The following is a 115,343-nucleotide window of genomic DNA, read 5'->3' as shown; positions in this document are numbered from 1 at the left end:
CCACCATCACATTGCCGGTGATGAGCAGGCCGGCGCCACCCTCTGCCCAAGTACGATAAAGCTGGCTCAGCGCCTCTGAGGGGGCATGGTCACGGTCGGCCATGTTCTCTTCCATGGCCGCCTTGGCGAGGCGGTTGATAAGCTGGCTGCCATTGGGCAGGGTCAGGGGAGTAAATGGGTTCATGGCGATCTCCTCGGTAATGAGGACCCCACCATAAGTTTGAAGCTGACTTGAAGGTCAAGCCCCTTTATCGGGATGCCGTAGCGATGGGAGAAATGCTATCCACCCGCACAGTCCCTGCTCAGTGCCGTTGACATTCAAGCTGGCTTTAATCTTAGAATCCCCCTGATCCCGCCCTTCGTCCATGACAGTGGGCAGACCCGCCAACCCGCAGCCCAGGAGGCAAGATGAAGATCGGTGAACTGGCCAAACAGACCGGCATGGCGGCCTCGGCCATCCGCTTCTACGAAGCCAGAGGCCTGCTCAGCAAGGTACGGCGGGGTGCCAATGGCTATCGCGACTACCCGCCCGAGACGGTACCCTTGCTGACCATCATCGGCCAGGCGCAACAGGCGGGCTTCTCCCTCGACGAGATCAAGCAGTTGGTGCCCGCAGATATCAGTTCTTGGCAACACGCCCCGCTACTGGCGGCGCTCGAGGCCAAGGTGAGCGACATAGAAGCGCTGGAGGCAAAACTTGCCCACAGCAAGCAGCAATTGCAGGCCCTGATCCGGCTGGTGGAGTCCAAACCCGACGAGATGCCGTGTGAAGAGAGCGCCGCCCGGGTATTGGCCAGCATGGGTATTCCCTCCCCCGAGGGCATCGCAGCCAAGCCCGCTACGCGCCCCAAAAAGTGATCCCGCTTGCAACCAGCACACGCCCCCAGCATGGGGGATTGAGAGCCAACTGAAGAAGACTATGATGGGCGCGCCATCCATAACAGGTCATCATCATGACAACAGAGCGCACCGCCCAACCCCAAAGCGAGCCACCAAGCGAAGTCCATCGCTGTGACAAATGCCGGGAGCGCACCCGCCATATCGTGGTGCTGGTCGCCCGCGATCACACTCAGGACATCATGCCCAAGGATCCGCGCAAAGCCTTCTGGCAAGCCTTTACTTCCAGCAGCATCACCAACTGGGCGTTTGGCGAAACGCTGGCTTACCAGGCCACCCATGTAAAGCACCTGATCTGCGAGCGCTGCGGCGAGAAGTTTCTGGAGTATTGAGGCCCAGAGGACGGCGCGCCCCGGACCGTCAGAGCGAGATAAAAGCGAGATAAAGATGACGTTTGTCGAGATGGACCCCAACCAACTGCCGCTGGCACTGCTGCTGGAGGCAGATCCCGCAGAGCAGCGCATTGCCGCCTATCTGCCCGACGCCTGGGGCTTTGCCGCCCTGGCGGGCAACGAGGTAGTGGGCGCCTGCGTGGCGGGTCTGGTGGGGGAGCAAACGGCCGAGATCTTCAATATCGCCGTAGCCCCCAAACGCCAGCAGCAAGGCATCGGATCCAGCCTGCTGCGCCTCGTACTGACCAGCCTGGCCGGGAAAGGGGTATGCCGCGTCGAGCTCGGTACCGGCAGCTTCGGCCACCAGCTCACTTATTACCAGCGCCACGGCTTTCGCGTCGATGCCGTCATTAAGGATCACTTCCTTATCCACTATCCGGAGCCCCTGATGGAGCACGGCATCCAGCACAAGGATATGCTGCGGCTCTACCTTGAACTGGGCTAGGCTATCCCCACCCTCAGCAGCCTGTAGCGCCCTGGGGATAAATGGTGGGGGGATCAATTCAGCGTCGCCACACCTCATCGAAAGCAACGAAAGCCATATCGATCGCCATGACACCGATAAAGGGATTAACGCAGGATGCAGACAAGAAAAGCCAGCCCAGATGAACTGAATGCCATCTTCTGGATGGGCTTTGATGCTTGGGGCGAAGGACTGCCACCGACTGAATATCTGGCGAGCTGCCACGCCAGTCAAAAATACCGCTCCGGTGTGTGGTATGTCCTGATTGTGGGCAATCAGCCTGTCTCTTCCCTTATCGTCTATCGGGGCCGATTTGGCCTTGGCCAGGGTTGTTTTGGCATAGGTTCACTGGCAACGACACCTGCGATGAGGGGGCAAGGATTTGGCGCCCATCTGCTGCGTGGGGTGACAGGCATGCTGCTGGATAGTCCCGATGCCGTCGCCACCTTCCTCCATGCAGATATCGACCATCACTTCTACGAGAGGCTGGGGTATAGGCGCATTCCGGGGGGTGATTGCATGTATTTCTCTCATAGGCGGCCACGCTATGTCGGCAAACCACCAACCTACTTTTAATCCACTCTCAGCCACCATCCACATGGCTCACGACGTTTCTCCACCTTGTCACCCCTCCCCTTCCCCTGATGACCACCATTTATGTGCGTTGGCTCACATCCAGAAGCCTCTCATCACCTCACAAATTTCTAGCAATGTAGCTCCCCTAGCCCAGATGAGGGTAGGCTCCATGGCAGCTGCACATCGGCACGAATAATTTTAAATTATTGATTTTTAATTACAAAAAATCAGATCATGATTCAATTAAGACCCATTTTGTCAGCTGGTCTGCTGTGCGATCGGGGTCACACTCGAGGTGATGTCGCACAAAAATCCAGTATTTCGCAGTTTTGTCCGATAGGTGCGCTGCCCTGCGGGCGGGATAATAGTGGGGTCACTTTTGTCTGCATGTCCTGGGCGCTAGCCCAGGAAAAGATGCCAACAGGCTCCGGCCAGGAGCAGGGAGAACGCCATGATCACCACCCTTATCAACGAGCAGCTGATCGCGCTCGATTTAAAGGCCACGCGCAAGGAGGAGGTCTTCACCGAGATGACCCGTCTGCTCGCGGCGCAAGGCAAGGTCAGCGACGAGCAGCAGTTCATCAAGGACCTGTGGGCCCGGGAAGAGCTGGACAACACCGGCTTTGAAGAGGGCGTTGCCCTGCCCCACGCCAAGAGTGCGGCAGTGAGCACCCCGGCAGTGGCCATCGGTATCAGCCGCGCCGGTATCGACTACGGCGCCGAGGATGGCAAGCCCTCCCGGCTGTTTTTCATGATTGCCTCCCCGGCTGGCGGCGCCAACCACCATATCGAGGTGCTGGCCGAGCTATCCGCCAAGCTGATTGAAGAGGGCTTCATCGATGCCCTGCTGGCAGCCAAGACGCCTACCGATGCGCTGGCACTGCTGCTCGAGAAGAAAGAAGAAACAGTTCCGGCACCCGCCGCCGACAAGGGGCTGATCATCGGTGTCACCGGCTGCCCGGCCGGCATCGCCCACACCTATCTGGCGGCGGAGTCCCTGGAGCGCGCCGCCAAGGAGCTGGGCTTTGAGGTGAAGGTGGAGACCAACGGCTCCATCGGAGTCAAGAACAGCCCGACTGCGGCCGAGATCGCCCGTGCCAGCGCCATCGTGGTGGCCTGCGACAAGCAGGTGGACATGGCCCGCTTCAACGGCAAGCCGCTCATCAAAACCGGCGTGAAGGCTCCCATCAAGGATGGCAAGGGCCTCATCGAGCAGGCGCTGAAGGCCCCCGCCTATGTGGCAGACAAGGATGATAGAAAAGGTGAAGAGAAGAGCGCAGGCGGCAGCTCGGATCTCTACCGTTATCTGATGAACGGCGTATCCCACATGATCCCGTTTGTGGTCACCGGGGGTCTGCTGATCGCCCTGGCTCTGGCCATCGGCGGCGATCCGACCCCGAGCGGCATGCAGATCCCGGCAGGGAGCATGTGGAACCAGATCCTCAACGTGGGCGTCGCCGCCTTCACCCTGATGATCCCCATTCTGGCGGGCTACATTGCCTACGCCATCGGTGACAGACCCGCGCTGGCACCGGGCTTTATCGGCGGCTGGATCGCCAACAACGGCAGCTTCTACGGCGCCGATGCCGGTACCGGCTTTATCGGTGCCATCATCGCAGGCCTCCTGGTCGGTTATCTGGTGCGCTGGATTGCGACCCGCCACTACCACAAGATGGTGCAGCCGCTGGTGCCGATCCTGATCGCCCCCATCGTCGGGTCGCTCTTTATCGCTGCGGTCTTCATCTTCATCATCGGTGCCCCCATCGCCGACATGATGACGGGTCTGAACGCCATGCTGCTCTCCATGAGCGGTGGCAGCCTGGTGCTGCTGGGGATCGTGCTGGGGGGCATGGCCGGCTTTGACATGGGTGGCCCGGTCAACAAGGTGGCCTTCCTGTTCTCGGTGGGCATGATCGCCTCCGGCCAGACCCAGTTCATGGGTGCCATGGCCTGCGCCATTCCGGCCGCCCCCCTTGGCATGTCGCTGGCCACCGTGCTCGGTCGCAAGCTCGGCATCTTCGATGCCACCGAAATTGAGGCGGGCAAGGCTGCTGGCGCCATGGGCCTGGTGGGGATCTCCGAAGGTGCGATTCCGTTTGCCGCCCGTGATCCGCTCGCCGTCATTCCGGCCAACGTGCTGGGCAGCATGACCGCCGCTGTGATGGCCTTCCTGTTTGGTATCACCAACAGCGTTGCCCACGGTGGCCCCATCGTGGCCCTGCTTGGCGCAGTCAACAAGCCGCTACTGGCCCTGCTCTGCATGATCTGCGGTGCCATCGTCACCGGCGTGGTGGCAGTTGCCCTGAAAAAGCTGCGGGTCAAGAAGAGTGACGAGGTGACCCTGGCCAAGGCCGCCTGATCCCCGTCCAACCAAGCAGCCCCCTTGCGGGACGGATGACAAACCGGACGAGGCCACCTGCGGGTGGCCTCCTCTTTTGTCGGGTTCGAGAGAGCCCGCTCACCTCTGCTTTACGACGTAGGCTTGTGATCCTCTTCACGCTTCGCGGCCGGATCTCGCCAAACTAGGAAATTTTCCTACCCCCCCTAGGGATGGCTCTCACGCCATTTGCAGCGCGCCTCATTAAAGTCACGCTACCTGATGTGGTTACCCGACCCGCGCCATGGCGCAAGGGACGGGCATGGGTTCAATCGACAGGGACTCGCCGCGCACCGCGCCCGCTTCCTGTTGTTCTTTCCGTGGCGTGACCTCCAACTCCAATCAAAAAGGGTGGAACGCGGCGGAAACAGCGTCTATCTCGCAGAGGATGAACGAAGATGTTTAAACTGCTCGAACAGGTCCGGGTCCCCACCCTGAACCTGCCGGTCGAAGCCCGGCGCAAGCTCTGGTTCAAACCGTTTATGCAATCCTATCTGGTTGTGTTCATCGGTTACCTGACCATGTATCTGATCCGCAAGAACTTCAACATTGCGCAGAACGACATGATCCAGGAGTACGGTCTCTCCATGACCGAGCTCGGCATGATCGGCCTTGGCTTCTCCATCACCTACGGGGTGGGCAAGACCATCGTCTCCTACTATGCCGACGGCAAGAACACCAAGCAGTTCCTACCGCTGATGCTGATCCTCTCCTCCCTCTGCATGCTGGGCTTCAGTGCCAGCATGGGCGGTACCGGTTTCAGCCTCTACCTGATGATCTTCTTCTACGCGGCCAGCGGTTTCTTCCAGAGCTGCGGCGGCTCCTGCAGCTACTCCACCATCACCAAGTGGACACCCCGCAACAAGCGCGGCACCTACCTCGGCATGTGGAACCTCTCCCACAACGTGGGCGGCGCCGGTGCGGCCGGTGTGGCGCTGTTCGGTGCCAACTACCTGTTCGATGGCAACGTGCTCGGCATGTTCATCTTCCCCTCCATCATCGCGCTGATCGTGGGCTTCATCGGCCTGCGCTTTGGTAGCGATTCGCCGGAGGCCTATGGCCTGGGCAAGGTGGAAGAGCTGTTTGACGAAGTGGCGAGCGAAGAAGACGTTGCCACCGAAGAGCAGAAGTTGACCAAGTGGCAGATCTTCGTGAAGTACGTGCTGCTCAACAAGGTGATCTGGCTGCTCTGCTTTGCCAACATCTTCCTCTACGTGGTGCGCATCGGTATCGACCAGTGGTCTACCGTCTACGCCCACCAGGAGCTCGGCTTCTCCAAAGACGTAGCCATTCAGGGCTTTACCTTCTTCGAAGTGGGCGCCCTGGTCGGCACCCTGATGTGGGGCTACCTCTCGGATCTGGCCAACGGTCGCCGTGGTCTGGTGGCCTGCGTGGCGCTGGCGCTGATCATCGCCACCCTGGGGCTCTACCAGCACGCTACCACCCAGTTCATGTTCCTGGGCTCCCTGTTCCTGCTGGGCTTCCTGGTGTTCGGTCCGCAGCTGCTGATCGGCGTGGCCGCCGTGGGCTTCGTACCCAAGCAGGGGATCAGCGTGGCCGATGGCGTCAAGGGCACCTTCGCCTACCTCATCGGTGACAGCTTCGCCAAGCTGGGTCTGGGCATGATTGCCGACGGCACCCCCATCTTCGGCCTGACCGGCTGGAGCGGCACCTTCGCCGCGCTGGACATGGCCGCCGCCGCCTGTCTGGTGCTGATGGCCTGCGTCGCGGTCGCCGAAGAGCGCAAGATCCGCCGCATCAAACGTGAGCTGAAAGCTGCCACTTTGGCGACCCAGTCCGTCTGAACCAGCGCGAGCTGAAAGCTGCCACTCTGGCGACCCAGTCCGCCTGAGCCCCGGATTACTGGGCACTGATTGCCCGGTCTTAAGGTTTCACTCCGTAGTGTGTATTCGGCCCGCCCTCTGGCGGGCCGTTTTTTTATCCCCTCTTTTCCCCACTTGTCCCTTTTGGGGCCGCAAAACGCTCACCCCTTGCCTATCCCTTCAACAGAGCGCAGTCGGGATCCCATTTTTGCCTCCACCCCTTTGGCAAGGCCGCCCCTTGGCGCTATCTTGTTGCCCCACCCGAATTTGCCGTGAGAGCCCATGAAGATCCTCGCCGTCACCGCCTGCCCCACCGGCATCGCTCACACCTATATGGCCGCCGAGGCGCTGCAAAAAGCCGCCGACAAGCTGGGGCTCAAGATCAAGGTCGAAACCCAGGGAGCCATGGGGCTGGAGAACATCCTCACCGCCCGCGACATCGCCGGCGCCGATCTGGTGCTGATCGCCTCCGATATCGAGATTGAGCAAAAAGATCGCTTCCTCGGCTGCCCTATCCACCAGGTGGCGCTGGAGGCGGTGCTGCTCGATGCGGTGGCCGTGCTCAAGACCGCCGCCCCCGGCGTCTAATGCTGATCCGCGAGATCTCCTTTCACTGCCGGCTGGGGCTCACCATCACCCAGGCCAAGCAGTTGAGCCGGCTGGCCGGGCTGTTCAAGTCCCATATCCAGTTCATCAACGTCACCCGCCGCCAGGCGGTGGAGGCGACCAACCAGCTCTCCCTGCTCACCCTGGCCACCCAGCCCGGTGATCTCTGTCTGCTGCTGATCGAGGGGCTGGATGCCGAGCTCGCCCACATGGCCTTTACCTGCTGGTGCGTGGAACTGGGCCAGCCGCTGGGGCGCCCGGGCAGCGCCGCCCTGGCCGAGCAGCGCCTCGGCCAGGCACTGCCCGACTATTGCTTCACCCTGGCCCAGCTCGGCCATGCCACGGCCCCCCTCGACAAGGCCCAGGCACTGGCGGTGCTGGTGGATCTGCTGCCCGCTGCGCTGATAAGCGACAGACCCATGCTGGAGCAGGCCATCGCCGCGCGCGAGCAGTTGGCCGCTACCATCATTCGGCCCGGCCTCGCCATGCCCCACGTCATCTGCCCCGCCATGGGCCGACCTGCGCTCTCGCTGCTCAGCAGCAGCGAACCCATCGAGTGGGGCTCCGCGCTCGGGCCGGTGCAGACCCTGATTTTGCTGGCGGTGCCCGCCGGTCTGGCCCCCGAGCTGTTGCGCCCCCTCACCCGGCTGGCCCGCGCACTGATAGACGAGCAGGTGGGGACCGCGCTGCTGCACGCCGGCTCCGCCTCCGCCCGTCAGGCCATCGTCATCGACGGCCTGCTCGGCTGAGCCGCTGGCCTCCCGTCCCCGTCGTTCATGCCCGTGACAGCCCCCTGTGGTACACTCGCCCTTCCTCTGTTTTTGGTATGCATGCGATGAAATCAGCCCGTCCCCGTCTCTCCCTCTCCGCCCGCCCTGACACCGAGCACAAGGCCAAAGGGCCCGCCACGACGCGCCCATCCCAGCGCCGGGAGGCGCAGCACGCCATGAGAGACAAGGAGGGCGAGCGCAAACCGGCACCGGCGCCTGCCGATCGCAAGCTGCTGCTGTTGAACAAGCCCTACATGGTGCTCTGTCAGTTCACCGACGAGGCGGGCCGCGAGACCCTCAAGGATTACATCACCGAACCTGGCATCTATGCCGCGGGCCGGCTAGACCGTGACAGCGAGGGGCTCTTGCTGCTCACCAACGATGGCAAGCTGCAGGCGCGCCTCACCCAGCCGGGGGAGAAGACCCCCAAGACCTACTGGGTACAGGTGGAAGGCGTGCCGAGCGAGGAGAAACTGGCCGCCCTGCGCGCCGGGGTAGAGCTCAACGACGGCATGACCCTGCCCGCCGGGGCGCGCATCATGGATGAACCGGCTGTGTGGCCACGCAATCCCCCCATTCGCGAGCGCAGGGAGATCCCCACCTGCTGGCTGGAGATCAAGATTGTCGAGGGGCGCAACCGCCAGGTGCGGCGGATGACCGCCCATATCGGTCACCCCACCTTGCGCCTTGTCCGCTACGCCATCGGGGAGTGGACCCTCGATGGTCTGGCGCCGGGGGAGAGCCGCACCCTGCCCGCTCCCGAGCTGGCAGCGGCACCGCGGCAATCGGCTGTGCACGGCAAGCCGCGCACATCCGCCAGGCCACAGGGGGCCGGCAGCAACGGCAAGGCCCGGCCGGCCCGTCACGCTCAACACCAGGAACAACGCCAGAATCGGAACAGCCGCGAAGCGAGCCCCCGCCCGGCCAATCGCAGCGGCGGCCGAGGCACCGCGCGCCGTCCGGCCCGCAGCAAGCCATCGGAATAACACGAGTAAGCCATTTGGCCAGCGTGCCGCAACATAGATGGCGCAACCTGATCGAGTGCCACAGCAAGGCACGGTACACAAGACAAGGAGTCCCAATGAGCGATCATCCCCCCCTGCCCGCCCGCCTTACCGTGGCCGCCCTGGTGCACTGGCAGGGCCGCTTCCTGCTGGTGGAAGAGGAGATAAAAGGCCAGCGCCGCTTCAACCAGCCCGCCGGCCACGTGGAGCCTGGGGAAGATCTCGTCCAGGCCGCCTGCCGCGAGCTGAAAGAGGAGACGGGGCTCACCGCCGCCCCCACCGCCTGGCTCGGGGTCTATCTCTACAAGCCGGCGGACAGCGAGGCCACCTTTGTGCGCATCGCCGTCATCTTCGACCTTGAAAAGGCGCCGGGCCAGCACCATCCAGAGGATCCCGACGGCGACGTGCTGGCCTGCCACTGGCTCACCCTGGAGGAGATTGCCGAGTGCAAACCGGCCCTGAGAAGCCCCTTGGTGTGGCAGTGCATTCAGGACTATCTGGCCGGCACCCGCTTGCCGCTGTCGGCCCTCAAGGCCTTCATTTAAGAGCCGTTGGAAGCTCTTTTTGACGCGATTGGGCCGAGACAAGAAAAACGATTTCCTGCTGCCGGGTTCCTGATGGGAACGGCGGCATGGATATGTGACCGGGGGCGCGAAATTCTGGTAGAATACGCCCCGTTTAAACGAACTGGTAACTTCGACTAATGACAGACAACAGCCAAATCAAGGTGATCGTCGGCATGTCCGGCGGCGTGGATTCTTCCGTCTCGGCCTACCTGCTCCAGCAGCAGGGCTATCAGGTCGAAGGCTTGTTCATGAAGAACTGGGAAGAAGACGACACGGACGAGTACTGCTCTGCCGCCCAGGATTTGGCTGATGCCAAGGCCGTCTGCGACAAGCTGGGGATGAAACTCCACACCATCAACTTCGCCGCCGAGTACTGGGACAATGTGTTCGAGCACTTCCTCGAAGAGTACAAGGCCGGCCGTACGCCGAACCCGGATATCCTGTGCAACAAGGAGATCAAGTTCAAGGCGTTCCTGGAGTTTGCCGCCGAGGAGCTGGGTGCCACCTACATCGCCACCGGCCACTATGTGCGCCGTGACGACAACACAGGCCGCCCGCGCCTGCTGCGCGGCCTCGATACCAACAAGGATCAGAGCTACTTCCTCTACACCCTGAGCGAAGCTCAGGTGGGTCAGAGCCTGTTCCCGGTCGGGGATCTCGAGAAGCCGGAGGTGCGCCGCATCGCCGAGCAGCTCGATCTCATCACCGCCAAGAAGAAAGACTCCACCGGCATCTGCTTCATCGGTGAGCGCAAATTCAAGGACTTCCTAGCCAAGTTCCTGCCCGCCCAGCCCGGCCCCATCGAAACCGTGGACGGCAAGGTGATCGGCGAGCACCAGGGGCTGATGTATCACACCCTGGGCCAGCGCAAGGGGCTTGGCATCGGCGGGCGCAAAGATGCCACCGAAGAGGCCTGGTACGTGGTCGACAAAGAGGTCGAGCGCAACACCCTGATAGTGGCGCAGGGCGAGCATCCCCGCCTCTACTCCGATGGCCTGATCGCGAGCCAGCTGCACTGGGTGGATCGCACCCCCATTCGCGAACCGCGCCGTTGCACCGTCAAGACCCGCTATCGGCAGGAAGATATCCCCTGCCTGATCCAGCCCATCGACGATGAGACCATCCGGGTCATCTTCGACGAGAAACAGGCTGCGGTGACCCCGGGTCAATCTGCCGTCTTCTACGACGGGGAAGTGTGTCTGGGCGGCGGCATTATAGAGCAGCGTTTCAGCCATCCGGTGTAAGGGCTGGACGCTCACAAGCGTCCGCGCTCTACTCCCTTCTCCCCTCGCGGGGAGAAGGGACAAAGAAAAAACAGCACAAGGCAGTGATACATGATTGGCAACTTCCTGGCCGGATCATGGCATCGGCCGGTGAATGAACAGAACAGGGCTGTGAAGATATGAGCGACAAATTCCAAGACAGAACCATGGCCTTTGCCGGCATCTGCCAGGCCGCCTACCTGGTGCAGAAGGTGGCCCGCGACGGCACCTGTGACGAGGCCTCCCTGCGCGAGAGCCTCTCCAGCATCCTGGTCACCGACCCCAAGCAGCCGCTGGACGTGTTCGGCAACCACCTGGCCATTCGCGACGGCTACCGCGCCCTGGTCGAGCAGCTGGGCGCCGACGGCAGCCAGAAGAATGCCGAGCTGACCCGCTACGTGGTGAGCCTGATTGCGCTGGAGCGCAAGCTGGCCAAGCGCAAGGACATCCTCAACATGCTGGGTGAGCGGATCGGCCAGATCGGCCGCCAGCAACAGCACTTCGATCTGCTGGACGAGCAGATCCTGGCCAACATGGCGAGCATCTACAGCGATCTCATCAGCCCGATCGGCCCCCGAATTCAGGTGGCGGGCACCCCGCTATTCCTGCAGCAGCCGCTGGTGCAGCACAAGGTGCGCGCCCTGCTGCTGGCCGGCATCCGGGCCTGCGTGCTGTGGCGCCAGCTCGGCGGAAGCCGTACCCAGATCATCTTCGCCCGCAAGAAGATGGTGGAACTGGCCAAGCGTTACTAATCATTGGCTCGCGCAAAGGCAGAGGGAGAACAAGGTGAACAGCCGCACATCAGCCTTGATAGCCCCCGGCCCGCGCGCGAGTGGATACGAATCCCCCACACCAATCATCAGGAGTTCACCCCATGGAGCTGTCCGCGCTGACTGCTGTTTCCCCGATTGACGGTCGTTATGGCGACAAGGCCGATGCCCTGCGCCCTATCTTCTCCGAATTCGGTCTGCTGCGTTTTCGCGTCGAAGTCGAGGTGCGCTGGTTGCAAAAACTGGCCAGCCACGCCGGGATCCCGGAAGTCCCTGCCCTGAGCGCGGCCGCCAGTGCCCTGCTCGACGGTATCGTCAGCAACTTCAACGAGAGCGACGCCGCCCGCATCAAACAGATCGAGCGCACCACCAACCATGATGTGAAAGCGGTGGAGTACTTCCTCAAAGAAAAAGTCGAAGTGAACCCTGAGCTGGCCGCCGTCAGCGAGTTCATTCACTTCGCCTGCACCTCCGAAGACATCAACAACAACTCCCACGGCCTGATGCTGAAGACCGCCCGCGAGGAGGTCATCAAGCCCTACTGCGAGAAGCTGATTGCCGAGATCAAGCGTCTGGCCGCCGAGTACCGCGACATGCCGCTGCTGTCGCGCACCCACGGTCAGCCGGCGACCCCGAGCACCATGGGCAAGGAGATGGCCAACGTCGCCTACCGTCTGGAGCGCCAGCTCAAGCAGATCATGGCGGTGGAGATCTTGGGCAAGATCAACGGCGCCGTGGGCAACTACAACGCCCACATCAGCGCCTATCCGGAAGTGGACTGGCACCAGTTCTCCGAGGAGTTCGTCACTTCTCTGGGCCTGACCTGGAACCCCTACACCACCCAGATCGAGCCGCACGACTACATCGCCGAGCTGTTCGACGCCATGGCGCGCTTCAACACCATCCTGATCGACTTCGATCGCGACGTGTGGGGCTACATCTCCCTGGGCCACTTCAAGCAGCGCACCATCGCCGGTGAAATCGGCTCCTCCACCATGCCGCACAAGGTCAACCCCATCGACTTCGAAAACTCCGAAGGCAATCTGGGCCTGGCCAACGCCGTGTTCCAGCACCTGGCGAGCAAACTGCCCATCTCCCGCTGGCAGCGTGACCTGACCGACTCGACCGTGCTGCGCAACCTGGGTGTGGCAGTGGGCTATTCGCTTATCGCCTATCAGGCGACCCTGAAGGGCATCTCCAAGCTGGAAGCCAACGCCGATGCCATGGCCGCCGATCTGGATGCCAACTGGGAAGTACTGGCCGAGCCGATCCAGACCGTGATGCGCCGCTACGGCATCGAGAAGCCCTACGAGAAGCTCAAAGAGCTGACCCGTGGCCGCCGCGTGGACGCCGAAGGGATGCGTACCTTTATCGACACCCTGGAGTTGCCGGAAGCGGTCAAGGTTGAGCTGAAGAAGCTAACCCCGGCCAACTACATCGGCGACGCCCAGCGTCTGGTTGATCTGCTGAAGTAAATACCAAAAGAAGAAAGGCTAAAAGCCTTTCTTCTTTTATTTTATGAGAAAGTATTATGATTCTTCACCATTATACTAGCGGTACTGGTTTACTTGGCATTATTAATTCTTCTTCCATATGGTCTACCAACATTCACTTTATGAATGATAGTCAAGAATTTATACATGGTCTTGATATGGCAAGGTCGGAAATTATTTCTCTGCGTCAATCATCTACTAGCCTCAGAGAAATTAGCACATATGACAATATAATCAGTACGATTGACAACGCCTCTCAGCTATCAGTTTATGTTGCTTGTTTTTCAGAAAAAGGGGACTCTTTAAGTCAATGGCGTGGATATTGCCCCAGTGGTTTTGGATATAACATTGGTTTTAATAAAAGCCTTCTATGTGAATGTGCATCACTGCAGGGGTTTTATTTGAAAAAATGCATTTACAATCCACAGGAAAAGAAAAAGACTATACAGAATTGGGGGGGGCGTGTTGCATCCTCAATAAAAGAAAACATCGATAATATTGATGAGTTAATAAAGCAATTATTTTTGATAGCTCCATTTTTTAAACATGAGTCTTTCATAGAAGAGAGTGAGTGGCGTTTAATCTCATTTATTAACCTTGATGATATTAGGATTAACCTTCGACCAGGAAAATCAACTCTCATACCTTACGTCCCCTTGGACTTAAAGCTTAATGAAAAAAACGAACTAATTTGGAACATTTGTATAGGTCCAACACCTAATATAGACCTAGCATTTAGAGCGTTACCAACCTTATTTAATAAGTTAAATATTGTAAACGGTATTATACATACTCAAATACCATATCGAGACTGGTGAACATGTACGAATTAAATCTGGATATCGCTCACTTCCTCGAGCACTACTGGCAGAAGCGCCCGCTCCTCATCAAGGGCGGTTTCACCGACTTTCAGGATCCCATCAGCCCGGACGAGCTGGCGGGTCTGGCCATGGAAGAGGTGATTGAATCGCGCCTGGTGACCCGCTTCAACAACAAGTGGGAAGCTGCCCACGGCCCCTTCGAATCCTACGATCACCTGGGCGAAGAGAACTGGACCGTGCTGGTGCAGGCCTGCAACCACTGGGCCCCCGAGGTCAACGAGCTGGCGCTGCCGTTCCAGTTCATCCCGGGCTGGCGTTTTGACGATGTGATGGTGAGCTTCTCCACCCCTCACGGTGGCGTCGGCCCCCACATCGACAACTACGACGTCTTCATCACCCAGGGTCAGGGCAAGCGCCACTGGCGGGTCGGCGATGCCACACCGCTCAATGAGTTTGCCGCCCACGCCGCCCTGCTGCACTGTGAGCCGTTCGAGGCGATCATCGACGTCATCATGGAGCCGGGCGACATCCTCTACATTCCGCCTGGATTCCCCCACGAGGGCTACGCCATCGAGCCCTCCCTGAACTTCTCGGTGGGTTTTCGCGCGCCGGATGCCAAGGCGCTTATCTCCTCCTTTGCCGATCACCTGATCGACAACGAGGTGCGCACCGAGCGTTACGGCGATGCCGATCTCAAGCCCCGTGCCCGCCACGGCGAGATCCAGCCCCATGAGCTGCACCGCCTGCGCGAGCTGATGCAGCAGGCACTCGATGACGAGACCCTGTTCAAGGAGTGGTTCGGCACCATGATCTCCGAGGCCAAGCACGATCTGGACGTGAGTCCCATGGAGCCGGACTACAGCGCCGAGGAAGTGGCCGACCTGCTGACCCAGGGCGAGCCCGCCATCAAGGTGCCGGGCCTGCGCTCTGTCTGGTTCAGTGGCGAAAGCCAGACCTGCTACATCGACGGCGAAGCCTGGACCCTGCCAAGCGAAGATGCGGCAGCCATTTCGCTCTTGTGCGACAAGGACATGGTCACCCAGGCCGACATGGTGGAACTGGCCGATCAGGCCGGCTTCCTGCAACTGCTGACCCGGCTGGTCAACCGCGGCTACTGGTTCTTCAACTGATCCCCCTGCGGTGACAGAAGGCGCCCTCGGGCGCCTTTTCTATCTCTGCTGCCCGACCCCACCGTCTCTGCTGCCGACCAGGCTACCCCGGCGGCGAGTTTCACTTCTTGCCTTGTCCACAACATGCTTTCGAAGCTGAACCCACTCTTGACGGCACACCTGATGATGCTTTTTTGCGCAAGTGAAAGCTCGTATCATGCGGCCATTGCTCAAGCAGCCAGGTTTAGCAGAGAGGTATCCCATGCAGATCAGCACTCGTCCCATGCCGTTGCCCGGTTATGGCAACACCTATCCCAAGCTGACCCCGGAGCAGCTCAACCAGGGCCGCGACAAGGCGCTGGACAAGAGAGATGAATACGTGGCGACGCAGGAGGAGAAAGAGACCACCCGCCGCACTCTGGCCGTCTCCTACACAGAGCAGCAGCAGGACAAGGCCGCCGTGGATCGCTATCTGCAAGCCAGTGGGCAGGAGAGCGATGATAAAAGCGTCCCGACGGCTGTCGATCTCTACCGGATGGAAGAACGCCACCAGCAGCAACAGCAGCTCGGCGACTACCTGCAATACCGGCAGAGCCCCCTTGGCAAACAACTGGCGGGCATGACGGGGGCCGAGGATCGCAAGGGCAACCTGCTCGATACCCGCGCCTGAGCAAGCCCTGTGCACGCAAGGGGATGACATAAAAAAAGCCCTCGCTGAGGGCTTTTTTTATGGGTCAGGATGCCGTCTCTTCCGGCAACTCGTCAAACAGCGGGTGGTAGAGCACCTCCCCCTGCACGCCAGCCAGACCGCCCTCCTGCAGCTCCATCGCCATGAAGCAGTCGGCGGGCACTTCATAGATGCAGTGCAGGCCGAACTCGCTGGCGGGACGAAAACCGAAGCGGCTGTAATAGGTCGGGTCACCAAGTACCACCACCGCCTTCCAGTCCATCTCCAGCGCCGTATCCAGCCCCTCGCGCACCAGATCCGAGCCGATCCCCTGCCCCTGCCAATCCGGGTGGACCGCCACGGGCGCGAGACCAAGCCAGGGCCCCTCCACCCCGTTAATGGTGATCGGGCTCAGCATCAGGTGCCCCATGAACTCGTACTCCTCCTCCTCGACCATGGTCACCACGGCGGCGCCGCATTCGCGCAGGCGGTTGACCAGTTCGGCCTCGTCGGTACGGCCAAAGGCGGCACTCACCAGGTCATAGACCGGCAGCATGTCGCCAGGGCGCTCGGTTCTCAGCATACAGCGTTACTCCTCGTACAGCAGAGCGGGCATTATTCCACAAACTGCCCGCCGCCCTGAGCATCTTTGTCCAGAAATGGGAGGGTGGACTCAGGAAAACGATCCGCCACCTGCGCCAGCAACTCATGCAGATCGGCCGGTTGCAGGCGGGTGATGGCGGTTCGATAGGCGTTGAACAGCAGCGGTTCGGCCCGTGCCAGCCAGGCCAGGGTGTCGTCGGCATCCCGATGCCAGCGACCGGCCAGCTCATCGAGCAGAGCGGGCAAGGCCACCAGCAAGTCGAGCAGATGATAGCGATGGGTGAGCGGCGCAGCGGCCAGCAGGGCGAGTCTGGACTCCTCCCTTGCGAGCCAGCGCAGACGCTGGCGCCGCTCCGCCCGGGTCAGCAACACAGGTCCCTGGCGCTGCAGGCTGGCCAGCTGCAGCAGGTAGTCCAGCCCCTGCTCCTCGGCGTCTTTCAGCAGCAGGCCGCGCAGCAGATGGAGCTGCTCCGGCTCGGCCTGCGCCAGCGCATCCTGGTCGTAGTATTCCACCGCCAGCGGCCCGTCAGTATCCAGGGAGCGTAGCGGCGCGGCGGCGAGCTCGGCCCCTTCTTCCCCATCCCGATTCGTCATGAACAGCGCCAGCCTCTGCGGCGCCCCCTCCCCGACCTGTGTCAGCAGGATGGCCGCCACCACCCGCGCGTCGGCCAGCAGGGGGGCCAGCTGCCGTTCGACCGGCGCCGCCAGCGTCAGGCTTCGTGCCAGCTGCCAGTAGCTCACCTCGCTCTGGTTCTGGCTCAAGCGCTGGCCACTCAATGCCCGTCGGCCGCAATAGCGCATGCCCAGCTTGGCCATCACCCGGCCGGAGGCATGGTTGTCCGGCATGTGGCGGGCGGTGAGCACCGGCAGCTGCAGCCGGTCGAACGCAAAGGCCTTCACCAGCCGGGCGGCCCGGGTCGCCAGCCCGCGGTTTTGCCAGGGCACGCCCACCCACCAGGCCAGCTCGCCGTTCCAGTGCAGCGAGATCACCCCCACCAGCGGCGCATGGCCCTCGCCTGCCGGCAGGGTCAGCGCCCAGCTCCAGCCCAATCCGAGCGCCGCCTTGCGCCAGCAGCCGGCCAGCCAGTCGCTAGCCGCCTCCGGCGGATAGGGGTGGGGAATGTTGAGGGTGTAGCGGGCGAGCGCCGCATCGCTGCAATAGCGCACCACCTCGGCTTCATCGCACGCCAGCAGGGGGCGCAGCTGCAGGGCGGGTTCCGACCGGGAGGGAGGCTCGGCCAGCACGGGCACCGTCAGGCGGCGGGCCAGCAGGCGGTTGAGCACGGCGCCCAGATCGTCCTGCGCCGTCAGCGTCAGATCGGCGCCCTGTGGCCCCAGGGTAAGCAGCCCCTCCTCTCGCGCCAGCGTCAGCAGGGAAGCCGAGCCGCTGATGAGGATCTGCCGGCTCGGATCAACGGCCTGCTGGCCGGGCAGATCGCCGTCCAGCCAGGCCGCCAGCAGTGCACTGGCCGAACGCACGCCATCGGGCGGACAACAGGACCAGAGTCCGCCGGTATCGCTCGGCAAACGCTCATCGACCTTGCTCTGCAGCAACTGCCAGCCATGGCCCTGCCGCTGCCAGGCCTGCAACACCGGTGTCCAGTGGGGCTGCCACAGGGCGCGCTCGATCAGCAGTTCCATCAGCCGGCCTGACAGGCTGCAGGCAGGCTCAGGTGGCGAGGATGTGCCTCGATTCGGGCAATCCAGGCCCGGATGGCGGGCCAGCCCTGCAGCGAGAAGATACCCTCCTCCGCCACATGGGTGTAGGCGTACAGCGCGATGTCGGCGATGGTCGGCGCCTCGCCACACAGGTAGGAGCTCTGCTTGAGCCGCTGCTCCAGCACCGACAACGCCTTCTCGCCGCCGGCCTTGAGCCCGTCGAGGCGCGCCTCCTGGGACTCCGGTCGCCCCAGATAGTGAACGATGAAACGGGCTACCGCGATATAGGGCTCATGACTGTACTGCTCGAAGAACAGCCACTTGAGCACCTCGGCCTGCTGACGCGGCTCGGCCGGCCACAGGGACGACCCCTGCGCCAGGTAGAAGAGAATGGCATTGGACTCCGCCAGGGTGTCGCCCTGGGCCAGCTCCAGCACCGGGATCTTGCCGTTGGGGTTCAGGGCCAGAAAATCGGGGGTGCGGGTCTCCCCCACCAACACATCCACCGGCACCCAGTCGAGGGGCAGCTCAAGCCAGCGGGCCAGCAGCCAGGGCTTGTAGCAGTTGCCGGACTTCAGATCGCCATACAGACGCATACAGACTCCTTGTCAGCAGCAAAAGGCTAGCGGGGCACTCAGGGCGCCAGCCGCTCGATGTGCCACCCTTCCCCTTCGCGGGTGTAGTAGAAGCGGTCGTGCAGGCGATGCTCGCCCCCCTGCCAGAACTCGACCGTGTCGATGCGCACCCGGAAACCGCCCCAGAAGCTCGGCAGCGGCACCTCGCCATTGGCAAACTTCTGCTTGAGCTCGAGGAACTTGGCCTCCAGCACGCCGCGCGCCGAGATGCGGGTCGACTGTTTGGAGACCCAGGCGGCGATCTGGCTGTCTTTGGGGCGGCTGTGGAAATACTTCATCACCTCGAAGGTGCTCATCTTCTCCACCCGGCCGGTCACGTGCACCTGTCTGTCCAGGGTGTGCCAAGGAAACAGCAGGCTGATGCGGGGGTTGCCCTCCAGCTGGTGTGCCTTGCGGCTGCCCATGTTGGTGTAGAACACCATGCCTTCGGCGTCGTAGTGCTTGAGCAGCACGGTGCGCTGCCAGGGCTGGCCGTCGGCATCCACTGTGCCCACCACCATGGCGGTGGGGTCGGTCAGCCTGGCTTCGCACGCCTGGGCTAGCCACTTCTCGAACAGGGCGAGGGGCTCGGCCGGCAGATCGGCCCTGTGCAGTCCACCCCGGGTGTATTCACGGCGCAGATCGGCTACATCCATCATCTTGATTTTCCTTCTCTCTTTGCCGCCAATGCGGCCATGCGTGCAGGCATTGTGCGACGAGCACGCCATGGGTACAAGCCTTGTGACCGGCAAATGACAGCCGTAAAAAAGAGGGAGGCTCGCGCCTCCCCCTGTTGACCTTGACGGCCCTCTGTCACTGCCAATCCGTCGCCGGTCGTGGCGGGCAGTGCGCCAGCATGCGCCGGTTGTAGTCGGCCGCGTAGGCCGCCAGTTTGGCCTGGGCCTCCTGCTGGCCTGGCTTGATCACATCCCCCAGCCCCTCCAGATAGCGCACGCCGCAGCGGGCCTTGGCCGAAGCCTGCTCTGCCGGCGCTATGCCGGGCGCCACCTCGCCTCGCCCGGCCCGCACGATCAGCCGGTAATCCTGCTTGGCCAGGCTGGCGCTGACCGCCTGCTCCAGGGTATCGGCGTCAGCCTGACAGCCGCCGAGCAGGGACGCCAACACCAGCCAGGCCGCCCTCATCCGCGCCTCCGCTGCCAGCCCAGCAGGGCCAGCGCCAGGGTCCAGAGACCGAGGGCGCCACCACCGCCACCGCCCGAGCTGCCGCCGCTTTGGACGACCGGCAGCTTGGCCGGGCTGATGGCGAAGAAGATGTTGTCGCTGCAGGCCACCTTCAGACGGGCGTCGCTGGCCAGATCCGCCGGCAGGGTCACGGTAGCCGAGCCGCTGTTGGGCTGGCTGACCGCCAGGCTGCTCCAGCTGGTTCCCTCGTTCTGGGTCAGGAGCAGGTCCACCTTGCTGCAGCTGATCGGTGCCAGGTTGGTGCCGGCCACATCCCAGCTGACCGCCTGACTTGCCCCCGGCGTCAACGACACCCCAAGCGGCGCAGTCAGCCGGAAGGCGCTGCCGGTATTGACCACCTGTACCTTCATGTCGTCGCTGGCGACACCGCCCTTGCCGTCACGCACCGTCAGCCGGAAGTTGAGATCCCGGTTGGTGGTGGGCCAGGCCTCGCCCTTGGCGAGCGTGCCCGAGAGCAGGGAGGGCAGGCTCGGCAGGATCCGCTCCGGTGAGCTGGTGGGGGAGACAAAGCGAAACAGCGGCCGGCTGCCGTCGTCCACCATGGTGGCCAGGCTGCTCGACTCCGTGCCCAGATCGATCTGCTCCCAGGTGTAGGTCAGGGGATCACCGTCCAGATCGGCGCCGGCCCCCTTGAGCACGAACGGCGTGTTGGCCGGAATGATGCGGCTGGCCCCGGCCGCCGCCTGGGGCGCGTTGTTGACAAGATCGATGGAGGTGCCACAGGCCGGCACGGTCGCCATGTGCGCCCGCATCTGCTCGATGGACTTGCTGTGGAAATAGGGGTCGCCGTGGGGCTGGATGTTCTCCTCCCCGCAGATGCCGGCATAGGCCATGATGGAGGTACCGCTGCCCGGCTCCCAGGCCTGCTCTGGCGTCCGGTTGTCGCCGCCACAGCTGTTGGTGGTGCCGTTGAAGGTGTGATCGGCGCCGAACTGGTGGCCGATCTCGTGGGCCACATAGTCGATAAAGAAGGCATCCCCCACCGGGGTGGCGGAACCTGTCATGCCGGCCGACTTGTCAGCCATACAGAGCACGCCGAGGCCAGCCAGACCGCCACCTCCGGTATTGACCACATGGCCAATGTCGAACGGTCCCAGCGGCGTGCTGGGCAGGGTCTGGGCATTGGCCTGCACCACGCTGTTGATATCGACGTCGGCGTCACTATTGGTGAAGGGATCGCTGCCCGGATCGGTAAAGATGATGTTGTCGTTGCCACTGGCCAACTGGAACTCGGCCCCCACGTCGCGCTGGTACACCTCGTTGACCCGGTTGAGCAGGGTGGCGATGGCCGCGGTGGCCAGCACCTTGGAGCCGCCATGGAACTGGGTGTACTCCCCCGCCGCCGAGATGGCGATGACGTAGCGCTTGCGCACGTTGCCATCCACCTGCACCTTGTGCGCCAGCGCCTTGCTGGCATCGCTGCCGATAACCTTGTCCGCTTCCTCCGCCAACCTGCTGTAGGCGTCTTGCTGGTAATAGACGGCATACCCTTCGGCATTGCTGAGGGGATCGACGAACACCGTCTTGCCCTGATGGGTGAACATGGCGTGGAAACCCAGCGGCCCCAGATCAAAGCGCCCCGTCTCTACCGGCGCCGCCGTATTGTGACCCTTGAAGGTCTTGATTTCGGGGAATTTGGCCGCCTGATCGGCCGGTAGCAGATCATAGGCCTGCAGGGTGAAGGTCACTTCTCCCCCGTCGGGCAGCGGCAGGGTCAGCGAACGCGCCCCGGCTTGCAGTCCGGCAAAATAATCGATGGGCACCTTGGCCACCCGAAACTGATTGGCCCGCACTTCATAACCGTCGGCGGCGGTGGCGCGCGCCGCGACCGTATCCCACTCTTTGGCCGCAAGGCCACCCGAACTCATCAAGCTGGCAACCACCAGCGTCAAAGGAGAAAATTTCATCAACTGCATCTTTTTAGTCCTTTTAAAATGCACTCACCTGAACTGCAACCGGCATCATTCGCCTGCTGGTCCGATTAGTCCAGCAGCATCCACCCTATCTTCCCCGAATGGGGAGTGTTGCACCAACCCTGTCTAGCCCCTATCATTGCGCGGATTTATCAGTTTTTGAGCCGCGTCACCATGGCGACGGTTCGTCTTTTTCTGACCAAGGTTAATCTCATGCTCAAATCCCCACTGTTGCCCCGTCTCGGGGACCTGGTCGTTGCCATTGTTGACGATGTGCTGGGCCAGGGTCTCACCCTGGATCGCGCCTATGCCCGTCACTTCTCCGGCATCGAACTCAAACCGCAAGAACAGGCAAGGATTGCCCTGGTCACCGGCGATCTGCTGCGTCGCCTCAGCCTCTACTGCGCCCTGACCGGTATTCAGGTCCGCCAGGCCGAGAAGCACGTCTGGCCGCTGCTGCACAGCTGGCACGCTTTCCACAAGATAGCTCAACCCAACCACCCGACCCTGGATCGCTTCAATGAAGAGGCGTTTCGTCGCCGTCTGACCGAAGCCAAGAAAAACCCGGTGCTGATGGATGGCTGCCCGACCTGGCTGGAAAAGCTCGGCAGCGAGCAGCTGGGCGATGCCTGGCCGGCCGAGCGTGCCGCCCTGACCGCCATGCCCAAGCGTTACCTGCGGGTCAACACCCTCAAGTGCACCCGTGACGAGCTGCAGGCCGCGCTGGCCAAAGAGCAGGTCACCACGGTGCCGGTAGAAGGGGTCGAGAGCGCCCTGGAAGTGACCTCGGATGCCGCCCTGTTTCGCACCAACGCCTTTGCCGACGGCTGGTTCGAGCAGCAGGATGCCGGCTCCCAGCACATCGCGGCGGCGCTCGACGTAGCCCCCGGCATGCGGGTGATCGACGCCTGTGCCGGTGCCGGCGGCAAGACCCTGCATCTGGCCGCCATGATGAAGGGCAAGGGCCGCCTGCTGGCGATGGACGTGGAAGAGTGGAAGCTGGAGAACCTCAAGCAACGCGCCCGCCGCGCCGGTGCCCACAACGTGGAGACCCGGGTCATCACCAGCAGCAAGACCGTCAAGCGCCTCAAAGAGAGCGCGGATCGCCTGCTGCTGGACGTGCCCTGCTCCGGCCTTGGCGTACTCAAGCGCAATCCGGATGCCAAGTGGCGCGATACCGCCGAGCGGCTGCCGGTGCTGGTAGCCCTGCAGGAAGAGATCCTGCAGCGCTACAGCCAGATGGTGAAAGTGGGTGGCATGCTGGTCTACGCCACCTGCTCCATCCTGCCCGAGGAGAACCGCCAGCAGGTGGACAAGTTCCTCGCCGCCAACGACAACTTCCGCCTGCTCGGTGATCACACCGTGAGCCCGGCGGCCACCGGTTTCGACGGTTTCTATCTGGCGCGCATCGAGCGCATCGCCTGATACCGTCTTGCAGCATAAGAAAAGGGGAGCCGATGGCTCCCCTTTTTGCATGATGCGATAGCGGCCTTATTCGGCGGCAACGTCATCCTGCTTGTGTTTGGCGGCAGTTTCCTTGATCAGGGTCTGCAGTTCGCCAGCCTGGAACATCTCGATCATGATGTCGCAGCCGCCGACCAGCTCGCCCTCGACCCACAGCTGCGGGAAGGTGGGCCAGTTGGCAAACTTCGGCAACTCGGCGCGGATGTCCGGGTTTTGCAGGATGTCGACGTAAGCAAACGGCTCGCCACAGGACATCAGGGCCTGGGAGGCCTGGGCAGAGAAACCGCAGCTGGGTAGCTTGGGGGAGCCCTTCATGTACAGGATGATGGGGTTTTCAGCCAGCTGCTGTTTGATCTTTTCAATAGTTTCCATAGGTGCCTCACTAGAGCGATTTCGGCGGCCATTCTACTGCAATCCCGGCAGACCACAAACTGGCAAACCGCGGCAACAGCAAGAAGTGACGAATCAATACGCCGCAGCTTGATCCGGATCATGGCGAGAATCAAGAGTTGTTAGGCCATCTTTGATGCTGGTACAATCGATGGGCTTTGGGCCAACTGGCCCCATCACTTCAAGAACAATTCTTTTCAAAATAGAAAAGAGTACGCAATGTCTTGCAACCGTCGCCTTCGCACGGCCAGCCAATGGAGAGTAGAAAATGGCATTCGAACTTCCCGCTCTGCCCTATGCAATCAATGCTCTGGAACCGCACATCTCCCAGGAAACTCTGGAATACCACCACGGCAAGCACCACAACACCTACGTGGTCAACCTGAACAACCTGGTGCCGGGTACCGAGTTTGAAGGCAAGTCTCTGGAAGAGATCATCAAGACCTCCACTGGTGGCATCTTCAACAACGCCGCCCAGATCTGGAACCACACCTTCTACTGGCACTGCCTCTCCCCGAACGGCGGTGGCGAGCCCACTGGCGCCCTGGCCGATGCCATCACCAAGGCGTTCGGCTCCTTCGCCGAGTTCAAGGATGCGTTCACCAAGTCTGCCATCGGCAACTTCGGCTCCAGCTGGACCTGGCTGGTGAAAAAGGCTGACGGCTCCCTGGCCATCGTCAACACCTCCAACGCCGGTTGCCCGCTGACCGAAGCCGGTACCACCCCGCTGCTGACCGTCGACCTGTGGGAGCACGCCTACTACATCGACTTCCGCAACCTGCGTCCGAAGTACATGGAAACCTTCTGGGCCCTGGTCAACTGGGAATTCGTGGCCAAGAACCTGGCTGCCTGATAGCGCCACACTCTTGCCAAAACGCCCCGCTCTTGCGGGGCGTTTTTTATGGCGCAAGGGGCGGCCAGCGCAGCAAAAAGGCGCCCGCAGGCGCCTTTGTCATTCGAGCCGGGATGCACAGGCATCACTGGTCGATCTCGTCCAGATAGTCATCCAGATTGCTGTCGTCTTGCTTCTCCTGCTGCTCTTGCTTGAGCTCGGTCTGACGACCGGTCACCTTGTTCTGGTTGTACTGCAGATAGAAGTCCTTGGTCAGGGCGTAAGGATCGAGCGCGTTGTCGATGATCCGCTCCTGATCGATCAGCTTGGAACGGGTACCCAGACCATCTAGCGCCCAGTGCACCACTTTCAACGGGAAAGTCAGCAAGGCATAAGGGAAATACAACGTATCCACGGTATCCCCCACCAGCTTGCGTGTGGTTGTCGGGCCGTAGACAGGGACCATCAAGTAGGCGCCATCCCCGATATCGGCCCGACCCAGCACGGTATCAAGCTCCAGCTTGTTGCGCTCGAGGCCCGCATGCTTGGCCACGTCGAAGATCCCCAGCAGACCCACAGTGGTGTTGAGGGTGAAGCGGCCCAGGTTGGTACCCGCCCCCTTCAAGTCGCCGGTCAGCAGGTGGTTGACCATGCTGCTCGGTTCGTTGAAGTTCTCCACCAGATTCTCGATGCCATCCTTCATTCCCTGCGGAACGTAGCGGGCGTAGCCGTGCACCACAGGGCGAGCCACGTAGGGCTCCAGCACATCGTAGTTGACGGCCCACATGGCCCGGTTGGCACCCTGAAACGGGTCACGGCTGTCACTGGCCGTGCTGGTCGCTTCGGGCCGGCTCGGCGTCTCCTTGAGGTCAAGGCTCTCGGGGCCCGGCTTGGGCGGGCCGCCAGCACAGCCACCCAGCAACAAGGCCACCGTCAATGCCCCTACACGCACATGCATATGGAAGTCCTAGCTTTTTATTGTGATTAATCTGAATTATAGGCAGCCCGGCCCCATCGAGGGCCGGGCCAGAGGCGTATTAGAGGGCGTGATCGATGCGGATGTCAATCGGCGCTGAAGGAATTGAGCCGGTGGCGACCGGGACCGAGGCCCCTTCGAACGCCCCTTCCTTGTTCATGACGTTGCCGCCACGGGAGAGGCGCGCCTTGAACTGCAGCTCGGGATAGGCGGCCAGCTTGTTGCCCTCCATCATGGCATCGCCGTCACCCAGCGACAGCGTCAGCGGGAAGTGCGGGCCCGGGATGCGTTTGACCGCGATGGGCATGGGAGGCCCGTTGGGGATCACCGCAAACACGAACAGATGGGCATCTTCCGGCAGTGCAATGCCATCGGCCAGCGTCACCTTGAGCGGGAACTCGCCGGCCTTCACCTCCAGCACCTGGGCGGAAGCGGTGCTCTGTCCGCTCGCCTCTGCCGGCACGACCGCACTGGCCATGCCGCGTTTCTTCAACTGCTGCTCGGCATAGTCGATGGAGCGCTCCACCATGGTGTAGCGGGTCGAGCCCTTCTCCATCAGCGGCAGCATCTCGCGCCAGCGTTGCAGGGCGGTCTTGAAGTCCTCTTTTTGCAGGGCCATGAAGGCGTAGACGGAGCGCGCCTCTATATTGGCCGGATCCTGGGCGATGGCTCCCCGCAGCAGCTGATCGGCCTGCGCGTCATCCCCTGTCATCATCAGCGCTTGGGCATAGGGCACCGCCACCATCCCCTTCTGTGGTGCCAACCCGTAGGCCCGCTCCAGTGCCTCGCGGGCCATATCGGGATCATTGCCATCCAGCGACAGTCGGCCCAGCAGCAGCCAGCCGCGGTAATCGTTCGGTTCCTCTTTCAGGCGGGTACGCAGGGCCAGGGTGAAGTCCAGCAGATCCTGCTCGGTGACCTCGGCATTGCGCTCCACCAGGATGCGGTTGCTGAGCTCGCCCAACCGGCTGCTGGCGTCCTGCCAGCGGCTGACCTCCTGCCAGGCGCCCAGCTTGTAGTAGAGCCCCAGGCTCACCACCAGCAGCACCAGCACACCCGGGATCCAGATCAGACTCTTGCCGCCGCGAGCGGTCTGCTCCACGTCGGGGATGTCATCCAGCAGGCTGCGCTGCAACTCGATCAGGGTGTCCTGCTCTTCCGCCAGCACCCCCTGTTCGCGCTCTTCACCGATCTCCAGCAGACGCTGACGATAGAGTTGTTTGTTGAGGGCCGAGCGGCTGATGCTCTGCCGGCCCTCTCCCCGCCACAGGGGCAACACCAGTGCCAGGCTCACCAGCACCAGCAGGGCCGCGATCACTATCCAAAATGCGGTCATTGTTTCTCTTCCTCTTTGAGCAGGGCAGCCAGACGACGCTGCTCCTCCGCGCTCAGGGCGCTATCCGCCGGCGTAGCTGCCGCGGGACGACGGCGACTGCGCACCACCACCAGGACTATGCCCACCACGATCACCAGCAGCGGCCCCAGCCAGAGGATCAGGGTGGAGGCCATCAGCGGCGGGTTGTACAGGATGAAGTTGCCGTAGCGGGCCACCATGTAGTCCACCACCTCCTGCTTCTCCTTGCCCTCGCGCACCATCTGGTAGGTCTTGTCACGCAGGTCCTTGGCCAGGCCCGCATTGGAGTCGGCGATGTCCTGGTTCTGGCACTTGGGGCAGCGCAGCTCCTTGGTCAGTTCACGAAAGGTCTGCTCCTGAGCGTCGTTGTCGAAGGTGTAGACATCGATGGCGGCCAGCGCCTGGCCCGCCCCGCCCAGTCCCGCCAGCAGCAGCAGGGATGCAATTAAGATTCTCATCGGGTTCTCCCTCACTTCATGGCGTCATAGATGGGTTTGAGGGTCGATGCCCACACCTCGGGGTTGACGTCACCCACGTGGCGATAGCGGATGATGCCCTGACTGTCGATGAAGAAGGTCTCCGGCGCGCCGTAAACCCCCAGATCCAGCCCCAGCATGCCGTCGGGATCATACAGATTGATCTGATAGGGATTGCCGAGCTCCGCCAGCCAGTTGATGGCCTTGGCCCGCTCATCCTTGTAGTTCATGCCGACGATGTAGATCCCCTGCCCCGCCAGTTGCTTGAGGTAGGTGTGCTCCCCGTAGCAGGTCGGGCACCAGGTGGCCCAGACGTTGAGCAGCATGGGGCGTCCCTTGAGGATGCTCCTGTCATGCTGCTTATTGAGGTCATAGATATCCTGCAGGGTGAACACGGGCACCTCCTTGCCCACCATCACGGATTCGAGCTTGGTGGGATCGGAGTAGAGCCCCTTGAACAGAAACACGGCCCCCAGCAGAAAGACGATGAAGGGGATCAGAAACAACCAGGTCTTCTTGCTCATGCCTTGGCCTCCTCTTCACGACGACCGAAACGGTAGCGCTTGTCCAGCATCGCCAGCACGCCGCCAATGGCCATGAAGACGCCGCCGAACCAGATCCAGCGCACGAAGGGTTTGTAGTAGATCCGCACCGCCCAGGCGCCGTTGTCGAGCTGCTCGCCAAGGGCCGCATAGAGGTCACGGGTAAAGCCGGCATCGATGGCCGCCTCGGTCATCGGCATCCGGGTCACCTTGTACATGCGCTTCTCCGGCTTGAGCAGGGCCACCTGCTTGCCATCCTTGTGCACTTCCAGCACGCCCTTGAAACCGTCGTAGTTGGGGCCGTTCTTCTCCTTGATACCGGTGAAGACGAACTCATAATCGGCAAAATGAACCCGATCGCCGGCCTGCATGCGCAAGTCCTTCTCGATGCTGTAGTTCTGGGTGCAGGCGATGCCGATGATGCTCACAGCAAGACCCACGTGGCCCAGGATCATGGCCCAATGGCTGTTGCCAAGGCGCCGTACACCGACGGCAAAACTGTGTTTGTGGGTGGCACGCGCCCAGGTTTCCTGCACGCTGGTGACGATGATCCAGGCGCCAAGCCCGATACCGAGCGCAGCCCAGGGCTTGAACTCCTCGGCCAGCAGCAGCGGCAGCAGGATGGCGGCGGCCAGGCTCAGCAGGAGCGCCAGGACTACCTTGCCCTTGAGCTCGCCTAGATCCTGACGACGCCAGCGAAACAGCGGGCCTACCCCCAGCAACAGAGCAAACGGGATGATCAGCCAGCTGTAGATGTGGTTGAAGAAGGGAGTACCGATGGAGATGCTGCCAAGCCCCAGCTCCTTGTGCACCAGCGGCAGCAAGGTGCCGAGCAGCACGGTCAGCAGGCCCGCCACCAGCATGATGTTGTTGCCAAGCAGCAGGGTTTCGCGGCTCCACAGCTCGTGCTTGCCATGACTTCTCACCTGGGAGCCCTTGAAGGCGAACAGCAGCAAGGATGAACCAATTACCGCCAGCAAGAAGCCCAGAATGAACAGGCCGCGGGTCGGGTCGGAGGCAAACGCATGCACCGAGACCAGCACGCCGGAGCGCACCAGGAAGGTACCCAGCAGGCTCAGGGAGAAGGCCGAAAGCGCCAGCAGCACGGTCCAGGCCTTGAAGGTGGCGCGTTTTTCACTGACTGCCAGCGAGTGCAGCAGGGCGGTGCCGGCCAGCCAGGGCATGAAGGAGGCGTTTTCCACCGGATCCCAGAACCACCAGCCGCCCCAGCCGAGCTCGTAATAGGCCCACCAGGAGCCAAGCACTATACCCAGCGTCAGGAAGACCCAGGCGGCCATGGTCCAGGGACGGGACCAGCGCGCCCAGGTGGCATCGAGCCGGCCGGTCATCAGGGACGCGATGGCGAAAGCAAACGCCACCGAGAAGCCCACATAGCCCATGTAGAGCATGGGTGGGTGGAAGATGAGACCCGGGTCCTGCAGCAGCGGGTTGAGATCGCGCCCATCCACCGGGAAATAGGGCAAGGTGCGGGTGAAGGGGTCGGAGGTAAACAGCACGAAGGCGGTGAAACCGACCGAGATGAGGCCGAGCACCCCGAGCACCCGCGCCACCGCGTCGAGCGGCAGGCGGCGGCTGAACATGGCGACCGCCGCGGTCCAGCCCCCCAGCGTCAGCACCCACAGCAGCAGGGAGCCCTCATGAGCCCCCCATACCGCGGAGATGCGATAGGCCAGCGGCAGCAGGCTGTTGGAGTTGGTGGCCACGTACTGCACGGTGAAGTCGTTGTCGATGAAGGCCCAGGTCAGGCAGAGGAACGACAGCAGCAACAGCAAAAACTGGGCATAGGCCAGCGGACGAGCCGCCGACATCATGCCAAGGCGCCCCCATTTGGCCCCGAGCAGCGGATAGCTGCCCAGCAGCAGCGCGGTGGCAAATGCCAGGATCAGCGAGAACTGTCCTAATTCCGGGATCATTGCTTGCTCCCCTTCAACTGCGCGTCGGTATATTCCGGCTTGAAGTGCATGCCGTTGGTGGCATCGGCCACTTCCGGCGGCATGTAGTTCTCATCGTGCTTGGCCAGCACCTCGAAGGCGGCGACCGTGGTGGCATCCTTGAGGGTGCCCTGGGCGACGATGCCCTGCCCCTCGCGGAACAGATCCGGCAGGATGCCGTCAAACTCGACGGTCACCAGATGCCCGCCATTGTCCACCAGCTTGAAGGCCACCTTGAGACTCTGGGGATCCCGCTGCACCGAGCCCGGCACCACCAGCCCCCCGATGCGCAGGCGCTGCCCCTCTTCCGGCTTGATCTTGTCCGGCCCCTTGCCCTCCACCAGCTCGCTCGGGGTATAGAAGAGATCGATGTTCTGGCTGAGGGCATAGAGCACCAGGCCGATCACGGCGGCGAGGCCGGCACTGATCGCCAGGATGATGGTGAGGCGTTTTTTGCGTCTCGGGTTCATAGGGTGTTCTCCATCTGCTGGGCCGCCTTGCGACGAGCCTCGCGCGCCTGCTTGCTGCGCAATTCGCCGAGCAGGCTGCGGGTTTTCATACGGGTGGAAATGACGATGCCGACCAGGCAGAGTAGGGTCAGACCGAAGGAGAGCCAGACGTAGAAGGCGTAACCGCCCATCGCCAGAAAGTCACTGAATGAGGCAAAGTGCATGCTTACTTCTCCTGCTCGGCTATCTCTTTGACCCAGGGGCGGTGCCACTCCCGCATCAAGAGCTCGTTTCGAAAACGCATCAGGGAGAGGGCCCCGAGGAAGGCGGCAAAGGCCAGGATCATGATGAGCAGCGGCCACAGCATCTCGGGGGAGATGGAGGGCTTGTCAAACTTGGTGATGGTGGCGCCCTGATGCAGGGTGTTCCACCACTCCACCGAGTAGTGAATGATGGGCAGGTTGATCACCCCCACCAGTGCCAGGATGCCGGCGGCCCGGCCAGCCAGCACCTTGTCGCTGAAGGCGTTGTAGAGGGCGATGACCCCCAGGTAGAGGAACAGCAGGATCAGCTCCGAGGTGAGCCGCGCATCCCACACCCACCAGGTGCCCCACATGGGTTTGCCCCAGGCGGCGCCAGTAAACAGCGCGATGAAGGTAAACACGGCACCGACCGGCGCGATGGCGGCCACCGTCATGTCGGCCATCCGCAGCTGCCACACCAGACCGATGAAGGCCGCGACCGCCATGGTGGAGTAGGCCCCCATGGAGAGAATGGCGGCGGGAACATGGATGTAGATGATCCGGAAGGAGTCACCCTGCTGGTAATCGGCAGGGGCGAACGCCAACCCCCAAAGGGTGCCGATGATGAATGCCAGCAGGCTGGTCACGGCAAACCAGGGCAGCAAGGTCCCTGCCAGCTGGTAAGCGCGCTCGGGTTTAGCGTAAGGGTGCAACCATTTCCACATAGCTCACAAAACCTTTCTGTTATTAATATCGTGGCGAGGCCTACCTTACTCACTGCCGGAAAACATCACATCCCCCGAAAGCAATAAGCAGCCATCCTCTTGATCTATCTCAATTATATTTTTTATAACGGCCCTTCCATGGCCACTTTTTCAGACGCTTTCATCAATTCACGCTGACCCGCAGCGCCGCCGAGACCGCCAACGGGGTCAGGGTGAGCGCACCGGCCAGCATAGCCCCCAGAATCGCCAGCTGCCCCGAATAGGGCAGTCCCATCCCCGCCGCATCGATGGCGGAGGTGGCAAAAATCAGTACCGGAATATAGAGCGGCAGGATCAGCAGACTGAGCAACACTCCCCCTTTGCGCAGACCCACGGTGAGGGCCACCCCGATCGCCCCGAGCAGGCTCAACACAGGTGTGCCCAGCGCCAGGGTGGCGACCACAGCCAGATAGGTGTTCATGTCCAGCGACAGCAGGATGGCGAGCAGCGGGGAGATAAGCAACAGCGGCAGGCCGGTCAGCAACCAGTGAGCGATCACTTTGGCCAGCGCTAGCAAGCCCAGCGGATGGGGCATCAACATCATCTGCTCCAGCGCGCCATCGCCGAAGTCGTCGCGAAACAGCCGCTCCAGGGAGAGCATGGCCGCCAGCAGGGCCGCCACCCAGATGATGCCGGGGGCAATGCGGGCCAGCAGCTTGGGCTCGGGGCCAATCCCCAGCGGAAACAGGGTGATGACGATGAGGAAAAACCAGAGCGGGTTGAGGATGTCGGAGCGCTGGCGCAGGGCCATCAGCAGCTCACGGTGGATCAGGTGCATTACGGCGCGCAACATCAGAACTACTCCTGCAGCAAGGGCGTGAGAGAGAGGGTCTTCAGCCGTCCCTGCATCAGGGTCATGTCCTGATGGGTGGTGAGGATCACCATGCCCCCCCGCTCGGCATGGGTCAGGAACAGCCGCTCCAGCACCTTCACCCCCTGCTTGTCGATGGCGGTGAACGGCTCGTCCAGGATCCAGAGTGCCGGCTGGTCACTCAGCCACAGACGGGCCAACGCGACGCGGCGCTGCTGACCGGCGGAGAGCTGACCGGTGGGGTTGTCTTCAAAGCCGGCCAGACCGACCTGGGCCAGCACCCGCCACAGGTCCACGCTGGTATCGGCCGCATGGTGCAGTTTCTGGTAGAAGGCGAGGTTTTCGAGCGGTGTCAGGGCAGCCTTGACACCTGGCTGATGACCGAGATAGAGCAGATTGGCGTGATATTCGTCGCGGCAATGGCGAATATTCTCGCCATTCCAGCACACTTCACCGGCAAAAGGCTGAGACAGGCCAGTCAGCAAGCGCAGCAGGCTGGTCTTGCCCACGCCGTTGGGACCTTCAATTTGCACCAGATCACCGGGAGCCACCGCAAAGGAGAGATGTTCAAACAGAGTGCGATCTTCACGCACGCAGCTCAGGTTGTGAATTTGAAGCAGCATGAGGATGTAATCAGTGAAAAGAAGCGGCCTGCATATTAACACAGTATCGGGAAGCGTCTTTTCAAAGATGCCAATTATCAGCAGGATTTGTGGGGGAGATCCCGCCTTGGAGAGCCGCAAAGCGGGGCGGGAAAATCAGGAAGGCAGATGCCTTCCCGATCGATCATGAGCGGCCTTTTCGCAATGAAATCAACAATTCAGCCTCGGCCTTTGGCAATTCACACTCGTTCATGACCTCGTCGAGGTCGGCACCGAGCTCCACCATCTTGGCGGCCCGGCTGTACAGGCGGCGTTCCGGATCCTGCAGGGTAAGCTCCTGCTGGCGGTCATTGACCTGCTGCATGGCCCCTTCGACGGATTGCAGACGCTGGCCCATGCCGATGGCTCCGGTATGCAGCTCCATCATCTGCTTGCGCAGACTCTCGAGCTGACCCTGCAGCAGCTCCACCCTGGCCTCGGACTCTCGCTGGCCACGTCGGCTGCCTAACACCCCGTACAGGGCCAGCGCCAACGCCAGCAAGGACACCCCCAAGGCGGCAATTTCAATCATCAACACATCATCTTCCTATCAGAGGGAACCGATATCTTCCCACTCTTCATCGGAGAGCAGCTTGTTCAGATCGACCAGGATCAGCAGCTGGCCATCGCGATTGCTGACCCCCTGAATGAACTTGGCGCTCTCTTCGGTACCCACGGCCGGGGCCGCATCGATCTCGGATGAACGCAGATAGACCACCTCGGCCACGCTGTCGACCATGATGCCGATCACCTGCTTCTCCGCCTCGATGATGACGATGCGCGAGTTTTCACTCACATCGCCAGAAGGCAGGCCGAAGCGGGAACGGGTGTCGATGACGGTCACCACGTTGCCGCGCAGGTTGATGATGCCCAGCACGTATTCGGGGGCACCCGGCACAGGGGCGATCTCGGTGTAGCGCAGCACCTCCTGCACCTGCATCACGTTGATGCCGTAGGTTTCATTTTCCAGCTGGAAGGTGACCCATTGCAGCACTTCGTCTTCGGCCAGATTCTGTGCAATATTGCGCTTTTCTGTCATGTTTTTATTCCTTTTATGAAAACGTCTACTGGTAAAACTAGCAATAAAACAGCCCGAGTGCAGAAGTTATCAGCGACCTTCTATGTTGACCCCGCGCTCCAGTAACAGGAGCAATTCCTTCACGTGCAGCAGGGCACACATCTTCTCCTTGACCATGCCGGCCAGCCAGGGACGTTTGCCCTCCTGATGGCGCCATTTGACCTGATCACGGTGCAATAACTCGGTTCCCTTCAGATGATGGCAGGCCAGTCCCCAGGGGGATTCACCCAACATGATCAGATACTTGTAGTCATCTATTTCCAGATGCTGGCCCGGCATGACCCACTGCGCCGTGTCCACCACGTTCATCTTCTGCTCGCGGGACGTCATGATCCCCTTGTACCAGCCGGGCTGGCCAAAGAGGGATGACACCTCCCCCAGCTGATGAATACCGCCAAGCTCGGTCAACGGCACGGCAAAGGTGACGCCGGCCACTTCAAAGAACAGGGCCTGAAACTCCTTGCCGGTATCGATGTTTTCCCAGGTGGAGGGGGCTACCTCCTCCTGTGGCGCCAGCGCCACCTCGGTCTCCGTCACCACCAGAGTCGCGGGATCCGCCGCCACCGGCTCGGGCATCTCCTCGGGCCAAACCGGCTCAACCGGCAGCAAGGCATCTTCGGCCTCGATCTGCAGCGGTTCAGTGACCACCTCTTCATGGCTCAGGGCGTCGATTTCATATTGTACCTGACCGACCTGGGCCAGCAGTTCACTCAACTGTTCCAGCCGCTGATCCGCCTCCAGATAGGGCTGGGCCACTTTCTCGGCAACCGGCTGGGGCTTGCGCTGCAACTGGATGACGGGCACGGAATCAGGCTCGTCGGCATCCAGCAGCAGGGCATCTTCCAGCAGCAGGGAGTGGAAGTAGTCATCCATGGCCCGAACTTGGGTGGTATCTCTCATGATGTCACCTCATGAGCACGCTGGCGCTCTTGCGCATCAAGATAGTTGAGCAGCGTCTCATAGGCGTAGGTGCCGCGGCTGCTCGGCGAATAGATGGAGGGGGGAATGTGAAGCAAACTGGCATCCCGAAACTTGGTATCTATGGGTATGACGGCATTCCAGACCGCGCTCCCGTGCTGCTCCTTGATGGACTGCAGGGTCATCAGCGAGGCGCGGGTTCGCTTGTCAAACATGGTGGGAATGACGGTATAGCGGAACTTCTCCCGCTTGGAGCGCTGCATGATTTCAAACGTCTTCATCATCCGCTCCAACCCCTTGAGCGCCAGGAACTCGGTCTGCACCGGCACCAGGATCCGGTCACAGGCCGCCAGCGCATTCACCATCATGACCCCCAGCACGGGCGGGCAGTCGATCAGCACATAGTCGTATTGATCCTGGATGCGCAGCAGTGCCCGCTTGAGCACCAGCCCCATCCCTTCCCGATTGCCCATCACCCGATCCAGCGTGGCCAAGGTAATGGAAGCGGGCAGCAGGTGGATGTTCTCAAACTTGGTACGCAGCGTCAGTTTATTGACGAGCTCCGCCGTGGGCTTGACCGCCTGGAACAGCTCATAGAGGGTGCCATCCAGCCGATCGGAGTCAAAGTCGAGATATGAGGTCAGGGAAGCATGAGGGTCGGTGTCGATCAACAGCACCCGCTGACCACGCTGAGCCAGAATACCGGCCAACGAGACCACCGTGGTGGTTTTACCGACCCCACCTTTTTGGTTGGCAACCGTCCAAACAATCACTGTATCAATCCTGCCTCGTTGTTATGCGTATGCCACCACCTGGCAGCGAGATCACCTTGACCTCTCCTGCCTCGACTGCCTGCTGCACTGCCGGGACCGGCGCCTCCGTCACTGGCTGAACGGGAGGAGTCGGCGTCGGAGGTGGTACCCAGGCGAACTTGGAGATAGCGACCACCACCTTGCGATTCTGTAAACGCCCCTGCTCGGTACTGTTGTCCGAGAAGGGAGAGAACTCCCCGAACGCCTCGTAGGCAAGTCGCTGCGGGGCTATCCCCTTGGCGATCAGGGCAGTGAGTACGGCCTCCGCCCTTGCTGCCGACAACGTCCAGTTGGAGCGAAAAATTTCATTATTTATCTGCTGGTTATCCGTGTAACCCCGCACTCTCACATAGTTATCGACCGGTTTCAGGATACTTGAAAGAGTATTGAGTACCGGATCTGCATTGGAGCTCATAAACGCACTGCCACTGCCAAACAGCAGGCCGGAACTCAGCTCCACCGTCAGCCAGTTGTCATCCTGCGTCAACTTGACAACCCCGGCATCCACCAGAGACCCCATGTTCTCCTGCAGTTGCGAATCTATCTTCGCAAGAGTCATACCATCTTGCAGAATGGGAACACCAGAAATAGGAGCCTGCGAGGGTGAACGGGCCTTGGCACTCTCCAGCACAGAGGTTGCGGCGGACACTTCATTGTTCAGCAACGACTTTCCCTGCCCCTCCAGCAAGCCATCGCTGCGGGGCTGCATCACATGGAATGCCTGGGTCATGCCGTCGATGACGGCGCGATACTTGTCCTTGTTGACCAGTGCCACCGAGTAGAGCACCACGAACAGGGCGAAGATCAGCGTCATGTAGTCGGCGTAGGAAACCAGCCAGCGGTCGAGGTGTTCCCGACCTTGCAGATGCAAACGATAGCGCTTGCGCATGGCTACTCTCCCTTCAGATAAGCCTTCAACCGCCGTTCAACCTGGGGGCCATTCTCGCCATGGGCGATGGCCATCAGGCCTTCCAGCGTCATCTCCTGAAACAGGGCGTAATGATAGTGAAAAGCGCGCAGGCGATTGGCGATCGGCAGGTAGAGCAGGTTGGCAAAGCCGACACCGTAAATGGTGGCAACGAAGGCGACGGCAATGCCGGCACCGAGAGCGGCGGGCTCCTCCAGATGAAACATCGCCTGGATCAGCCCGATGACGGCACCTATGATGCCGATGGTCGGACTGTATCCCCCCATGGCCTCGAAGACCCTGGCAGAGTGCTCGTTGCGCTCCTGCTCGATATCGATATCCGCTTCCAGCAACATGCGAATGTCGTCTACCGAAACCCCGTCCACTATCATGGTGAGGCCATGACGGGTAAATTCGTCACTCTCCTGCTCGGCCTGATTCTCCAGCGCCAGCAACCCTTGCTGGCGTGCAAAGATAGCCCAGGATTGCAATCTCTCGGCCTGAGCGACCAGATCCCAGTCCGGCGGCAGCACCATCCAGCGGGTCTGCCTGAGCGCTTCCAGCAGGAACTTGCGCGGCGTCTGCAAAATGACCGCCCCCCAGGTTCCCCCCACCACGATGACAAACGCGGGTCCATCGAGCAGGGTCAACAGGTTGCCGCCATGCCACAATTGGGCAATGGCAATGGCTCCCAGTGCCAGGATCAGGCCAAACATGCCCATCGTTAGCGGCCCAGCTCAACCAGGATACGTTGTGCGACCCGATCCAGCGGCAGCGATTCAGTGGCAATACCGGCTTTGGCAACCGCCTGCGGCATGCCATAAACCACGCAGGACGCTTCATCCTGCGCCCAGATGGTGGAGCCCTGCTCCTTGAGCAGGCGCGCGCCATCCCGACCGTCCGCTCCCATCCCGGTCAACACGATAGCAAGCACCTTATCGGCATAGGTCTTGGCGGCAGAGGCGAAGGTAATGTCGACACACGGCTTGTAGTTGACCTTGTCATTACCATCGACAATGCGGATGCGGGCACCGGCACCACGGCCTTCCAGCAGCATCTGTTTGCCACCGGGGGCCAGGTAGGCGTGACCGGGCTTGAGCACATCCCCATCTTCCGCTTCCTTGACACCTATCTGGCACAAGCCATTGAGACGTGCGGCAAAGGCCGCGGTGAAGGTCGCCGGCATGTGCTGGATAAGCAGGATCGGATGCGGGAAATCGCCGGGCAGCTTGGTCAACACATTCTGTAGGGCGACCGGGCCGCCGGTAGAAGTACCAATGGCCACCAGCTGATAACTCTTGCCGCTGCGCTTGAATGCGGCCACCGGAGCAGCACGCTGCGGCTCTGCCTGACGTTCTGCCGGACGTGGCGCATTCAGAGGTGTCCTGGCCACAGGCTCGGGCGCCTTCGGGCGTGCCGGCGCAGACATCAGGAAGCGCTTGCGTGAAATCTCCTTGACCCGCTGCTGCAGCAAACGGACGGCTTCATCCTTGTCACGGGCAATGTCTTCGAATTTCTTGGGCAGAAAGTCGAGCGCCCCTGCATCGAGCGCATCGAGCGTGGCTTTGGCCCCTTCATGGGTCAAAGAAGAGAACATCAGGATCGGCGTGGGGCACTTGGCCATGATCTCACGCACGGCACTGATGCCATCCATCACCGGCATCTCTATGTCCATGGTGATCACGTCAGGACGCAACTGCTGTGCCTTTTCTACCGCTTCCCGCCCATTTTGGGCCGTGTCGATGACCGTCAGCATGGGATCCTGAGTGATGATCTCGCTGACCCGACGACGGAAGAAGCTTGAATCGTCGACAACTAATACCTTGATTGCCATTGTTATTCTTCTAACTCCTTGAGCCTGGGGTATCAATGTCTACGGGCGTACGCCTTGAGCAGACTCGGCACATCCAGAATGAGCGCAATACCGCCATCGCTGGTGATGGTTGCCCCGGCCATGCCGGGAGTCCCCTGCAGCAGGCTGTCCAGCGGCTTGATCACCACCTCTTCCTGGCCGATCAGATTGTCCACGACAAAACCGATCTGCTGGGTACCAATCTGGACAATCACCACGTGGCCCGTATCCTGACGCGATTTTCGGTTTTTGCCTCTGACCAGCCAGTTGTGCAGATAGAACAATGGGATGGCCTTCTCGCGCACTATGATGGTGAGCTGTCCATCCACCATGTTGGCCTTTTTCAGATCCAGATGGAAAATCTCGTTCACACAGCCCAGCGGTAGCGCGAACGTCTGTTCGCCCACTTCCACCATCAGGGTCGGCAGGATCGCCAGGGTCAGCGGCACCTTGATCTCGAGACGGGTGCCCTTGCCCCAGGTCGAATCGATATGCACCGAGCCATTCAGGCTGACGATGCTGGTCTTCACCACATCCATCCCGACGCCACGGCCGGAGATATCGGAGATCTCTGACTTGGTCGAGAAGCCGGGAGCAAAGATCAGGTTGTAGGCATCGTTGTCGCTCATGCGTGCCGCAGTATCGGCATCCAGCACACCGCGGCTGATGGCGATGGACTTGAGCTTCTCGGGATCCATCCCAGCACCATCATCCTCGATGCAGAGCAGGATATGATCGCCCTGCTGGGACGCGCTCAGGGTAATGGTACCTTGCCGTGGCTTGCCCGCCTTCTCGCGGACATCCGGCATCTCGACGCCGTGGTCGCAAGAGTTGCGCACCAGGTGAACCAGCGGGTCGGCAAGCGCCTCCACCAGGTTCTTGTCGAGATCGGTCTCTTCACCCACCATCACCAGCTCAATCTCTTTCTTGAGAGTTCGGGCAAGATCCCGCACCACCCGTGGGAAGCGACCAAATACTTTCTTGATAGGCTGCATGCGGGTCTTCATCACCGCGCCTTGCAGATCCGCCGTCACCACATCCAGGTTGGCAACGGCTTTTGACATGTCTTCATCGTTGCTGGCGATGCCGAGGCTCACCAGACGGTTTCGTACCAGCACCAGCTCACCCACCATGTTCATGATGACATCCAGCGTCTTGGTATCCACCCGTACCGTAGTGTCGCTTTGCACCGCACTGTCGGCGGGCGCTGGCGCAGCCTGCTTCGATGGCGCCGGGGCAGGAGCCGGTTTTGCCGCTGCCGGCGCGGCGGCTGGCTTGGCCGCAGCAGGTGCAGGAGCAGGTTTGGCTGCCGGCACCGGAGTAACCGGTGCTGCCGGTGCTGGAGTCTGGGGCGCCGCCGGGGCAGACATGCTGCTCTGCGGACTCTGACCGCGACCGTGCAGTTCATCCAGCAGGCGTTCGAACTCATCGTCATCGATCAGCTCGTCCACCTCTTTCTGTACCGACTTCAGCGGGTTGACTTCGGGAGCACCACCGTGCTGACCCTGACCATGGAGCTGGTCAAGCAAGGCTTCAAATTCGTCATCCGTGATGTCGCCGGAACTCGGCGCGGCAGGGCTGGCCGCTGCGGTAGGTGCTCCACCGACGCCATGCAACTCGTCAAGCAGGCGTTCAAACTCATCGGCCGAGATCTCATCGATGGAACCACCGCCGCTGACCACGGAGGCCTCCGGCACGGCCGCAGGCTCCGGCTCGGCAATCACAGCCACCTCTTCAACCACGGGAGCGGCAGCCTCCACCGGCGCACTGTTGCCTGCAGAAGCAGTCAACAGCTGCTCTTCCCCTTCGGGTTTGCAGAGCTCGTGCAGATCATGAAGGATTTCGGCGGACGCAGGGCTAGGCGGTTCGCGATTCTGCACCTGGGCGAACATCACATTGATGGCATCCAGGGCCTGCAGGATCACGTCCATCAACTCGGCGGTCACGGTCCGCTTGCCGTTGCGCAAGATGTCGAACACGTTCTCGGCACCGTGGCAGACGTCCACCAGTTCGGTCAGCGAGAGAAAACCGGCGCCGCCCTTGACGGTATGGAAGCCGCGAAATATGGCATTCAACAGATTCTTGTCATCGGGTCGCTTTTCCAAGTCGACCAGTTGTTCAGACAACTGTTCCAATATTTCGGATGCTTCGACCAAAAAGTCTTGCAGTATGTCTTCATCAACTTCGAAGGCCATGCGTCACTCCATTAAAATCCCAGGCTAGACAGCAGATCGTCCACATCATCCTGACCATTGACCACATCGGAACGAGTCTCAGGGTTCATGATGGGGCCTTCGGCTTCAATCCCGCTTACAGGAAGGCTGCGAGAAGAATGCTCGGCAGATGCCTCACCAAACATAGTCAGCATTTCTATTAATTTAGTTTCAACTTCCTGGACCAACTTGATGACCTTGCGGATCATTTGGCCGGTCAAATCCTGAAAATCTTGCGCCATCAGGATTTCTGTCAGCAGTTGCCGTAATTTATCGGCATCAGATTCAGAAGCCTTAATAAAATCATCCAGTTGGTGACACAAAGACTTGAATTGCCCAACACTCATGTCTCTGCTCATCAGGGCATTCCAGTTGGGCAGAACGAGTTGAATGTTGTCATTTAACCGATCGGCAATGGGCAGACTGGCTTCCACCGCATCCATGGTGCGATTGGCAGCCTTGTCCGTCATGTCGATGACATAGCTGAGGCGCTCCCGCGCATCGGGAATTTCATGGGTGGCCAGATCGGGGATCCTGGGATCTAGCCGAAAATCTTGTAGGGAATCATGCAGTTGTCGGGTCAACTGACCCACTTTGTCAAACAGGGCCGCCGCATTGGGTGCACACGCATCGGCGATGAGAGTGTCGGCCTGTTCGAATTCACCTTGCTCAAGATGGGCAACAAGCATCCTTGCCTGATCGAGCGAAATCATTGCACTCGTTTTGGCCTTCATCCCTGCTGCTCCTTAGCCGATTCGTTCAAAGATTTTGTCGAGTTTCTCTTTGAGCGTTGCAGCAGTGAAAGGCTTGACGATATAACCATTGACGCCTGCCTGGGCGGCTTCAATGATCTGCTCGCGCTTGGCTTCGGCAGTCACCATCAGTACCGGCAGGTGTTTGAGCTTGTCATCGACGCGAATAGCCTTGAGCAGGTCGATGCCTTGCATGCCTGGCATGTTCCAGTCGGTCACGACAAATTGAAAATCGCCATTTTTCAACATTGGCAAGGCCGTGTTGCCATCGTCTGCTTCGTGGGTGTTGTTGAATCCCAGGTCACGCAGCAAGTTCTTGATAATCCGGCGCATCGTTGAAAAATCGTCAACAATGAGGATTTTCATGTTCTTGTCCAAAATTCCCTCCTAAATAGCCGCCAGAGCGGCTCACTTACATGATGCAGATCGCAGGTTTTGTTTTGCGGATTATGCCTTAGAGTTTTGTTTCAGTGTAGCCAGTACAAACACTTATACATGCCAATCTCTTAAACGCGCGCGTAATCTGTGCATCGCCTGACTGTGTATCTGGCTCACGCGAGACTCGCTGACGTTCAATACCTCGCCTATTTCACGCAAGTTCAGTTCTTCATCGTAGTAAAGGGAAAGCACCAGCGCTTCCCGTTCCGGCAGACGGGCAATGTGTTCGGCCAGCGCCCCCTGGAAACGTTCGGCCGCCAGTTCATCAAAGCCGTTGCTGCCCGGCTCGTCATCGGGGTGACCGATGACATCCTCGCTGACACCAAGATCCTCGATGCCGATGATCTTGCCGCAGGACACATCCTGCAGCATGGTGTGATACTCGGCGAGGCTGACCCCCATCTGGGCGGCCACTTCGGTGTCGCGAGCATCACGACCGTGGGTTTGTTCAACATTTTCGATGGCTTCGGCTATGGTGCGGCTGTTGCGGTGAACCGAGCGCGGCACCCAGTCACCGCGCCGGATCTCGTCCAGCATGGATCCGCGGATGCGGATCCCGGCGTAGGTTTCAAAACTGGCCCCCTTGCTGCCATCAAAATTGCGGGAGGCTTCGAGCAACCCAATCATACCTGCCTGGATCAGGTCATCCAGCAAGACACTGCTTGGCAGGCGAGCCAACAAATGCTGGGCGATCCGCTTCACCAGCGGAGCATGGCGCTCGACCAGCACGTAGGAATCCTGATGACGCAAGTACGCTTGGGCTTTATTCACGGGAACCTTCCTGTGCTATGACCGGCTTTTGCAGCAAATTTTCCAGGAAAAATTCGAGATGACCGCCGGGTTGGTTAGGAATGGGCCAGCTTGCCGCCTTGTTGGCCAGCGCTCTGAATGCCAGTGCGGCCGGAGACTTGGGGAAGGCTTCGACAATCAGCTTCTGCTTGCGCACGGCAGCCCGCAGATTGGTGTCATAAGGCACGCAGGCAACCAGCTCCAGTGAGGTATCCAGGAAGCGGTCGGTCACCCGGGTCAGCTTGGCGTAGAGCTCCTGCCCTTCGCGCAAGGAGCGCACCATGTTGGCCACCACCTTGAAGCGAAACACCCCGTGCTCCTTGGAGAGGATCTTGATGAGGGCGTAGGCATCCGTGATGGAGGTCGGTTCATCGCAGACCACCACCATGATGTCCTGGGCAGCACGGGTGAAACTCAGCACCATGTCAGAGATGCCTGCCGCGGTATCCACCAGCAGGATGTCGACCTGGGTCTTCATCTCGCTGAAGGCGCGGATAAGCTCGGCGTGTTGCACCGGCGAGAGCTCGACCATGGACTGGGTGCCCGAGGTCGCCGGCACTATCATCATGCCGTAAGGGCCTTCGACTATGATGTCGTCGATGGTGCATTCGCCCGCCAATACATGGGAGAGGTTGCGATGCACCCGCAGCCCCAGCATGACGTCCACGTTGGCGAGGCCAAGGTCGGCGTCCAGCACCATCACCCGTTTGCCTTGTGCGGCCATGGCTCCCGCCACGTTCAGGGTTACGTTGGTCTTGCCGACGCCCCCCTTGCCACCAGACACGGCGATCACTTTTACTCGATTGTTTTGACGCATTTTGCGCAGACCACTCGCCTGATCCATATACATGTTACTCATAAAACTCCGAATCTTCGGCCTCGCCAAAGCCTGTGCCCCAGAAATAGGGTTCTTCTGTTTCCCGCTCCAGCGAGCCCATGGCAGCTCCGACGAGCTGCGCCGCATTGGCGACCTGAATATCTTCCGGAACCCTTTGTCCATCAGTGATATAGCTGATGGGCAACGCATTCTGGATACACACGTTAATCACTTCGCCCAGATTCAGACTCTCATCTAATTTGGTAAGTATGCAGCCGCTCAATGGAATACGCCGGAAATGGTCCACCGCTTCCTGCATCACCCGACGCTGGGAAGTGGCAGACATCACCAGGTAGCTGCGGATGCGCACCTTGGCATTCTTGACCAGGGTATCGAGCTGCTCGGTCAGCCGGATATCCCGCTGCCCGACCCCCGCCGTGTCGATCAGCACCAGCCGGCGGTGGCGGAACTGATAGAGGGCATTGGCCAGCTCTTCGGCATCACGCACCTGGCGCACCGGGCAGCCCATGATGCGACCATAGGTCTGCAGCTGTTCATGGGCCCCGATCCGGTAGTTGTCGGTGGTGATGAGGGCCACCTGCTCGGCACCGTACTTCATGGCAAACCGCGCCGCCAGTTTGGCGATGGTGGTGGTCTTGCCCACCCCGGTCGGCCCGAGCAGAGCAACCGCTCCGCCCTGGCGCAGAATCTCGTCTTCGCTGATCTTGAGCTGGGCCGTCAGCACCTCGGCCAGCTGGGCCATGGCCTGATGGATCGGCATATCCTCGGGGATCATGCCGGCCAGCTGATCGGCGAAGGCATCGTCGAAGCCCATCTTCTTGAGCTCCTTGATAAGCAGGGCACGCATCGGCTCGCGGCGCTCCACCTCCTGCCACATCAGGCCGGAGATCTGGTGCTCCAGCAGCTTGCGGATGCTGGCCATCTCCTTGCGCATCCCTTCCATCTCCTGATCCCGCTGAGGGGATTGGGGAGCACGACCGGGCGCGGCAGCCCTCGCCTTCGGCTTGGCCGGTTCGGGAGCATTTCCCCACTGTCCCTGTTCGGCCAGAGTGCGGGGAGCACCGCTGGCGGCGGCAGGCGCAACGCCGTTGAGCCCCTGGCCGGCCGGGTTCAGTTTTTGCTGGCGGGCCAGCAGGGCGGCCAGGGTATCGGCATAGTGTTCATTCTGCTCTTTGGCCGGGCTCGGCGCGGAGCGCGTCATCTGCCGGCCGGCAGACGAGATATTGACGCTCTCATCGTTCAACTGACGGCGAACCGGCGCGTCCTTGGGTCCCGGCACCTGGGACTGATAATCGACAGCGGCGACTATCTCCACCCCACCGGTGACCTTCTTGTTGGACATGATGACGGCATCGGGCCCGAGAGTCTCCTTGACCTCGGCCAGAGCCGTTCGCATGTCCTTGGCAAAAAACCGCTTAATCTTCACCCGTCATCTCCGCTAACTAGTTCTGTCCTACCGCACTGACGATGCGGATTTGCTTGTCATCAGGCACTTCCTGATAAGACAGAACGCGCAATCCAGGAATGGCATTCTTGACAAATTTCGCTAGGGTATTGCGCAGTATCCCTGATGTCAGAAGCACGGCCGGCTGGCCTTCCAGTTCTTGTCGTTGTGTGGCTTCCACCAGCGAGCGCTGCATCCGCTCCGCCAGTCCCGGCTCGATGCCAGCGCCATCACCACCCCCTGCCTGCAGGGATTGATGCAATATGCGTTCCAATTCCGGTGCCAAGGTGATCACCGGCAGTTCGGGATCCGGTCCGGCAATCTCCTGCACGATCAGGCGCCGCAGGGCGATACGGCAGGCGGCCGTCAGCACTTCCGGATCCTGGCTGCGCGGGGCATATTCCACCAGGGTCTGCAGGATAGTGCGCATATCGCGGATTGGCACGCCTTCATTGAGCAAATTCTGCAATACCTTTACCAGGTTACCCATGGAGATGACCTCAGGAACCAGCCCTTCCACCAGCTTGTTCTGATGCTTCCCTATCATGTCGAGCAGTTGCTGCACTTCATCGTGACCCAGCAGCAGGGCGGCATGGTTGGAGAGGATCTGGCTGAGGTGAGTGGCCACCACGGTCGCGGTATCCACCACGGTATAACCCAGGGTCTGCGCCTGGGAGACCTGCTCCTTGGCAACCCAGACCGCCTCCAGCCCGAAGGCCGGGTCCCGGGTGGCAATCCCCTGGATCTGGCCGAACACCTGACCCGGATTGATGGCCATTTCCTTATCATGATAAACATTGGCCTCGCCGGTACTGACCCCCATCAAGGTGATGCGATACTGGTTCGGGGCGAGATCCAGGTTGTCACGGATATGCACCGCAGGCACCAGAAAACCCAGCTCCTGGGAGAGCTTCTTGCGCACCCCCTTGATCCGGTTGAGCAGCTCGCCGCCCTGATTGCGATCCACCAGCGGGATGAGCTGATAACCCACCTCCAGTCCGATGATGTCCACCGGCATCACGTCGTCCCAGCTCAAGTCTTTCTGCTCGTGAGGCTGCTCTGCGTTCGCCGGCATCAGCTCGCCCTTGGCGGCCTTGGCGGCCAGTTGTTTCTCGCGGCGCAGCAGCCACCAGGCACCGGCGGCGGCGACGCCACCCAGGCTCAGAAACGCCAGATGGGGCATGCCGGGCACGCTGCCCATCATCAGCAGGATACCGGCCGAGATGATGAGGGCTCTGGGGTTGTCGAACAGTTGACCCAACACCGCGGTACCCATGTCCTGATCGGTATTCTGACGGGTGACGATGATGGCGGCGGCGATGGAGAGCAGCAGCGACGGGATCTGGGCGACCAGACCGTCACCTATCGCCAGCAGGGTGTAGATCTGGGCCGCTTCGCCGAAGCTCAGCTGATGTTGCACCATGCCGATGATGAAGCCGCCCAGGATGTTGATGAAGAGGATCATGATCCCCGCCACCGCATCCCCTTTCACGAATTTCGAGGCACCGTCCATGGAGCCGTAGAAGTCGGCTTCCTGAGTCACGTCCTGACGACGCTTCTTGGCCTCTTCCTGATTGATGAGGCCGGCGTTCAGATCCGCGTCGATGGCCATCTGTTTGCCGGGCATGGCATCCAGGGTGAAGCGTGCACTCACCTCGGAGATCCGGCCCGCACCCTTGGTGACCACCACGAAGTTGATGATCATCAGGATCATGAAGACGATGATGCCGACCGTGTAGTTGCCGCCGATCACCACGTTGCCGAAGGCCTCGATCACGTGGCCAGCCGCCGCACTGCCGTTGTGGCCTTCCAGCAGCACCACCCGGGTGGAGGCGACGTTGAGGGCGAGACGTAGCAGGGTGGCTATCAGCAACACGGTCGGAAAGGCGGCAAATTCCAGCGGCCGGCGGGTATAGACCGCCACCAGCAGCACCACGATGGAGAGGGCGATGTTGAAGGAGAAGAGGATATCCAGCATCAGTGGCGGGATGGGCAGCACCACCATACCAAGGGAGGCCAGTACCAGCAGCGGCGTCCCCACGCCCTTGGTCAACAGCCACTTGTACTCTTTGATACGGCCCAATGATGCCTGGAGTTTCATCGTTTTTCTCAATCTCAAACCGCTGATGCCAGATTAAAGCAAACATCAAGCCAATAATGCAACGCATTGAAATACAATGCTTTTATTTTGACTGTGTCAGAAGTTTGTCATTTGCGAAATTCGGGCGGGATGGGCAGATCCTTGGCCAGCGGGTTGGGGCGACGACCACGGCCACGGCGGAACTTCCTGAGCTGATAGACATAGGCCAGCACCTGAGCCACGGCGGCAAATAGCCCCTCCGGGATCTCGTGGCCAATCTCGGTAGCGTGGTAGATGGCGCGGGTCAGCGCCGGAGAGGGCATCACAGGGATCTCGTACTCTCGGGCTATCTCCCTGATCTTCATCGCGATTTCATCGGTACCCTTGGCTACCACCTTGGGCGCGCTACCGGGCTTGGCGGAATCGTACTTGAGCGCCACCGAGTAGTGGGTCGGGTTGATGATCACCACGTCCGCCTTGGGCACGTCCCCCATCATGCGGCGCATCGCCATCTCCATCTGCAGGCGACGGATCCGCCCTTTCACCTCGGGTTTACCCTCGCTGTCCTTGAACTCGTCCTTGACCTCCTGCTTGGTCATCTTGAGCTGGCGCATGTGGTTCCACTGCTGGAACGGCACGTCGATGGCGACGATGGGAATAAGGGCGCAGCAGAGGATGATCAGCATCCACAGCAGCAGATCCAGCGCGTCTATGATGCCGCCCGGGTAGCCCTCGAGGGAGAGGTTGAGCAGGTGGTTGAACTGGCTGGAGAGCATCCACCAGGCGAACAGGGTGATGAACACCACCTTGGCGATGGACTTGATCAGCTCGACCAGGGACTGCACCCCGAACATCCGCTTGATGCCGTTGAGGGGGCTCAGCTTGCTCCACTTGGGCAGCATGGCCTCGGAGGAGAAGTTCATCCCCCCCATTAGCACGTTGCCGACGAAGGCCGCAATGGCCACCAGCATGAACAGCAGACCAAGAGGCTGCAGCAGTTCGCGCAGCAGGGCCGGCAGCATGGTCATCATGGCGTTGGGATCGAACGCCTGCTCCCTGTCCAGGGTAAAGCCCATGGTGAGCACTTTGACCATGGCGCCGGCCAGGCTCTCCTTGACCATCAGCAGGCCGAATACGGCCGCCAGCAGGACGCTGGCGGTGCCCAGCTCCTTGGATCGTGCAATCTGCCCTTTTTCCCGGGCTTGTTGCAGTCGTTTGCCCGTGGGTTGTTCGGTACGTTCCTGATCAGTATCAGCCATGCTGACCCCCGCACAGGTTGAGTGGGCGAGCCGAAACGCCCGCCCGCTCGCCGCCGTTCAGCAGAGCGAATGCAAGGCCGCAGGCCAGCGCGGCCTGCGGCAGATAACGGCGCCCCACTGCCATCTTACTGGCCCCCCAGACACTGGGTGCCGATGAGGGTGCAACTGGTCTCCTGCACCCGCTCCCACATGCTGTCGAAATGGCCAAGGAAGCCGCCGATGGTGAGCCAGAGGATCAGCAGGCCCGACATCATGCTGACCGCAAAACCGATGCTGAAGATGTTGAGCTGGGGGGCGGCGCGGGTCATGACGCCGAAGGCAAAGTTGATGAGCAGCAGGGCGACGATGGCGGAGAGCGCCATCACCAGCGAGGCCTGATACATGACCCCGAGAAAACCGATCAGATCGCGGATGGAGGGCAGGCTGAGGCCGCTGTCAGACACCGGCAGGGTCTCGAAGCTCAACACCACCATGCGCAGCATGATGAGGTGGCCATCCACCGCCAGAAACACCAGGGTCGCCAGCATCAGATAGAACTGACCCACCACAGGGGCCGACTGGCCGTTCATGGGATCCACCAGAGTAGCGAACCCCAGGCTGGTCTGCATGGCGATGATCTGGCCGGCCATCACGAAGCTTTCCATCAGAAACTGGGTCATGAGGCCGAGGGCGATGCCGATGAGCAGCTGCTGCCCCAGCACCAGAAAACTGCCGACGGAGAAGAGCTCAATCCTGGGCATGGCGGGCAAGAGAGGGGCGATCATCAGGGTCAGCGCCAGCGCCAGGCTGATGCGAATGCGGGCCGGGGTCAGCCGGCTGCCGAATACTGCCATCACCATCAGCAGCCCACTCACTCGCGCCAACGGCCAGACGATGGAAGACAACCACTCCATGATGAGAGCGGTTGTATAGGTCATGCGGGCACCTTGCCGGCCTGCGGCAGCGGCAGGCGCACGGCCTGGCTACTCATCCCACCACCTCGGGAATTTGACTCACCATCAGCATGAAGAAGTCCATCAGACTCTGCAGGCCCCAGTGCGCCCCCGCCCCCAGCGCAAACAGGGTGACGATGAGACGGGGCAGAAAGCTCAGGGTCTGTTCGTTGATGGAGGTGGCGGCCTGGAAGATGGCCACCAGCAGACCGACGCAGAGGCTCGGCAGGATCACGGCACACACCATGATGGTGACCAGCCAGAGCGCCTCGCGAAAGACGTCGATAAAGGTTTCAGGACTCATGCCATTCGCTCCTTGCGTCGTTCGCCCTTAACCACCGGCACCCAGACCAAAACTGTTGGCCAGGGATCCCAGAATGAGGTTCCAACCATCCACCATGACGAACAGCATCAGCTTGAACGGCAGCGACACCAGCATCGGCGACAACATCATCATCCCCATCGCCATCAGGATACTGGCCACCACCAGGTCTATCACCAGGAAGGGCAGAAACAGCATGAAGCCTATCTGGAAGGCGGTCTTGAGCTCGCTGGTGACAAACGCCGGGATAAGCACCCGCAGCGGCACGTCGGCGGGCTTGTCCACCTGCACGTTCGCTATCTCCATGAAGGTGTTGAGATCCTTGATCCGGGTCTGGGCCAGCATGAACTGGTGGATGGGCAGCTCGGCCCGCTCCAGCGCCTCCTTGGCCTGAATGGTCTCGGCCAGATAGGGTTGCAGCGCCTCGTTGTTGATGCGATCCAGCACCGGCGACATGATGAAGAACGACATGAACAGGGCGATGCCGATCAACACCTGGTTGGAGGGGCTCTGCTGCAGGCCGATGGCCTGACGCAGGATGCCGAGCACTATGATAATGCGGGTGAAGGAGGTCATCATGATGACCATGGCCGGCAGGAAGGAGAGCGCCGTCATCAGCGCCAGCACCTGCAGGGTCAGGCTGTATTCCTGGCTGCCGTCCGCCATGGTCTTGATGGTGACCGCCGACATGCCGTCCTGGGCCAGCGCCAGCGGCGAGCAGAGGATCAGGAGGGATAACAGGCCGACCAGCAGCCGACCGTGCGGCCGTGAGCCGTTAGCTTTTTTCATGCTTGCCCATCAATTTGCCAAGCTGCTGGGAAAACGCCTGGGGCTGGCTCTCGTCCAGCGGCTCTTCCAGGCGATAGAGAAAGTTGACCTGCTGCGGCGTCACCCCGAGCAGCAGTTGCTGCTCGCCCACCTTGACCACCAGCAGCTTCTCCTTGTAGCCCACCGGCAGGCTGGCGATGACGCGCATCTGGCCGCCGCCCATGGCGGTGGCAATCTTGCTTTTCTTGAGCAGGAAACCGAGCACCAGGATGAGGCCAATCACCATCAGACTGGAGAGCAGCCAGGAGGTGAGGCTGGGCGGATTGGCGCCCGCACCGGGTTCGGCCAGTGCGGGGAGGGAGAGCAGCCACAGCGACAAGAGACGGATCATTTGAGTTTCTTGATCCTTTCAATCTGACTGATGACGTCAGTCAGTCGAATACCGAACTTGTCGTTCACCACCACCACCTCGCCGTGGGCGATCAGGGTGCCGTTGACCAGCACGTCCAGCGGCTCGCCCGCCACCCGATCCAGCTCCACCACCGAGCCCTGGTTGAGCTGCAGCAGGTTGCGGATGCTGATCTGGCTGCGGCCAACCTCCATGGCGATGGTGACCGGGATATCCAGAATGGTATCCAGCTTGCGCCGCTCCTCGGCACTGATGGGGGCATCGTCCTTGAGCTCCTCGAGAGGAGCGGGCTTGGCTTCGGCAGTCACCTGCTCTTCCAGCGCGGCAGCCCAGGCATCCGCCATCAGATCCTCTTCCTCAGTTCCGCTCATCTTGAATTCCTTATGCTGTTTTCGTGACGGTCTGCCCAGGCAGGCCGTCGTTTATTGCTGTTGGTCTCCGATGCTGCGCTCGAGCTCTTCCAGCTCGGCCTCGCCATCGATGCGTACGCCGCCCCGGGTCACCAGATGCATCTCTGTCTTGACCCCTTCCGGGCGTTTGAGTTTGTCGGTGATCTTGAGCGCCACATTGTCCTTGGTGCGGCCCATCTTGGCGTGGAAGGTGGGCAAGTCCTCCACGAACACCAGCAGGTTCTCCGGCATCTCCACCGGGATGATGTCGCCAGGCTGCAGCTCCATCAGCTCGCGCAGGGTGAGCTCGGTCTCCAGCAACTTGGCCCGCAGCTCCACCTTGACGTCCATGATCTCGTCGCGCAGCGCCTTGCTCCAGCGCACGTCGGTGTCGCCCTTGTCGCTCTGCACGCCGGCATCCAGCAGCTCGCGGATGGGCTCCAGCATGGAGTAGGGCATGGCCACGTGGAAGTCGCCACCGCCGCCGTCCAGCTCGATGTGGAACGAACTCACCACGATCACCTCGGTGGGGCTGACGATGTTGGCCATGGCCGGGTTCACCTCGGAGTCGAGGTACTCGAAGCCCACGTCCATCACCGGCGCCCAGGCATCCTTGTAGTCCTCGAACACCAGCTTGAGCAGCATCTGGATGATGCGTCGCTCGGTGGGGGTGAACTCGCGCCCCTCGATCTTGGCGTGGTAGCGGCCGTCACCACCGAAGAAGTTCTCCACCAGGATGAAGACCAGCCGCGCCTCCATGGTGATGAGCGCCGTCCCCTTGAGGGGGCGGAAACGTACCATGTTGAGACTGGTCGGCACGAACAGGGTGTGGACGTATTCGCCGAATTTCAGCATCTGCACGCCGTTGATGGAGACCTCGGCGGTGCGGCGCATCATGTTGAACAAGCTGATCCGCATGTGGCGGGCGAAACGCTCGTTCACCAGCTCCAGGGTCGGCATGCGACCACGGACGATGCGGTCCTGGGAAGAGAAATCAAACTGGGCGACACCGGGATCCCCCGCCGCGCCTATCTCCTCCTCTTCGACATCATCGACCCCGTGCAAGAGGGCATCAATTTCGTCCTGACTTAACAGATCGCTCACGCTTCACCCTTATTGCATGACAAAGCCGGTAAACAGCACTTGTTCGATAACGGGGGAAGAGACCAGGTCATTGAGCACCCGACGGCACTCTTCCAGTGAATCCTTGCGCAGCTTCTCCTTGCCCTCGAAGGTCATCAGCTGCTCGCTGGTGGCCGCACTGAAGACCCGCAGCAGGGTGCCTTCGATGAGGGGGATATTCTGCTTGGCCAGCGTTTCGTCGGCGGTACCGCGAACCATCAGCTGGATCTTGATCTGCACCAGCCGGTCGCGCTGACCGCCGGAGACGTTGAACACGAAGGGGCGCGGCATGCCCACGTAGAGCGAGGGCTGAGGCGCCGCCTCCTTGGGTTTGGCATCCTTGCCCTCCCCCGCAGCTTCCGCCGCCGGCTTGTCACCGCCGGCCAGCATGAACCAGGCACCGGCGCCACCACCGCCCAGCACAATCACGGCCAGGGCGATAATCATGATCAGCTTCTTTTTCTTGCCTGCCGCCGGATCTTTCAGCGTCAGTTCGTTATCGTCTGCCATCCCTTGTCCACCCTAGTCTCAAACTTGTTCGATATCATAAACTTACTCGGGCTGGCATCAAGCATAGAAATCAATTCCGCGGTCGTTTGTCGATTCCCTCGACAAACTCATGCCGGCGCCCGTGACCTCTGCCTCAGTTTGGCCTGTTTCGGCAAAAGATCCGCTGCCTTTTTGTCCCTGCTGGCCCTGACCGGAGAAGCCAGACTGCCCCTGTGACTGCTGTTGCGGCTGTTGCTGCACCTGGGTCTGGCCAAGCTGGATGCCCTGCCCTGCCAGCATATCACGCAGCCGGGGCATGGCCTGCTCCAGCATTTCCCGGGTCTGGCCGTGCTGGACCACGAAGTGCACGTTGGCCTGGTTGGATGAGTCTATCTGGATCTGGATCTTCATCTTGCCAAGCCCGAGCGGGTCGAGCTGGATCTCCGCCTGCTGCAGCTTGTCCGCCAGCATCAGGTTCACCTTCTGGTGCAGCTGGGCCGGCGCCTCCGGGTCGGCCAGCTTGAGGTGGGGCAGATTGGCGGGATCCCGCCGCGCGGCCAGCTCGGCGGTGGCAGGCCGGTTGTCATGACCGACCGCCTGGGGCTGGCTGTTCTGTTGTACCTGCTGGCTGTGGCTGCTCTCCGGGGTGGCGGTCGTCTCACTGCTACCCTGGCTGGTGCCGCGAGCCAGCTCTGCAGCCTTCTGTTTCAGGTCAACCTTGACCTCGCTTCTGCCTCTGGCGCTGTCGCTGCGCTCGGTGGCTTCCATCTGCTTGAGTCCGGCCGACAGGCTGGCCAGGGAGGCTTGCGGGCCCTGAGGCTCACTGCTGGCCAGCACCTGCTGCGGCGCCACCAGCACGGGTTCGCTCGGGGGAGCGGCCGGTGCCTGAGTGCTGCCGGCTGCAGGCGCTGGCTGGCTCTCCGTCTTGGCCGCCGTTGCGGGTCTGGAGTGGCCATCTCCCTCGGCAACGCTCTGCGGCGGCGCCTTTTCAGAGGTCAGGTTCGCCTCGCCATCGGCCCGGCTCATCCCCTCGGCAAACGCCCTAGCTGCGCCCGGCTGAGCGGCCACTGTGCTGTGGGTGGTCTGCAGCGGGGAAGGCTTGGCAGGCTCATCCTTGCCGGCCATGGGCGGCACCACAGGCTTGGCCCCCTTGTCGGCGCCCTCCACCTGGATTTGGACGTTCTCCTTATCCTGTCCGCTTACCGCGGCAGCGGCTGGCACCTTGCTTTGCAAGGCCGCCCGCTCGGCGGCGGAGAGCTCACTTTTACTCCCCTTGGTATCTTTACCATTTTTATCGGCATGTTGGTCGGCATTGGCGCCACCGGCGCCGTTCTCCTTACCACTGCCCTCTTTCCCGGCTTCCTGCAACTGAGCCGTCAGGGCGGCGTCATCTGTCATGACGGCATCCGGCTGCGTGTCTTTCGCATCAACCGGCACACTGGTTTCGCCCGTGAGCAAGCTGGCAGCCTGACGGGCCAGCGCGGCGGCAGCAGTCGTCGTCCCCTGCTTGTCACCGCTGCCGGCGAGCGGCTGGGTGAGGGTGGCCGATGCCTCGGCCGACGCAGCCTGCGCGTCATCCGGCGGCAACATCTTGCCGTCCGTCTCGACTATTGGGGTGCTGGCGACCAGAGTGATGGCCGCCGGGGCGACCAGGGAGGTGTCCTGTTTGAGGGCATCCTGCAGACGCTGCAGGAAGTCGTTGGGGGCGAGGGCGGGGTCGGGATCGCTCCCCTTCTGTGGCTTGTCGTCGGCACCAGCGGCCTCTTCAGCTTCATTCGCCAAAGATTTGGCAGCCTCGCCCTTGGCGTTCTGCAGTGGCTTGTCGCTCTCCACGGCACCGGCCCGCTCCTGCCCAGTACCGGGCCGCGACGTGGCCTTGCCAGCAGCGTTGGCAACATGGCCATCGGCTTTGGCATTGCCCTTGCCGGCCTGCTGCACCCGGCTCATCACCTCGGAAAAGCCACCCTTGCCGTCGCTCTGCAGGGCTCCTTCGCTACCATCCTGACTCGCCGTCAGCACCGCACTCTTGTCGGCAGCGGCGGCTGTCGGTGCGGCGGAAGAATTGGTTAACAGTGTCTGCATCATGGTGAAGATTCCTGACGGCATTCGGCTTCGGGTTTCTCCTCAGCTCCCCGCAGGGAGTGAGGCGCACACGGGATGGCAAGAAGAAAGCAAGTTACAGGCCAGAATGGTGGAAACGGCGCAGCGTGGCGTACTCATCCAGCATCTTCTGCTCCTGGCGCTGGGCTTTAAGCTGCTCGCGCCCCGCCTGCTTGGCCAGCAGCAGCTCCACCGCCTTGCGCCGCTGCTGGGCGGCCAGCCACTCTTCACGGCGCAGCTCCAGCGCCTGGCGTACCTGCAGCACCCCTTCGTACTGCTGGGTCGCCGCCTGCTCGAGCTTGTTGATGAAGGCGTGATACTGGCTGTTCTGCTGGGCACCGATCCCCTGCAGGCCACGGTCGGTCCACTGCTGGTGGTAGATCTGGCGGTACTGGTTGAGCGCATCCTGCTGCTCTAGGAAGATTTTCAGATCCTGCTGGGCCTTGGCCAGCGCCAGCGCGGCCTGCTGCTCGGCCTCCACCAGCCGCTCCGACAACATCATCAAGCCTTTACTCATGGTCACGCCTCCCCTTCATCTTCTCGTCAACGCATCAGCGGCATGGCCACCAGCTGCAGGGCCTGCAGGCCGGCATCGTAGTGAATGACCTCGCGCATTCCCTGCTGCAAGAACTGATCCAGATAGGGTTTCTGGATGATGGCCCGGTCGATGCGGGGATCGGAGCCCTGGCTGTAGGCACCGATGGTGATGAGATCCCGGTTCTGCTGGTAGAGGGAGTAGAACTGCTTGAGGGTGCGCGCCAGCTCCATGTGCTCCGGCGAGGTCACCATGGGCATGACCCGGCTGATGGACTTCTCGATGTCGATGGCCGGGTAGTGGCCGGAGTCGGCCAGCTCGCGCGACAGCACTATGTGACCATCGAGGATGGCCCGCGCCGCGTCGGCGATGGGATCCTGCAGATCGTCCCCTTCCGTCAGCACGGTGAAAAACGCCGTGATCGAGCCCTGGCCGTCGCTGCCGTTGCCGGCCCGCTCCACCAGCGCCGGCAATTTGGCGAACACCGAGGGCGGATACCCCTTGGTGGCCGGCGGCTCGCCCACCGCCAGGGCGATTTCGCGCTGGGCCTGAGCGTAACGGGTGAGCGAATCCATCAGCAGCAGCACGTTGAGCCCCTGATCGCGGAAGTACTCGGCGATGGCCAGCGCCGTTTCACACCCCTTGAGCCGCATCAGCGGCGAGGCATCGGCCGGCGCCGCCACCACCACGGCGCGCTCGCGCCCCTCCTCCCCCAGGATCTCCTCGATGAACTCCTTCACCTCGCGGCCCCGTTCACCGATGAGCCCCACCACCACCACGTCGGCCACCGAGCCGCGGGTCATCATGCCGAGCAGCACGGATTTGCCGACGCCGGAGCCGGCAAACAGCCCCATCCGCTGGCCCTGCCCCACGGTCAGCACGGCGTTGATGGCGCGCACCCCCACGTCCATCGGCTGATGGATCGGGCGGCGAGAGAGCGGGTTGATGCGGTGCTGGGCAAACTGCACCGTCTGGGAAGAGAGGATGGGACCGAGCCCATCCAGCGGCTGGCCGATGCCGTCGATGACCCGGCCCAGCAGGTTCATGCCGACAGGAATGCCGTGCTCCTCGGTGATGGGCACCACCCGGGCGCCGGGAATGACCCCCTTGAGCTGTTCGCTCGGCATCAGAAACAGGCGATCGCCGGAGAAGCCGACCACTTCGGCCTCAAGCGAACCGTCCTGGGTATCGATGCGACAGAGTGCCCCGATGGCGGCGCGACAGCCGATGGCCTCCAGGGTCAAGCCCACCACCCGGGTGAGCTTGCCGGCCACCGGGGGTTTGGGGGCGATATCGCGTACCCGATACCCCTGCAACCGATTGAGTAACGAGCCGCTCATCCGGCCTCCTGAAAGCTGGTGTTGAATGCGTTGAAAAATAGGCAGGGCAAGCAGGCAAGGCCGCTAGCCGCGGCCATCCTGGCCGGCATTGTCCCGCAGAAAGTTGCGCAGCAGCTGGTCGATGCGCCCGGAGAGGGTCAGATCAATGCTGGAGAGCTCGGTGGCCAGTTGCAGATCGCCAGGGGAGAGGGTGGGATCGCTTTGCAGTCGCCAGTGGCGCTTGGCACACTCCTCGGCGCCAAATGCCTGCTCGACCCGGGCCAGATCGTCCGGATGCAGCATCAGGGTGACCCCCAGCTCGGCGGCGGGCAGCAGCGCCAGCCCCTGCTTGAGCGCTTCGAGCAGCAGCCTGGGCGAGGTCTCGGCTTCGTGACGGATGAGGGCGCGGGCCAGTTGCATCACCAGCGCGATGAGCTGCTGCTCCACCGCGCTGTCCAGCTCCTTGAGCGGGTTGGCGAGGCGATCGATCAGCCCCTGCCAGTGGTTCATCTGCTGCTCCACCAGCTCGCGGCCGAGGGCCAGCCCCTCCTCCTTGCCCTGCTCCAGTCCGGCGGCATGGCCCTGCTGCAAGCCTTCCAGCTTGCCCTCCTCGAGCCCCTTGGCGTAACCGGCCTCACGCCCCTCGGCCATCCCCTCTTCCCAGGCAGCCTGGCGAATGGCTTCCAGCTCCTCGGCGGTGATGCTGGGGGCCGGCTCCTCGGCCGGCTCTTCGACCGGCACCTCTTCCTCCTGCCGATACCAGTCCGGGGTCAATCCGAGGGCATTGGTTTCGACCTCGGCCTCGACCTCCATCTCCGGCCAGCCCCAGGTCTGAACCTGGCTCTCGTCCCCGTCGGGTCTGACATAGCCGCGCAGTTTATTGTTGTTCATCTGGTTGCCACACTCCTCGTCATCACGCTACCGGGAGTGCTATGCACGTCGATGCGAGCGCTCATCAGAGGAACTCCTCGCCGCCACCGGCACCCAGCATGATCTCGCCGGCATCCGCCAGACGGCGGGCGATGGAGAGGATCTCCTTCTGGGCGGCTTCCACTTCGGAGACCCGGATCGGCCCCATGGCCTCCAGATCGTCTGCCAGCATCTCGGCGGCCCGCTTGGACATGTTCTTGAAAATCTTCTCGCGCATCTGGTCGTCGGAGCCCTTGAGGGCCCGCTGCAGCAGATCGCCAGGCACTTCCCGCAGCATGGTCTGGATGCCGCGATCGTCCACGTCGATGAGGTTTTCGAACACGAACATCAAGTCCTGGATCTGCTGGCTCATCTCCTCGTCCGACTCGCGGATGGAGTCCATCAGCTGACCCTCGATGTTGGTGTCGAGGTAGTTCATGATGTTGGCCGCCGCCTTCAGGCCGCCCATCTTGGCTGCCTGGGCACCCGCCGCACCGGCGAACTGTTTCTCCATGATGTCGTTGAGCTCTTGCAGCGCCGCCGGTTGCACCTCTTCCAGGTTGGCGATGCGCATCACCAGATCCAGGCGCACCTGCTCCGGGAACTGGCTCAGGATCTCGGCGGACTGCTCCGGCTCCAGATAAGAGAGGACGATGGTCTGGATCTGCGGGTGTTCGTTCTGGATGATGCTGGCCACCTGGCGGGCATCCATCCACTTGAGGGAATCGAGGCCGCGGGCACCGGACCCCAGGATGATCTGATCCACCAGGTTGCTGGCCTTGTCTTCGCCAAGAGCGGCCACCAGGGCCTTGCGCACGAAGTCTTCGCTGCCGATACCGATGTTGGTGTACTTCTGGATGTCGTCGATGAATTGACGGTGAACCGCCGCCACCCGGTCGTGACTGAAATCCGACATGGAGGCCATCGACATGCCGAGCCGCTGCACCTGCTTGGGCTCGAGATGGCGGAAGATCTGGGCGGCGTCCTCTTCGTTGAGGCTCAGCATCAATACCGCCGCCATCTCCATGCCGCTCATCTGATCCAGGATCTGGCGCTGACTGTCGGTGATGTCATTGCCGGTGACCTGTGTCTTGTTTTCGTCAGCCATCTTTGTTCGCTACCCATTCTTTAATGACCTGTGCGGCCAGATCCGGTTCGTTCGCCACCAGGGCACGTACCGCCTTGAGCAAGTCTTCGTCACGGTGCAGATCCGGCAGTTTCAGATGGCCGTCACGTACCCCGAACACCGGCTCGGCTTCGGCCTGAGCCGCCAGCAGACTGAGCTCGTCATCCCCACCCAGCACGGTGTGGTTGTCGAAATCCAGTTCCCCTTCCGGCTTGGCATCCGGATAGAGCAGGCGCTTGAGCATGGGGCGCACCACGGTGACGATCAGCACTATGATGACCAGCACGGAGGCAGCGATGCGCACCGCGCGCCAGAACCAGGGCTGCTCGTAGAGCGGCGCCTCGGCCACGTTTTCAAGCTCGGGCCGGTTGAACGGGATGGCAACCACCTCCAGAGTATCACCACGGGTCACATCAAAGCCAAGGCCGCCGCTCAGCAGACGACGCAGGGTATCGAGTTCGGCCTGGGTGCGCGGCTCGCGGCTCACCTTGCCATCGGCGGCAGTGGCCGACTTGTAGTCCACCGCCACCGAGACGGTCATGCGGCGAATGCCACCCATCTGGCGCCGGATATGGCTGACGGTGGTATCCAGTTCGAAGTTGCGGGTCGCCTCCTTGCGGGAGCGGCCGGAGCTGGAGGCGGTGGTCTCGGCGTTGGGGCCGGTCGCCTGCTGCGGAATGTTGGAGGCAGCGGGCGGCTGGTTGGAGAGCGCGCCGGGCACGCCACCGTTGCTGCCATTGGCGCTGTTCTCTTCCATGGTCATTTCGGAGCGCACCGCCGGCAGGTCCGGGTTGTAGGTCTTGCGGGTCTGCTCCTGCTGGGAGAAGTCGAGGGAGAGGTCGACCTCCGCCGTATAATTGTCGGCGCCGAGCACCGGGATCAGGATGGCGTCAATTTTTTGTTTGTATTCCAGCTCCTGCTTCTGCTGCATCGCAAACTCCTTGCGAGTCTGGGCAGAGACGGGATCCTGGGAGCCGGAGTTGAGCAGGCGGCCATTCTGGTCGGTCACGGTGACGCGGGTCGGCTCCAGACCGTGCACGGCGGAGGCCACCATGTCGACGATGGAGTCCACTTCCCCCTGACCGAGGGCATTGCCCTTGAGGCTCAGCACCACGGTGGCGCTGGGCTTGCGTTCGTTGCGGGCAAACACGTTGTCTTTCGGAATGGCCAGCAGCACCTGGGCCTTGGCCACGTTCTGGAACTGTTCGATGGCGCTGGCCAGCTGGCGCTCGCGGCTCAGCTTGAGGCGTTCGCTCTCCATCCGCTGGCTGACCCCGAAGCTGGAGTCCTTGAGCAGGATGTCTTCCCCGTCGGTGCTGGCGTCAGTGGCGTTGGCCAGACCGGCACGGGTCAGCGCCAGCCGGATGTTGGAGAAGTTTTCGGCATTGACCAGCACGCTCTTGCCATCCACCTGATAGGGGATCTTCTGCTGATCGAGGAAGTCGAGGGTCTTGACCAGCTCCTGGGTGGTGTAGGTGCCAAGAGGACGCATGTCCGGCTCCTTGCCCCACAACAGGATGAAAACGGCGATGGCCAGACAGATGGCCAGCCCCAGGATCAGGGTGATCTGGCGCAGCACGTCCGTGTTGGAGAGGAAGCCGAGTGCCGAACTCTTCTGCTCATTCTCATCGAGGGCGGCGGTGCCCTCATCGTTCATCAGCAGTTCGCCGTTTTGATCAGTAGCCACGATTTATGTCCTTATTGCTGACATGTTCATGATGCTCAGTCGCCATGGGCCTGAGTTACACCGGCATGTTCATGATGGTCTTGTAGGCATCGACCATCTTGTTGCGCACCTGCACCGTCGCCTCGAAGGCGATGGAGGATTTTTGTCCGGCGATCATCACTTCGGACAGGTCGACCGAGTTGTCGCCCATGTCGAAACGGGTGCGCAGATCGTTGGCGGCCCCTTGCAGCTCGTTGACGTTGCCTAGGGCCTGCTGCAGCAGTTGACCAAAATCGGAGCTGACCTGACGGCCAGGCTGGGTGAGCGGCGTGGCGCCGGCTTCCACCTTGAGGGCCTGCATCTCTTGCATCAGGCTGCTTGCACTGATTTCCATATTTCATCCCCAGACAAATCATTGACACTGACAGGCTCCAAGCAATAAGAGTGCCAATTAGGGAGAAGTACCCTCGAAGCTGGGATTCTTGTGGTCACCAGATGATGAGCCGGCCCCTCAGGGGCGCGGCACGGCCCCCTCCCCCAGCAGCAGCCTCAGATAGCTCAGGTGGAGATCGTAGTGCTCCCCGGCGGGCAGCTTGACCAGTACCTCGTCATGCAGGTAGCCCGCGCGGCTCGCCGCCAGCTCGGGGGGAACCAGTCCTACCGCCACCAGCCTGGCGACGATGGCCTGCGCCAGAGCCATGGTCGCCTCGTCGGCACGCCCCCAGCCGAAGTGGCCCTGGTATGCCGACCCCTCGGCGCCGGGCTCGAGGGGGGAGACCAGATCCCCGCTGACCCAGAAGGCCGTGGGGATCCCCTCCTGCAGGCGCAGATAGATGCTCTGCTTGTCCCACTCCCGACGCAGGGCTCCATCTGCCCCGTCCTGTGCTGATGCTTGTGTCATGCCACTCTCCTTGTCTTGCTGACGAACCTGGCTGCGCCCATAAAAAAGAGGGCCTAAGGCCCTCTTTTTACTGTAATTCGCACCAATTAAACAGACGGCAATCCGCGCCGTGTGAAGAAAAACTGGCGAGGGCGAAGCCTCTGCTCAATCAGCGGGTCAGATCCTTGTCCACCCAGTACTTGGAGCCAGAGATATTGGCGTCCAGCAGCAGTCCCTTCTCGCCGATCTGGTAGATGGCCATGCCGCCGTTGTACTTGGCGGTCAACTCGGCGCTCTCCTTGCCCGCCACGGCACCCACCTCGGAGGTGGCTTCCCAGCCCTGGCTGACGAAGGCATCGAACCTGGCCTTGTCCTCAAACAGGATCACCTGCTGATAGAACTTGCCGCCCAGCCCGGCCGCCAGCCCGGCACCGAACATCTTCATGTAGGTGTGCTTGCCGGTGGCACGGTTGACGGCCACCCCAGCCCCCTGGTTGGTGTGCAGCATCAGGGAGAACTTGCGCGAGTCGAACACCGCATAGCCGTATGCCTTGTCAAACAACAGCTTGGCCGAGGGCTGTTCGTTGAACAGCCGCACCAGGGCGGTGTCGGCCATGGTATTGAGGGCAAGGCGCGCCTCGTCCGCCGTCTTGGGCTCCAGCATCTCGTCGAGCTTCTTGTCGGCCACCGCCAGCCACTCCTTGCCGGTGGCCACGCTCTTGTCGGTCCAGGCGCCGGCGGTATTGAACGCCTCCGAGCCCCACTGGGAAACCGAGGCCCAGGTCGCCTTGGAGAAATCGGTGACGCTCTGCCACGCCTCCTTGCTGGTGTCGCTCACCGCGTTGCCAAGCTCGGTCGCGGCCGCCTTCACCTTGGCCCAGTCGGCCAGACCAGGGGCCGAGGTCAGCGCCAGTGCCGTGGCTATCACCAGGAATCGAATCTTCATGCTGTTTCCCCCGCTGTGATGAGTCGAGGGTCACAGTAGCAGATCCGGCGCCCACCCGGTAAGTGCATCTGCACCGTCCGGGTCAGCCGGTGACGCTCGGCCCCGCTCCCTGTCAACGCAGCCGCTTGCCGTGCTCGTCCACCACCTGCTCGCCATCTTCCTTGGCGAAGGCCCCTTTTTGCTGATCGGGCAATATATCGAGCACCAACTCCGACGGGCGGCACAGTCGGGTGCCAAGGGGGGTGACCACTATGGGACGGTTGATGAGGATGGGGTGGGCCAGCATGGCGTCGATCAGTGCGTCATCGCTGAAGCGATCTTCCGCCAGCCCGAGCGCCTCATAGGGAGGCACGTTCTTGCGCAGCAGCTCGCGCACCGGCATCCCCATGGCGGCGATCAGCGCCACCAGCTCATCGCGTGAGGGGGGCGTCTCCAGATAGTGGATGACGGTCGGCTCGACGCCGCTGTTGCGAATAAGCTCGAGGGTGTTACGGGAGGTGCCGCACTCTGGATTGTGATAGATGGTGATTGCACTCATTGGCATGTCTCTCATGGCTTAAGTGAATAAAAACATTGGATAAAAAGGGTTAGCGGCCATCTGTTAACGGCTTAGCCCCGCTTCGTACCAGGGTTTGCTGGCGTTGACGATGCGCACCACCAGCAGCATGACCGGCACCTCGATCAGCACCCCGACCACGGTGGCGAGCGCCGCGCCGGAGTGAAAGCCGAACAGGCTGATAGCAGCGGCCACCGCCAGCTCGAAGAAGTTGGAGGCACCGATGAGGGCGGAGGGACAGGCCACCGAGTGCTTCTCCCCCACCTTGCGGTTGAGCCAGTAGGCCAATCCTGAGTTGAACAGCACCTGGATCAGGATCGGCACCGCCAACAGGGCGATGACCAGCGGCTGCTCAATGATGGCGTTGCCCTGAAAGGCGAACAGCAGCACCAGGGTGAGCAACAGGGCCGCCACCGACCAGGGCTGGATGCGGGTCATGACGCTGTCAAAATGGGCCTGCCCCTTTTGCAACAAGGCCTTGCGCAGCAGTTGGGCGATGATGACGGGGATGACGATATAGAGCACCACAGAGGTGAGCAGGGTATCCCAGGGCACCACTATGCTGGAGACCCCGAGCAGCAGCGCCACCAGCGGAGCGAAGGCAAACACCATGATGAGATCGTTCACCGCCACCTGCGACAGGGTGAAGTAGGGATCGCCGTTGGTGAGGCGACTCCAGACAAACACCATGGCGGTGCAGGGGGCGGCCGCCAGCAGGATCAGCCCCGCCACATAGCTGTCGAGCTGATCCGCCGGCAGCCAGTCGGCAAACAGCACCCGGATGAAGAGCCAGCCGAGGAAGGCCATGGAGAAGGGCTTGACCAGCCAGTTGATGAAGAGGGTGACCCCAATCCCCTTGAGGTGCCCCTTCACCTGATGCAGGGCACCGAAGTCGATCTTGAGCAGCATGGGGATGATCATCACCCAGATAAGCAGTCCCACCGGCAGGTTGACCCTGGCCACCTCCATGGCGCCGATGGCCTTGAAGAGTTCCGGCAGGCCCTGCCCTAGCCCAATCCCCACCAGAATGCAGAGGGCCACCCAGGCGGTGAGGTAACGTTCAAAAAAGCCAATCGCCGGTTGGCTCTTGGCATCACAGGTTGCAGACATGAGGGCTCCCGATGCGGTCATCCCGCATCTCTTTCGTTAACGACAAATATCCATCCGCCCCGACCACGCGGCCGGGGCCCTTGTTCAGTGATGCTGACTGTTCAGTGGTGCTGGCAGAGGCGGCGCAGGGCATCCGCCCCCACCGGCTCCTCGGCAAGCAGCGGCACCACGGCGTAGCGGCTGGCATGCTGCCGCTCGACCGCCTCGACATGGGGCAACTGGCGCTCGGCCCGCAGTTGCAGCAGCGGCGAGCTGACCGCGGCTTGCTGCAGACTGTGGTTGATGAGCCAGGCCCAGGGCTCGATGCCGGCACGGCGCAGATCGGCCTGCAGATTGGCTGCCTCCTGCACCGGGGTGGGCTCGGGCAGGGTGACGATCAGCACCTTGGTCTGCTTGGGGTCCTGCAGCTGCATCATGGGGGTGGTGAAGTGCAGCCCCTTGCTTCCCATCTGACGGGCGATCTCCCTGTGGTAGGCGCCGGTGGCATCGAGCAGCAGCAGGGTGTGGCCGGTGGGGGCGGTATCCATCACCACGAAGCGCTTGCCCGCCTCGCGGATGATGCGCGAGAAGGCCTGAAACACGGCGATCTCCTCGGTACAGGGGGAGCGCAAGTCCTCCTCCAGCAGCGCTCTCCCCTGCTCGTCCAGTGCATCCCCCTTGCTGGCCAGCACCTGGGCGCGGTAGCGCTCGGTCTCGGCGCGGGGGTCGATGCGGCTCACCTCGAGATGGGGCAGGTTGCCTGCCAGCGTCTCGCCGAGGTGCGCGGCCGGATCCGAGGTGGTGAGGTGCACCGGCAGGCCGCGGCTTGCCAGCTCCACCGCCACGGCGGCCGCCAGGGTGGTTTTACCCACCCCGCCCTTGCCCATCAGCATGATAAGGCCGTGACCGTCGGCGGCCAGCTCGTCAACCAGCGAACTCAACTCGGGCTGGACTGGCAGATGGGCTGACGTTGCCAGTGGTGCCTGCTCACCAGCATCCTGTGGTTGCAGCAGCTGGCGCAAACTGTCGAGCCCCACCAGGTTGGTGGCCAGCAGCGGCACCTGATCCCGAGCCAGCCCCTTTATTCCCTGCGGCATGTCGGCAAGGGCCTGCTGCTCACGCCGCCAGATGGCCTGCGCCAGCGTGTCACCGGCGATAGCGTCTGCGGGGAAGAGGCCATTGATCACCAGCTGCTGGTTTGCCAGGCCGATGGCCGCCAGCTCCTCGTGGGTGCGGGCCACTTCCCGCAGGGTGGAGTGCTGGGCGCGCGCCACCAGCACCAGCCGGGTGCGCACGCCGTCGGCCAGCGCCGCGACGGCCTCGGCATACTGGCTGCGCTGTTTCTCCAGCCCCGCCAGCGGGCCGAGGCAGGAGGCATCCCCCTTGCCCTGCGCCAGAAATTCGCTCCAGGCCCCCGGCAGTTGCAGCAGGCGGATGGTGTGGCCGGTGGGGGCGGTGTCGAAGAGGATATGGTCGTACTCCGAGCGCAGCGCCGGGTCGGTGAGCAGGGCGGTAAACTCGTCAAAGGCGGCGATCTCGGTGGTGCAGGCGCCGGAGAGCTGCTCCTCTATGCTGCGCACCACGCGCTCGGGCAGCTTGCCGCGCACCGGCCCGACAATCCGCTCCCGATAGGCCTTGGCCGCCGCCGGGGGATCTATCTCCAGCGCCGACAAACCGGGCACAGCGGCGATGGCGGTAATGCGATTACCGATGTCGGTGGCAAACACCTGCCCCACGTTGGAGGCGGGATCCGTGCTCACCAGCAGCACCCGCTTGCCGGCGTCACAGAGGGCCACCGCACTGGCGCAGGCCAGCGAGGTCTTGCCCACCCCGCCCTTGCCGGTGAAGAAGATAAACGGCGGCGGATTGGTCAGAAAGTGATACATAGCCTCTCCCGTTACGACATGGTTTGGAATATCAATGTCTTAGCAGCAACCGCTGCCAGGACGGCAGGCCGCTTTCACTATGCCCTTGATGGTGGCCTGCGGCGCGGGCAGCCCGGCATAGCGGGCCAGCTCGCCGCGGCTCGGATAACGGCCGGTCAGCACCACCTGACCCTCCACCAGCACCAGCGGCAACCCCTCCTCCCCGGCGTGGGTGAGAAAGGCGCTGACCGCAGGTGTTTCGGCAAACTGCAGCGGCTGCTGGGCCAGATTGAAACGCTCGATGGCAACGCCCTGCTCCCTGGCCCAGGCCAGATCGGCGGCAAAGGTGACCAGCGCCTGATCGACCTCGGTGCCGCAGACGCCGCTGGCACAGCAGAGGGCGGGGTCGAAAATCTGAATGACTGACATGGCATTACTCCTTGTGGCAGCAGGGCTGCGCAGGCAGCACATGGGATGAGCAAGTGGACTCGGCGCGCATCATGCCGCACGCCTCCGGATGGCCGGCGCAACACTCCTCGGTGAGATAGCCGATAAGGTCCAGCATCAAGGGGATATTGGCGCGGTAGCGCAGGAAGCGCCCCTCCTGCTCCACCGACAAGAGGCCGGCATTGAGCATCGCCTTGAGATGAAACGACAGAGTGTTGGGGGCGATGTCGAGCTCGCCGGCCAGCTCGCCCGCGACCCGCCCATCCAGTCCCGCCTTGACCAGCAGCCGCCACACATCGAGCCGGATCCCGGATGCCAGCGATTCAAAGACCTTGGTGGCCGTCTCTTTGTTCATGTTTGTCTCTCGTTGGATGCGCCTTTATTTCAACTATACAAGAATCATTGAAATGATCAAGTTGCCGCCAGCTCTGCTCGTGAAGCCGCAACCTCCCTCTCAACAAGATCATGCCTTTCAATTACATTTTTCTTTAATTTGCATATGCCATTTATGCGGCGTATATGTGGCATATGCAAATTAGGAGGCGTTATGCCGAGACCAAAAATAGCCCGCCGTATCTGTGGTCGCCCCGCCAACAGTTGCTTCAAGCCCAATGGGGTCCCCATGCATGAACTGGAGCAGGTGGCCCTCGCCGCCGATGAGTTTGAGGCGCTGCGCCTGGTGGATCTGGAGGGCATGCAGCAACAGGAGGCCGCCCGACTCATGGGCGTTTCTCGCCAGACCTTGGCCAATACCCTCAAGCGCGCCCGCTACAAGGTGGTGGAGTGCCTGAGCTTAGGTAAGGCCCTGTTGATGCAACCCGACGTCCCGCAACCCGGTGGAGAAACCGCGCAATGAACCAGAACGTGAATACAGCAGCAGCCGTGCCAGGCAACCATGCCATCCTGTTGAGCCGGGGCCGGCCATCCGCCCACGTCAGCCGGGCTGAGCAACTGCAGATTGTCAGTCCAGCCGGCGAGGTGCTCGCGACCATGTCCAACCCGGCCAACGGCGAGGGTTGCCGTGGCAAACAGGCCCTGCTGGCGACGCTACAGGCCCATGCCGTCACTCAGGTGCTGGTGCGAAACATCGGTGAGCACATGCTGGGCCGACTGCTCGATGCCGGGATATCGGTATGGCAGTACCGCTCGGCGCACCTTGATCTGTCTGGTGTCCACCTTCAGCCGCTGACCGACGCCAGCCAGGGCAGTCCGTCACGCCGCAAGGCCAGCAAGGCCGGGAGTCTTATCAAGGGGATCCAGCCATCCTGCAACGGCCGCAAGGGGAAACAGATCGGTAGGGAAAGTGGTTGTCACCAGGCGGAGCAGTGCGGCTGCAATCATCAACAGGGGGACAAACCATGTCACACCTGCTGCTGAGCATGCTGGCCGCCTTCCCATTGATCCTGGCCATGAGCGCCCTGCTCTGGTGGCGCCAAACCCGGCTAGCGGCAGAGCGCCAGGGCACTAGCGACCGGCCTTGTGGCTGCGCAAGCACTTGCTCTGAGCATCTCTATCAAATTGCAGAGCCCGCCCCCAGGCATTCACCCCGGTAAGCAAGCCAACCCTAGCACCGAGAGCGTGAACGAGAGGTCAGGTTATGGCCGGATCCCGATACTGCTGATGGATGGCGCGAAACGCCTCCTTGCTGCGCAGCGCAGCCGCGACGCAGACAGGGTCGAACTGGCTGCCAGCATGGGTTTCGAGGTAGGCAAAGGCCGTTTCGAACGGCCAGGCCTGCTTGTAGGGACGCTCGCTGGTGAGCGCGTCGAACACATCCGCCACCGTGACGATGCGGGCCTCCAGCGGGATCGCCTGCCCTGCCAGCCCCTCCGGGTAGCCCTGGCCGTCGAAACGCTCATGATGGTAGGCAATGATGTTCTTGAGCATGTCGGTGTGATGGATGCCGTCCAGCCCAAACTCCTTGATCATCAGGGCGATCATCTCCCGTCCCTTGAGCGGGTGGATCTTCATCACTGCGTACTCCTCCGGGGTCAGCTTGCCCGGTTTGAGCAGGATGGCGTCCGGCACCGCAATCTTGCCGATGTCGTGCAGCTCGGAGAAGAGATGAATAAACTCCACCTCCTCGTCATTGAGGGGGTAATGGGCTGCCACCTCGCGGGCGATGAGCCGCGAATAGCCCGACATGCGGTGCAGATGGTTGGCGGTCTCCTCGTCCCGGTAGCGGCTGAACTCCCGCGCCGTGGTCAGCGCCCCGTTCAGGGTCTGGATGGAGAAAAACTCAACGGCGATGATGGCTGCCAGGATCTGGGCATAGGCCGCCAGCTCACCGCGAATGGCCGCATCGAAATAGCCGGGCTCCCTGGCATCGCAAAACAGAAAACCGAACAGCCGGCTGTTGAACAGCAGCGGCTCGGTGTAACTCGACTCATAACCGGCCGCCAGCAGCTTGCGGCTGTGCTCGGCGGGGGACCCCTGCAGCGAGCCCAGGGTATCGAGCACCCTGGGTTGCTGGCGCTCGGCCAGATAGCGCAGGGAGGGCACCTCGCTCAGCTTCACCTCGTACTGCAACAGCGGCGAGCCCCCCTCCGTGCTGTGGGCAAAGGTCTTGAGCTTGTCCGTCTGCTGGTCATAGATGGCGACCGCAACCCGGCTCAACTTGTCAAACCGCTGCCTGAGCGTGGCGTGCACGTTCTGCACTTTTTCGCCAAATGAACTCTCCATCCCGCACGTCCTTCTGCTATTCCTGCAGGGAGTATAGTGACCCCTGTTTTTACTCTCCTGCCAAATTGACTCAAGCGTCAGCAACAGAGATCACAACCCCGCTGGCCGGCCGGCAAGGCCTGTTGCCACCATGGTTTTCTCCTTTGACGGCCCATTGTGGCCCGGGCAAAGAGATTGTTCGCTTCCGACGTGCCGGCTGTATAGTTTTTGGTTAGCCATTCCGGTAAAATCCGCGCCCTAAAACTAGAGCCACCTAAGAGTGATTGAGCGATGTCCAACACAAAACAGGCCCCCAAAGTAGGATTCGTCTCCTTGGGTTGCCCTAAGCATTAAAAGATTACAATCCAAAAGCCACCCCCGCCTGACGGCTCAATGTCTCGACTTGACCCCTCAAGTGCAACCCCACCTTTATATTAGGCATTGCTAATTAACAGGCACCGTATACCCCAAATAATTTGTTCAAGTGATTTTGAAATATCGTGGAGGTAAAACCTCCGTGCCTATAGCACCATTTTATAGGTATCAAAAAACGAATGTTAAATGATACTAGCAAAGTACCTGTCTATCTGGTATCAACAAAATAGCTTGAACAATTGATGATACCATTACATAATGATACCAGATTAGTTGATACCAAGGTTGAGGGATATTATGGGAAGAGTGTTTGGGTATGGTCGTGTCAGTACAGTAGAGCAGACAAGCGAGAACCAACTGTTGGCGATACGCAATGCTGGTTATGAGGTTCAAGATAGCCGTTGGTTGTCTGAGGTGGTATCGGGCAGCGTTAGTGCAATGGAGCGCCCTATGTTCTCTAATCTCGTTCTGAACAAGCTGGAAGCTGGGGACACGGTGGTTGTGTTGAAGCTGGATAGATTGGGCAGGGATAACATAGACGTACAGAACACTGTCAGTATGTTGTGTGAGAAGGGTGTCAAGTTGGTTTGTTTGGATCTTCCAGTCAGTAACTTGTCAAGCCCAGAAGGCAAGCTAATGCTGCAATTGATGGGCGCTTTTGCAGAATTTGAAAGGAATAGGATTAGAGAAAGAACAGTCGAGGGATTAGTAAGGGCCAAGGCGGAAGGTAAGAAGCTGGGGAGACCAGAGGCAACAGAGACAACAGAGCAGGTGCAGAAGTGTAAAGACGAGGGACTAAGCCAGAGCGAAACAGCTAAGGCGTTGAATGTTGGGATTGCTACCGTTAAACGTCACTGGAACAAAACTATTTAAAACAGTGACTTAAAAATTTATGAATATTCAGAGGGCTGCCGTTATGGTGGCCCTTTTTGTTTTCTCACTGTCAATAAATGCAATGTAACCGTCTGATTTTACTATTATTTATAACGATAAAAATTCACAACCATACATGGCGCAAGCCAGTATTTATGCGGGCTGGTGGCCCATGCCGATATTGAAAACAATTTTTATTTCATGCCCCCCTCCGGATTGAAGAGGGGGTTTTGTTAGGCAATTTAAAAAACTGATGATTAGTATTTAACCATTAATTAATTCATCAACTTTTTAAGTGCATCAAGTTTATCTATGATTTCAAAAGAATTACTGGGTATAACCAGTGCTAACAAGTCATCAATTATAATATTAGCCTCATTTGTTTTATTGTTAATATCTTTACATATTAAGAATATATTATCCTTGTGCTCTTTCTTCACATCACTTGTGGACATCTGTTGTAATATATATTCAAGTTGTTCAACTCTTTTCATTTCAGTATTTACTCCTAAATTATAATCTTTAGCAGATCATTATGAAAACACGCAAACCCAGTCATATCAAGGCTTACAGACCGATTTCACCTCTCTTAGCGTATACTTTGATAAGGTAAGTGCCCATGTTTTTCGCGCTTACCTTATCACACAAACAACCAAAATTCTAATGAGTAGCCTATTAGAAGGGATATTCTTCCAGTTCAAAATCTGGGGAAATGAAACTTTCATGAACGCTGGTTCTCCAGCTATTCAACTTTGCAACAGGCAAAGTGTTTACATAACCTTGTAATTTCGATGGGACATTGGGTACGGGATTATCACTATACCTTTCAAGGACATTACACAAAGAGATTGTCATCAGTGCAAGCTCCTTATGTGCATGTAGAATAGCGGCACGATAACACGCCTCTAATAATGTTTTGGCCCTTGTAAAATCGCTACAGTAAATGTTAGGTATACTTGTCCCCCAACTTACCGCATCGGATAACCAAGATAATATTTCTATGGTCTCGTGCAGACTAGCTTCAGGGAACAAACGTGACTGTCTGTCAATCTCACGCTGTAACACACTCAGAAGGCTTACAGAGCCATCTCCCTTATAGGATGTAGAAACGTAACCCATACTATCCAAAAGTAATTTAAAATCACTCTGGGAAAGTTTGGCTAGATAGCTTTCTGTAAAGGTAGTGTCCCGCTTCATCACCCACTTGATTTGCTTATATCTCATTGTCTCAGAGGGTTTTCTTTGTTCAACCAGATTTAGCAATTCAGATTGGTAGTGTATCTTTAGTTTCTTAAATGCTTCTGATTTATCTTTGCAGGATAATTCTGGTTTTAACGTTTCAAGTGGAATAGAGACACCAAAAGGAAGGATGCCATTTTTAAAACTTCGATTTAACGTAGCAGGCCAAATCCCAAGATTATTAGGGTGAAGTGTCCCCATTTGTCCACCAGCACCAACAACAGGAATGTAATGAGATATATCTAATTTTAATTCATTCTCCATGTTAAACTGGAGGCGTTGTTTACATGCATAGAGATCATAAAGGTTAACAAAATCAACGCCATCGAGAATCTGTACCGTCTGTGCCCGTTCGCATTGAGAGAGTACAAATAACATAAACCCAGTATTTAGTAATTTGTTTATTTTTGCATCTGGAGAAGTTGCGCGGACTATGCGGGACTGACCGCCACGATTGAAGGTTTGACGGCAAGAGTCACTACAAAATTTTGCAGTTGAACGCTGAGGACTAAAAAATTTTTTACAATGTTTACATTTTTTATTCTTGTTTTTCTTTGTTGTCATAGTGGCCCTCGAATCTGGACAATATCTGCACCAGTTCATGGGCTGGCACGTTGGTTATAAGTTTTCTTAGAAAGCTCTGCGCACTCTTACCAGTCTGACTCATACACTCCTGTAAAGTTGTATCAGCTTGGCGACCGAGTTCAATTGTAATTCGCATCGTTTACCCCTAATTTAAATTAAAATAATTGGCAACCATGAACAATATAATATCTGGCTGCCAAAAACAAGATATTTATCAAGAGAGCAAGAAAGATTTGAGTCTGTTTGCCATCTCATCTTGTTCCTTTTTCAATGCTGCTGCTGCTTTGGCTTCTGCTTCCTCTGCTGCGCTTGCCATCAAGATCTGCACTTCTTTATCAATGGCTGCAAGGCGTTGCTGTTCAAACTCACTAATCAATTCTTGGCGCTTTTGCTCCATATTCTCTTGAATCACATTATCCGGCAACATCAGAGTTACTTGATTGTTCGCTACACCAAAATAACAGGAATGCGGTGCAGTCCCCACGAAGCGGTAGCCTTTGAGAATTAGTTCCTGCATCTCTTGCAGAACAAGAAAGGCATGAGTATTTTGTACCGCATGTGTATGGATAGGCAGAGATTCATACCCATCAAGATTACGGGTCACATATTCGTCTTGTTCTGATTGGTTAAACTTATATTTCTCTTTAATTTTAGTTAGCATTGATTCTAATTTTTTGTCCATGTGGAAATCCTCTTGTTAAATTCAAAAATGGTAATGAGTAATAAAAATAAAATGTCGAATGGGACGCCACAAAACTGGAGCATCCTTATAAACATGTATGCCAGCAAAATTATTCTGGTAAATAATGGTATTCAGGGGATCCGTGACGCCACGTTTTCTTAATTAGAAGGTGAGATTCAAAGCGGTCGAGAAGTGCAGTTAAATTAGGGTGATTAATGTTGCCCATTCTTTCATGAATGTCACGGCGTGAGACAATGGGGCCGTCATCAATCAAAATCTGAAGGAGTTTAAGTTGGGGTTGTGTGCAGCGCAAGCCGTGAGATTTCAAAATAATTTTTAGCTTTGTGAGCTCGTGTTTAGCATTGGCCATCGAACCTCTTATAGGTATGGATTAAATAATAAAATGGGGCACCAAAGGAACCCCAGTAAATTACAAGAATGTTGTAAAACTATCTATGTAACTATTATACATATTAACATATTTTCATAAAATTTTCAATAGTTGCAACTGTTATTTTTAATATATTTTTTACTTTCGTGCTTTCAGTTCTTTATTTAAAACTGGTGTGAAACGTGACAATACCGGTTGCATTTTTAACCACAGCCTTTCCTCTAACTCATTGATTTTAAATGTTAAATCACCAAGTTTATATAATGTTGCCGGATCTATACTGTCGCGGACAATTTCTATTTCCTTATGGTCTTCTTGTTCTGTCAGGTCAAGCGTATAGGTAAATTTCGGTTGTGCCTCATTTGATGGCGGCAAGGTCGTATCTCCACTATAAACCACGAAACTATCATCCTGTGATTCAAAGGCTATCATGTAAGTCTTGTCGTTCCGTTTGTCTAAATAGACATTGGAAAATAGATTTCTAATCGTCTCGCGCAATTCTTGGCGCTTCGGGTGCTTAATATCATTGATAATTTGTTCTGTTAGATTATCAAATAAAAAATCGACAATTTGTTCGACCGTCTGTTCTCTACTGTTTTTCAGGGCGGCGATTTCATTTACTTTATTCAATTCAAGCGTAACTGTTTCTCTCTGGGATTGAAGGGCGCGCAAGGATGCAATAGTAGAATCAAGGTTGATTCCTGCACCAATGACTTTTTCATAATTTGAAATTTGATTGTTAATGTTTGATAATGCTTCATTTAATTCTGTAATTTTATGTTGGTATTGGTCAACGTTAGACATTCCCTTTAGTTTTAAATCGATGAACGATTTTAGCAATGGGAACACCAGCAACCTTTCTGCAATCGTGCCGTCCATGCTCCACGGCACACAACCTTTCTGTGATTTGCCTGTCTCACATACATAGCGAATTTTATTTCGGTGAGTAAAGAAACTCATAGGGCCACGGCATTTGGCACACCGTAAGATATTCAAGCCGGATAATAAGGATATTGTGTTATACCGTTTATTGCACGTTATCTTATTGTTTTCTTTAATACTTTTTAGTTTTATGAAATCTGACTCAGATATTAAAGGGGGATAATAGTTGTGTAATGTATACGTTTTGTTTTGAATGGTTATGACACGCTGACCAAACAATGCGGGGTTGTCTCGCATCTTTCTAAGTGCGGTAATACTCCAGCCTTCGGCCCTAATGGTGCCATGCTTGTTTTTATATTTTAGTGCTGGTGGGCATTCGTAGTGGTCATTTAGATAGCTACAAACACGGTACGAGCCCCAACCTTGTAGGAACAGTTCTATTGATTTCTTAGCTGCTGGCGCGTAGATGGCATGTAGCCTAACTGTTTCGTATTGTGAGCCACTATCATCAATCCAAAATGGATGCTTACCAGCGGCTTTAATGTTGACTGGTAACCCCGCATTGTGACGGTCTATTAGTGTCAAAACGTTCTTATTTGTGCGGTCTGATTTAGTCTTGGATTCTTCGTGTGCCCGACTAAACAGGAGGATAGATAACATCAAATCCGTTGGATTCGTGTTTACAGTTTCGGTGGTGTAGATCCGGCCATCAATTCCTGTGACAATGGTTAAGCCAAGACGCAACAATTTTAAAAATAATTCTTGAGAGTTTGTGATAGCTTGGCGGGATATTCTATCGAGGTTCTCAACGTACAACCACGAATCCGAAGGGATAGCGCCATCCTCAACGGCTGCAATGAATGAACCTAAAGCGCCCTGTGACGCATTTGCGCCACGGTATGCACTGACACCACTATCTAAGACTTCAATGAAGTTTAAACCGTGTTCTAATGCGAACTGACGGGCTTGTGATGCCTGTCGGGCATGGCTGGTGCCCTGTCCCTGCTTCTCTGAACTCCAACGAATATAACTGTATAAATTTTGGCCTTTGTGGTTTTGTACCATTCCTGTAAAATCCCGCGCCTTATAGACATGATGCAATGTGAGCTCTCCCCTAATGACTAACACAAAACAAGCACCGAAAGTAGGCTTTGTTTCTTTAGGTTGCCCCAAAAACCTGGTCGATTCCGAGCGCATCCTGACCCAGCTGCGTACCGAAGGGTACGACGTGGTGCCCAGCTATGACGATGCGGAGCTGGTGGTGGTCAACACCTGCGGCTTCATCGACAGCGCGGTGCAGGAGTCTCTGGAAGCCATCGGCGAGGCCCTGGCCGAAAACGGCAAGGTGATCGTCACCGGCTGCCTTGGCGCCAAAGAGAACCAGATCCGCGAGATCCACCCCAAGGTGCTCGAGATCACCGGTCCCCACGCCTATGAAGAGGTGTTGGGCCACGTCCACAAATACGTGGAAAAGCCGACCCACAACCCCTTCACCAGCCTGGTGCCGGCCCAGGGCGTCAAGCTGACCCCCCGTCACTACGCCTATCTGAAGATTTCCGAAGGCTGCAACCACCGCTGCACCTTCTGCATCATCCCCTCCATGCGCGGGGACCTGGTGAGCCGCCCCATCGGCGAGGTACTGGCCGAGGCCAAGCGCCTGAAAGAGGCCGGCGTGAAGGAGATCCTGGTGATCTCCCAGGACACCTCCGCCTACGGCGTCGACGTCAAGCACCGCACCGGCTTCTACGACGGCATGCCGGTCAAGACCAGCATGGTGGCCCTGTGCGAAGAGCTGGCCAAGCTCGGCATGTGGGTGCGCCTGCACTATGTCTACCCGTACCCGCACGTGGATGACGTCATCCCGCTGATGCGAGACGGCAAGGTACTGCCCTACCTGGACATCCCGCTGCAGCACGCCAGCCCGCGCATCCTGAAACTGATGAAGCGCCCCGGCACCGTCGAGCGCACCCTGGAACGCATCCAGAAGTGGCGCGAGATCTGCCCCGAGATCACCCTGCGCTCCACCTTCATCGTCGGCTTCCCCGGCGAGACCGAAGAAGAGTTCCAGATGCTGCTGGACTTCATCGACAAGGCAGAGCTGGATCGGGTCGGCTGCTTCAAATACAGCCCGGTCGAGGGCGCCAAGGCCAACGAGCTGCCGGATCCGATACCGGCCGAGGTGCAGGAAGAGCGCTTCCAGCGCTTCATGGAGCTGCAACAGCAGGTCTCCATCCGCAAGCTGGCCCGCAAGGTGGGCAAAGAGATGCTGGTGCTGATCGACGAGGTGGACGAAGAGGGAGCCACCGGCCGCTCCGCCGCCGATGCCCCCGAGATCGACGGCCTGGTCTACCTGAATGGTGAAACCGGCCTCAAGCCCGGCGACATGGTCAAGGTCCGCATCGACGAAGCGGACGAGTACGACCTGTGGGCCAGTCTCATCGACTGATCCCCGATAAGCGCCAATAAAAAGCCAGTCAGCTCCTGACTGGCTTTTTTGTTGGTGCCTGCGCCGCCCCCGTTTCGGATGCGACAGGCATAAAAAAACCTGCTCCGAAGAGCAGGTTTTTACCTTACGGGAGGGAAATCAGGTTGCTCAGGCAACCCGCCCCTTGCCCTGGATCACATCACCCCAGGCCGACTGCACCAGGCTGTTGGCCTGGCTGTCGAGCCGGTTGAGCAGGCCCATGTCGCCCGCTTCGGGGGCGAAGCTGCTCATGGCCTGGATCAGGTTGTCCACCGCCTGATGGGAGAGCGCGCTGTAGCTGCGCTCGCCGTCAGCCTGCTGCTCGCCAAGCCCTATCACCAGCTGGGCCCGGTTGTCGGCGAAGTAGTTGCTGAAGGTGGCACTGCCCAGCTGCTCGAACTTGCCCTGCTCGCTGGTGCCGTCGGCACGACGGTTGACCAGCAGTTGCAGATCGTAGCCACTGCGCTTGAACCAGAGATCCCGCCAGCTGACATCGTTGAAGACGATGAAGTCCTCCTTGCCGATGTCCTGCACCAGGTTCTCTATCACGGCGCCACTGAACACGAAGCTGTCGACGCCGGTACCACCGCTGAACTGGTTCTGGTAACCGCCCAGCACCAGCAGGTCATCGCCGGCACCGCCATCGAGCTGGCTGAACTTGGCGACCTGGTCGGCGATCAAGCGATCCCGGCCGTCACCGCCCCGGATGGTGGCGTGATAGCCCATCAGCTTGACCTGGTTGTTGCCATGCTCGGCCAGCAAGCGGTTGTGATTGCCGAACACCATGGCAAAGTCATCGCCCTCGCCGAGCCGGATCTGGTTGTGATGACCTATGGTCACCGTGAAGTCCTGATCCGCGCCGGCATCGATCTGGTTGTAGTTGCCGGAGGTCACCAGATAATCCTGGCCTGCGCCCCCTTCCACTATGCCCTCTTCACCGAAGATGAAGGCCTGATCGTTGCCCTCGCCCATGAAGGCGCGGTTGACACGGCCGGCCAGCACGGCGACGTCGTCACCCTGCCCGCCGAACATCATGTTCTCCCGCCCCATCATGATCCCGGTGTCCTGACCGGCGCCGCCGGTGAAGATGTTGGAGGTGCCGGTGGCGTAGAAGACATCGTCCCCGCGACCACCCCAGAAGTTGTTGTTGTCGCCGAGGTAGGCCCCCAGATCCTTGCCGTCTCCCCCCCAGTTGAAGTTGTAGTTGCCAAGGGAGACATGCATGTCGCCATCTCCCTGCAGATGGCCGCTGTTGCGCAGGAAGTCGAAGGTCTGCTCCTTCATGTTGAGCAGATCGGCCGTCAGGTTCTGCTTGAGGTTCTTGGCCAGCGCCACCACCTCCGCCTGCTTGTCCCGGTTGAACAGGGTGGCAAACAGGTTGGGCAGGCTCAGGGCGTTGAAGCCGAAGGCCCGCTCCTCGGTGGCGGCTGGCAGCGCCGCCGGCTTGGCGTCGTTCCCCTGCTGCACCGTCACGGTCCCTGACTTGGCCTCTTCGGGCGCCTCGTCCTGCAGGCCGTGGGTACGGGCAAAGCTGCTGAGGGCATCTTCCCCCAGATCCAGCCCGGCCTTGAGCTGATCGAGCCATTTGGCCGGATCGGTCAGGCTCTTGAGCTGATCGCCGCCAAACTCGGCGATGACCCCCAGCATCTCCTGCAACAGGGCCGTCGCATCGATGGCCGCCCCATCACGGGCCACCAGCTGGCCACGGGCGTTGTAATCCACGCCGAAGATGTCCGCCAGCGTGGTATCGGCCCCCACCCCTGCCAGACGACCCAGCAACCGGTTCTGCAGCTGGCGCGGCAGATCGGTCGGGGTGAAGGTAAAGGTGGTCTTGGCCTGCCCGCTGGCGGTGAACTCCTGGGTCATCAACCCGAACAGGGAGCCCAGGTTGGTGTCCAGGATCGCCTGGATGTTGTCACCGAACACGAAGTTCCAGTTGCCCGTGGTGACCTGGATATCGGCCCCCTGACCGGCAACGGCAAAGTTGAAGACCAGCTTCTCGTTGGCCTGGCGCAACTTGCCCGCCCGGTCCAGAGGGCCCTGCGCACCCTGGCCACCGCCGGAAATGCGCTTGTTGAACTCCTTGTTGAGGGTCGCTTCCAGGTCGCTCTTGAGCCCGCGACTGCTGCGCTCGTTGCCGCTGTCCAGGGTGGTGAGCGAGCCGTATTCGACGCTGCTGGTCTGATCCAGACCGGCCATGTCGGCCACGAACTTGTTGGCGCCGGCCAGGGTCCACTGATCCCACTGGCTGGCAACCCAATCCGGTTTGGCACCGTCACCGGCGATCTGCTGCAGGGCACGGGCAATACGGGCGGCCCCGTCAAATGGATTGACCAGCGGCGGAGTGGGGATGGATTTCTCCAGCATCACGATGAGATCGTTGCTGCGCCCCAGGTTGAAGCTGACGTTGCGTTGCCCAACGAACAGCTGGGCCCCTTCCAGCGCCCGGTAGCCGGCGATGTCGACGCTGTGTTTGCTGTCGCCATCCCCGATATGCACCATGACGTTGTTGTCGCCGAAGGCCAGCGACTTCATGCCGCCCGTGCCTACCTTGACCCCCAGGTTGGTGGTCCCCCAGTTGAGGGCGGTGAACTCGCCATCCCCCACGTTGACCTGAACGTTGCCGGAGTAGCTGACCGCACTGCTGGTCTGGCTCGATGCCGTCTCCGGCTGGCGCTGTTTCTCGGGTGCGACGAAGGTCTCGTCGTTGTCGGCGATGGCGCCCCGGGCACGGCTTTCGCCCTCGCTCTGGCCCACTTTCGCCAGGTCGATGTCCCCTTCAGCCACGCCGCCGCGCACCCGCTCGTTGTACACCACGGGTTCGCCGGCGTCGTTGAGGGTCAACACCACCTTGTTGGCGGCAACCTTGCGGGCCCAGACATCCGCCTCACCACGGGTGTGCTTGCGACCCCCCTGGTCCACCGCCACCTCGCTGCTGCGAGCCGACACCTGGGTACGGATCCCCTCGTTATCCAGCGCCTGGATGAAGCGACGGGCAAAGCCGGCCTGCAGGTCGTCGCTCACCAGGGAGCAACCCACCAGGCTGACGTGACTCGGTTTGGTGGCCACGCCGGCCTCTTGTTGCAGACGATCGCCCAGGCGGCGCAGGCGTCCGGCCAGCTCGTCGGCACTGTAGCCACTGAGGCGGCTGTTGTTCTGTCCATCCTCATCGCGGCCATGGCCGACCACCTGCCAGCGGATATTGCCGGCCAGCTGAGCCGGATCGCCATAGATCACCCGATAGTTGCCATCTGCATCCAGCTGCACCACCACGCTGTGGTCGGGGTGTTTGCCGGCCAGGCTGGCCGCGGCCTTGGCAGCCACAGGATCATCTTCGGTCTGGATGATGATCTGGCTGGTGAAGCGGGTCTCGCCCCCTTCGCTGCCCGGCGTCACCTCAGGTTGCTGCCACTGGTTGACCCGCTGGTTGCGAACCGGCTGGTCTTCGCCATCCAGCGCCGCCACCGGCGTCCACTTCCTGCCGACATCGGCGTACTCGACCCGCTGACTGACATCGTCCGCCTGCAGGTGGAAGCGATTGTCCGCATCCACCTTCAGGGCCGGCAGCCCCAGACGATGGGTAATGCCGGGTACGAAACCTTCGATCCCCTTGTGGGACGCCAGGTGGGCACTGCCGTAGATGGCGACGAACTTCTCGCCGGCCGGCAACTTGCCCAATACCTCGACGGCGACGTTGTTGGCCGCCCCGGCCCGGTACATCAGGCCGTGCTCGGTGCCGGCGATGGCGGGTCTGGCGGTGCTGCCATCGTCCAGCGCCACGATCCGCATTCCCCGCTCCCGGGCCCGCTCGAACAGGGAGGGCTCCAGATGCTTGTTCTTGAGCATGCTCGTCAGCTCGGGAGACATCTCTCCCCCCGCCAGATAACGGTCGATCAGCGGCTGAGCCAGCTCACTGCGCAGGTGTTCCAGAGCGATGACAGTCACCCCCTGGGTCTTGAGCGCATCCATCTGCTCGTTGACGAACCGCAGACCGTTGACGTCGCTACCGTGGGTTTCGCCGATCAGCAGACCGTTGCGGTTATCCAGCAGGCGCGACAGCTGTCCGGCCAGCGTGCTCTCCCCGTCCAGCTGGTTGTTCAGCGTCCGCAGGGCATCGCCACCATAGCGGGCATCCCAGGCCGCCACATCGGTCTGCTTGCTGCTGTGATAGATGTTCTCGACCTGTGCGATACGGCGGGACTCCTGCTCGCCGAGGTAACGGCGGTCACCGAACTTGTCCAGCATGATCAGCTCGGCGGAGAGCTCAGATCCGGGGGCTGCCTGCTTGGCGGCCTCCTTGATGAAGTAGACCGCCATCTGGGCGGACTGCTCCCCCGTCATGTCCTGCAGCTCCTGGTAGGAGTAACCCAGATGAAGCACCTTGCGGGTGTCGTCCAGTACGGCACGGCTCAGCAGTCCCTCCCCCTGGGCTTCGCTCAGCCACTTCTTCAGATTGTCATGCTGTTCGCCGAGGACGACGTGGAATCTGGCCTCAAACGGCAGATCCGCCGGCACGACCCCCTGGTATCCGGCCTTGGCCGCCAGATAGGGGTCTTGCGCCGCCCAGCGCAGCACCATCTGGGTGAGACCCGGATGCTGGCCCTGCGCCTCTTCGGCGGCCTTGCCGATGACAATTGCAGCCAGGTCCGGGCGGGTCTTGGCCAGCGCCGTCACCTCGGCCTGCAACGAGGCCAGCTCGCCGCGATAGAGATTGCCGTGAAGCTGACTCTGCAGCTTGCTCAGCGCCGGGTTTCTGCCGGAACCTTCGTGCTTGACCAGGTAGTCGTCGATCAGATTGTTCAACCGCAATGCGGCTTCTACCTTGGCCTGTCCGCTGGCACCGTGCAGCGTGGCGAGCTGATCCAGGATCTGCTGATAAGACTCGCCAATGGGCTTGGCAAAGACCTGGGCAGCTTTTTTCAGCTCATCCGGGCTGTAGACGTCGGCAAACAGCCTGGCTGTGCGCTCCGTCACTCCCGTTTTGCCCGGCAGCTCCGCCATCGGACTCTCGTCAAATACCGGCAACTGCAGGATCTCCTGCAGGGTGACCTTGTTGGCCAGATCCTTGGATGGCTTGAAGCGGGCGAGCTCGGCGCCGTTCATCTCGCTGACCCTGAAGAACAGCGGCTTGCCATCCGGCCCCGGCTTGAGGTGGTAGCCATTGGCCATGTCCAGCCCCTCTTTGCCGAAGAAGCGGGTCATGTAACGACTGAACTTCTCGGCGGAGGAGAATTCGACGATGCCGGCATTGGGATCGTAGAAGCCGTAGATCCGGCCAGACTCTCCCTGCTTGGCCCAGGCCGCCATGGCGTGGCCCGGCGCATCCAGCTCCAGCAACACGGGGGCATCGCTGCCCTTGGCAGTCAGCTTGGTGAGCACGGTATCGAGCGAGATGGCACTCTTGCCCTCCCACTTCTCCTTGACGATGTCGTACTTGATGCTGCGCAGGCTGTCGTAGTTGTAGGCGGCCGGCGTGTTGGTGTGGATCTCCGCCAGGCTGCCCACCAGCTTGCGGGCGTTGTCCAGCTCGGTAGCCGAGTAGCGATCCGGGTTGTTGATCACCGCCGCTGCGGAGTAGAGCTTCTCCATCATGCGCCGCGCCAGATCGGGTTGCCCCTCGCTCTCCAGCTGCTTGGCGACCAGCACCAGCTTGGAGAGGGGATCGCAGCGCCCGCCGAAGCCGTCATCCGCCAGATTGAGCAGCAACAGCTGGGGAGCCAGATGCTCTCTGGCATATGGATCCGTGCCACCTTGCGAGGCCACGTCGCGGAACAGACGGTTGGACTGCTCAATCCTGGGTTTGATGGTGCTCTTGAGCGCCCGGTTTTCGATCTCCCAGGCCAGCGCGCCCTGTTGCTGTGGCGTCAGGGTCGGCTGGACGAACAGGTCCACCAGCTGGGTCATGCTCATGTCGGACTGGAAGCCCTCGACCACCTTGCCGGCCAGCCCTTGCTGATATCCGGCCAGGAAGGCCTTGGTGGTACGGATGTCTCTGGTCGCCCCGTTGCTGCCCACCTGCGGGGTGAGCGCCTCCTGGTAGCGCTTGAGATCGCGTCTGATGGCCTCGATGCCCTTGAGAGGCGCCTCAATGTCTGCAGTCGGCGGCGTGCGGTTGAACAAGTCACCCACGATCTGCTCGGCGTACTGGCCCATCAGGCGGTTGCTGGCCAGATGGCCATAGAAGGTCTGCTCACCGCTGACCTGATAACCGGCCACGGCCAGCTTGGCCCGCAGTTTTTCCCCTTCGCTGCCGAGCCCTTCGTTGTCGGTCAGCAGCATGATGGGCGTGCTCTTGGGCAGGCCGTCGAGGTTTTTCTCCACCGAGAAACGACCGTTGATCGCCTTGGCGATCGCCCCCACCAGACCGCCCGGGTTGGGCAGCTCGTGGGCCTTGATCGCCTTGCTCATGCTGGGCATGGGGCGATCGAGCAGCAGCCCGCCCACCGGCTTGCCCTGCTCGGCGGCATAACGGGCCAGATCGGCGGCGATGGGGCCGCCCATGGAGTAGCCATGGATCAGGATCTTGCCAGGGGCCACCCCGCGCTCTTCCACCAGATAGCGGAACATGGTGCGGGCATCCTGGTAGACCCCCTGCTCGCTGGGACCGCCATCGCTGGCCCCATAGCCGCGCAGGTTGACCGCCAGCATGTCGATGCCCTGCTTCTGGTAGTGGCTGCGAACCGCATCGGCCTGCTCCTCGGCGGAGGAGCCCGAACCGTGCAGGAACAGCACCACCTCGGGCTTGCCATCCTGCGGCGTCCCTGGCTGCTCGGCCCCCTTGTGCAGGTAACCGGATAGACGGCCGGCATCCCCTTGCAGGGTCACCTGCTCGGCCTCGCCCTGGCTCACCGCATGGTCGAGCAGTTGGCGGGTGATGTCGCCCACCTGGCGCCGCTCATCGCGGGTGCCGTAGAGGTTGTCGTTGAGGAAGCGGGTCAGCGGGTTGAGCGGCTGCTTGTCCAGCGGGGCCGTATCGGCATCCGCCGCGCCCGGGCTCTGATCCCCCGGCTTGTGGCCACCCAGGGCCTGCAGTCCGTTTGCATCCTCCGCTTGATGCTCGGCGGTGAGCTGGCTCCATGCCTCGGCATGGTTGGCCATCACCCACTCGGCCTTGTGGTTGGCAGAGGCCACCTTCTTGGCATTCTTGACCGGCGGCAGCCCCTGGCGCTCCCGATAGGCCTGATACCAGCTGTCGAAGTCCGCGCTCTGCTCGACCAGGTTGTTGACCGCCGCCACTATGGTGCGGCGACTGACCGGGTCGAACTGGTCGAGGGTCTTCACCTCCACCCTGGCGGTCGACTCCGACTTCGGCACAAACTGGCTCAGCTCGTTCGGCACCTGACGGAATTCGAACAGGATGGCAGGCTCGGGGTACTTGCCATCCCCCGTGGTGGCATTGTTGATGCCATGCCCGGCCACCTCGCCACCAAACTTGAAGTAGTCATAGATGTTCTGTGCCAGCGCCGGTGAATAGGCCGACTTCAGGGTCGCCAGGATCTGCTCGGACACCAGCTTGCGGTCATGGGCACTGAGCAGCGCCAACATGGCCACCGGCTTGGTTCTTGGCAAGATTTCCCAGGCATTCTTCACCTTGGGATCGGTCAACCCCTGGGCGTTGGGCGTGATCCCCTCGGCCAGCGGATCCCAGTCATTGATGTGAATGCCGTATTCCCGGGCCAGATCGGCCGTCTTGCCGTAAATGGAGGTGAGGTAGGCAAACACATTCTGTGCGGTGGCCGCATCCTCCCACTGCACATTGGCCGTGTTGGACAGCAACAGCTCCTTCAGCTCGGGGTGATACCAGGGAGCGGACTCCAGCAGCCGGATCTCCTGGGACGAGCCGGTACCAAACGCCTTGGCACTGACCGCCACGGTCGCCTGCTGGCCGCTCGGCGTCATGCCGATGGTCTGCCCCTGACCGTCACGGGCGGCGCCATTGCCGGCGGCGATCACGTGGTTGGCATTGGAGATGACCAGGGTGAAGCGACCATCCTCGCTCACCAGATCAGAGAGCCTGGTATGGTTGGTCTGGCTGATGTGCTGGGTGAACTCTCTGGCAAGCCAGAGCATGGCCTCCTTGCGCGCTTCCACCGCCTGCTGGTCCTGCATCTCGCTTGGGTAGGTCACCAGCTCGATGGTATGGGTCTGCCACTGGTTGATCCCTTTGACATCGCTTATTCCGGCGGGATTGGTGTACCCCCCCTGGTTCATGTCCTTGGTCAGCATGAACAGCGGATTGCCTGCCGCGTCGTGCACGTAGCCAAACTTCTGTGCCGAGTTCTTCGGCAACGCCACCACCAGCCCAGTCAGCTCGTTCTCGATGCCGATGGAGGAACCGTTGAAGTGGCTGCTGAACTCAGGCACGGCCTTGCTGCCCGTGCGGGGGCCATGCAGGCCGGTGAGATCCACGGCAGCCGTGGCCAGTACCTCATGCTGCTGCACCGGCTTGGTCGCCGTGGCTGTCGCCTGCGCCTCCTCCTGCACCAGGCTCGGTGTTGGGGTTGGGGTTGGCGTTGGAGTCGGGGCCACCGGCGGTGTCGCCGGTTGACGGATCCCGGCATTGATCTGCAGGCGGTTGACCGCCGCCAGCGCCCCGTCGAGGGCGGACTGCTCCTGCTCGCTCAGCCCGGTGGCAGTGTCGATGGCCGAGGGTTGGACCTCATCAGGAGCCGACACGGTGCCGACGGCGGGCACATCCAGCTCGCCGGCCTGCGGCAGGGGCTGTGCGGTGGCCGAGGGCTGGCCGGGCTGGGCACCCTGGCGGTTCGGCTTGTCGCCGCTCTGCTTGAGGCTCGCCGCATTCTGCTTGGCCTGGTTGGCCTGCAAACCGGCCTGGCTGGCCGCCTGCTCGCCGGCGAGCTGCGCCTGGCTGGCACTCGCTTCGCCCTGCTGCTGGCGCGATGCAGCCTCTCCCTGGCGAGCCAGCGCGTCGAGACGGCGCTGTTCGGCCTGGGCGGCCCGCTGCTGGCCAGCCGCCTCGGCGTCACCTTGCAGCTGTTCGCTGCGCTGCTGACCCGTCTTGGACTTGGCCAGCGCGCTATCGACCTGCTGGTGCTGCGCCTCATGGCGGAGCCTGGCATCTTCGATCGCCGTGCCGGCCGTGCTGCCGGCATCGTCCAGATCTTCCTGAACCGTGCTCAGCAGGTGGTCGGCAAAGCCGGTGCGCCAATGCTGGCCGGACGGCTCGCTCGCCGCGTCAGGGGATCTGACCTGGTCAAACTGGCGGGCCAGCGTATCGAGCTGCGCCGTCATGTCGCGGGCTTCCGCCTCGATGGCGGCACGCTGCTGCTGGCCATTCTCCGCCAGCTTCTGCTGGTCGGTAGCCTCCAGCTGGGACTGGCTCCCGGCGATGGCGGCCAGCTGCTGCGCCTTCTCCTGCTCGAGCCGCTGTTTGTCGGCATCGGCACTCGCCTGATCGCCTCTCGCCCGGGCGGCGTTGTCGTCTTGTGCCAGCTGGGCGCTGACCTGGCCTATCTCGGCCTTGCCGGCGACGGTGGCCACCACATTGTCGAGCAGGTAGCCAAGGCCGTTGTTCTCACCGGTACCGCGGAACGCCAGGGTATTGGCACCCTCTCTGGCCGTCAGCGTCAGCGCCTTGCTCTGCCAGCTGCTGGCGTCCCCTTCGCTGGCAAACACCCGCTCGCCATTCCACAGCACCTCGATGCCGTGTTGCAGGGAAATATTGGCCCGACGGGCAAAATCAAATGTCAGGTTGACGGTCTCGCCCGCCTTGAGGCCGGCAAGATCCTGGGAAATCTGGGTATTGCGGTCAGTCGACAGTTCGCTGACCCGGGCACCGTGCCCGTCGGTCGCCAGCCCGTAAGTGGCGGCGGAAAAATCGGCCTCGATGCCGGCGCCGGCATGTTGCCAGCCGTGCGCACCCTGTTCGAAATCGCCGTTGACGATGAGGTTCTCGCCCCCTCGGGCCAGCCCCTGCTCATCGAGCTGCAGCGCCTTGTCCATGGCCTGCTCGTCGCGCTCGCCGGCCTGGCTCACCTTGCCGGTCAGACTGCCGGCCAGGGAGGATTTCACCTCGCTTATCTCGTCCAGACCAAAGCCGCTCAGTCCCTGCACCTCACCCAGGCTGGCCGCTTGCGGGGTCTTGATCGGGCCATGTTCATCGCCCTGCACCAGATAGTTGATGGCCTGGTTGCCCGCGCTGCCGAGCAGGGTCTGCTTGATGTTGTCAAACAGGGTGCCGAGCTTGTTGCTGCTGGTATTGCTGCTGGCGACAGCCAGGCTGTAGAAGTCGCCGTTGCCGATCTTGATCGCCACGTTGTGGCGGGCATAGGCGGCCGTGATGTCCAGCCCGTCGCCGATCTGGACATTGGCATTGCCCTTGCCCTTCATGACAGCAACGTTGAGGCCGTTCCCCACCTTGGTGTTGAGGTTGTAATCACCCCAGGCCAGGTTGACGGTGGTGCCATCACCTACCTTGACGTTGTTGTTGAACTTGCCGTAGGCGGCCGTCACGCTCAGACCGTCCCCGACCGTGGTGGTCTGGTTGACCTCCCCCTTGGCGAGGGTGACCTGGATGCCGTCCCCCACCCGGGTGACGATGTTGGCCTTGCCAAGCAGCGCCTGATAGCCTTCGCCATCCCCGACCTGGGTCACTATGTTCGCATCGCCCTTGGCCAGCACGACCTGACGACCATCCCCCACCTTGGTGATGACGTTGGCCTTGCCCCAGGCGCCGGTGTAGCCATCGCCGTTGCCGACCTGGGTGACCAGGTTGGCCTCCCCTTGCAGCACGGCCACTTCACGGCCATCCCCCACCTTGGTCAGCACGTTGGCGCGGCCCTTGGCGAAGCTGTAGCGATCGCCGTTGCCGACCTGGGTCAGCAGGTTGACGTCGCCCCAGGCGCCCTGCACCACCAGCCCGTCACCCACCTTGGTGATGAGGTTGGCGCGCCCCTTGGCCAGGCCTATGGTGCTGCCGGCCCCGACGTGGGTCATCACGTTGCCCACTTCGGAGATGAGCAGGCCCACCGTGGTGCCGTCACCTATCTTGGTCAGCAGGTTGCCCTTGCCCCACAGCACGCCGGCGGTGGTGCCATTGCCCACATGGGTCAGCACGTTGGCATCGGCCTTGGCGATGGCGCCGAGGAAGTCATCCCCCACCTTGGTGATGATGTTGGCCTTGCCCAGCGCCAGCACGCCGGTCAGACCGCTGCCGACATGGGTCACTATGTTGGCCTTGCCGAACAGGGCTGCCAGCGTGGTGCCGTTGCCCACCTTGGTCATCACGTTCAGCTCGCCGGCAAACAGCCCCAGGCTGGTGCCGTTGCCAATGTGGCTGTAGACGTTGGCCTTGCCGATCATCAGCGCGGCCGTCAGGCCATCCCCCACCTTGGTGAACAGGTTGGCCTGCCCCAGCATGGCGGCGAAGGTCTCGCCAGCACCGACGTGGGTGAAAACGTTGGCATTGCCCACCATGGCGGCCAGCGTCATGCCGTTGCCCACCTTGGTCGCCAGGTTGCCCTGGGCCAGCATCAGCGCCACGGTCAGGCCGTCACCGATATGGGTGAAGACGTTGGCCTTGGCCACCATCAGCGCCAGTGCATTGCCATCGCCCACCTTGGTGAAGACGTTGGCCACCCCGCCCATCAGGGCCCAGGCATCGCCTTGGCCTATCTGGGTAAACAGGTTGCCGGCGCCGATCATGGCGGCAATGGCCGTGCCGTCGCCCACCTTGGTAAACAGGTTGCCGGCGGCCCCCATCACACCCAGAGTGTCGCCGTTGCCGACATGGGTCAGCACGTTGGCGCCCCCCAGCATCACGGTGGAGAGATCGCCATCGCCGACCCGGGTCAGCACGTTGGCAGCCCCCAGCAGCAGCGCCTGGGTATCCCCCTGACCAATCTGGGTCAGCACGTTGGCGCCGCCCCCCAGAATGGCCTGTACCTTGCCGTTGCCCTTCTTGGTCAGCACGTTGGCGCCCCCCAGCAGCACGGCGCGGGTATCGGCAGCCTCGTCCCCCTGGGTGACGTGAGTCAACACGTTGGCCCCGCCCAGCAGTCCGGCCGTCAGCTGACCCGCGCCGAACTTGGTCAGCACGTTGGCACCGCCCACCGACAGGGCATCGAGCCGGCCGTTGCCGACCTGGGTCAGCAGGTTGAAACCGCCCCCCGCCAGCCACAGCCCCTGGCCATCGCCCAGCTGGGTATGGGTGTTGTAACCGCCCAGCATGACCACCTGGCTGTCGCCACGGCCCTGCTGCACCGAGATGTTGCCATAGGCCAGCAGACGGGCCAGGTACTCGCCATCCCCGCTGCGCACCAGCACGTTGGCCGCACCGGCGGCATAGACATCCATCCGGCCCTGGGCCCCCTGGTGGACCAGCACGTTGGCAAGGCCCGCCCCACGGAACACCAGGTCGCCACGCTGACCGCGCTTGATCAGCACGTTGGCCGCACCGGCACCGTTGAAGTGGATGTTGCCCTCGGTCACGTCGGACTCGATGACGTTGCCGCCACCGGCGCCGTCAAAGAAGATGTCACCCTTGCTCTTGCCGCCACTTTGCTGACGGGGCAGCAGCAGCTGGCTGGAGAACTCGCGGGTGGCCGGCAGTCGATCCGACACGGCCGTGACGGTGTCGAGCTGGTAGTGTACCTCGCTCAGGGAGTAGCCCCCCGTCCCCATGGCGGTGAAGCCGGTATGCTCCGAGATGACCTGATCGGCCAGCCCCGCCAGGTGGTTGCCCTCCTTGTACCAGGCCTTGGCGAGGTACTTGAGCGCCCCGGTCTCCCGGTCGTTGGCCAGCTCCACCACCACTATCTTGGTGTAGGGGCCAAGCTGCTTGGCAAACACATAGGTGTTGGCCTGCACCCGGGATTTCAGCGCGCTCACGTCGACCTTGGTGCCATCCTCAAAAATGGCGTAACCGCTCATCTTGGCGCTGGAGAGCGTCACGTCGGCCGCCGCCACGTTCACGCCGCCACCGTAGTTGATCCAGCTGTTTTCGGTCAGATCCGCCTCTACCGCCTCCAGCTTGATGCGCTGGCGCCGCTCGAACACCAGATCGCTCAGCCGATAGGCGCCGTCGGTTTGCGTCGAGATGAAGCCGTTGTGCTCGTCGATCTGACGACCGGCCAGCCCGTCGAGCTGGTTCCCCTCCTTGTACCAGGAGGTGGCGTGATAGCGCAGGGCTCCACTCGCGCCATCGTTGGAGAGCTCTACCCGGTTGATCTTGGTGTACATGCCATCGAAGAAGGCAAACAGGTAGGTATTGGGCTGCAGGCTGGACTTGATGGCCGTGACGGCCTGGGACTGGTTGATCCAGCTGCCGCCCATGGTGGCGGTAGTCAGCGCGATCTCGTCGGCACGGGCGCCGGCGAAGGGGGAGCTGTCGCTGTCCGCGCCCTTGCGGGAGAGATGGTTGTAACCCCCCGCCCCCTTGAAGTGGATGTTGCCCTCAGCCACGTCCGACAGCAGCCGGTTGTAACCGCCGGCCCCGTTGAAGTGGATGTCGCCGCGGGTCTGCAGGTACTCGTCCTGCTCGTTGCGCAGCCGAGACAGCTCGTTCCAGCCGCCGGCTCCGTTGAAGCTAATATCTCCCTCGCGCCCCTTGCGGAACACCTTGTTGTAGGCACCGGCCCCGTTCAGGGTGATGTTGCCGGACTCCACCAGGGAGCTGATGATGTTGGCCGCACCGGCCCCCGAGAAGTGGATGTTGCCCTGCGAGCCCTGATACTGGCTGTGCCAGGTGCGGTCCAGCTTGTTGGCCGCCCCGGCGCCGCTGTAGCTCAGATCGCCGCGGTCGGTCTGGTGCCAGAGCTTGTTGTAGCCGCCGGCCCCCTCGAAGCTGACGTTGCCGCTGATCCCCTTGCGGGTCAGGAAGTTGGCCAGCGCCGCCCCCTGATAGCGGATGTCGCCGTCGCGCCCCTGGTGATCGATGTTGGTCGCCCCGCTGGCACCGGCAAAGTGAACGTTGCCGGACTGGGACTTGCTGATGTCGGCGTAACCCGCCGCCCCCTTGACGGTCAGGTTGCCGGAGTCGTCAACCACCTTGAGATAGGCGGCACCGCCATAGACGCTGTCGTTGCCCGTACCGGTATAGACGGTCGCACCGATGGATCCGACCCGGATGGTGTCGTCACCACCATAGGCACGGATGACGCCACCAAAGCCATAGGCATCGATATCATTGTTTCCGTCATCTGCCGTGTAATTACCGGTAAAGAAGTACTCAATACTTCTCCATACACTCTTTCCCATGTATTAACTCATTATGATTAAATGGAAAACCACTGCACCCTGCGAACACATTGACCATGCTCGGCATGAACATGACCACGCACGGTGCAGACCCGCTGCCCTTTCCATGGCAAGAATATCCGGCGACGCAGATCGCTCACCACGGCGCGGGCATGTCCGTATGGCGCTATCATCTCCGGAATAAAAATATGGTCGCCGGATTGCCAATCCTCACGGATCAGCTCGCGCTCGGCGGCCAGCAAGGTGTTACGAATGGATAAAGAGACAAACGCCCAGTTACAAAATGCAACCGGGCGTCCGTGTGAGTCTTCATAATAGCAGAACTGGTTCAACTCAAATGCTGGCAATATACGTTGCTGCCACTCGGCGACGGAATAACGCCGATGGAGAGAGGAGTGCTGACTGAGCAGCATGACTCCTCCCAACATATGTTGTTTTTGTTGCCAGTTCGGTTCCGTTGGTTGCAATACCAAGTGCATTGACTCCCCAAACAGGAAATTTATTTCTTCTTGCGCGGTGCAGCCTGTGCTGTGGCGGCAGGAGCGCTTTCCTGCGCATCGGCAGGGGCGGCCGGGATCAGGCCTGCGGCAATCAGCTTGTCGAACTCGGCGGCCATGCGCGGATCTTCAAGCATGTTTTTTATCATTGAAACCATATACATAAAGCCAGCAGCCGGCATGTGAACCGTCTGTTTCAGCGCCAGCTCACTGTCACTTTCCGCCATGACGCCCTGCGCCATCTTGAGCGGATCCTGGCCGACGAAATAGAGGGAAAAAATACCCTTGTTGTAGTTGACGCTGGATACTGTCTGTACAAACTGCTCTGTCATATAAATTCCATTATCAATAAATATAAGGTAAAACAAAAAACAAAAATCCCGCCAAAGATAAATCAACATGGCGCTAACATCTCATTTTTCGCTATATTTACCATATTTGAAAATATTATCCGGTTCAATTAAACAATGATTCAAAAATAGAGTAATTACGTCAAAATAAATATCAATGAACTCATTAAGGTTAATTGAGGCACACCTCCTGGGAACACGTCAGGATATATGGACTCAATAATTTATTATGGAGTTTGTCAGTGTATATAAAATTTGACAGGGAATTATCGGCTCGTTAGTATGCGCGCCCTGCCTGCAACAGGTCACCTTGCCCCATATAAACAGGAGGGGTTTAAACGCGGCAACGGGGTATATTATGACTGCGCATGACGAGTCTGTTTTGGCATGCTTGAAGATTATTACCGGATTATTGGGCTGTCCCCCTAAAGATATAGATATCACGCCAGACGAACCCTTTGATATTATTATCGGTAGGCTGCAGCAGCAGACCGACAGCCGGATCCGCCAACGTCAGATTGCTCCCCGCAAACTCGCCAAACAGACGCTCCCCCTGGTGCTGCTCAGTGACAGCGGCGCCCCCTTCGTGCTGGCCCAGCGCCAGGGGGAACAGGCCCTGATCCTGGACCCCGCCGTCGGCAACCCGCAGGTCATCGGCCAGCAGGAGTTGCTGGCTCGCTGGAACGGGCGTGTCTATGAAGTGCGCAGGCAACAGAGCCGCTTTGACATCCGCTGGTTCATTCCCGCCTTCCTGCAGCAGAAGCGGCTGCTGGGGGAGATACTGCTCTTTTCACTGGTCTTGCAGCTCCTGGCGCTGATCTCCCCGCTCTTTTTTCAGGTCGTCATGGACAAGGTGCTGGTGCATCAGGCCTGGTCGACGCTGGACGTGCTGGTGTTCGGGCTGCTGATCACCGCCCTGGTGGAGGTCTGCCTGCGCGGATTGCGGGAATATCAGTACGCCCACACCGCCAACCGGATCGACATCCAGCTCGGCCTGCGCATGGTGCAGCACCTGTTTGCCCTGCCTCTGCTCTATTTCAAGAGCCGCCAGGTGGGCGCCATCGTGACCCGGGTGCAGGAGCTCAACACCATCCGCGAGTTCCTGACCGGCACCATGTTTACCCTGACGGTGGACGTGCTGTTCATGTTCGTCTTCCTGGCGGTCATGGCCAGCCTCTCCGGCATGCTGACTCTGGTGATCCTGCTCTCCATCCCCGCCTATGTGCTGATCGCCTGGTGGATCACGCCGCGCATGCAGCATGCGGTCGAACTGCAGTTCGGCCACGCCGCCGCCAATACCGCCTTCTTGAACGAGACGGTCGCCGGCGCCGAGACCCTCAAGAGCCTGGCGCTGGAGCCACGCTTCGTGCGGCGCTGGGATGAGCAGACCAGCCAGATGGTGACCGCCGGTTACCGGGTGCAGCAGCTCAACAACGCCTCCCAGCACGGCGTCATGTGGCTGCAAAAACTGGTGAGCGCCGGCGTGCTCTGGCTCGGTGCGAGCGAGGTGATCAGCCTGCAGCTCACCATAGGCCAACTCATCGCCTTCAACATGATGGCCGGCCACGTGGCCCAGCCCCTGTCACGGCTGGTGGAGCTGTGGGGCCAGTTCATCCAGACCCGGATCGCAGTGGACAAATTGGGTGACATGCTCAACCTGCCCCCCGAGCATCAGCGTGACGGCGCGGGTCAGGTCAGTGCCGGCGCCATTCAACTGGAGCGGGTGCGCTTTCGCTATCAGCCGGACGCCCCCCTCATCATCGATGATCTCTCCCTGACCATAGCGCCCGGTGAAACGCTGGGGGTGGTCGGCGGCTCAGGCTCGGGCAAGAGCACCCTGGCCAGGTTGCTGCTGCGCCTCTATCAGCCCGAGCAGGGCGAGATCTTCATCGACGGCCAGCCCATCCGCCAGCTCCCCCTCCACCACCTGCGCCAGCAGATGGGGGTGGTGCTGCAGGAGAACCACCTGTTCAACAAGTCGGTACGGGACAATATCGCCCAGTCGGTGCCCCATGCCAGCCTGGACCAGATCATCCGGGCCGCCACCTTGGCCGGCGCCCACGACTTCATTCTGCGGCTGCCCCTTGGCTATGACACAGTGCTGGCGGAGGGGGGCAGCTCGCTCTCCGGCGGCCAGCGCCAGCGCCTCGCCATCGCCCGCACTCTGCTGGCCGACCCCAGGATCCTCATCTTCGACGAGGCCACCAGCGCCCTCGACGATGAGTCGCAGGCCCTGATCCAGCGCAACATGCGCCAGATCGCCTGCGGCCGCACCGTCATCACCATTGCCCACCGTCTCTCCACCGTGCGCCAGTGCGACCGCATCATAGTCCTGCAACGCGGCAAGATAGTGGAGCAGGGTGACCATGCCAGCCTGCTGGCGCGAGGAGAGCACTACGCCCGGCTGTGGCGGCTGCAGCAGGACTTGCACGAGGAGACCCCATGAATCTGCGTACCTGGCTGGCCCGCTTTCGCCAACCCCGTCCACCCCGGCAGGCGGATACCCACTACGGCTTTCTGCCGGCCCACCTGGCGCTGGCCGAGACGCCCCCCTCTCCCTTTGCCCGCATCACGGCGCTGACCCTCAGTGCCGGCGTGCTGCTGACCCTGCTGTGGGCCTGCTGGGGCGAGCTCGACATCCAGGCCACCGCCAGCGGCCGCCTGCTGGTGCTTGGCCGCAGCCAGCTGATCCAGTCCTACGAGCAGGCCAGGGTGGTGACCATCCACGTGGAAGACGGTCAGGTGGTGGCCGCCGATGCGCCGCTGCTGACCCTCAATACGCTAGGGGTCAGCCAGGATCTGAGCCGCTTGCGACAGCAGCAGGCCTTCCAGTACCAGACGCTGATCCGCTACCAGGCGCTCTACCGGGAGCAGACACCCGACCAGCATCCGGACTATGCCAGGCTCACCCCGGAGCAGCAGCAGGCACTGGTAGAGAACTACCAGAGCGAGCTGCACGAATTTCACAGTACCCTCAGCAACCTGCAGGCCGAACTCGGGGTCAACCAGGCCAACCAGGCCGCCAGGCGGGGTGACATGGCCTCCCTCACTACCCTGCTGGCCAACATCCGGCCCCGCCTGCAGGCCCGTCAGACCCTGAGCCAGTCCCAGGCCATCTCCCGGGTGGAGTATCTGGAGCAGGAAAAAGAGCTGCTGGAGACCCAGCGCCAGCTCGCCCAGCAGCGGGCGGAGCTGGAGGTGCTGCAATCCCAGCAGCAGAGCCTGCAGGAGCGGCTGGCCGGCTTCAAGGCACAGAAGCAGCGGGAGTGGATCGAGAAGCGCCAGCAGGCCAGGCTGCAGCTCACCACCATCGAGCAGGAGCTCGCCAAGCTGCGCGAGCGGGAGCACCTGGAGGTGATCCGCGCCCCCGTGGCCGGCACGGTGCAGCAGCTGGCCATTCACACCCAGGGCGCCGTGGTGCAGCCGGCCCAGCAGTTGCTGGTGATCGTACCCAACGAGGGGGTACAGCTCGCCGAGGTGAAGATCCTCAACAAGGACATCGGCTTCGTGCACGAGGGGCAGGCGGTGAGCATCAAGGTGGACGCCTTCCCCTACACCCGCTACGGCACCATAGATGGCGAGCTGGTGAGCGTGTCGCGCGACGCCACCGCCGATGAGCAGCTGGGGCTGGTCTTTGCCGCCAGGGTCAAGCTGAGCCAGGGCGAGATGCTGATCGACAACCAGCCCGTCAGGCTCACTCCGGGCATGTCGGTGGTGGCGGAGATCAAGACCGACCGGCGCCGGGTCATCGACTACCTGCTGAGCCCCATTCGCGAGTATCAGGCCGAGGCGCTGCGGGAGCGATGAAGATGGATCAGACCCACGCCGCCGACCGCGCTCCCGTCGCCAATGGCGCCCTCGCCGCCCTCACCCACGCGGCCCATCAACTGATGCTGACCGCCGATGCCGATCAGCTGGCCCACGCCCTGGGTTGCGATCTGGCACCACCCGACCTAACGGTGCGGGAAGCCGCCGCCCACCTTGGCCTGCGCAGCGCCCTGTCACAGGGGCCTGGCTGCCCGCTCGCGGCGCTGCCACTGCCGGCCTTGCTCAAGCGGGACGGCCGCTGGTACACCATCACCGCCATCACGCCAGCGGGCTGGCAGCTGTTTGATCCCGCCAGCGGCACCAGCAGCCTGCAGCCGCTGCCGAGCCAAGCCGAGGCGGCGCAGTGGCACTTTCTGTTGCTGGCCCAGCAGGATCTCACCCCGGCCGAGGTCAAGTTCGGGCTGAGCTGGTTCAGCCCGGCGGTGCTGCGCCAGCAGAAACAGCTGCGGGACGTCTTCTGCTTCGCCATTCTGCTGCAGCTCATCGCCCTCGCCAGCCCGCTGCTGTTCGAGAACATCATCGACAAGGTGCTGGTGGGACGCAGCCTCGGCAGCCTGCACGTGCTGGCTCTGGCCATGGTGGCACTGGCCTGCGCCGAGCCGCTCTACGGCTTTCTGCGCGGCCAGGTGTTCGGCCATCTGGCCAACCAGGTCAATGCCGAGCTCTCCGGCAAGCTCTATCGCCATCTGGTCGGACTGCCCATCGGCTACTTCAAGACCCGCCAGACCGGCCAGATCATCGCCCGGGTCAAGGAGATGGCCCAGATCCGCCAATTCCTCACCGGCTCGACCCTGATGCTGGTGCTGGATCTGCTGTTCATTCTGCTGTTCGTCGGGGTCATGTTTCACTATGCCCCGCGCCTGACCGCCTGCGTGCTGGGCTCGCTGCTGATCTACTTCCTGCTCTGGTTGCTAATTGGCCCCCTGGTGCGCAAGAAGGTCGAGGCGGAGTATCAGGCGGATGCCGATGCCACCAGCTTCCTGACCGAGGCGGTCACTGGCATCGAAACCATCAAGACCACGGCCACCGAACGCCGCTTCTACCAGGAGTGGCAACGCCTGCTGGCGCGTCAGCTCAGGCGTGGCTTTCAGGCCAAGAAGGTGGGACTGGCAGCCGGCCAGGGCATCGACCTGGTACAAAAGCTCACCGCCGCCCTGCTGCTCTGGCTTGGGGTCGGCGAGGTACTGAACGGTCGCATGAGCCCGGGGGAGCTGGTCGCCTTCAACATGCTGGCCGGCCACGTCACCCAGCCGGTGCTGCGCCTTGCCCAGGTGTGGCAGGATTTTCAGCACACCCTGATCGCCCTGCGCCGGGTCGGCGACATCCTCGACGAGGCGCCGGAGCATGGCAACCACGGGCTCGCCTCCGTGCCAGCCCTTCAGGGCGCCATCGAGTTTCGCCACATCCGCTTTCGTTACCAGCCGGATGCCCCCGAGGTGCTGGCCAACCTCTCCTTCGCCATCGAGCCGGGGCAGTTTATCGGCATCACGGGCCCGTCCGGCTGCGGCAAGAGCACCCTCACCCGCTTGCTGCAACGGCTCTATGTGCCCCAGCATGGTCAGGTACTGGTGGACAACATGGATCTCGCCATCGCCGATCCCGTCTCCCTGCGCCGCAACATGAGCGTGGTGCTGCAGGAGAGCGTGCTCTTCTCCGGCACCATCGCCGACAACATCCGCATCTGCCGCCCCGATGCCACTCAGGCCGAGCTGGAGCAGGCGGCGCAGCTGGCCGGCGCCCTCACCTTCATTCGCGAGCTGCCCCAAGGCTTCGAGCAACAGGTGGGAGAGAAGGGGGCCCGCCTGTCGGGCGGGCAGCGCCAGCGCATCGCCCTGGCCCGTGCCCTGCTGGTCAACCCCAGGATCCTGCTGCTCGACGAGGCCACCTCGGCCCTCGACTATGAGTCGGAAGCGGCCATCATGGCCAACATGGCGGCGATCCGCCGCGGCCGCACCCTCATCAGCATCGCCCATCGCCTCAATACCCTGCGCGAGGCGGACCGCATCCTGGTGATGGAGGCGGGGCAGATAGTGGAGTCGGGCAGCCACCATGAACTGCTGGCTCGCGAGGGGCTCTATGCCAGGCTGTGGCGCCAGCAGACCTCTGATGACGAGCTCCCGGCCATGGCCCGCACCGGCTAATGACTGGGTTGTAAATAATGGCGGGCTGATTCAGTCCCGATACAGGCGGGGCTGTTAGGATCCGGATTGACTCTCCCCGTCATAAGCCCTCTAATTGACAGCCTGGATCCCCATGATCGCGCACCTTATGAAAATTTTGTTGGTCGAAGACGACAAGCTGCTCAATCACCACCTCACCACCCTGCTGACCGAAGCCCAGAATCAGGTGCACAGCACCGAGAGCGCCCAGGTGGCCCTGCATTACGCCGCCGACTACCCCATCGACGTGGCCATCATCGATCTGGGCCTGCCGGACATGGACGGTCTGCAGCTCATCCGCCAGCTGCGCGAGCAGCAGATCCCCTTCCCCATCATCGTATTGACCGCGCGTGGCAACTGGCAGGACAAGGTGGAGGGGCTGGAAGCGGGGGCGGACGACTACCTGGTCAAGCCGTTCCAGAAGGACGAGCTGCTGGCCCGCCTCAACGCCCTGGTGCGCCGCAGCGCCGGCTTCATCTCTCCCAGGGTCAAGGCTGGCGACTACGAGCTGGATCTCTCCCGCAAGGAGCTGACCATCGCCGGAACACCGGTGGTGCTCACCAGCTTTGAGTACCTGATCCTCGAATACCTGATGCGCAACGCCCGCCAGGTAGTCTCCAAGCAGCAACTGCTGGATCAGCTCTACGGCGACGGCGAGGGGGACCCCAACACCATCGAGGTAATGGTGAGCCGGCTGCGCAAGAAGCTGGATCCGGAGGGGCTCATCCAGCCCATCTCCACCATCCGCCGCCAGGGCTACATCTTCAATCTGTCGTGCAGCTGATGGGCTTTCGTCTGCCGCGCCCCATGCGCTTCATCCGCCGCTCGCTGCACATCAAGCTGATGCTGAGCGCCATGCTGGTCATCGCGCTCATCATGTCCTTCTCGGTCTACATCCTCTATCTGGGCCACACCGATGAGCAGGCCCAGAAGGCCAGCACCCGCATGCAAGAGAACCTCTCCAAGCTGTTCTCCTCCAAGATGCCGGACGCCCAGGCCAGCACGGATCTGGGCCGGCTCACACCGGATGCCATCGACCCCAACCTGGACACTCTTATCTGCCGGGCCGACGGCCAGCTGAGCTGGTCCAGCCTGCACATGCCGGAGGTGATCCAGGTCAAGGACTCCATCTGCGACGATCTGATGAAGTACCTGGGCGGGCTGGATCAGGACTACTTCTTCAAGCGCCTCACCATCAAGAACGGTGAGAGCTACTTCATCTACAGCCTGCGCTTCTTGCGCAACCACGGTGACGGCCCCACCACCTATTACGTGGTGATGGTCGATTCCGCCAAGCGCTACCTGCTGCAGACCCGCGACTACCTCTACCAGTGCATCCGCCAGGCCCTGCTCGCCTACGCCCTGCTCGGCGCCCTGCTGCTGCTCACCAGCTTCTGGAGCCTGGGCTCCCTGCGCACCATGGCGCGCCAGATCGACGAGATCCGGGCCGGCAAGCGGGAGGCGCTCTCCAACGACTATGAGCGGGAGCTGACGCCGCTGACCGAGTCGGTCAACCAGCTGCTGGAGAACGAGCGCCAGCAGACCCAGCGCTACCAGCATGCCCTCAACGACCTGGCCCACAGCCTGAAAACCCGGCTGGCGCTGATCCAGATGACGGCGCAGGAGGTCAAGCTGGGGCGCGACATTCACGACAACATCAATGAGCAGATCCTGACCATGGATCAGATCATCCAGTACCAGCTGCGCCGCGCCGTCACCGGCCGCAAGCGGCTCGCCAGCAAGGGGACCGAGCCGGTGCCCCTCATCGAGAAGCTGCTGGCCAGCCTCGCCAAGGTCTATCGCCACAAGAAGCTGCAGACCCGCTTCAAGTTCGACGACGACGTCTTCTTCGCCGGCGAACAGGGGGACCTGATGGAGCTGATGGGCAACCTGCTCGACAACGCCTTCAAGTTCGCCATCAGCGAGATCAAGGTGACGGTGAGCCGCCGGCTCGACCGGTTGCGGATCGAGATCGAGGACGACGGCCCCGGCATCGACCCGGGCAAGTCGCAGCAGATCTTCCAGCGCGGGGTGCGCGCCGACAGCTCCCCCGGTCAGGGGATCGGGCTGGCGGTGGTCACCGAAATCGTGCACAGCTACGGCGGCCAGATCATGGTGGACGAGTCCCCGCTCGGCGGCGCCCGCTTCACCCTCGACCTGCCCTGAGCCCATTCCTGTTCACCCAGTGCGCCTGCCAACCGGCAGGCGCACTGCATTGTGGCCCCGCCACCTCACACAGACCCGGCTGCCGCCATCGCCAGCAAAACAGGCCGGCAGTAAACGGCGGGCATAAAAAAACCGGCCACAAGGGCCGGTGAAACAGTTCAGGCTTGTCAGGTGACAAACGCACCCAGCGGATGAAGAGAAGTCCCAATTCCTTATGGCGCCCTCTCTTCTTGAGTACGTAGGGACACTCTACGCCATGGTCACTGAATCAAGGCTGAACCATGGCCATTGCGTCACCCGCCCTGTCGTTGCTTACAACTTGATGCCCAGCGACTGGCGCAGATAGGCGCCGGCACCGAGCAGGCCCGGCCCTTCATGGGTGATGAGGAAGACCGGGATATCCTTGAGATAGGATTTGAAACGTCCCTTGTCTTCGAAGGCCACCCGAAAGCCCGAGCTGATGAAAAACTCCTGGAAGCGCGGCACTATGCCACCGGCGATGTAGACGCCGCCGAAGGTGCCCATGTTGAGCGCCAGGTTGCCGGCAAAACGGCCCATCAGCACGCAGAACAGGCTCAAGGTGCGACGGCAGTCCAGGCACTCGCCCGCCAGCGCGCGCTCGGTGATGTCCTTGGGTTCGAACGCCTGCGGCTCGCGGCCATCGGACTTCACCAGACCGCGGTAGATGTTGACGAGGCCGGGGCCGGAGAGCAGCCGCTCGGCCGAGACGTGGCCCAGCTCGGCGCGCATCACCTGCAGCACCGCATCCTCCTCTTCGCTGTTGGCGGCAAAGTCCACGTGACCGCCCTCGCCCGGCAGGCTCAGCCACTGCTCACCCGCCTGCACCAGGTGGGCGACGCCAAGGCCGGTGCCGGCCCCGTAGATGGCGATGGGCTTGCCGGCCACGGGGGCCGAGCCACCCAGCTGGATGCGATCGCTCTCCCCCAGCACGGGCACCGCCATGGAGACGGCGGTAAAATCGTTGATCACCTGCAGCCGGGTCAGCCCCAGATTGGCCTGCATCTCGCTGATGGAGAACTCCCAGCTGTGGTTGGTCATGGCGACCCAGTCGCCGTTGATGGGGCAGGCGATGGCGATGCAGGCTTCGCCCACCTGCACCTTGTGCTCATCCAGATAGAGGCGAACCACGGCTTCGAGAGTGGGATGGGCCAGCCCGGAATAGGTCTTGGCCCGGGAAATGGTGCCGGTTGCCAGCTCGCACAGGGCCAACCGGGCATTGGTGCCGCCTACGTCGCCGACCAGCGCATGGGTATGCTGCATAAAACAACTCCTTCGTTACTGGGGTCGGGGCGGCCGTTACCGTCCCGCACTTATTATTTGGTGCCAATTCTACCCGAGCCCCTCCCCTTGCGGCGCGTTTGATGGGTGCAACTGTGCGCCCGCTCACAGTGTTGTTGCTTTGCAACATTTGTAAGCGCTTTCACGGAATGACTGGAAGTTTGTAACCAAAACAACGAAATAATTAGACATGAGTCATACTTTGCAGGGCCGAGATTAGTTTCGATAAGAGCTTGTCTTGTATAGTCATCAAGTTGATTGGAAACCTGCTTAGCCATGAATTTAGTGCAAAGACACTGAAGCTAAATTACAAAAACGCCTGGTGGTGATGATGAATACCCTTGATAAAATTACTAATAATTTGGAAAGTTTCAGTAAATCAGAGCGTAAAGTCGCCGAGGTCATCCTGGCCTCCCCACAGACGGCCATCCACTCCAGTATCGCCACCCTCGCCAAGATGGCTGACGTCAGTGAACCGACCGTCAACCGTTTCTGTCGCCGGCTCGATACCAAGGGCTTTCCCGATTTCAAACTGCATCTGGCCCAGAGCCTGGCCAACGGCACACCCTATGTGAACCGCCACGTGGAGGCAGAAGACGGGCCCGATACCTATACCGCCAAGATCTTCGAATCCACCATGGCCTGCCTCGATGCCGCCAAGAACAGCCTGGACATCTCGGCCATCAATCGCTGCGTCGACATCCTGACCCAATCCAAGAAGATCAGCTTCTTCGGCCTTGGGGCCTCCTCCGCCGTCGCCCGCGATGCACAGAACAAGTTCTTCCGCTTCAACATCCCGGTGGTGAGCTTCGACGACATCGTCATGATGCGCATGAGCTGCATCAACAGCAGCGAAGGGGACGTGGTGGTGCTCATCTCCCACACCGGCCGCACCAAGGCGCTGGTGGAGATTGCCGCGCTGGCCCGTGAAAACGACGCCACCGTCATCGGCATGACCGCCAAGGACTCCCCGCTGGCGCGCGAGTGCAACCTGGTGCTCTCCATGGACGTGCCGGAAGACACCGATGTCTACATGCCGATGGCTTCGCGCATCGCCCAGCTCGCCCTGGTGGACGTGCTGGCGACCGGTTTCACCCTGCGCCGCGGCATGAAATTTCGCGAAAACCTGAAAAAAGTCAAAGAAGGTTTGCGCGAATCCCGCTTTGATACACCCCACTCTTCGTGAACAACGGGGGCCCCGGCCCCCGGCTGTCTCTGCCACCTTCCTTGGTGTAGTATTGTAATTTAGTAACAAAAGCCACCCAGATGGCTTGCAAGCGGGTGCAATGGGTCATGCGCTTGACGGGGCAGTATCTCAAGTCATATCAACTTCAAAACTGGAGTCTTTCATGCCAAGACGTACAAAGATTGTAACCACACTCGGTCCGGCCACCGATCGCGAAGGGATCCTCGAGGGGATCATCCGTGCCGGTGCCGACATGGTGCGGATGAACTTCTCCCACGGCACTGCTGAAGACCACATCCTGCGCGCCAACCAGGTGCGTGATATCGCCGCCAAGCTGGGCCGTCACGTCGCCATCATGGGCGACCTGCAGGGCCCCAAGATCCGCGTTTCCACCTTCAAGGACGGCAAGATCTATCTGGCCATCGGCGACAAATTCATCCTCGACGCCGCCCTCGGCAAGGGTGAAGGCTGCCAGGAGCAGGTCGGCATCGACTACAAGAGCCTGCCCAATGACGTGGTGCCCGGCGACATCCTGCTGCTGGACGACGGCCGCGTGCAACTGAAAGTGGAGCAGGTCGAAGGCACCCGCATCCACACCACGGTCACCGTGGCCGGTCCGCTCTCCAACAACAAGGGCATCAACAAGAAGGGTGGCGGCCTCTCCGCCCCAGCCCTGACCGAGAAGGACAAGGAAGACATCAAGACCGCCGCCCGCATGAACGTGGACTACCTGGCCGTCTCCTTCCCCCGTTGCGGCGATGACCTGCGCTACGCCCGCGAGCTGGCCCGCGAAGCCGGCTCCAACGCCAAGATCGTGGCCAAGGTCGAGCGCGCCGAGACTGTCGCCACCGACGAGGCGATGGAAGACATCATCCTCGGCTCCGATGCCGTCATGGTGGCCCGTGGTGACCTTGGCGTCGAAATCGGCGATCCCGAGCTGGTCGGCGTGCAGAAGAAGCTCATTCGCCACTCCCGCCGCCTGAACCGGGTGGTCATCACCGCGACCCAGATGATGGAGTCGATGATCAATGCGCCGCTGCCGACCCGTGCCGAAGTGATGGACGTGGCCAACGCCGTGCTGGACGGGACCGATGCGGTGATGCTCTCCGCCGAGACCGCCGCCGGCCAGTTCCCCATCGAGACCGTCACCTCCATGGCCAGCGTCTGCGTCGGTGCCGAAAAGCACCCGAGCCTGAACGTCTCCAACCACCGCATGAGCTACACCTTCACTTCGGTGGAAGAGGCCGTCGCCATGTCCACCATGTATGCAGCCAACCACCTGGAAGGGGTCAAGGCGATCGTGGCGCTGACCGAATCGGGCACCACCCCGCTGCTGATGTCCCGCATCAGCTCCGGCCTGCCGATCTTCGCCCTGTCACCGCACAACAAGACCCTGGCCTGGACCAACCTCTACCGCGGCGTCACCCCTGTGCTGTTCGACGGCGACGAGACCAAGCCGGTCTACGAAGTGTGCCGCGATGCGCTGGACGTGCTCAAGGCCAAGGGGCTGCTGCAAAGCGGCGACATGGTGTTGCTGACCCACGGCGACAAGATGGAAACCGTCGGCAGTACCAACACCTGCAAGGTGATGATGGTCGAGTAATCGCCCCTCCAGCCTGCAACAAAAACGGCTCCCGCGGGAGCCGTTTTTCATGGTGACCAAGCTGGATCAGCCGCGAAACAGCTCCACCTTATCGCCATCCTGCAGGCTGCCGGCGCCGCGCACCACCACCCTGTCCCCCTGCTTGAGCGCCCCGCTCACTGCCACCTGCCGGCTGTCGCCGAACAGCACGGTCACCGGCACCCGGTTTACCTTGAGCACCTCGCCGTGCTGCTCCACCTGATAGACCACGCTCCCCTCGGTGTTGAGCACCAGGGCATCGCGCGGCAGCAACATGGTCTGCTGCTCCGCCAGCGGCAACGCCACCCGCACCGGCGAGCCGATGATGAAGCGCCCCCCCTCCGGCTTGAGGCGCAGTTCGATGAGGCGCGACTTGGGATCGGCGCTCGCCGCCCGCTGGTAATAGACCCCGTGGCCGCTGAGCTGATCCCCTTCCACCCGCAGCCGGGTCTGGGGCGCCAGCTGACCGGCCCAGACGATGGGGGCCTGCAGGCGGATGTCGGGTTGATCGGGGTTGACCAGCTCCAGCGCCTGCTCGCCGGCATCCACATGCTCCCCCGGCTGGATAAAGTGGTTGTTCACCACCCCGTCGAACGGCGCGAAGATGTGGCTTCTGCGCAGCTGCTCCTCAATCTGGCGCACCTGCACCCGCGCCAGCCGCTCGGCCAGTTCAGCCTGCTCCACGTCGTAGCGCGCCTTGTCGTACTGGCTCTGGGAGGCGCTCTTCTGGCGGTGCAGGGTCGCCAGCCGGCCAAACTCGGCGCGGGCAAAGCGCACGTTGCTCTCCCACTTGGCCTGCTCGGCCTGGGCCTGCTCCAGCGAGAGCCGCAGCGCCGCGCTGTCGAGGCGCAGCAGCTCATCCCCCTTGCTGACCCGGCTGCCGAACTCGGCGATCCACTCCACCCGGCCGCTCACCTCGGCGCTGAGCGCCGCCTGCTGGCGGCTCGCCACCGTGCCGCTGACCCAGATGCTGGCCGCAGCCTCCCCCCGGGTCACGTCCGCCAGGGTCACCATCTTGCCCTGTGCCAGCGCGGGGAACACGCCCCCCGCCAGCAGCGCCGCGCCCACAACCATCCTTGTAAAAACTCGTGTCATCGTTGAGCTCCTTGCTCAGGCCCGCTGCCGAATGGCCTGCGGCACGTCGACCCGCTCACCCAGCCGCAGGAAGGCGGGCAGCAGGACCAGGGTAAACAGGGTGCTGCAACTCATGCCGCCAACGATGACGGTGGCCAGCCCCCGGTAGATTTCGCTGCCCTCGCTCGGGCTCAGCATCAGCGGCAGCATGCCGAAGATGCTGGTGAGGCTGGTCATGGCGATGGGCCGCATCCGGCTTTGCAGGGCATCGGCCACCGCCAGCTGGCGGCTCATCCCCTCCCGCTCCGCCGTGCGGGTCTGGTGCACCAGCAGGATGGCGTTGTTGACCACCAGCCCCAGCAAAATGACGAAGCCGATGATGGTCAGCAGATCCATCGGCAACGGCACCAGCAGGCCGCTCAGGTGCAGCGCCAGCACGCCGCCGACGGTGGCAAGCGGCAGGGTCAGCAGCACCAGCACGGCATCCTTGAGGGAGGCAAAGACCCCCCACAACAGGATCAGCAGGATCATCACCGCAAACAGGAAGATGGCCCCCAGGTTGCCCAGCGCCTGCTGCAGGCTGTCGGCATTGCCGGAGACCCGCAGCTCGCCACCGGCGGGCAGCAGTGGCCGGATGGCGGCAAAGCTTTTGCTCTGCAGGGTATCGAGCACCTGCTCCATGCTCATCCCCGCCGGGGGAGAGATCTGCAGGCTGATGCTGCGCCGCCCGTCAGCCCGAAAGATGCTGGCCGGCCCCATGTCGTGCTCCACCCGCAGCAGCTCGCCGAGCGGCACGATGCGCCCGGAAGGGGTCGCCAGGGGCACCGCCTTGAGTTCATCCGGGTTGGCCGAGGTCTGCCCCATCAGCATGATGTCGAGCCGCTCCTCCCCGTCGAAATACTCGCCAACCCGCAGCCCGTCGCCGAAGGTCTGGATGATGGCGGGCATGGGGGTGCGATCCCAGCCCACCTCGGCGAGGCGCCGGTCCTGCGGCACCAACCGCAGCTCGGGGGCGGTGAAATCGAGATCCGGCTGCGGCCTCACCTGGGCCCCCGGCAGATCCTGCTTGACGATGGCCATGGCGGCCCGCGCCGCCCGATAGAGCTCAACCAGATCACCTCCCTGCAGCAACAGGGAGATACCGTTCTCGCTGTCAAAGCCGCCGAACAGCGACCCCTGACCGCCAAACACCTGGGTGTCGGGGATGCCCACCAGCAACTGCTTCATCAGCAGCTGCTCCAGCACCTTGATCTGGTCCTCCTCTTTCGGCCGCACCCCGATCTGGGCGCCGCCCGGGTAGCGCAATATGTAGTAGTTCTTGAGGGCCGGCTCCTGCTCCCCCTTCATATAGGGATCCAGCCTGGCGATGAGCGTGTCGATCACCTCCTCGCGCTGGGCCTTGAGGTTGAAGCCCGGGGTGAAGTTCATCCAGACATCCACCGCGTCACGCTTCACGTCCGGCAGGTAGTCCATCTTCGGCAGCAGGGCCCAGGTCGCCAGCGCCGGCAGGCTCATCATCAGGGTGATGACGGTCCAGCGCCGGCGGGGCGTCGCAGTCCAGCGGATCACGTGGCGGGTGGTACCCTGCCACAGCGCCTCATAGGGGTCAGTCAGCCGCTCGCGCCCCATCCAGCGCGCCGCCACCGCCGGCAGCACGGTCACCGCCACCAGCATGGAGACGGTGACGGCGCAGGCGATGGTCAGCGCAAGGTCTGCAAACAGCTGCCCCTCCACGTCGTTGAGCAGCAGCACCGGCAGGAAGATGGCGACCGTGGTCAGGGTGGAGGCCACCAGCGCGGTCCACACCCGACTGGTGCCGTCCAGCGCCGCCTCCGCCTTGCTCAGATCCCCCCGCTCGTGGCGCCGGTAGATGCTCTCCAGCACCACGATGGCGGCATCGAGCACCATACCGACCGCAAAGGCGATGCCCGCCAGCGAGATGACGTTGAGGGTGCGTCCCAGCACCTTGAGCAGACAGAAGGTGAGCATGATGCTGATGGGGATGGCGATCGCGATCATCAGGGTCGCCCTGAGCCGGCGCAGAAAGACCCAGAGGATGGCGCAGGAGAGCAGCACGCCGAGCCCCAGGTTGGCGGTCACCATGCTCACCGCCCGGTTGATATAGAGAGAGGCGTCGAACGACTGCTCCATGTGCAGGCCGACCGGCTCCAGCACCTCGCGGTTGAGCTCGCCCACCTTGAGCTTGATCGCCTCCAGCGCCGCCAGGGCGTTGGCCCCGCTCTCCTTGAAGATCTGGGCGGCGATGGCGGTGTTGCCATTTTGAATGCGCAGCACCGGATTCTCCTCCCGGGCCAGCTGGATCTCCGCCACGTCCCGCAGATAGATGGGCAGGCCGTCGCGCCAGTCCACCACCTTGTCTCCCAGGGTCGCCACGTCGTAGCGGCCGGCAAAGCGCAGCTTGTACTCCCAGCGGCCGATGTCGAGGGTGCCGGCGGAGACGTCCCAGCCGGTGCTGGCCCGGCTGGCCAGCACCGGGATCTCCACCCCCAGCTCGGCGGCGCGGTAGGGGTCGAAGCGGATCTGGATCTGGCGCTCGTTGATCCCCTGGATGTCGACCGTCGACACCCCGGGGATCCGCTCCAGCTCGGGTTTTATCCGCGCCTCGATCAGCGCCTGGTGATCGTCGATCGGCCCCTTGGCGCCGGGCAGCTGCTGGATGAAGAAAAAGGTGAGGGTGTCGTTGCTGCTGTAGTTGTTGACGTAGGGACCGCCAATCTTGTCCGGCAGGCCGGAGACCCGGTTCAGGCGGGAGATGACGTCAAGCTGGGCCCGCTGCATGTCGGTGCCGAGGGCAAACTCCAGATCGATCTCGGTGAAGCCGGGGAAGCTGTTGCTGGTGAGGTTCTTGAGCCCCTGCACCCCCTGCATCTCCTGCTCGATGGGGTCGGTTATCTCCGACTCCATCTCCTGGGGTGAGGCCGAGCGCCAGTCCACCGAGATGTTGAGGTGCGGGCGATCTATGTCGGGAAACAGCTGGATCGGCAGCCCCCGGATGCTGAGCAGGCCCAGCAGAAAAATCAGCACGATCGAGACCGCCACCCAGATGGGACGTTCGATCGCCGTTTTGGCGAGATTCATTCACTCTTCCTGAGTTTGTTGTTGTCGGCCATTCCGCTGGCCTTGCTTCCTGCCCCAAGGGTGGGGGGCCATTGCATTAAACTGGAATTAATCGAGGTTGTAAATGCATGGTTAACAAACAAAAAAACCGGCCATATCGGCCGGTTTCAGATTCAGGAGCGAGTGCCCTCTCAGGCGGCGTGCACCACCGGATTTTGCTGGGATAACCCCTCCAGCTCGCCCGGGGCAAAGTTGTCCACCTGGATGGCTTCGTAGCGCAGGGCATCGGCGGCCAGCAGCTTGTCCGCCTCGTCCTTGCTCAGGATGGATTGAGACAGGGCAGCGGCAACCAGCTCCGGCAGGGCCAATTTGCGGGGCAGCTTGCCCTCTTTCTGGGCCTGCACCAGTTTCTTCTCGTAAGGCTGCACCGAGACCATGGCCTGGAAGGCACGCTCCATCAGGCCGACCGGATCCGCCTCGTCCTTGCCCACATAGCAGAGCGCGGTCAGACGGTCGCGGAACTCACCCGGCTTCATCATGGCCAGGCAGATGGCGTGGCAGCGATCGTCGGCCGGCATCTTGTAACCCACGCCGAACGGGAACACCACCCGCTTGAGCACGGCGCCCACCACCTTGTTCGGGAAGTTCTGGAAGAAGCCCTCGAACGCCTTGCCAATCAGGTAGAGGTTGCGCTCCACCGCATACTGCACGAACGGCAGATCGGAGACCATGCGGCCCTGATCCTCGTAGTGCTTGAGGGTGGCAGAGGCCAGGTAGAGGTGGCTCAGCACGTCACCCAGACGGGCGGAGATCATCTCCTTGCGCTTGAGATCGCCACCCAGCATCAGCATGGAGACGTCGGCGCACAGGGCCAGCCCTTTACTCATGCGAGAGAGCTGCTTGTAGTAGCGGGCGGTTTCACCGGCCACCGGGGCACTGTTGAACTGGCCCAGAGTCAGCCCCTGGAACAGGGAACCGAAGAAGTTGCCGGCGCCAAAGGCGATGTGCTTCATCAGCAGGGCGTCAAACTTCTCGAGACCGCGCTCCACGTCGGTATCGGCCGCCGCTTCCAGCTCGGCGAACACGTACGGGTGGCAGCGGGTAGCCCCCTGCCCGAAGATCATCAGGTTGCGGGTCAGGATGTTGGCCCCTTCCACCGTGATGGCCACCGGAATGCCCATGTAGGCGTAGCCGGTGTAGTTTTTCGGGCCCAGCTGGATGGCTCGGCCGGCGTGGATGTCCATGGAGTCATCCATGATCTGGCGCGCCATCTCGGTCATGTGGTACTTGGAAATCGCGGTGACGATGGCCGGTGCCTGACCGAGATCTAGGGAGCCGGCGGTCATGCGACGGGCCCCTTCCAGCTGATAGGTGAGGCCGCCGATGCGGGCCAGCGCTTCCTGCACCCCTTCAAACTTGCCGATGGACATGCCGAACTGTTTGCGCACGTAGGAGTAGGCGCCGACGGTGCGGCTCGCCATGTGACCACAGGCGGTGCCAAGGGCAGGCAGCGAAATGCCGCGACCGGCGGAGAGGCACTCCACCAGCATGCGCCAGCCGCGACCGGCGTAATCCGGGCCGCCGATGATCCAGTCGAGCGGGATGAATACATCCTTGCCGAAGGTCGGGCCGTTCAGGAACGCCAGACCCATGGGGTAGTGGCGATCGCCTACGCGCACGCCCGGGTGGCTGGTAGGGATGAGCGCGCAGGTGATGCCCAGCTCTTCCTTGTCACCCAGCAGTTTTTCCGGGTCATAGAGTTTGAACGCCAGCCCCAGCACGGTGGCGCGCGGCGCCAGAGTGATGTAGCGCTTGTTCCAGTTGAGGCGAATACCCAGCACCTCTTCACCCTTGTGCATCCCCTTGCAGACGATCCCCTTGTCCGGGATGGCGCCGGCATCGGAGCCCGCTTCCGGCCCGGTCAGGGCGAAGCAGGGCACTTCCTTGCCGTTGGCCAGCCCCGGCAGCCAGAAGTCTTTCTGGGCCTGGGTGCCGTAGTGCATCAGCAGCTCGCCCGGGCCGAGGGAGTTCGGCACCATGACGGTGACTGCCACGCTCAGGCTCTTGGTGGCAATGCGGGTGACTATGGTGGAGTTGGCGATCGCGGAGAATTCGCGGCCGCCGTAGGATTTCGGGATGATCAGGGAGAAGAAGCCTTCCTTCTTCAGATAGTCCCAGACCGGTTCCGGCAGGTCTTTGGTTTCGTTGACGATCTTGAAGTCGTCGACCATGGCGAGCAGGGTCTCGACCTGGTTGTCGATGAAGGCCTGCTCCTCGGCGGTCAGCTCGGCCTTGCCGTAGCCGTGCAGTTTTTTCCAGTCGGGGTTGCCGCGAAACAGCTCCCCATCCCACCAGACGGAGCCGGCTTCCATGGCCTCCCGCTCGGTGGCAGACAAGGGCGGCAGTATCTTCTTGAAGATGCCGAACACCGGGCGGGTGACCACCTTTTTACGGATGGAGGGCACGCCGAGCACGACGGCTATCGCCAGCACCAGCAGGATAAGCAATGTGATCATACTCAAGTTCCTTCTATTTCACTGTTTCCGTTGATTTATTGTTGGTTGTTACACGGCCAGGGAGAGCCTGGTCGACTCCACGGGCGCCCCGACACCGGACGCCAGATAAGGAATGACGTTGCGTACCAGCCCCTCCACATCGAGCTGCTGGCCGAAATCGGCCTGGGCGATGTCGCGCAGCGCATCGGCCGAAGCCATGGTGAACACGACAGTGCCCAGGGTGAAGTGCAGCCGCCAGAACAGATCCGCCGGCGACAACTCAGGGTTGGCCTTGGAGATGGCCTGGGTGATCCGCTGCAAAATGGGGCCGTAATGGGCGGTGATGAAGCGGCGCAGGTGGCCCTGGCTGTCGATGTAGCCGCGTCCCAGCAGCTGCATGAAGATGGCCGGACCGTTGGTGCGCACCGCTACCAGCTTCATCAGCGGGTCGACGAAGCTCTCGAACACCTGCAGCAGGGTCAGCTGCTCCTGCGTCATCAGGGTATGGAGGCGTGCATCCAGCTCGGGCATGAACAGACTCAGATAGCGATCGAGCACCGCCTGGATCAGCTCCTTCTTGGAGCCGAAGTGGTAGTTCACCGAGGCCAGGTTGACATCCGCCTCGCTGGTGATCAGACGCAAAGAGGTATCGGCGAACCCCCGTTCGGCAAACAACACCTCGGCGGCATCGAGAATGCGGTTTTTGGTATCGATTTTACTCACAGGACACCTCACTTAAACGAATGTTTAAAAAGTACGTTTCACAACCTTTTGTGTCAAGAGAATGTGAACATGTGTTAGTGAAATGTTTTTCGTGAAAATGGGGAACAAGGCGGGAACTTCACGGACAAATCGGACTCTATATCTATGCCACTGCAATTAAACATTAAGTCTCGCCCAACCTGCTCCATGCTAGTTGGGCATTTTTTTACCCTGCTTTTACCCTGCTGCTATCCAGCACGCTGGCAAACGGGCAAAAAAAACCGTCGCAGGGCGCGACGGCGGGGAAATGAGGTTGCACCATCCTGATCCAACCCATCGATGCGAGTTCAGGCTTTCATCGATGCACCCATCATGGCTGCCAAGCGTGTTCAAACTTTGTCAACCTGCCCTCAATTTGTGACAAAGTATGACAAGCCACCACATGGTCTAGACCCGCCGCCTTTGCTATGCTGGCCCCTCACGCCAGAGGGGAAGATAAGATGAAGTACACGGTCGATACCCACACCCACACCGTCGCCAGCACCCACGCCTACAGCACCATTCACGACTACCTGCCCATCGCCAGGGCAAAGGGGATCAAGCTGTTCGCCACCACGGATCATGGCCCCGATATGGCGGATGCCCCCCACTTCTGGCACTTCGTCAATCTGCACGTGTTGCCACGGGTGGTCGACGGGGTCGGCATCCTGCGCGGCATCGAAGCCAACATCAAGAACATCGATGGCGAGATCGACTTCCCCGAGCGCTACGAGTCTCGGCTCGACATGATCATGGCGGGCTTTCACGAGCCAGTGTTCCCCCCCTGCGATCAGGCCACCCACACCCAGGCCATGATCAACGCCATCAAGAGCGGCCGGGTCGACATGATAAGCCACCCCGGCAATCCCGCCTTCCCCATCGATATCCAGGCCGTGGTCAAGGCAGCGGCAGAGTATCGGGTGGCGCTGGAGCTCAACAACTCCTCCTTCAGCCACTCCCGCCCGGGTAGTGAAGGCAACTGCCGCGCCATCGTCGAGGCGGCGCGGGACATGGGTGCCTACCTCACCTTCGGCTCCGACTCCCACGTGGCCTTCAGCCTCGGGGATTTCGAGCACTGCCACCGGCTGGTGACCGAGGCCGGCTTCCCAGAAGAGCGGATCCTGGCTCGCTCCCCCCGCGCCCTGCTCGATTTTCTCGAAAGCCGCGGCCGGGCCCATATTCCGGAGTTCGCCGACCTCTGACATTGGCCGTAACTCCATGAGCTCACTCATAAAACCGAGTGCAGCTCATTGACTTGCCCCCGGGTTTTCAGGAATCTAGTGGCACGCCGGTATAGCTCAGTTGGTAGAGCAGCGCATTCGTAATGCGAAGGTCGCGGGTTCGACTCCTGTTACCGGCACCAGATAAAACAAAGGGTTAGCTTCTTGGTGAAGCTAGCCCTTTGTGCTTTTTAGCGTATTTGCCCAACACCATGCCCAACACTTCACAGTGTATAGGCTGCCCATGACGGGCGGCTAACTTGTCTTGTACGCATAGAGAGGACACCAGAGGAAAATGAAAGAATCGAGGGGGAGATAGGATAGGTCTGTTCGATTACGGGGGAAAATTGCATGGAGGGGAGCAGGGGGTAGGGGGGTCTTCTTATATATGCAATGAGGCTTGAAAAAATCTCACAGAAAATATGACAAATGGCCCCCTCTGCAAGAGTCAATACAACCCCATGAGCATACTGGCTATAGGGGATAGTAATCAGATGGGGGCTGCATGTCTTGAGAGGCGTGAGGGGTAAAGTACCTCTCCTCTATCACCGGATTACTTCATCTTTCACGGCTTCATAGTAGGAATAGTGGGAGTGTCGAGCGCATAAGGGGCAAGAAATCCGCTCCTCTTGCCAATCTCTCTTCTGAATGAGCGTTACGCCCTTACAAGCTGGACACCGATGGTTGATATTCAGCGCCCTTAGTTCTTCTTGGCGTTCACTGTCAACATTCAGAAAGGCCAAATCAAGCGCCCCTTGTAGCGAACGAGTATCGGTATAGACACCATCACACAAAGCCATATCAAAGCCTTTAAGTTTGGGTGGCGTAATACGGTAAGTGTTCTTGTTACGCTCAATGACAACGCCCTTGTAAGAGAATCTAGTAATTTCTGATTTGTATTCATGAAAGCGGACAGGCTTATCAGCCTGCCCTCCGAACTTGTAATTTGCAGCCTTTGGCGTCTTGATGAGGGACATTAACCACCTCTAAGTTTCTTGAAGAAGTCAGCAGCATCTTGGCTGTTGGTGAGTGGGCTAGGCTTGTAACCAGCTTTCACACGTCTAGCACGGTCCCATTGATTCCATTGCTTGGTTGTCCAATTGGGATTAGCTAATTCATCCCCTGTAAACTCCGTTTGTTGAATAGGATCTGAGAAACCATGTTTACGCATGGCGTCAGTCTTAAGAGAGCGCATGTATTCAATGTGCTCTTTAGACCCTGCACCAATACCAAGAGCTTTCATGCTCTTACTGACTTTAGAGACGTCGCCTTGAGCCTCTTGAATGATGGCTGCAAGCTGGTCATCACTGATTGATTCATCTTGAAACAGGTCTTTGATTTGTTCGTGCATATTTAGTTTCTCCGAAAGGAATTGGGCGCCCAGGTGAAAGGGGCGTCAATGTCATAGTTCTTGAATTTTGAATAATCGCGGTAGTGGTCATAGTGGGTTACAGGAACCCGTTTGCGTGTGTTAAGAAAACACCACATAGTAGAGTCCTACTTTGCTAAAAATGGCTGTTTTAAGCCTTGATATACAAGGGCTAGAGAGGAAGTGACACAGGGGGGAGGTACTGCCCTACAGGGTAGGGTGAGTGGCACTAATAAGCTCGTTACGCAATCGGTGATAGGTACGTTTAGAGATGCCGTATTTGGTATGTAATACGGAATGAGAACAACCTAGCTTGATTTCTTGCTCTAACTCGGGGGTACGCTGGTAACGCATCCCTTTCGATTTATTCAATTGCTCTTGCTTGGTGAGCAAGGATTCATCGATTGCCTCTGAGAGAGCGTAGGTATCAGTGACTAGCATTCGGCTGTAAAGGCTGGTCGGCCTGATGCCTGCAATAATCTTGATGATACCATTTGCGCTTTGGCGCTCTACGCATACCGCCCTATCTTGTTGGTTGTAATAGACATGATAAAGGTTCATACAGTAACAACCTCCTCGCCAACTACAACCGTGACGCCTTGGGACGAGACGGTATTGCTAATCTCTCGCATAGCCAAGCTTATGTATTTTTCTGGGAGCTCTTTGTAACTCACCGCGTTTTCTAAGCCCCCCGCTAGGAGAATTAATTCACCTGCTCGCTCTCGTTCTACAGCACAACAGCGACTATATTGATCGAGGTGCGCTATTATTGTTCTTTGCATTCTTGTTCTTCTGCTCCCACTGTAGAAAGCCCTAAGTTATTTAGCAGGGTGCGTACACTCTCACGAGTGAAGGGCTTACCTCGTTGGGTTAGATAACCCTTCACATTAAGAGCTGAGGCAAGGGAGACATACCCGAAACCAAACGCCAATAGCTCTTCGACTGGTTCACGCAACTTATCGAAGTACGTCGCGTTAGCAGCAGCTCTAGCTAGCATAAATTGGTCATGAGTTGAGTTGTATCGTTGCATTGTCGTTACCTATTGGATTATAAAAATTGAAATCATGTGGGTTAAATAGACTACAAGGGGATATAAAAATAGGATTTTACCAATCATCTAGATCATCCTCCCAAGCATCCCCTTTAGCTTCAGGCTCTGCCGATACTGGCGTCAGCTTGTCTGGGTTAAGGATTAAAATTCGGGTCTTCTTGTTAGCGCCAGCATCGTATTTTGTAATACGTTGTAGGTATCCACGCTCTTCAAGATTGGAAATGGAATTGCGTACAGACCGATCACACAAGCTAGTTAAGGCTACTAACTGAGCGTTTGTAGGCCATGCACGTAAATCACCGTCACGTAGGGGGTTGATAAAGGATGAGAGGGTTAGGAGCAAGTGCTTGTCATTGCTTGACAGGTCAGATAGGTTTGCCCTACACAGGGCTGTTGTTATTTCCAGTTGAGTTTTCATCACGTTTGTCGCGATCCTTTTCCTTGATAGCCAAATCCTTTAGGATTAGGTCTACGATGTAGCGAGTTGCCTTTACACCTTCTGGTAAATGCTTGGCCAGCTCATTGGCGCAAAAGGCAGGTATCTTGACCCGAAGGCCATTCTCTTGAGAATACATACTCATACCTCTATCTTTATTTGGAACGGGCAAGAGCCCACTTACTGGCGTAAGCAGGCTACATTTTAAATAGCTTGTATATACTTATACTGTTAGTTGTATGTTTTCTTGGACAAATATTTTCATGGATGTTTGTTAAGTGTGTGTGCTCTCTAGGTAAGGGATATGCCTACTCTCCAATTAGGAGTAGCTCTAGGATATGGCTGGAGTGAAGGGCTACAAGAAGAGGAGATGATACCATTTGTAATGAGGGCGCATTCTCTAGGTGCAAGAGGGGGGGCACTATTTGCCAGGGGGGGTGGCACTATTTGCCCAATAACATATAATATAACAAATAAATTAAGTAATTATTATGCGGCACGTAGTGCCACCCTCTTGTGCCGAAGGCGTTATAGAGGATTACTGGAGATATGTGCCTCAGGCCTGCAGGGCCAAGCTAAAGAAGACGCCTAAAGGAAAGAGAGAAAAGACAAACCCCTTCCCCTGTCCTTGTAGCCCTTGGCTACTAGCTACTTACTGTGTGGATTTCTTCCAT

The 115,343-nt window shown here is 60.7% G+C and carries 103 protein-coding genes and 1 tRNA gene (1 of these 104 running past the window's edge); 31 read left to right on the top strand and 73 right to left on the bottom strand.

All coding sequences use genetic code 11. The features are described 5' to 3' along the window. Positions 1-184, bottom strand: partial view of an NADH:flavin oxidoreductase/NADH oxidase family protein gene (locus tag I6L38_RS04165; RefSeq protein ID WP_024942896.1) — the 5' portion only. The gene continues 1,061 nt to the left of window position 1, outside the view; 184 of the gene's 1,245 nt are visible here — the first part of the coding sequence; its start codon is at positions 182-184; its stop codon lies beyond the left edge, outside the window. A 224-nt stretch (positions 185-408) separates the two neighbouring features. On the opposite strand from I6L38_RS04165, the gene I6L38_RS04160 reads away from it, so the two are divergent. The 16 genes from I6L38_RS04160 to I6L38_RS04085 all read left to right on the top strand — a co-directional run bounded on the left by I6L38_RS04160 (position 409) and on the right by I6L38_RS04085 (position 15,599). Beyond that, positions 409-858: a MerR family transcriptional regulator gene (locus I6L38_RS04160; RefSeq protein WP_024942897.1), complete on the top strand. Its 450-nt coding sequence runs from the start codon at positions 409-411 to the stop codon at positions 856-858. 95 nt (positions 859-953) lie between these two features. Continuing rightward, positions 954-1,229: a hypothetical protein gene (locus I6L38_RS04155; RefSeq protein WP_024942898.1), complete on the top strand. Its 276-nt coding sequence runs from the start codon at positions 954-956 to the stop codon at positions 1,227-1,229. A 55-nt stretch (positions 1,230-1,284) separates the two neighbouring features. Further along, entirely contained in the window at positions 1,285-1,734 is a 450-nt protein-coding gene (locus tag I6L38_RS04150; RefSeq protein ID WP_024942899.1) for a GNAT family N-acetyltransferase, read from the top strand. Between the two features lie 135 nt (positions 1,735-1,869). Next, positions 1,870-2,328: a GNAT family N-acetyltransferase gene (locus I6L38_RS04145; protein ID WP_024942900.1), complete on the top strand. Its 459-nt coding sequence runs from the start codon at positions 1,870-1,872 to the stop codon at positions 2,326-2,328. A 451-nt stretch (positions 2,329-2,779) separates the two neighbouring features. Continuing rightward, positions 2,780-4,687 (top strand): fructose-specific PTS transporter subunit EIIC, encoded by a 1,908-nt coding sequence (locus I6L38_RS04140; protein ID WP_216989191.1) that lies wholly within the window; start codon positions 2,780-2,782, stop codon positions 4,685-4,687. Positions 4,688-5,103: 416 nt separating this feature from the next. Beyond that, positions 5,104-6,510 (top strand): hexose-6-phosphate:phosphate antiporter, encoded by a 1,407-nt coding sequence (gene uhpT, locus I6L38_RS04135; protein ID WP_042008367.1) that lies wholly within the window; start codon positions 5,104-5,106, stop codon positions 6,508-6,510. Positions 6,511-6,810: 300 nt separating this feature from the next. After that, positions 6,811-7,116: a PTS fructose transporter subunit IIB gene (locus tag I6L38_RS04130; protein ID WP_017409976.1), complete on the top strand. Its 306-nt coding sequence runs from the start codon at positions 6,811-6,813 to the stop codon at positions 7,114-7,116. Next, on the top strand, positions 7,116-7,883 hold the full coding sequence (locus tag I6L38_RS04125) for a PTS sugar transporter subunit IIA (RefSeq protein ID WP_216989190.1): 768 nt from the start codon (positions 7,116-7,118) through the stop codon (positions 7,881-7,883). Before I6L38_RS04130 ends, I6L38_RS04125 begins: the two co-directional genes overlap by 1 nt. Positions 7,884-7,960: 77 nt before the next feature. Continuing rightward, positions 7,961-8,890: a pseudouridine synthase gene (locus I6L38_RS04120; RefSeq protein ID WP_216989189.1), complete on the top strand. Its 930-nt coding sequence runs from the start codon at positions 7,961-7,963 to the stop codon at positions 8,888-8,890. 95 nt (positions 8,891-8,985) lie between these two features. Beyond that, on the top strand, positions 8,986-9,453 hold the full coding sequence (locus I6L38_RS04115) for an NUDIX hydrolase (protein ID WP_017766656.1): 468 nt from the start codon (positions 8,986-8,988) through the stop codon (positions 9,451-9,453). 158 nt (positions 9,454-9,611) lie between these two features. Continuing rightward, positions 9,612-10,718, top strand: a complete 1,107-nt coding sequence (gene mnmA / locus I6L38_RS04110; protein WP_216989188.1) for a tRNA 2-thiouridine(34) synthase MnmA — start codon at positions 9,612-9,614, stop codon at positions 10,716-10,718. Between the two features lie 158 nt (positions 10,719-10,876). After that, positions 10,877-11,488, top strand: a complete 612-nt coding sequence (gene hflD / locus I6L38_RS04105) for a high frequency lysogenization protein HflD (RefSeq protein WP_005298892.1) — start codon at positions 10,877-10,879, stop codon at positions 11,486-11,488. A gap of 122 nt (positions 11,489-11,610) precedes the next feature. Beyond that, a complete protein-coding gene (purB, locus tag I6L38_RS04100) occupies positions 11,611-12,981 on the top strand; it encodes an adenylosuccinate lyase (RefSeq protein WP_010634594.1) in 1,371 nt (456 codons plus the stop codon). 56 nt (positions 12,982-13,037) lie between these two features. Beyond that, a complete protein-coding gene (locus I6L38_RS04095) occupies positions 13,038-13,817 on the top strand; it encodes a DUF2971 domain-containing protein (protein ID WP_216989187.1) in 780 nt (259 codons plus the stop codon). A gap of 2 nt (positions 13,818-13,819) precedes the next feature. Then, complete coding sequence (locus I6L38_RS04090) at positions 13,820-14,950, top strand: cupin domain-containing protein (RefSeq protein WP_216989186.1); 1,131 nt, start codon at positions 13,820-13,822, stop codon at positions 14,948-14,950. A gap of 241 nt (positions 14,951-15,191) precedes the next feature. Beyond that, a complete protein-coding gene (locus tag I6L38_RS04085) occupies positions 15,192-15,599 on the top strand; it encodes a hypothetical protein (RefSeq protein WP_216989185.1) in 408 nt (135 codons plus the stop codon). Between the two features lie 64 nt (positions 15,600-15,663). Here the strand turns inward: I6L38_RS04085 and I6L38_RS04080 are convergent, their stop codons facing one another. From I6L38_RS04080 to I6L38_RS04055, 6 genes are all read right to left on the bottom strand, one after another. After that, complete coding sequence (locus I6L38_RS04080) at positions 15,664-16,179, bottom strand: GNAT family N-acetyltransferase (protein ID WP_005298877.1); 516 nt, start codon at positions 16,177-16,179, stop codon at positions 15,664-15,666. Between the two features lie 32 nt (positions 16,180-16,211). Continuing rightward, positions 16,212-17,840, bottom strand: coding sequence for a GNAT family N-acetyltransferase (locus tag I6L38_RS04075; protein ID WP_216989184.1), 1,629 nt, complete (start codon positions 17,838-17,840; stop codon positions 16,212-16,214). Then, the gene (locus I6L38_RS04070; RefSeq protein ID WP_216989183.1) at positions 17,840-18,454 is read right to left on the bottom strand and encodes a glutathione S-transferase family protein; all 615 of its coding nucleotides are present in this window, start codon (positions 18,452-18,454) and stop codon (positions 17,840-17,842) included. The genes I6L38_RS04075 and I6L38_RS04070 overlap by 1 nt, the downstream gene beginning before the upstream one ends. Before the next feature lie 38 nt (positions 18,455-18,492). After that, a complete protein-coding gene (gene pdxH / locus I6L38_RS04065; RefSeq protein WP_005298871.1) occupies positions 18,493-19,131 on the bottom strand; it encodes a pyridoxamine 5'-phosphate oxidase in 639 nt (212 codons plus the stop codon). Positions 19,132-19,285: 154 nt separating this feature from the next. After that, a complete protein-coding gene (locus I6L38_RS04060) occupies positions 19,286-19,615 on the bottom strand; it encodes a hypothetical protein (RefSeq protein WP_216989182.1) in 330 nt (109 codons plus the stop codon). Further along, positions 19,612-21,591: a reprolysin-like metallopeptidase gene (locus I6L38_RS04055; protein ID WP_216989181.1), complete on the bottom strand. Its 1,980-nt coding sequence runs from the start codon at positions 21,589-21,591 to the stop codon at positions 19,612-19,614. Before I6L38_RS04055 ends, I6L38_RS04060 begins: the two co-directional genes overlap by 4 nt. Positions 21,592-21,801: 210 nt before the next feature. On the opposite strand from I6L38_RS04055, the gene I6L38_RS04050 reads away from it, so the two are divergent. Then, entirely contained in the window at positions 21,802-23,013 is a 1,212-nt protein-coding gene (locus I6L38_RS04050; RefSeq protein ID WP_019839609.1) for an RsmB/NOP family class I SAM-dependent RNA methyltransferase, read from the top strand. Between the two features lie 66 nt (positions 23,014-23,079). On the opposite strand, the gene I6L38_RS04045 is transcribed toward I6L38_RS04050, so the two are convergent. Continuing rightward, a complete protein-coding gene (locus I6L38_RS04045; RefSeq protein WP_005298863.1) occupies positions 23,080-23,424 on the bottom strand; it encodes a Grx4 family monothiol glutaredoxin in 345 nt (114 codons plus the stop codon). Between the two features lie 286 nt (positions 23,425-23,710). On the opposite strand from I6L38_RS04045, the gene sodB reads away from it, so the two are divergent. Further along, the gene (gene sodB / locus I6L38_RS04040; protein ID WP_005298860.1) at positions 23,711-24,295 is read left to right on the top strand and encodes a superoxide dismutase [Fe]; all 585 of its coding nucleotides are present in this window, start codon (positions 23,711-23,713) and stop codon (positions 24,293-24,295) included. A gap of 124 nt (positions 24,296-24,419) precedes the next feature. On the opposite strand, the gene I6L38_RS04035 is transcribed toward sodB, so the two are convergent. The 46 genes from I6L38_RS04035 to I6L38_RS03810 all read right to left on the bottom strand — a co-directional run bounded on the left by I6L38_RS04035 (position 24,420) and on the right by I6L38_RS03810 (position 66,085). After that, positions 24,420-25,232: a VacJ family lipoprotein gene (locus I6L38_RS04035; RefSeq protein WP_216989180.1), complete on the bottom strand. Its 813-nt coding sequence runs from the start codon at positions 25,230-25,232 to the stop codon at positions 24,420-24,422. Positions 25,233-25,311: 79 nt separating this feature from the next. Continuing rightward, positions 25,312-26,586 (bottom strand): c-type cytochrome biogenesis protein CcmI, encoded by a 1,275-nt coding sequence (gene ccmI, locus I6L38_RS04030; protein WP_216989179.1) that lies wholly within the window; start codon positions 26,584-26,586, stop codon positions 25,312-25,314. Next, the gene (locus tag I6L38_RS04025) at positions 26,583-27,062 is read right to left on the bottom strand and encodes a cytochrome c-type biogenesis protein (RefSeq protein WP_005298856.1); all 480 of its coding nucleotides are present in this window, start codon (positions 27,060-27,062) and stop codon (positions 26,583-26,585) included. The genes ccmI and I6L38_RS04025 overlap by 4 nt, the downstream gene beginning before the upstream one ends. Before the next feature lie 11 nt (positions 27,063-27,073). Next, on the bottom strand, positions 27,074-27,604 hold the full coding sequence (locus I6L38_RS04020; RefSeq protein ID WP_005298853.1) for a DsbE family thiol:disulfide interchange protein: 531 nt from the start codon (positions 27,602-27,604) through the stop codon (positions 27,074-27,076). Then, a complete protein-coding gene (locus tag I6L38_RS04015; RefSeq protein ID WP_010634606.1) occupies positions 27,601-29,556 on the bottom strand; it encodes a heme lyase CcmF/NrfE family subunit in 1,956 nt (651 codons plus the stop codon). The genes I6L38_RS04020 and I6L38_RS04015 overlap by 4 nt, the downstream gene beginning before the upstream one ends. Next, complete coding sequence (gene ccmE / locus I6L38_RS04010; RefSeq protein ID WP_005298847.1) at positions 29,553-30,044, bottom strand: cytochrome c maturation protein CcmE; 492 nt, start codon at positions 30,042-30,044, stop codon at positions 29,553-29,555. Before ccmE ends, I6L38_RS04015 begins: the two co-directional genes overlap by 4 nt. Then, entirely contained in the window at positions 30,041-30,247 is a 207-nt protein-coding gene (gene ccmD / locus I6L38_RS04005; protein ID WP_005298845.1) for a heme exporter protein CcmD, read from the bottom strand. Before ccmD ends, ccmE begins: the two co-directional genes overlap by 4 nt. Positions 30,248-30,249: 2 nt before the next feature. Then, on the bottom strand, positions 30,250-30,990 hold the full coding sequence (locus I6L38_RS04000) for a heme ABC transporter permease (protein ID WP_005298843.1): 741 nt from the start codon (positions 30,988-30,990) through the stop codon (positions 30,250-30,252). A 163-nt stretch (positions 30,991-31,153) separates the two neighbouring features. Then, complete coding sequence (gene ccmB / locus I6L38_RS03995) at positions 31,154-31,822, bottom strand: heme exporter protein CcmB (protein WP_017766603.1); 669 nt, start codon at positions 31,820-31,822, stop codon at positions 31,154-31,156. A 5-nt stretch (positions 31,823-31,827) separates the two neighbouring features. Then, a complete protein-coding gene (gene ccmA / locus I6L38_RS03990; RefSeq protein ID WP_005298840.1) occupies positions 31,828-32,463 on the bottom strand; it encodes a cytochrome c biogenesis heme-transporting ATPase CcmA in 636 nt (211 codons plus the stop codon). Positions 32,464-32,626: 163 nt separating this feature from the next. Beyond that, the gene (locus I6L38_RS03985) at positions 32,627-33,013 is read right to left on the bottom strand and encodes a DUF2802 domain-containing protein (protein WP_010634610.1); all 387 of its coding nucleotides are present in this window, start codon (positions 33,011-33,013) and stop codon (positions 32,627-32,629) included. Between the two features lie 18 nt (positions 33,014-33,031). Continuing rightward, positions 33,032-33,520, bottom strand: a complete 489-nt coding sequence (locus I6L38_RS03980) for a chemotaxis protein CheW (protein WP_005298836.1) — start codon at positions 33,518-33,520, stop codon at positions 33,032-33,034. A 69-nt stretch (positions 33,521-33,589) separates the two neighbouring features. After that, positions 33,590-34,459, bottom strand: coding sequence for a chemotaxis protein CheW (locus tag I6L38_RS03975; protein WP_216989178.1), 870 nt, complete (start codon positions 34,457-34,459; stop codon positions 33,590-33,592). Continuing rightward, entirely contained in the window at positions 34,456-35,250 is a 795-nt protein-coding gene (locus I6L38_RS03970; protein WP_005298826.1) for a ParA family protein, read from the bottom strand. Before I6L38_RS03970 ends, I6L38_RS03975 begins: the two co-directional genes overlap by 4 nt. A gap of 4 nt (positions 35,251-35,254) precedes the next feature. Next, positions 35,255-36,178 carry a flagellar motor protein MotB gene (locus I6L38_RS03965; protein WP_216989177.1) on the bottom strand — a complete coding sequence of 308 codons (924 nt, stop codon included), beginning with the start codon at positions 36,176-36,178 and terminating at the stop codon, positions 35,255-35,257. A 2-nt stretch (positions 36,179-36,180) separates the two neighbouring features. Then, the gene (locus I6L38_RS03960) at positions 36,181-36,918 is read right to left on the bottom strand and encodes a flagellar motor protein (protein WP_026140851.1); all 738 of its coding nucleotides are present in this window, start codon (positions 36,916-36,918) and stop codon (positions 36,181-36,183) included. Positions 36,919-36,920: 2 nt separating this feature from the next. Then, entirely contained in the window at positions 36,921-38,030 is a 1,110-nt protein-coding gene (locus tag I6L38_RS03955) for a chemotaxis response regulator protein-glutamate methylesterase (protein ID WP_017766599.1), read from the bottom strand. Positions 38,031-38,062: 32 nt separating this feature from the next. Then, positions 38,063-40,243 (bottom strand): chemotaxis protein CheA, encoded by a 2,181-nt coding sequence (locus tag I6L38_RS03950; RefSeq protein ID WP_216989176.1) that lies wholly within the window; start codon positions 40,241-40,243, stop codon positions 38,063-38,065. An 11-nt stretch (positions 40,244-40,254) separates the two neighbouring features. Further along, entirely contained in the window at positions 40,255-40,995 is a 741-nt protein-coding gene (locus tag I6L38_RS03945) for a protein phosphatase CheZ (protein WP_005298816.1), read from the bottom strand. Between the two features lie 12 nt (positions 40,996-41,007). Beyond that, complete coding sequence (cheY, locus tag I6L38_RS03940; RefSeq protein WP_010634617.1) at positions 41,008-41,391, bottom strand: chemotaxis response regulator CheY; 384 nt, start codon at positions 41,389-41,391, stop codon at positions 41,008-41,010. Positions 41,392-41,502: 111 nt separating this feature from the next. Beyond that, positions 41,503-42,222: an RNA polymerase sigma factor FliA gene (locus tag I6L38_RS03935; RefSeq protein ID WP_005298811.1), complete on the bottom strand. Its 720-nt coding sequence runs from the start codon at positions 42,220-42,222 to the stop codon at positions 41,503-41,505. Continuing rightward, positions 42,215-43,090: a MinD/ParA family protein gene (locus tag I6L38_RS03930; RefSeq protein ID WP_010634619.1), complete on the bottom strand. Its 876-nt coding sequence runs from the start codon at positions 43,088-43,090 to the stop codon at positions 42,215-42,217. The genes I6L38_RS03935 and I6L38_RS03930 overlap by 8 nt, the downstream gene beginning before the upstream one ends. Before the next feature lies 1 nt (position 43,091). Beyond that, positions 43,092-44,504, bottom strand: coding sequence for a flagellar biosynthesis protein FlhF (gene flhF / locus I6L38_RS03925; protein ID WP_010634620.1), 1,413 nt, complete (start codon positions 44,502-44,504; stop codon positions 43,092-43,094). A 16-nt stretch (positions 44,505-44,520) separates the two neighbouring features. Then, on the bottom strand, positions 44,521-46,623 hold the full coding sequence (flhA, locus tag I6L38_RS03920) for a flagellar biosynthesis protein FlhA (RefSeq protein ID WP_005298806.1): 2,103 nt from the start codon (positions 46,621-46,623) through the stop codon (positions 44,521-44,523). Positions 46,624-46,730: 107 nt separating this feature from the next. Beyond that, on the bottom strand, positions 46,731-47,861 hold the full coding sequence (gene flhB, locus I6L38_RS03915) for a flagellar biosynthesis protein FlhB (RefSeq protein WP_201882534.1): 1,131 nt from the start codon (positions 47,859-47,861) through the stop codon (positions 46,731-46,733). Between the two features lie 125 nt (positions 47,862-47,986). Next, the gene (fliR, locus tag I6L38_RS03910) at positions 47,987-48,778 is read right to left on the bottom strand and encodes a flagellar biosynthetic protein FliR (protein WP_017766596.1); all 792 of its coding nucleotides are present in this window, start codon (positions 48,776-48,778) and stop codon (positions 47,987-47,989) included. 49 nt (positions 48,779-48,827) lie between these two features. Beyond that, positions 48,828-49,097, bottom strand: coding sequence for a flagellar biosynthesis protein FliQ (gene fliQ, locus I6L38_RS03905; protein WP_005298799.1), 270 nt, complete (start codon positions 49,095-49,097; stop codon positions 48,828-48,830). A 27-nt stretch (positions 49,098-49,124) separates the two neighbouring features. Next, on the bottom strand, positions 49,125-49,904 hold the full coding sequence (gene fliP / locus I6L38_RS03900) for a flagellar type III secretion system pore protein FliP (RefSeq protein ID WP_201882533.1): 780 nt from the start codon (positions 49,902-49,904) through the stop codon (positions 49,125-49,127). Continuing rightward, positions 49,891-50,274: a flagellar biosynthetic protein FliO gene (fliO, locus tag I6L38_RS03895; RefSeq protein ID WP_010634624.1), complete on the bottom strand. Its 384-nt coding sequence runs from the start codon at positions 50,272-50,274 to the stop codon at positions 49,891-49,893. Before fliO ends, fliP begins: the two co-directional genes overlap by 14 nt. Next, a complete protein-coding gene (gene fliN, locus I6L38_RS03890) occupies positions 50,271-50,663 on the bottom strand; it encodes a flagellar motor switch protein FliN (protein ID WP_005298791.1) in 393 nt (130 codons plus the stop codon). Before fliN ends, fliO begins: the two co-directional genes overlap by 4 nt. Positions 50,664-50,714: 51 nt before the next feature. After that, positions 50,715-51,785, bottom strand: coding sequence for a flagellar motor switch protein FliM (gene fliM, locus I6L38_RS03885; RefSeq protein ID WP_005298775.1), 1,071 nt, complete (start codon positions 51,783-51,785; stop codon positions 50,715-50,717). A 9-nt stretch (positions 51,786-51,794) separates the two neighbouring features. After that, a complete protein-coding gene (gene fliL, locus I6L38_RS03880) occupies positions 51,795-52,313 on the bottom strand; it encodes a flagellar basal body-associated protein FliL (RefSeq protein ID WP_005298773.1) in 519 nt (172 codons plus the stop codon). A gap of 57 nt (positions 52,314-52,370) precedes the next feature. Next, positions 52,371-54,377: a flagellar hook-length control protein FliK gene (locus I6L38_RS03875; protein ID WP_216989175.1), complete on the bottom strand. Its 2,007-nt coding sequence runs from the start codon at positions 54,375-54,377 to the stop codon at positions 52,371-52,373. A 91-nt stretch (positions 54,378-54,468) separates the two neighbouring features. Beyond that, positions 54,469-54,909: a flagellar export protein FliJ gene (gene fliJ / locus I6L38_RS03870; protein ID WP_005298769.1), complete on the bottom strand. Its 441-nt coding sequence runs from the start codon at positions 54,907-54,909 to the stop codon at positions 54,469-54,471. Positions 54,910-54,935: 26 nt separating this feature from the next. Continuing rightward, positions 54,936-56,267 carry a flagellar protein export ATPase FliI gene (gene fliI / locus I6L38_RS03865; protein ID WP_005298767.1) on the bottom strand — a complete coding sequence of 444 codons (1,332 nt, stop codon included), beginning with the start codon at positions 56,265-56,267 and terminating at the stop codon, positions 54,936-54,938. A 63-nt stretch (positions 56,268-56,330) separates the two neighbouring features. Continuing rightward, on the bottom strand, positions 56,331-57,137 hold the full coding sequence (gene fliH / locus I6L38_RS03860; protein ID WP_201892272.1) for a flagellar assembly protein FliH: 807 nt from the start codon (positions 57,135-57,137) through the stop codon (positions 56,331-56,333). A 64-nt stretch (positions 57,138-57,201) separates the two neighbouring features. After that, positions 57,202-58,263, bottom strand: a complete 1,062-nt coding sequence (gene fliG / locus I6L38_RS03855; RefSeq protein ID WP_005298762.1) for a flagellar motor switch protein FliG — start codon at positions 58,261-58,263, stop codon at positions 57,202-57,204. Continuing rightward, positions 58,256-59,968: a flagellar basal-body MS-ring/collar protein FliF gene (gene fliF, locus I6L38_RS03850; RefSeq protein ID WP_005298761.1), complete on the bottom strand. Its 1,713-nt coding sequence runs from the start codon at positions 59,966-59,968 to the stop codon at positions 58,256-58,258. Before fliF ends, fliG begins: the two co-directional genes overlap by 8 nt. Before the next feature lie 55 nt (positions 59,969-60,023). Continuing rightward, positions 60,024-60,341 carry a flagellar hook-basal body complex protein FliE gene (fliE, locus tag I6L38_RS03845; RefSeq protein ID WP_005298759.1) on the bottom strand — a complete coding sequence of 106 codons (318 nt, stop codon included), beginning with the start codon at positions 60,339-60,341 and terminating at the stop codon, positions 60,024-60,026. Positions 60,342-60,458: 117 nt separating this feature from the next. Beyond that, the gene (locus I6L38_RS03840) at positions 60,459-60,848 is read right to left on the bottom strand and encodes a hypothetical protein (protein ID WP_054545275.1); all 390 of its coding nucleotides are present in this window, start codon (positions 60,846-60,848) and stop codon (positions 60,459-60,461) included. A 148-nt stretch (positions 60,849-60,996) separates the two neighbouring features. Then, positions 60,997-61,773, bottom strand: coding sequence for a hypothetical protein (locus I6L38_RS03835; protein ID WP_010634629.1), 777 nt, complete (start codon positions 61,771-61,773; stop codon positions 60,997-60,999). A 112-nt stretch (positions 61,774-61,885) separates the two neighbouring features. Then, a complete protein-coding gene (gene arsC, locus I6L38_RS03830) occupies positions 61,886-62,311 on the bottom strand; it encodes a glutaredoxin-dependent arsenate reductase (RefSeq protein ID WP_025201990.1) in 426 nt (141 codons plus the stop codon). Between the two features lie 63 nt (positions 62,312-62,374). Then, complete coding sequence (gene arsB / locus I6L38_RS03825; protein ID WP_216989174.1) at positions 62,375-63,439, bottom strand: ACR3 family arsenite efflux transporter; 1,065 nt, start codon at positions 63,437-63,439, stop codon at positions 62,375-62,377. A gap of 101 nt (positions 63,440-63,540) precedes the next feature. Beyond that, entirely contained in the window at positions 63,541-65,304 is a 1,764-nt protein-coding gene (arsA, locus tag I6L38_RS03820; protein WP_216989173.1) for an arsenical pump-driving ATPase, read from the bottom strand. A gap of 39 nt (positions 65,305-65,343) precedes the next feature. After that, positions 65,344-65,712: an arsenite efflux transporter metallochaperone ArsD gene (arsD, locus tag I6L38_RS03815; RefSeq protein WP_005298749.1), complete on the bottom strand. Its 369-nt coding sequence runs from the start codon at positions 65,710-65,712 to the stop codon at positions 65,344-65,346. A gap of 4 nt (positions 65,713-65,716) precedes the next feature. Then, complete coding sequence (locus tag I6L38_RS03810) at positions 65,717-66,085, bottom strand: helix-turn-helix transcriptional regulator (RefSeq protein WP_017788574.1); 369 nt, start codon at positions 66,083-66,085, stop codon at positions 65,717-65,719. A 192-nt stretch (positions 66,086-66,277) separates the two neighbouring features. Here I6L38_RS03810 and I6L38_RS03805 point away from each other — a divergent pair, with 192 nt between their 5' ends. Further along, on the top strand, positions 66,278-66,586 hold the full coding sequence (locus I6L38_RS03805) for a DUF134 domain-containing protein (RefSeq protein WP_026139307.1): 309 nt from the start codon (positions 66,278-66,280) through the stop codon (positions 66,584-66,586). Continuing rightward, complete coding sequence (locus I6L38_RS03800) at positions 66,583-67,107, top strand: NifB/NifX family molybdenum-iron cluster-binding protein (RefSeq protein ID WP_117405209.1); 525 nt, start codon at positions 66,583-66,585, stop codon at positions 67,105-67,107. Before I6L38_RS03805 ends, I6L38_RS03800 begins: the two co-directional genes overlap by 4 nt. 213 nt (positions 67,108-67,320) lie before the next feature. Here the strand turns inward: I6L38_RS03800 and I6L38_RS03795 are convergent, their stop codons facing one another. After that, positions 67,321-68,412 (bottom strand): HD-GYP domain-containing protein, encoded by a 1,092-nt coding sequence (locus I6L38_RS03795; protein WP_216989172.1) that lies wholly within the window; start codon positions 68,410-68,412, stop codon positions 67,321-67,323. Positions 68,413-69,063: 651 nt separating this feature from the next. Here I6L38_RS03795 and I6L38_RS03790 point away from each other — a divergent pair. Then, positions 69,064-69,639: a recombinase family protein gene (locus tag I6L38_RS03790; protein ID WP_216989171.1), complete on the top strand. Its 576-nt coding sequence runs from the start codon at positions 69,064-69,066 to the stop codon at positions 69,637-69,639. Positions 69,640-69,914: 275 nt separating this feature from the next. Here the strand turns inward: I6L38_RS03790 and I6L38_RS03785 are convergent, their stop codons facing one another. The 5 genes from I6L38_RS03785 to I6L38_RS03765 form a co-directional block, all read right to left on the bottom strand. After that, positions 69,915-70,133 carry a hypothetical protein gene (locus I6L38_RS03785; RefSeq protein WP_118854097.1) on the bottom strand — a complete coding sequence of 73 codons (219 nt, stop codon included), beginning with the start codon at positions 70,131-70,133 and terminating at the stop codon, positions 69,915-69,917. 181 nt (positions 70,134-70,314) lie between these two features. Then, positions 70,315-71,442 (bottom strand): hypothetical protein, encoded by a 1,128-nt coding sequence (locus I6L38_RS03780; protein WP_216989170.1) that lies wholly within the window; start codon positions 71,440-71,442, stop codon positions 70,315-70,317. Between the two features lie 235 nt (positions 71,443-71,677). Beyond that, a complete protein-coding gene (locus I6L38_RS03775) occupies positions 71,678-72,145 on the bottom strand; it encodes a hypothetical protein (RefSeq protein WP_216989169.1) in 468 nt (155 codons plus the stop codon). A 109-nt stretch (positions 72,146-72,254) separates the two neighbouring features. After that, on the bottom strand, positions 72,255-72,515 hold the full coding sequence (locus I6L38_RS03770) for a hypothetical protein (protein WP_216989168.1): 261 nt from the start codon (positions 72,513-72,515) through the stop codon (positions 72,255-72,257). Between the two features lie 159 nt (positions 72,516-72,674). Next, on the bottom strand, positions 72,675-74,519 hold the full coding sequence (locus I6L38_RS03765) for a recombinase family protein (RefSeq protein ID WP_216989167.1): 1,845 nt from the start codon (positions 74,517-74,519) through the stop codon (positions 72,675-72,677). A gap of 16 nt (positions 74,520-74,535) precedes the next feature. Here I6L38_RS03765 and rimO point away from each other — a divergent pair, with 16 nt between their 5' ends. After that, positions 74,536-75,864, top strand: a complete 1,329-nt coding sequence (rimO, locus tag I6L38_RS03760) for a 30S ribosomal protein S12 methylthiotransferase RimO (RefSeq protein WP_216989166.1) — start codon at positions 74,536-74,538, stop codon at positions 75,862-75,864. A 147-nt stretch (positions 75,865-76,011) separates the two neighbouring features. Here rimO and rtxA read toward each other — a convergent pair whose 3' ends face one another. From rtxA to I6L38_RS03745, 3 genes are read right to left on the bottom strand one after another with little or no spacing between them, the layout of a single operon-like run. After that, the gene (gene rtxA / locus I6L38_RS03755) at positions 76,012-90,099 is read right to left on the bottom strand and encodes an MARTX multifunctional-autoprocessing repeats-in-toxin holotoxin RtxA (protein WP_216989165.1); all 14,088 of its coding nucleotides are present in this window, start codon (positions 90,097-90,099) and stop codon (positions 76,012-76,014) included. Between the two features lie 17 nt (positions 90,100-90,116). Then, positions 90,117-90,578 (bottom strand): RTX toxin-activating lysine-acyltransferase RtxC, encoded by a 462-nt coding sequence (rtxC, locus tag I6L38_RS03750; protein WP_010634639.1) that lies wholly within the window; start codon positions 90,576-90,578, stop codon positions 90,117-90,119. A 20-nt stretch (positions 90,579-90,598) separates the two neighbouring features. Beyond that, entirely contained in the window at positions 90,599-90,997 is a 399-nt protein-coding gene (locus I6L38_RS03745; RefSeq protein WP_201882924.1) for a peptide chain release factor 1, read from the bottom strand. Positions 90,998-91,304: 307 nt separating this feature from the next. Between I6L38_RS03745 and I6L38_RS03740 the strand changes: the two genes are divergently transcribed. The 5 genes from I6L38_RS03740 (at position 91,305) to I6L38_RS03720 (ending at position 99,099) form a co-directional block, all read left to right on the top strand. Then, on the top strand, positions 91,305-93,392 hold the full coding sequence (locus tag I6L38_RS03740; protein ID WP_216989164.1) for a peptidase domain-containing ABC transporter: 2,088 nt from the start codon (positions 91,305-91,307) through the stop codon (positions 93,390-93,392). Beyond that, positions 93,389-94,753, top strand: a complete 1,365-nt coding sequence (locus I6L38_RS03735) for an HlyD family type I secretion periplasmic adaptor subunit (RefSeq protein WP_216989163.1) — start codon at positions 93,389-93,391, stop codon at positions 94,751-94,753. Before I6L38_RS03740 ends, I6L38_RS03735 begins: the two co-directional genes overlap by 4 nt. Before the next feature lie 2 nt (positions 94,754-94,755). Then, positions 94,756-96,915: a type I secretion system permease/ATPase gene (locus tag I6L38_RS03730; protein WP_254204184.1), complete on the top strand. Its 2,160-nt coding sequence runs from the start codon at positions 94,756-94,758 to the stop codon at positions 96,913-96,915. A gap of 127 nt (positions 96,916-97,042) precedes the next feature. Beyond that, positions 97,043-97,717 carry a response regulator transcription factor gene (locus I6L38_RS03725; RefSeq protein WP_010634645.1) on the top strand — a complete coding sequence of 225 codons (675 nt, stop codon included), beginning with the start codon at positions 97,043-97,045 and terminating at the stop codon, positions 97,715-97,717. Further along, positions 97,717-99,099: an ATP-binding protein gene (locus tag I6L38_RS03720; RefSeq protein ID WP_005298736.1), complete on the top strand. Its 1,383-nt coding sequence runs from the start codon at positions 97,717-97,719 to the stop codon at positions 99,097-99,099. Before I6L38_RS03725 ends, I6L38_RS03720 begins: the two co-directional genes overlap by 1 nt. Positions 99,100-99,411: 312 nt before the next feature. Here I6L38_RS03720 and glk read toward each other — a convergent pair whose 3' ends face one another. Continuing rightward, the gene (gene glk / locus I6L38_RS03715) at positions 99,412-100,380 is read right to left on the bottom strand and encodes a glucokinase (protein WP_216989161.1); all 969 of its coding nucleotides are present in this window, start codon (positions 100,378-100,380) and stop codon (positions 99,412-99,414) included. A 349-nt stretch (positions 100,381-100,729) separates the two neighbouring features. On the opposite strand from glk, the gene I6L38_RS03710 reads away from it, so the two are divergent. Together I6L38_RS03710 and pyk are read left to right on the top strand one after the other, a co-directional pair. After that, entirely contained in the window at positions 100,730-101,584 is an 855-nt protein-coding gene (locus I6L38_RS03710; RefSeq protein WP_005298732.1) for a MurR/RpiR family transcriptional regulator, read from the top strand. A gap of 163 nt (positions 101,585-101,747) precedes the next feature. Then, on the top strand, positions 101,748-103,187 hold the full coding sequence (gene pyk / locus I6L38_RS03705; protein WP_005298729.1) for a pyruvate kinase: 1,440 nt from the start codon (positions 101,748-101,750) through the stop codon (positions 103,185-103,187). Between the two features lie 66 nt (positions 103,188-103,253). Here pyk and I6L38_RS03700 read toward each other — a convergent pair whose 3' ends face one another. From I6L38_RS03700 to I6L38_RS03685, 4 genes are all read right to left on the bottom strand, one after another. Next, positions 103,254-104,300: an efflux RND transporter periplasmic adaptor subunit gene (locus I6L38_RS03700; RefSeq protein WP_042889144.1), complete on the bottom strand. Its 1,047-nt coding sequence runs from the start codon at positions 104,298-104,300 to the stop codon at positions 103,254-103,256. Between the two features lie 15 nt (positions 104,301-104,315). Continuing rightward, complete coding sequence (locus I6L38_RS03695; protein ID WP_216989160.1) at positions 104,316-107,378, bottom strand: efflux RND transporter permease subunit; 3,063 nt, start codon at positions 107,376-107,378, stop codon at positions 104,316-104,318. A gap of 170 nt (positions 107,379-107,548) precedes the next feature. Continuing rightward, complete coding sequence (locus tag I6L38_RS03690) at positions 107,549-109,873, bottom strand: acyl-CoA dehydrogenase (RefSeq protein WP_005298724.1); 2,325 nt, start codon at positions 109,871-109,873, stop codon at positions 107,549-107,551. Positions 109,874-109,921: 48 nt separating this feature from the next. Continuing rightward, a complete protein-coding gene (locus tag I6L38_RS03685; protein ID WP_017781124.1) occupies positions 109,922-110,575 on the bottom strand; it encodes a TetR/AcrR family transcriptional regulator in 654 nt (217 codons plus the stop codon). Between the two features lie 479 nt (positions 110,576-111,054). On the opposite strand from I6L38_RS03685, the gene I6L38_RS03680 reads away from it, so the two are divergent. Then, a complete protein-coding gene (locus I6L38_RS03680) occupies positions 111,055-111,795 on the top strand; it encodes a phosphatase (protein WP_017788582.1) in 741 nt (246 codons plus the stop codon). Between the two features lie 85 nt (positions 111,796-111,880). Then, positions 111,881-111,956: transfer RNA gene (locus I6L38_RS03675), tRNA-Thr, on the top strand. Between the two features lie 402 nt (positions 111,957-112,358). On the opposite strand, the gene I6L38_RS03670 is transcribed toward I6L38_RS03675, so the two are convergent. The 5 genes from I6L38_RS03670 to I6L38_RS03650 form a co-directional block, all read right to left on the bottom strand. Continuing rightward, positions 112,359-112,790 (bottom strand): hypothetical protein, encoded by a 432-nt coding sequence (locus I6L38_RS03670; RefSeq protein ID WP_113995472.1) that lies wholly within the window; start codon positions 112,788-112,790, stop codon positions 112,359-112,361. After that, positions 112,790-113,164 (bottom strand): hypothetical protein, encoded by a 375-nt coding sequence (locus I6L38_RS03665; protein ID WP_216989159.1) that lies wholly within the window; start codon positions 113,162-113,164, stop codon positions 112,790-112,792. Before I6L38_RS03665 ends, I6L38_RS03670 begins: the two co-directional genes overlap by 1 nt. Before the next feature lie 225 nt (positions 113,165-113,389). After that, the gene (locus I6L38_RS03660) at positions 113,390-113,743 is read right to left on the bottom strand and encodes a hypothetical protein (RefSeq protein ID WP_216989158.1); all 354 of its coding nucleotides are present in this window, start codon (positions 113,741-113,743) and stop codon (positions 113,390-113,392) included. Between the two features lie 545 nt (positions 113,744-114,288). After that, positions 114,289-114,651 carry a helix-turn-helix domain-containing protein gene (locus tag I6L38_RS22765; protein ID WP_216989157.1) on the bottom strand — a complete coding sequence of 121 codons (363 nt, stop codon included), beginning with the start codon at positions 114,649-114,651 and terminating at the stop codon, positions 114,289-114,291. Continuing rightward, positions 114,614-114,814 (bottom strand): hypothetical protein, encoded by a 201-nt coding sequence (locus I6L38_RS03650; RefSeq protein ID WP_216989156.1) that lies wholly within the window; start codon positions 114,812-114,814, stop codon positions 114,614-114,616. Before I6L38_RS03650 ends, I6L38_RS22765 begins: the two co-directional genes overlap by 38 nt. Positions 114,815-115,343: the final 529 nt, after the last annotated feature.

Source organism: Aeromonas sp. FDAARGOS 1408, assembly GCF_019048665.1.
In the GTDB taxonomy this organism is placed as follows: domain Bacteria; phylum Pseudomonadota; class Gammaproteobacteria; order Enterobacterales; family Aeromonadaceae; genus Aeromonas; species Aeromonas dhakensis.
The sequence above is the reverse complement of the archived record's forward strand: the minus strand, read 5'-3'. Positions and strand labels throughout refer to the sequence as shown.

Excerpts from the sequence above, each read along its gene's own strand:
- I6L38_RS04160 (WP_024942897.1), top strand. The coding sequence starts at position 409 with ATGAAGATCGGTGAACTGGCCAAACAGACCGGCATGGCGGCCTCGGCC.
- I6L38_RS04155 (WP_024942898.1), top strand. The coding sequence starts at position 954 with ATGACAACAGAGCGCACCGCCCAACCCCAAAGCGAGCCACCAAGCGAA.
- I6L38_RS04150 (WP_024942899.1), top strand. The coding sequence starts at position 1,285 with ATGACGTTTGTCGAGATGGACCCCAACCAACTGCCGCTGGCACTGCTG.
- I6L38_RS04145 (WP_024942900.1), top strand. The coding sequence starts at position 1,870 with ATGCAGACAAGAAAAGCCAGCCCAGATGAACTGAATGCCATCTTCTGG.
- I6L38_RS04140 (WP_216989191.1), top strand. The coding sequence starts at position 2,780 with ATGATCACCACCCTTATCAACGAGCAGCTGATCGCGCTCGATTTAAAG.
- uhpT (WP_042008367.1), top strand. The coding sequence starts at position 5,104 with ATGTTTAAACTGCTCGAACAGGTCCGGGTCCCCACCCTGAACCTGCCG.
- I6L38_RS04130 (WP_017409976.1), top strand. The coding sequence starts at position 6,811 with ATGAAGATCCTCGCCGTCACCGCCTGCCCCACCGGCATCGCTCACACC.
- I6L38_RS04125 (WP_216989190.1), top strand. The coding sequence starts at position 7,116 with ATGCTGATCCGCGAGATCTCCTTTCACTGCCGGCTGGGGCTCACCATC.
- I6L38_RS04120 (WP_216989189.1), top strand. The coding sequence starts at position 7,961 with ATGCATGCGATGAAATCAGCCCGTCCCCGTCTCTCCCTCTCCGCCCGC.
- I6L38_RS04115 (WP_017766656.1), top strand. The coding sequence starts at position 8,986 with ATGAGCGATCATCCCCCCCTGCCCGCCCGCCTTACCGTGGCCGCCCTG.
- mnmA (WP_216989188.1), top strand. The coding sequence starts at position 9,612 with ATGACAGACAACAGCCAAATCAAGGTGATCGTCGGCATGTCCGGCGGC.
- hflD (WP_005298892.1), top strand. The coding sequence starts at position 10,877 with ATGAGCGACAAATTCCAAGACAGAACCATGGCCTTTGCCGGCATCTGC.
- purB (WP_010634594.1), top strand. The coding sequence starts at position 11,611 with ATGGAGCTGTCCGCGCTGACTGCTGTTTCCCCGATTGACGGTCGTTAT.
- I6L38_RS04095 (WP_216989187.1), top strand. The coding sequence starts at position 13,038 with ATGATTCTTCACCATTATACTAGCGGTACTGGTTTACTTGGCATTATT.
- I6L38_RS04090 (WP_216989186.1), top strand. The coding sequence starts at position 13,820 with ATGTACGAATTAAATCTGGATATCGCTCACTTCCTCGAGCACTACTGG.
- I6L38_RS04085 (WP_216989185.1), top strand. The coding sequence starts at position 15,192 with ATGCAGATCAGCACTCGTCCCATGCCGTTGCCCGGTTATGGCAACACC.
- I6L38_RS04080 (WP_005298877.1), bottom strand. The coding sequence starts at position 16,179 with ATGCTGAGAACCGAGCGCCCTGGCGACATGCTGCCGGTCTATGACCTG.
- I6L38_RS04075 (WP_216989184.1), bottom strand. The coding sequence starts at position 17,840 with ATGGAACTGCTGATCGAGCGCGCCCTGTGGCAGCCCCACTGGACACCG.
- I6L38_RS04070 (WP_216989183.1), bottom strand. The coding sequence starts at position 18,454 with ATGCGTCTGTATGGCGATCTGAAGTCCGGCAACTGCTACAAGCCCTGG.
- pdxH (WP_005298871.1), bottom strand. The coding sequence starts at position 19,131 with ATGATGGATGTAGCCGATCTGCGCCGTGAATACACCCGGGGTGGACTG.
- I6L38_RS04060 (WP_216989182.1), bottom strand. The coding sequence starts at position 19,615 with ATGAGGGCGGCCTGGCTGGTGTTGGCGTCCCTGCTCGGCGGCTGTCAG.
- I6L38_RS04055 (WP_216989181.1), bottom strand. The coding sequence starts at position 21,591 with ATGCAGTTGATGAAATTTTCTCCTTTGACGCTGGTGGTTGCCAGCTTG.
- I6L38_RS04050 (WP_019839609.1), top strand. The coding sequence starts at position 21,802 with ATGCTCAAATCCCCACTGTTGCCCCGTCTCGGGGACCTGGTCGTTGCC.
- I6L38_RS04045 (WP_005298863.1), bottom strand. The coding sequence starts at position 23,424 with ATGGAAACTATTGAAAAGATCAAACAGCAGCTGGCTGAAAACCCCATC.
- sodB (WP_005298860.1), top strand. The coding sequence starts at position 23,711 with ATGGCATTCGAACTTCCCGCTCTGCCCTATGCAATCAATGCTCTGGAA.
- I6L38_RS04035 (WP_216989180.1), bottom strand. The coding sequence starts at position 25,232 with ATGCATGTGCGTGTAGGGGCATTGACGGTGGCCTTGTTGCTGGGTGGC.
- ccmI (WP_216989179.1), bottom strand. The coding sequence starts at position 26,586 with ATGACCGCATTTTGGATAGTGATCGCGGCCCTGCTGGTGCTGGTGAGC.
- I6L38_RS04025 (WP_005298856.1), bottom strand. The coding sequence starts at position 27,062 with ATGAGAATCTTAATTGCATCCCTGCTGCTGCTGGCGGGACTGGGCGGG.
- I6L38_RS04020 (WP_005298853.1), bottom strand. The coding sequence starts at position 27,604 with ATGAGCAAGAAGACCTGGTTGTTTCTGATCCCCTTCATCGTCTTTCTG.
- I6L38_RS04015 (WP_010634606.1), bottom strand. The coding sequence starts at position 29,556 with ATGATCCCGGAATTAGGACAGTTCTCGCTGATCCTGGCATTTGCCACC.
- ccmE (WP_005298847.1), bottom strand. The coding sequence starts at position 30,044 with ATGAACCCGAGACGCAAAAAACGCCTCACCATCATCCTGGCGATCAGT.
- ccmD (WP_005298845.1), bottom strand. The coding sequence starts at position 30,247 with ATGCACTTTGCCTCATTCAGTGACTTTCTGGCGATGGGCGGTTACGCC.
- I6L38_RS04000 (WP_005298843.1), bottom strand. The coding sequence starts at position 30,990 with ATGTGGAAATGGTTGCACCCTTACGCTAAACCCGAGCGCGCTTACCAG.
- ccmB (WP_017766603.1), bottom strand. The coding sequence starts at position 31,822 with ATGTTGCGCGCCGTAATGCACCTGATCCACCGTGAGCTGCTGATGGCC.
- ccmA (WP_005298840.1), bottom strand. The coding sequence starts at position 32,463 with ATGCTGCTTCAAATTCACAACCTGAGCTGCGTGCGTGAAGATCGCACT.
- I6L38_RS03985 (WP_010634610.1), bottom strand. The coding sequence starts at position 33,013 with ATGATTGAAATTGCCGCCTTGGGGGTGTCCTTGCTGGCGTTGGCGCTG.
- I6L38_RS03980 (WP_005298836.1), bottom strand. The coding sequence starts at position 33,520 with ATGACAGAAAAGCGCAATATTGCACAGAATCTGGCCGAAGACGAAGTG.
- I6L38_RS03975 (WP_216989178.1), bottom strand. The coding sequence starts at position 34,459 with ATGAGAGATACCACCCAAGTTCGGGCCATGGATGACTACTTCCACTCC.
- I6L38_RS03965 (WP_216989177.1), bottom strand. The coding sequence starts at position 36,178 with ATGCGCAAGCGCTATCGTTTGCATCTGCAAGGTCGGGAACACCTCGAC.
- I6L38_RS03960 (WP_026140851.1), bottom strand. The coding sequence starts at position 36,918 with ATGGGCATGTTTGGCCTGATCCTGGCACTGGGAGCCATTGCCATTGCC.
- I6L38_RS03955 (WP_017766599.1), bottom strand. The coding sequence starts at position 38,030 with ATGGCAATCAAGGTATTAGTTGTCGACGATTCAAGCTTCTTCCGTCGT.
- I6L38_RS03950 (WP_216989176.1), bottom strand. The coding sequence starts at position 40,243 with ATGGCCTTCGAAGTTGATGAAGACATACTGCAAGACTTTTTGGTCGAA.
- I6L38_RS03945 (WP_005298816.1), bottom strand. The coding sequence starts at position 40,995 with ATGAAGGCCAAAACGAGTGCAATGATTTCGCTCGATCAGGCAAGGATG.
- I6L38_RS03930 (WP_010634619.1), bottom strand. The coding sequence starts at position 43,090 with ATGTATATGGATCAGGCGAGTGGTCTGCGCAAAATGCGTCAAAACAAT.
- flhA (WP_005298806.1), bottom strand. The coding sequence starts at position 46,623 with ATGAAACTCCAGGCATCATTGGGCCGTATCAAAGAGTACAAGTGGCTG.
- flhB (WP_201882534.1), bottom strand. The coding sequence starts at position 47,861 with ATGGCTGATACTGATCAGGAACGTACCGAACAACCCACGGGCAAACGA.
- fliR (WP_017766596.1), bottom strand. The coding sequence starts at position 48,778 with ATGACCTATACAACCGCTCTCATCATGGAGTGGTTGTCTTCCATCGTC.
- fliQ (WP_005298799.1), bottom strand. The coding sequence starts at position 49,097 with ATGAGTCCTGAAACCTTTATCGACGTCTTTCGCGAGGCGCTCTGGCTG.
- fliP (WP_201882533.1), bottom strand. The coding sequence starts at position 49,904 with ATGAAAAAAGCTAACGGCTCACGGCCGCACGGTCGGCTGCTGGTCGGC.
- fliO (WP_010634624.1), bottom strand. The coding sequence starts at position 50,274 with ATGATCCGTCTCTTGTCGCTGTGGCTGCTCTCCCTCCCCGCACTGGCC.
- fliN (WP_005298791.1), bottom strand. The coding sequence starts at position 50,663 with ATGAGCGGAACTGAGGAAGAGGATCTGATGGCGGATGCCTGGGCTGCC.
- fliL (WP_005298773.1), bottom strand. The coding sequence starts at position 52,313 with ATGGCAGACGATAACGAACTGACGCTGAAAGATCCGGCGGCAGGCAAG.
- I6L38_RS03875 (WP_216989175.1), bottom strand. The coding sequence starts at position 54,377 with ATGATGCAGACACTGTTAACCAATTCTTCCGCCGCACCGACAGCCGCC.
- fliJ (WP_005298769.1), bottom strand. The coding sequence starts at position 54,909 with ATGAGTAAAGGCTTGATGATGTTGTCGGAGCGGCTGGTGGAGGCCGAG.
- fliI (WP_005298767.1), bottom strand. The coding sequence starts at position 56,267 with ATGAGCGGCTCGTTACTCAATCGGTTGCAGGGGTATCGGGTACGCGAT.
- fliH (WP_201892272.1), bottom strand. The coding sequence starts at position 57,137 with ATGAACAACAATAAACTGCGCGGCTATGTCAGACCCGACGGGGACGAG.
- fliG (WP_005298762.1), bottom strand. The coding sequence starts at position 58,263 with ATGGCTGACGAAAACAAGACACAGGTCACCGGCAATGACATCACCGAC.
- fliE (WP_005298759.1), bottom strand. The coding sequence starts at position 60,341 with ATGGAAATCAGTGCAAGCAGCCTGATGCAAGAGATGCAGGCCCTCAAG.
- I6L38_RS03840 (WP_054545275.1), bottom strand. The coding sequence starts at position 60,848 with ATGACACAAGCATCAGCACAGGACGGGGCAGATGGAGCCCTGCGTCGG.
- I6L38_RS03835 (WP_010634629.1), bottom strand. The coding sequence starts at position 61,773 with ATGAAGATTCGATTCCTGGTGATAGCCACGGCACTGGCGCTGACCTCG.
- arsC (WP_025201990.1), bottom strand. The coding sequence starts at position 62,311 with ATGAGTGCAATCACCATCTATCACAATCCAGAGTGCGGCACCTCCCGT.
- arsB (WP_216989174.1), bottom strand. The coding sequence starts at position 63,439 with ATGTCTGCAACCTGTGATGCCAAGAGCCAACCGGCGATTGGCTTTTTT.
- arsA (WP_216989173.1), bottom strand. The coding sequence starts at position 65,304 with ATGTATCACTTTCTGACCAATCCGCCGCCGTTTATCTTCTTCACCGGC.
- arsD (WP_005298749.1), bottom strand. The coding sequence starts at position 65,712 with ATGTCAGTCATTCAGATTTTCGACCCCGCCCTCTGCTGTGCCAGCGGC.
- I6L38_RS03810 (WP_017788574.1), bottom strand. The coding sequence starts at position 66,085 with ATGAACAAAGAGACGGCCACCAAGGTCTTTGAATCGCTGGCATCCGGG.
- I6L38_RS03805 (WP_026139307.1), top strand. The coding sequence starts at position 66,278 with ATGCCGAGACCAAAAATAGCCCGCCGTATCTGTGGTCGCCCCGCCAAC.
- I6L38_RS03800 (WP_117405209.1), top strand. The coding sequence starts at position 66,583 with ATGAACCAGAACGTGAATACAGCAGCAGCCGTGCCAGGCAACCATGCC.
- I6L38_RS03795 (WP_216989172.1), bottom strand. The coding sequence starts at position 68,412 with ATGGAGAGTTCATTTGGCGAAAAAGTGCAGAACGTGCACGCCACGCTC.
- I6L38_RS03790 (WP_216989171.1), top strand. The coding sequence starts at position 69,064 with ATGGGAAGAGTGTTTGGGTATGGTCGTGTCAGTACAGTAGAGCAGACA.
- I6L38_RS03785 (WP_118854097.1), bottom strand. The coding sequence starts at position 70,133 with ATGAAAAGAGTTGAACAACTTGAATATATATTACAACAGATGTCCACA.
- I6L38_RS03780 (WP_216989170.1), bottom strand. The coding sequence starts at position 71,442 with ATGACAACAAAGAAAAACAAGAATAAAAAATGTAAACATTGTAAAAAA.
- I6L38_RS03775 (WP_216989169.1), bottom strand. The coding sequence starts at position 72,145 with ATGGACAAAAAATTAGAATCAATGCTAACTAAAATTAAAGAGAAATAT.
- I6L38_RS03770 (WP_216989168.1), bottom strand. The coding sequence starts at position 72,515 with ATGGCCAATGCTAAACACGAGCTCACAAAGCTAAAAATTATTTTGAAA.
- rimO (WP_216989166.1), top strand. The coding sequence starts at position 74,536 with ATGACTAACACAAAACAAGCACCGAAAGTAGGCTTTGTTTCTTTAGGT.
- rtxA (WP_216989165.1), bottom strand. The coding sequence starts at position 90,099 with ATGGGAAAGAGTGTATGGAGAAGTATTGAGTACTTCTTTACCGGTAAT.
- rtxC (WP_010634639.1), bottom strand. The coding sequence starts at position 90,578 with ATGCACTTGGTATTGCAACCAACGGAACCGAACTGGCAACAAAAACAA.
- I6L38_RS03745 (WP_201882924.1), bottom strand. The coding sequence starts at position 90,997 with ATGTTGATTTATCTTTGGCGGGATTTTTGTTTTTTGTTTTACCTTATA.
- I6L38_RS03740 (WP_216989164.1), top strand. The coding sequence starts at position 91,305 with ATGACTGCGCATGACGAGTCTGTTTTGGCATGCTTGAAGATTATTACC.
- I6L38_RS03735 (WP_216989163.1), top strand. The coding sequence starts at position 93,389 with ATGAATCTGCGTACCTGGCTGGCCCGCTTTCGCCAACCCCGTCCACCC.
- I6L38_RS03730 (WP_254204184.1), top strand. The coding sequence starts at position 94,756 with ATGGATCAGACCCACGCCGCCGACCGCGCTCCCGTCGCCAATGGCGCC.
- I6L38_RS03725 (WP_010634645.1), top strand. The coding sequence starts at position 97,043 with ATGAAAATTTTGTTGGTCGAAGACGACAAGCTGCTCAATCACCACCTC.
- I6L38_RS03720 (WP_005298736.1), top strand. The coding sequence starts at position 97,717 with ATGGGCTTTCGTCTGCCGCGCCCCATGCGCTTCATCCGCCGCTCGCTG.
- glk (WP_216989161.1), bottom strand. The coding sequence starts at position 100,380 with ATGCAGCATACCCATGCGCTGGTCGGCGACGTAGGCGGCACCAATGCC.
- I6L38_RS03710 (WP_005298732.1), top strand. The coding sequence starts at position 100,730 with ATGAATACCCTTGATAAAATTACTAATAATTTGGAAAGTTTCAGTAAA.
- pyk (WP_005298729.1), top strand. The coding sequence starts at position 101,748 with ATGCCAAGACGTACAAAGATTGTAACCACACTCGGTCCGGCCACCGAT.
- I6L38_RS03700 (WP_042889144.1), bottom strand. The coding sequence starts at position 104,300 with ATGACACGAGTTTTTACAAGGATGGTTGTGGGCGCGGCGCTGCTGGCG.
- I6L38_RS03695 (WP_216989160.1), bottom strand. The coding sequence starts at position 107,378 with ATGAATCTCGCCAAAACGGCGATCGAACGTCCCATCTGGGTGGCGGTC.
- I6L38_RS03690 (WP_005298724.1), bottom strand. The coding sequence starts at position 109,873 with ATGATCACATTGCTTATCCTGCTGGTGCTGGCGATAGCCGTCGTGCTC.
- I6L38_RS03680 (WP_017788582.1), top strand. The coding sequence starts at position 111,055 with ATGAAGTACACGGTCGATACCCACACCCACACCGTCGCCAGCACCCAC.
- I6L38_RS03670 (WP_113995472.1), bottom strand. The coding sequence starts at position 112,790 with ATGTCCCTCATCAAGACGCCAAAGGCTGCAAATTACAAGTTCGGAGGG.
- I6L38_RS03665 (WP_216989159.1), bottom strand. The coding sequence starts at position 113,164 with ATGCACGAACAAATCAAAGACCTGTTTCAAGATGAATCAATCAGTGAT.
- I6L38_RS03660 (WP_216989158.1), bottom strand. The coding sequence starts at position 113,743 with ATGAACCTTTATCATGTCTATTACAACCAACAAGATAGGGCGGTATGC.
- I6L38_RS22765 (WP_216989157.1), bottom strand. The coding sequence starts at position 114,651 with ATGAAAACTCAACTGGAAATAACAACAGCCCTGTGTAGGGCAAACCTA.
- I6L38_RS03650 (WP_216989156.1), bottom strand. The coding sequence starts at position 114,814 with ATGAGTATGTATTCTCAAGAGAATGGCCTTCGGGTCAAGATACCTGCC.